Origin of the sequence: Photobacterium angustum (assembly GCF_002954615.1) — a bacterium.
GTDB classification, from domain to species: Bacteria; Pseudomonadota; Gammaproteobacteria; order Enterobacterales; family Vibrionaceae; genus Photobacterium; species Photobacterium angustum_A.
On record NZ_MSCJ01000001.1, the window covers coordinates 2,191,514 to 2,306,856 of the forward strand.

General features: G+C 41.4%; 105 protein-coding genes, 4 tRNA genes and 3 rRNA genes (2 of these 112 running past the window's edge). 57 read left to right on the plus strand and 55 right to left on the minus strand.

Features of this window, described 5'->3' with window-relative positions:
* The 7 genes from mtgA to BTO08_RS09690 form a co-directional block, all read left to right on the plus strand.
* A protein-coding gene (gene mtgA / locus BTO08_RS09660) for a monofunctional biosynthetic peptidoglycan transglycosylase (protein WP_105060808.1) crosses the window boundary here: on the plus strand, positions 1-496 show its 3' portion. It extends 224 nt beyond the left edge of the window; only the last 496 of its 720 coding nucleotides appear in the window; its start codon lies beyond the left edge, outside the window; it ends in the stop codon at positions 494-496.
* 160 nt (positions 497-656) lie between these two features.
* The gene (gene miaB / locus BTO08_RS09665) at positions 657-2,084 is read left to right on the plus strand and encodes a tRNA (N6-isopentenyl adenosine(37)-C2)-methylthiotransferase MiaB (protein WP_105060809.1); all 1,428 of its coding nucleotides are present in this window, start codon (positions 657-659) and stop codon (positions 2,082-2,084) included.
* Positions 2,085-2,191: 107 nt separating this feature from the next.
* Entirely contained in the window at positions 2,192-3,289 is a 1,098-nt protein-coding gene (locus BTO08_RS09670) for a PhoH family protein (protein ID WP_105060810.1), read from the plus strand.
* Positions 3,289-3,753 carry an rRNA maturation RNase YbeY gene (gene ybeY / locus BTO08_RS09675; RefSeq protein WP_105060811.1) on the plus strand — a complete coding sequence of 155 codons (465 nt, stop codon included), beginning with the start codon at positions 3,289-3,291 and terminating at the stop codon, positions 3,751-3,753. Before BTO08_RS09670 ends, ybeY begins: the two co-directional genes overlap by 1 nt.
* Before the next feature lie 89 nt (positions 3,754-3,842).
* Positions 3,843-4,715, plus strand: a complete 873-nt coding sequence (gene corC, locus BTO08_RS09680; protein WP_005363367.1) for a CNNM family magnesium/cobalt transport protein CorC — start codon at positions 3,843-3,845, stop codon at positions 4,713-4,715.
* Positions 4,716-4,718: 3 nt separating this feature from the next.
* Positions 4,719-6,272, plus strand: a complete 1,554-nt coding sequence (gene lnt / locus BTO08_RS09685) for an apolipoprotein N-acyltransferase (RefSeq protein WP_105060812.1) — start codon at positions 4,719-4,721, stop codon at positions 6,270-6,272.
* Between the two features lie 158 nt (positions 6,273-6,430).
* Positions 6,431-7,156, plus strand: coding sequence for a YSC84-related protein (locus BTO08_RS09690; protein WP_105060813.1), 726 nt, complete (start codon positions 6,431-6,433; stop codon positions 7,154-7,156).
* 89 nt (positions 7,157-7,245) lie between these two features.
* Here the strand turns inward: BTO08_RS09690 and BTO08_RS09695 are convergent, their stop codons facing one another.
* Complete coding sequence (locus BTO08_RS09695; protein WP_005363370.1) at positions 7,246-7,728, minus strand: zinc ribbon-containing protein; 483 nt, start codon at positions 7,726-7,728, stop codon at positions 7,246-7,248.
* A gap of 171 nt (positions 7,729-7,899) precedes the next feature.
* Between BTO08_RS09695 and leuS the strand changes: the two genes are divergently transcribed.
* From leuS to lipA, 12 genes are all read left to right on the plus strand, one after another.
* Positions 7,900-10,473: a leucine--tRNA ligase gene (gene leuS, locus BTO08_RS09700; protein ID WP_105060814.1), complete on the plus strand. Its 2,574-nt coding sequence runs from the start codon at positions 7,900-7,902 to the stop codon at positions 10,471-10,473.
* Between the two features lie 139 nt (positions 10,474-10,612).
* Positions 10,613-11,284, plus strand: a complete 672-nt coding sequence (gene lptE, locus BTO08_RS09705) for an LPS assembly lipoprotein LptE (protein ID WP_105060815.1) — start codon at positions 10,613-10,615, stop codon at positions 11,282-11,284.
* Entirely contained in the window at positions 11,281-12,306 is a 1,026-nt protein-coding gene (gene holA, locus BTO08_RS09710) for a DNA polymerase III subunit delta (RefSeq protein ID WP_105060816.1), read from the plus strand. The genes lptE and holA overlap by 4 nt, the downstream gene beginning before the upstream one ends.
* A gap of 226 nt (positions 12,307-12,532) precedes the next feature.
* Entirely contained in the window at positions 12,533-12,850 is a 318-nt protein-coding gene (gene rsfS / locus BTO08_RS09715) for a ribosome silencing factor (protein ID WP_005363382.1), read from the plus strand.
* Between the two features lie 7 nt (positions 12,851-12,857).
* Entirely contained in the window at positions 12,858-13,328 is a 471-nt protein-coding gene (gene rlmH / locus BTO08_RS09720) for a 23S rRNA (pseudouridine(1915)-N(3))-methyltransferase RlmH (RefSeq protein ID WP_005363385.1), read from the plus strand.
* A gap of 6 nt (positions 13,329-13,334) precedes the next feature.
* Positions 13,335-15,296: a penicillin-binding protein 2 gene (mrdA, locus tag BTO08_RS09725; RefSeq protein ID WP_105060817.1), complete on the plus strand. Its 1,962-nt coding sequence runs from the start codon at positions 13,335-13,337 to the stop codon at positions 15,294-15,296.
* Positions 15,296-16,417: a peptidoglycan glycosyltransferase MrdB gene (mrdB, locus tag BTO08_RS09730; RefSeq protein WP_105060818.1), complete on the plus strand. Its 1,122-nt coding sequence runs from the start codon at positions 15,296-15,298 to the stop codon at positions 16,415-16,417. Before mrdA ends, mrdB begins: the two co-directional genes overlap by 1 nt.
* Entirely contained in the window at positions 16,418-17,296 is an 879-nt protein-coding gene (locus BTO08_RS09735) for a septal ring lytic transglycosylase RlpA family protein (protein ID WP_105060819.1), read from the plus strand.
* 240 nt (positions 17,297-17,536) lie between these two features.
* Positions 17,537-18,712: a serine hydrolase gene (locus BTO08_RS09740; RefSeq protein WP_105060820.1), complete on the plus strand. Its 1,176-nt coding sequence runs from the start codon at positions 17,537-17,539 to the stop codon at positions 18,710-18,712.
* A gap of 213 nt (positions 18,713-18,925) precedes the next feature.
* Positions 18,926-19,201: a DUF493 family protein YbeD gene (gene ybeD / locus BTO08_RS09745; protein WP_105060821.1), complete on the plus strand. Its 276-nt coding sequence runs from the start codon at positions 18,926-18,928 to the stop codon at positions 19,199-19,201.
* A 187-nt stretch (positions 19,202-19,388) separates the two neighbouring features.
* On the plus strand, positions 19,389-20,039 hold the full coding sequence (gene lipB / locus BTO08_RS09750) for a lipoyl(octanoyl) transferase LipB (RefSeq protein ID WP_005363398.1): 651 nt from the start codon (positions 19,389-19,391) through the stop codon (positions 20,037-20,039).
* The gene (gene lipA / locus BTO08_RS09755) at positions 20,036-21,007 is read left to right on the plus strand and encodes a lipoyl synthase (protein WP_105060822.1); all 972 of its coding nucleotides are present in this window, start codon (positions 20,036-20,038) and stop codon (positions 21,005-21,007) included. Before lipB ends, lipA begins: the two co-directional genes overlap by 4 nt.
* A gap of 89 nt (positions 21,008-21,096) precedes the next feature.
* Here lipA and bamC read toward each other — a convergent pair whose 3' ends face one another.
* Both bamC and dapA read right to left on the minus strand, forming a co-directional pair.
* Entirely contained in the window at positions 21,097-22,107 is a 1,011-nt protein-coding gene (gene bamC / locus BTO08_RS09760) for an outer membrane protein assembly factor BamC (RefSeq protein WP_105060823.1), read from the minus strand.
* 31 nt (positions 22,108-22,138) lie between these two features.
* Entirely contained in the window at positions 22,139-23,017 is an 879-nt protein-coding gene (gene dapA, locus BTO08_RS09765; protein WP_045084821.1) for a 4-hydroxy-tetrahydrodipicolinate synthase, read from the minus strand.
* A 349-nt stretch (positions 23,018-23,366) separates the two neighbouring features.
* Between dapA and BTO08_RS09770 the strand changes: the two genes are divergently transcribed.
* Together BTO08_RS09770 and bcp are read left to right on the plus strand one after the other, a co-directional pair.
* Positions 23,367-23,906, plus strand: coding sequence for a glycine cleavage system protein R (locus BTO08_RS09770; protein WP_105060824.1), 540 nt, complete (start codon positions 23,367-23,369; stop codon positions 23,904-23,906).
* Positions 23,907-23,999: 93 nt separating this feature from the next.
* Positions 24,000-24,464: a thioredoxin-dependent thiol peroxidase gene (bcp, locus tag BTO08_RS09775; protein WP_105060825.1), complete on the plus strand. Its 465-nt coding sequence runs from the start codon at positions 24,000-24,002 to the stop codon at positions 24,462-24,464.
* Positions 24,465-24,515: 51 nt separating this feature from the next.
* Here bcp and BTO08_RS09780 read toward each other — a convergent pair whose 3' ends face one another.
* A complete protein-coding gene (locus BTO08_RS09780) occupies positions 24,516-25,601 on the minus strand; it encodes an AI-2E family transporter (RefSeq protein WP_105060826.1) in 1,086 nt (361 codons plus the stop codon).
* A gap of 8 nt (positions 25,602-25,609) precedes the next feature.
* Positions 25,610-25,834 (minus strand): sulfurtransferase TusA family protein, encoded by a 225-nt coding sequence (locus tag BTO08_RS09785; RefSeq protein WP_105060827.1) that lies wholly within the window; start codon positions 25,832-25,834, stop codon positions 25,610-25,612.
* Between the two features lie 165 nt (positions 25,835-25,999).
* Here BTO08_RS09785 and BTO08_RS09790 point away from each other — a divergent pair, with 165 nt between their 5' ends.
* From BTO08_RS09790 to BTO08_RS09805, 4 genes are all read left to right on the plus strand, one after another.
* The gene (locus BTO08_RS09790) at positions 26,000-27,457 is read left to right on the plus strand and encodes a M48 family metalloprotease (RefSeq protein ID WP_105060828.1); all 1,458 of its coding nucleotides are present in this window, start codon (positions 26,000-26,002) and stop codon (positions 27,455-27,457) included.
* Between the two features lie 90 nt (positions 27,458-27,547).
* A complete protein-coding gene (gene arsC, locus BTO08_RS09795; protein ID WP_105060829.1) occupies positions 27,548-27,898 on the plus strand; it encodes an arsenate reductase (glutaredoxin) in 351 nt (116 codons plus the stop codon).
* On the plus strand, positions 27,898-28,473 hold the full coding sequence (gene wrbA, locus BTO08_RS09800; protein WP_105060830.1) for an NAD(P)H:quinone oxidoreductase: 576 nt from the start codon (positions 27,898-27,900) through the stop codon (positions 28,471-28,473). The genes arsC and wrbA overlap by 1 nt, the downstream gene beginning before the upstream one ends.
* A gap of 29 nt (positions 28,474-28,502) precedes the next feature.
* A complete protein-coding gene (locus BTO08_RS09805) occupies positions 28,503-28,934 on the plus strand; it encodes a DUF2069 domain-containing protein (RefSeq protein ID WP_105060831.1) in 432 nt (143 codons plus the stop codon).
* Positions 28,935-29,014: 80 nt separating this feature from the next.
* Here BTO08_RS09805 and BTO08_RS09810 read toward each other — a convergent pair whose 3' ends face one another.
* Positions 29,015-30,169: a DUF2066 domain-containing protein gene (locus tag BTO08_RS09810; protein WP_105060832.1), complete on the minus strand. Its 1,155-nt coding sequence runs from the start codon at positions 30,167-30,169 to the stop codon at positions 29,015-29,017.
* Positions 30,170-30,474: 305 nt separating this feature from the next.
* Between BTO08_RS09810 and BTO08_RS09815 the strand changes: the two genes are divergently transcribed.
* Complete coding sequence (locus tag BTO08_RS09815; protein ID WP_105060833.1) at positions 30,475-31,728, plus strand: uracil-xanthine permease family protein; 1,254 nt, start codon at positions 30,475-30,477, stop codon at positions 31,726-31,728.
* Between the two features lie 81 nt (positions 31,729-31,809).
* Here the strand turns inward: BTO08_RS09815 and upp are convergent, their stop codons facing one another.
* Positions 31,810-32,436, minus strand: coding sequence for a uracil phosphoribosyltransferase (upp, locus tag BTO08_RS09820; RefSeq protein WP_045129097.1), 627 nt, complete (start codon positions 32,434-32,436; stop codon positions 31,810-31,812).
* A gap of 192 nt (positions 32,437-32,628) precedes the next feature.
* Here upp and purM point away from each other — a divergent pair, with 192 nt between their 5' ends.
* The 3 genes from purM to BTO08_RS09835 all read left to right on the plus strand — a co-directional run bounded on the left by purM (position 32,629) and on the right by BTO08_RS09835 (position 35,756).
* Complete coding sequence (gene purM, locus BTO08_RS09825; RefSeq protein ID WP_005363502.1) at positions 32,629-33,669, plus strand: phosphoribosylformylglycinamidine cyclo-ligase; 1,041 nt, start codon at positions 32,629-32,631, stop codon at positions 33,667-33,669.
* Between the two features lie 138 nt (positions 33,670-33,807).
* A complete protein-coding gene (purN, locus tag BTO08_RS09830) occupies positions 33,808-34,443 on the plus strand; it encodes a phosphoribosylglycinamide formyltransferase (RefSeq protein WP_105060834.1) in 636 nt (211 codons plus the stop codon).
* A 158-nt stretch (positions 34,444-34,601) separates the two neighbouring features.
* Positions 34,602-35,756: a hypothetical protein gene (locus BTO08_RS09835; RefSeq protein WP_105060835.1), complete on the plus strand. Its 1,155-nt coding sequence runs from the start codon at positions 34,602-34,604 to the stop codon at positions 35,754-35,756.
* 71 nt (positions 35,757-35,827) lie between these two features.
* On the opposite strand, the gene BTO08_RS09840 is transcribed toward BTO08_RS09835, so the two are convergent.
* The 4 genes from BTO08_RS09840 to dauA form a co-directional block, all read right to left on the minus strand.
* Positions 35,828-36,715 carry an AraC family transcriptional regulator gene (locus tag BTO08_RS09840; protein WP_105060836.1) on the minus strand — a complete coding sequence of 296 codons (888 nt, stop codon included), beginning with the start codon at positions 36,713-36,715 and terminating at the stop codon, positions 35,828-35,830.
* A gap of 272 nt (positions 36,716-36,987) precedes the next feature.
* Positions 36,988-37,773 carry a class II glutamine amidotransferase gene (locus tag BTO08_RS09845; protein ID WP_105060837.1) on the minus strand — a complete coding sequence of 262 codons (786 nt, stop codon included), beginning with the start codon at positions 37,771-37,773 and terminating at the stop codon, positions 36,988-36,990.
* Between the two features lie 63 nt (positions 37,774-37,836).
* The gene (gene lpcA, locus BTO08_RS09850; protein WP_105060838.1) at positions 37,837-38,418 is read right to left on the minus strand and encodes a D-sedoheptulose 7-phosphate isomerase; all 582 of its coding nucleotides are present in this window, start codon (positions 38,416-38,418) and stop codon (positions 37,837-37,839) included.
* Positions 38,419-38,517: 99 nt separating this feature from the next.
* On the minus strand, positions 38,518-40,209 hold the full coding sequence (gene dauA, locus BTO08_RS09855) for a C4-dicarboxylic acid transporter DauA (protein ID WP_105060839.1): 1,692 nt from the start codon (positions 40,207-40,209) through the stop codon (positions 38,518-38,520).
* 503 nt (positions 40,210-40,712) lie between these two features.
* Here dauA and fadE point away from each other — a divergent pair.
* On the plus strand, positions 40,713-43,169 hold the full coding sequence (gene fadE / locus BTO08_RS09860; protein WP_105060840.1) for an acyl-CoA dehydrogenase FadE: 2,457 nt from the start codon (positions 40,713-40,715) through the stop codon (positions 43,167-43,169).
* Between the two features lie 84 nt (positions 43,170-43,253).
* On the opposite strand, the gene BTO08_RS09865 is transcribed toward fadE, so the two are convergent.
* The gene (locus tag BTO08_RS09865) at positions 43,254-44,492 is read right to left on the minus strand and encodes a TIGR03503 family protein (RefSeq protein ID WP_242446250.1); all 1,239 of its coding nucleotides are present in this window, start codon (positions 44,490-44,492) and stop codon (positions 43,254-43,256) included.
* 7 nt (positions 44,493-44,499) lie between these two features.
* A complete protein-coding gene (dnaQ, locus tag BTO08_RS09870) occupies positions 44,500-45,225 on the minus strand; it encodes a DNA polymerase III subunit epsilon (RefSeq protein ID WP_006647095.1) in 726 nt (241 codons plus the stop codon).
* A 51-nt stretch (positions 45,226-45,276) separates the two neighbouring features.
* On the opposite strand from dnaQ, the gene rnhA reads away from it, so the two are divergent.
* The gene (rnhA, locus tag BTO08_RS09875) at positions 45,277-45,741 is read left to right on the plus strand and encodes a ribonuclease HI (protein WP_045129104.1); all 465 of its coding nucleotides are present in this window, start codon (positions 45,277-45,279) and stop codon (positions 45,739-45,741) included.
* Here rnhA and BTO08_RS09880 read toward each other — a convergent pair.
* A complete protein-coding gene (locus tag BTO08_RS09880; RefSeq protein WP_105060842.1) occupies positions 45,738-46,508 on the minus strand; it encodes a methyltransferase domain-containing protein in 771 nt (256 codons plus the stop codon). The two genes, rnhA and BTO08_RS09880, sit on opposite strands and share 4 nt — an antisense overlap.
* A 43-nt stretch (positions 46,509-46,551) precedes the next feature.
* On the opposite strand from BTO08_RS09880, the gene gloB reads away from it, so the two are divergent.
* The 3 genes from gloB (at position 46,552) to BTO08_RS09895 (ending at position 49,624) form a co-directional block, all read left to right on the plus strand.
* Positions 46,552-47,310, plus strand: a complete 759-nt coding sequence (gene gloB / locus BTO08_RS09885) for a hydroxyacylglutathione hydrolase (protein ID WP_105060843.1) — start codon at positions 46,552-46,554, stop codon at positions 47,308-47,310.
* A 71-nt stretch (positions 47,311-47,381) separates the two neighbouring features.
* Positions 47,382-48,938, plus strand: coding sequence for a LysM peptidoglycan-binding domain-containing protein (locus BTO08_RS09890; RefSeq protein WP_105060844.1), 1,557 nt, complete (start codon positions 47,382-47,384; stop codon positions 48,936-48,938).
* Positions 48,935-49,624: a YIP1 family protein gene (locus BTO08_RS09895; RefSeq protein ID WP_045084818.1), complete on the plus strand. Its 690-nt coding sequence runs from the start codon at positions 48,935-48,937 to the stop codon at positions 49,622-49,624. The genes BTO08_RS09890 and BTO08_RS09895 overlap by 4 nt, the downstream gene beginning before the upstream one ends.
* Before the next feature lie 20 nt (positions 49,625-49,644).
* On the opposite strand, the gene BTO08_RS09900 is transcribed toward BTO08_RS09895, so the two are convergent.
* The 10 genes from BTO08_RS09900 to gmhB form a co-directional block, all read right to left on the minus strand.
* Positions 49,645-50,496 carry an endonuclease/exonuclease/phosphatase family protein gene (locus BTO08_RS09900; protein WP_005363465.1) on the minus strand — a complete coding sequence of 284 codons (852 nt, stop codon included), beginning with the start codon at positions 50,494-50,496 and terminating at the stop codon, positions 49,645-49,647.
* Between the two features lie 97 nt (positions 50,497-50,593).
* Positions 50,594-50,929: a DUF1904 domain-containing protein gene (locus tag BTO08_RS09905; protein WP_005363464.1), complete on the minus strand. Its 336-nt coding sequence runs from the start codon at positions 50,927-50,929 to the stop codon at positions 50,594-50,596.
* Between the two features lie 302 nt (positions 50,930-51,231).
* Positions 51,232-51,308: transfer RNA gene (locus BTO08_RS09910), tRNA-Trp, on the minus strand.
* Between the two features lie 37 nt (positions 51,309-51,345).
* Positions 51,346-51,422 (minus strand) — tRNA-Asp (locus tag BTO08_RS09915).
* A 100-nt stretch (positions 51,423-51,522) separates the two neighbouring features.
* Positions 51,523-51,638: ribosomal RNA gene (gene rrf / locus BTO08_RS09920) — 5S ribosomal RNA — on the minus strand.
* Between the two features lie 132 nt (positions 51,639-51,770).
* Positions 51,771-54,661: ribosomal RNA gene (locus BTO08_RS09925) — 23S ribosomal RNA — on the minus strand.
* Between the two features lie 275 nt (positions 54,662-54,936).
* Positions 54,937-55,012: transfer RNA gene (locus BTO08_RS09930), tRNA-Ala, on the minus strand.
* 44 nt (positions 55,013-55,056) lie between these two features.
* Positions 55,057-55,133: transfer RNA gene (locus BTO08_RS09935), tRNA-Ile, on the minus strand.
* A 71-nt stretch (positions 55,134-55,204) separates the two neighbouring features.
* Positions 55,205-56,749 (minus strand): 16S ribosomal RNA (locus BTO08_RS09940).
* The 16S, 23S and 5S rRNA genes sit together here with 4 tRNA genes alongside, the layout of an rRNA operon.
* Before the next feature lie 480 nt (positions 56,750-57,229).
* A complete protein-coding gene (gene gmhB, locus BTO08_RS09945) occupies positions 57,230-57,784 on the minus strand; it encodes a D-glycero-beta-D-manno-heptose 1,7-bisphosphate 7-phosphatase (RefSeq protein ID WP_105060845.1) in 555 nt (184 codons plus the stop codon).
* Positions 57,785-58,046: 262 nt separating this feature from the next.
* On the opposite strand from gmhB, the gene metN reads away from it, so the two are divergent.
* The 8 genes from metN (at position 58,047) to BTO08_RS09985 (ending at position 64,838) form a co-directional block, all read left to right on the plus strand.
* Complete coding sequence (metN, locus tag BTO08_RS09950) at positions 58,047-59,081, plus strand: methionine ABC transporter ATP-binding protein MetN (RefSeq protein ID WP_105060846.1); 1,035 nt, start codon at positions 58,047-58,049, stop codon at positions 59,079-59,081.
* Positions 59,071-59,757 carry a methionine ABC transporter permease gene (locus BTO08_RS09955; protein ID WP_105060847.1) on the plus strand — a complete coding sequence of 229 codons (687 nt, stop codon included), beginning with the start codon at positions 59,071-59,073 and terminating at the stop codon, positions 59,755-59,757. Before metN ends, BTO08_RS09955 begins: the two co-directional genes overlap by 11 nt.
* A gap of 41 nt (positions 59,758-59,798) precedes the next feature.
* Positions 59,799-60,614: a MetQ/NlpA family lipoprotein gene (locus tag BTO08_RS09960; RefSeq protein WP_005371700.1), complete on the plus strand. Its 816-nt coding sequence runs from the start codon at positions 59,799-59,801 to the stop codon at positions 60,612-60,614.
* A 103-nt stretch (positions 60,615-60,717) separates the two neighbouring features.
* Entirely contained in the window at positions 60,718-61,419 is a 702-nt protein-coding gene (gene tsaA / locus BTO08_RS09965) for a tRNA (N6-threonylcarbamoyladenosine(37)-N6)-methyltransferase TrmO (protein WP_105060848.1), read from the plus strand.
* A gap of 126 nt (positions 61,420-61,545) precedes the next feature.
* Entirely contained in the window at positions 61,546-63,261 is a 1,716-nt protein-coding gene (locus tag BTO08_RS09970) for a proline--tRNA ligase (RefSeq protein WP_105060849.1), read from the plus strand.
* A 191-nt stretch (positions 63,262-63,452) separates the two neighbouring features.
* Positions 63,453-64,310, plus strand: a complete 858-nt coding sequence (locus BTO08_RS09975) for a GGDEF domain-containing protein (RefSeq protein ID WP_045129138.1) — start codon at positions 63,453-63,455, stop codon at positions 64,308-64,310.
* 133 nt (positions 64,311-64,443) lie between these two features.
* Complete coding sequence (locus tag BTO08_RS09980; protein ID WP_045084908.1) at positions 64,444-64,650, plus strand: YaeP family protein; 207 nt, start codon at positions 64,444-64,446, stop codon at positions 64,648-64,650.
* On the plus strand, positions 64,650-64,838 hold the full coding sequence (locus BTO08_RS09985; RefSeq protein ID WP_006647119.1) for a DUF4250 domain-containing protein: 189 nt from the start codon (positions 64,650-64,652) through the stop codon (positions 64,836-64,838). The genes BTO08_RS09980 and BTO08_RS09985 overlap by 1 nt, the downstream gene beginning before the upstream one ends.
* A gap of 52 nt (positions 64,839-64,890) precedes the next feature.
* Here the strand turns inward: BTO08_RS09985 and BTO08_RS09990 are convergent, their stop codons facing one another.
* From BTO08_RS09990 to rpsB, 19 genes are all read right to left on the minus strand, one after another.
* Positions 64,891-66,102: an aromatic amino acid transport family protein gene (locus BTO08_RS09990; protein WP_105060850.1), complete on the minus strand. Its 1,212-nt coding sequence runs from the start codon at positions 66,100-66,102 to the stop codon at positions 64,891-64,893.
* A 286-nt stretch (positions 66,103-66,388) separates the two neighbouring features.
* Positions 66,389-67,705: a tRNA lysidine(34) synthetase TilS gene (tilS, locus tag BTO08_RS09995; RefSeq protein ID WP_105060851.1), complete on the minus strand. Its 1,317-nt coding sequence runs from the start codon at positions 67,703-67,705 to the stop codon at positions 66,389-66,391.
* A gap of 104 nt (positions 67,706-67,809) precedes the next feature.
* Positions 67,810-68,769: an acetyl-CoA carboxylase carboxyl transferase subunit alpha gene (gene accA, locus BTO08_RS10000; protein WP_005371685.1), complete on the minus strand. Its 960-nt coding sequence runs from the start codon at positions 68,767-68,769 to the stop codon at positions 67,810-67,812.
* Between the two features lie 70 nt (positions 68,770-68,839).
* Positions 68,840-72,319 (minus strand): DNA polymerase III subunit alpha, encoded by a 3,480-nt coding sequence (dnaE, locus tag BTO08_RS10005; protein ID WP_105060852.1) that lies wholly within the window; start codon positions 72,317-72,319, stop codon positions 68,840-68,842.
* 128 nt (positions 72,320-72,447) lie between these two features.
* Positions 72,448-73,059 (minus strand): ribonuclease HII, encoded by a 612-nt coding sequence (rnhB, locus tag BTO08_RS10010; RefSeq protein ID WP_105060853.1) that lies wholly within the window; start codon positions 73,057-73,059, stop codon positions 72,448-72,450.
* 1 nt (position 73,060) lies between these two features.
* The gene (gene lpxB / locus BTO08_RS10015) at positions 73,061-74,203 is read right to left on the minus strand and encodes a lipid-A-disaccharide synthase (protein ID WP_105060854.1); all 1,143 of its coding nucleotides are present in this window, start codon (positions 74,201-74,203) and stop codon (positions 73,061-73,063) included.
* Positions 74,203-74,991: an acyl-ACP--UDP-N-acetylglucosamine O-acyltransferase gene (gene lpxA / locus BTO08_RS10020; RefSeq protein ID WP_105060855.1), complete on the minus strand. Its 789-nt coding sequence runs from the start codon at positions 74,989-74,991 to the stop codon at positions 74,203-74,205. Before lpxA ends, lpxB begins: the two co-directional genes overlap by 1 nt.
* Positions 74,988-75,443: a 3-hydroxyacyl-ACP dehydratase FabZ gene (gene fabZ, locus BTO08_RS10025; protein WP_005371673.1), complete on the minus strand. Its 456-nt coding sequence runs from the start codon at positions 75,441-75,443 to the stop codon at positions 74,988-74,990. Before fabZ ends, lpxA begins: the two co-directional genes overlap by 4 nt.
* A gap of 93 nt (positions 75,444-75,536) precedes the next feature.
* A complete protein-coding gene (lpxD, locus tag BTO08_RS10030) occupies positions 75,537-76,565 on the minus strand; it encodes a UDP-3-O-(3-hydroxymyristoyl)glucosamine N-acyltransferase (protein ID WP_105060856.1) in 1,029 nt (342 codons plus the stop codon).
* Between the two features lie 112 nt (positions 76,566-76,677).
* Complete coding sequence (locus BTO08_RS10035; protein ID WP_105060857.1) at positions 76,678-77,187, minus strand: OmpH family outer membrane protein; 510 nt, start codon at positions 77,185-77,187, stop codon at positions 76,678-76,680.
* A gap of 17 nt (positions 77,188-77,204) precedes the next feature.
* Positions 77,205-79,631: an outer membrane protein assembly factor BamA gene (gene bamA / locus BTO08_RS10040; protein ID WP_105060858.1), complete on the minus strand. Its 2,427-nt coding sequence runs from the start codon at positions 79,629-79,631 to the stop codon at positions 77,205-77,207.
* 35 nt (positions 79,632-79,666) lie between these two features.
* Entirely contained in the window at positions 79,667-81,022 is a 1,356-nt protein-coding gene (gene rseP / locus BTO08_RS10045) for a sigma E protease regulator RseP (protein ID WP_105060859.1), read from the minus strand.
* A complete protein-coding gene (gene ispC, locus BTO08_RS10050) occupies positions 81,019-82,215 on the minus strand; it encodes a 1-deoxy-D-xylulose-5-phosphate reductoisomerase (protein WP_105060860.1) in 1,197 nt (398 codons plus the stop codon). Before ispC ends, rseP begins: the two co-directional genes overlap by 4 nt.
* Positions 82,216-82,273: 58 nt before the next feature.
* Positions 82,274-83,122 carry a phosphatidate cytidylyltransferase gene (locus BTO08_RS10055; protein ID WP_105060861.1) on the minus strand — a complete coding sequence of 283 codons (849 nt, stop codon included), beginning with the start codon at positions 83,120-83,122 and terminating at the stop codon, positions 82,274-82,276.
* Positions 83,123-83,222: 100 nt separating this feature from the next.
* Positions 83,223-83,984 (minus strand): isoprenyl transferase, encoded by a 762-nt coding sequence (locus BTO08_RS10060; protein WP_105060862.1) that lies wholly within the window; start codon positions 83,982-83,984, stop codon positions 83,223-83,225.
* 73 nt (positions 83,985-84,057) lie between these two features.
* The gene (gene frr / locus BTO08_RS10065; protein ID WP_005371660.1) at positions 84,058-84,615 is read right to left on the minus strand and encodes a ribosome recycling factor; all 558 of its coding nucleotides are present in this window, start codon (positions 84,613-84,615) and stop codon (positions 84,058-84,060) included.
* A gap of 77 nt (positions 84,616-84,692) precedes the next feature.
* A complete protein-coding gene (pyrH, locus tag BTO08_RS10070; RefSeq protein ID WP_004998455.1) occupies positions 84,693-85,421 on the minus strand; it encodes a UMP kinase in 729 nt (242 codons plus the stop codon).
* Positions 85,422-85,510: 89 nt separating this feature from the next.
* Positions 85,511-86,356, minus strand: coding sequence for a translation elongation factor Ts (gene tsf, locus BTO08_RS10075; RefSeq protein WP_105060863.1), 846 nt, complete (start codon positions 86,354-86,356; stop codon positions 85,511-85,513).
* A gap of 117 nt (positions 86,357-86,473) precedes the next feature.
* A complete protein-coding gene (gene rpsB / locus BTO08_RS10080) occupies positions 86,474-87,202 on the minus strand; it encodes a 30S ribosomal protein S2 (RefSeq protein WP_005371655.1) in 729 nt (242 codons plus the stop codon).
* 366 nt (positions 87,203-87,568) lie between these two features.
* Here rpsB and map point away from each other — a divergent pair, with 366 nt between their 5' ends.
* Positions 87,569-88,408 carry a type I methionyl aminopeptidase gene (gene map, locus BTO08_RS10085; protein ID WP_105060864.1) on the plus strand — a complete coding sequence of 280 codons (840 nt, stop codon included), beginning with the start codon at positions 87,569-87,571 and terminating at the stop codon, positions 88,406-88,408.
* 127 nt (positions 88,409-88,535) lie between these two features.
* Positions 88,536-91,157: a bifunctional uridylyltransferase/uridylyl-removing protein GlnD gene (gene glnD, locus BTO08_RS10090; RefSeq protein WP_105060865.1), complete on the plus strand. Its 2,622-nt coding sequence runs from the start codon at positions 88,536-88,538 to the stop codon at positions 91,155-91,157.
* Positions 91,158-91,210: 53 nt separating this feature from the next.
* On the opposite strand, the gene BTO08_RS10095 is transcribed toward glnD, so the two are convergent.
* The 3 genes from BTO08_RS10095 to BTO08_RS10105 all read right to left on the minus strand — a co-directional run bounded on the left by BTO08_RS10095 (position 91,211) and on the right by BTO08_RS10105 (position 92,816).
* Entirely contained in the window at positions 91,211-91,657 is a 447-nt protein-coding gene (locus BTO08_RS10095) for a flavodoxin (protein ID WP_105060866.1), read from the minus strand.
* Positions 91,658-91,748: 91 nt separating this feature from the next.
* Positions 91,749-92,486 carry a tRNA pseudouridine(65) synthase TruC gene (gene truC / locus BTO08_RS10100; RefSeq protein WP_105060867.1) on the minus strand — a complete coding sequence of 246 codons (738 nt, stop codon included), beginning with the start codon at positions 92,484-92,486 and terminating at the stop codon, positions 91,749-91,751.
* A gap of 9 nt (positions 92,487-92,495) precedes the next feature.
* Positions 92,496-92,816, minus strand: a complete 321-nt coding sequence (locus tag BTO08_RS10105; RefSeq protein WP_105060868.1) for a YqcC family protein — start codon at positions 92,814-92,816, stop codon at positions 92,496-92,498.
* A gap of 186 nt (positions 92,817-93,002) precedes the next feature.
* On the opposite strand from BTO08_RS10105, the gene BTO08_RS10110 reads away from it, so the two are divergent.
* The 4 genes from BTO08_RS10110 (at position 93,003) to BTO08_RS10135 (ending at position 97,077) form a co-directional block, all read left to right on the plus strand.
* Positions 93,003-94,043, plus strand: coding sequence for a DUF3549 family protein (locus BTO08_RS10110; RefSeq protein WP_198038459.1), 1,041 nt, complete (start codon positions 93,003-93,005; stop codon positions 94,041-94,043).
* Between the two features lie 18 nt (positions 94,044-94,061).
* On the plus strand, positions 94,062-94,376 hold the full coding sequence (locus tag BTO08_RS10115) for a DUF3301 domain-containing protein (RefSeq protein ID WP_105060870.1): 315 nt from the start codon (positions 94,062-94,064) through the stop codon (positions 94,374-94,376).
* Between the two features lie 2,166 nt (positions 94,377-96,542).
* Positions 96,543-96,773: a DUF2789 domain-containing protein gene (locus BTO08_RS10130; RefSeq protein ID WP_005371635.1), complete on the plus strand. Its 231-nt coding sequence runs from the start codon at positions 96,543-96,545 to the stop codon at positions 96,771-96,773.
* A 31-nt stretch (positions 96,774-96,804) separates the two neighbouring features.
* Positions 96,805-97,077 (plus strand): hypothetical protein, encoded by a 273-nt coding sequence (locus BTO08_RS10135; protein WP_105060871.1) that lies wholly within the window; start codon positions 96,805-96,807, stop codon positions 97,075-97,077.
* Positions 97,078-97,117: 40 nt separating this feature from the next.
* On the opposite strand, the gene BTO08_RS10140 is transcribed toward BTO08_RS10135, so the two are convergent.
* On the minus strand, positions 97,118-97,894 hold the full coding sequence (locus tag BTO08_RS10140; RefSeq protein ID WP_105060872.1) for a Zn-ribbon-containing protein: 777 nt from the start codon (positions 97,892-97,894) through the stop codon (positions 97,118-97,120).
* A 3-nt stretch (positions 97,895-97,897) separates the two neighbouring features.
* Entirely contained in the window at positions 97,898-98,452 is a 555-nt protein-coding gene (gene syd, locus BTO08_RS10145) for a SecY-interacting protein (protein WP_105060873.1), read from the minus strand.
* 89 nt (positions 98,453-98,541) lie between these two features.
* Between syd and queF the strand changes: the two genes are divergently transcribed.
* The 5 genes from queF to xni all read left to right on the plus strand — a co-directional run bounded on the left by queF (position 98,542) and on the right by xni (position 105,962).
* Entirely contained in the window at positions 98,542-99,390 is an 849-nt protein-coding gene (queF, locus tag BTO08_RS10150) for an NADPH-dependent 7-cyano-7-deazaguanine reductase QueF (protein ID WP_105060874.1), read from the plus strand.
* Between the two features lie 115 nt (positions 99,391-99,505).
* Positions 99,506-101,785: a tetratricopeptide repeat protein gene (locus BTO08_RS10155; RefSeq protein WP_105060875.1), complete on the plus strand. Its 2,280-nt coding sequence runs from the start codon at positions 99,506-99,508 to the stop codon at positions 101,783-101,785.
* Positions 101,786-101,908: 123 nt separating this feature from the next.
* Entirely contained in the window at positions 101,909-103,468 is a 1,560-nt protein-coding gene (locus BTO08_RS10160; protein ID WP_105060876.1) for a GGDEF domain-containing protein, read from the plus strand.
* Between the two features lie 269 nt (positions 103,469-103,737).
* Complete coding sequence (ppnN, locus tag BTO08_RS10165) at positions 103,738-105,111, plus strand: nucleotide 5'-monophosphate nucleosidase PpnN (RefSeq protein ID WP_105060877.1); 1,374 nt, start codon at positions 103,738-103,740, stop codon at positions 105,109-105,111.
* 74 nt (positions 105,112-105,185) lie between these two features.
* Positions 105,186-105,962 (plus strand): flap endonuclease Xni, encoded by a 777-nt coding sequence (gene xni / locus BTO08_RS10170; protein WP_105060878.1) that lies wholly within the window; start codon positions 105,186-105,188, stop codon positions 105,960-105,962.
* Positions 105,963-106,037: 75 nt separating this feature from the next.
* On the opposite strand, the gene rlmM is transcribed toward xni, so the two are convergent.
* From rlmM to BTO08_RS10190, 4 genes are read right to left on the minus strand one after another with little or no spacing between them, the layout of a single operon-like run.
* Positions 106,038-107,123: a 23S rRNA (cytidine(2498)-2'-O)-methyltransferase RlmM gene (gene rlmM / locus BTO08_RS10175; protein WP_105060879.1), complete on the minus strand. Its 1,086-nt coding sequence runs from the start codon at positions 107,121-107,123 to the stop codon at positions 106,038-106,040.
* Positions 107,124-107,133: 10 nt separating this feature from the next.
* A complete protein-coding gene (locus tag BTO08_RS10180) occupies positions 107,134-107,493 on the minus strand; it encodes a DUF423 domain-containing protein (RefSeq protein WP_198038460.1) in 360 nt (119 codons plus the stop codon).
* 25 nt (positions 107,494-107,518) lie between these two features.
* On the minus strand, positions 107,519-108,196 hold the full coding sequence (locus tag BTO08_RS10185) for an alpha/beta family hydrolase (RefSeq protein ID WP_105060881.1): 678 nt from the start codon (positions 108,194-108,196) through the stop codon (positions 107,519-107,521).
* On the minus strand, positions 108,177-109,097 hold the full coding sequence (locus BTO08_RS10190) for a transcriptional regulator GcvA (RefSeq protein ID WP_005371607.1): 921 nt from the start codon (positions 109,095-109,097) through the stop codon (positions 108,177-108,179). Before BTO08_RS10190 ends, BTO08_RS10185 begins: the two co-directional genes overlap by 20 nt.
* A 363-nt stretch (positions 109,098-109,460) precedes the next feature.
* Here BTO08_RS10190 and csdA point away from each other — a divergent pair, with 363 nt between their 5' ends.
* Both csdA and csdE read left to right on the plus strand, forming a co-directional pair.
* Positions 109,461-110,681, plus strand: coding sequence for a cysteine desulfurase CsdA (gene csdA, locus BTO08_RS10195; protein ID WP_105060882.1), 1,221 nt, complete (start codon positions 109,461-109,463; stop codon positions 110,679-110,681).
* Positions 110,682-110,704: 23 nt separating this feature from the next.
* On the plus strand, positions 110,705-111,139 hold the full coding sequence (gene csdE / locus BTO08_RS10200) for a cysteine desulfurase sulfur acceptor subunit CsdE (protein WP_105060883.1): 435 nt from the start codon (positions 110,705-110,707) through the stop codon (positions 111,137-111,139).
* An 84-nt stretch (positions 111,140-111,223) separates the two neighbouring features.
* On the opposite strand, the gene tcdA is transcribed toward csdE, so the two are convergent.
* On the minus strand, positions 111,224-112,033 hold the full coding sequence (tcdA, locus tag BTO08_RS10205; protein ID WP_105060884.1) for a tRNA cyclic N6-threonylcarbamoyladenosine(37) synthase TcdA: 810 nt from the start codon (positions 112,031-112,033) through the stop codon (positions 111,224-111,226).
* A gap of 121 nt (positions 112,034-112,154) precedes the next feature.
* Positions 112,155-113,285: a murein transglycosylase A gene (mltA, locus tag BTO08_RS10210; protein ID WP_105060885.1), complete on the minus strand. Its 1,131-nt coding sequence runs from the start codon at positions 113,283-113,285 to the stop codon at positions 112,155-112,157.
* A 299-nt stretch (positions 113,286-113,584) separates the two neighbouring features.
* Between mltA and BTO08_RS10215 the strand changes: the two genes are divergently transcribed.
* A complete protein-coding gene (locus BTO08_RS10215) occupies positions 113,585-113,800 on the plus strand; it encodes a hypothetical protein (protein ID WP_005371580.1) in 216 nt (71 codons plus the stop codon).
* On the opposite strand, the gene BTO08_RS10220 is transcribed toward BTO08_RS10215, so the two are convergent.
* Entirely contained in the window at positions 113,797-114,207 is a 411-nt protein-coding gene (locus BTO08_RS10220; RefSeq protein ID WP_105060886.1) for a DUF2850 domain-containing protein, read from the minus strand. The genes BTO08_RS10215 and BTO08_RS10220 overlap by 4 nt on opposite strands.
* A gap of 171 nt (positions 114,208-114,378) precedes the next feature.
* Here BTO08_RS10220 and argA point away from each other — a divergent pair, with 171 nt between their 5' ends.
* On the plus strand, positions 114,379-115,343 hold the 5' portion of the coding sequence (gene argA, locus BTO08_RS10225) for an amino-acid N-acetyltransferase (RefSeq protein ID WP_105060887.1). It continues 364 nt past the right edge of the window; 965 of the gene's 1,329 nt are visible here — the first part of the coding sequence; it begins with the start codon at positions 114,379-114,381; its stop codon lies beyond the right edge, outside the window.

Genomic DNA, 115,343 nt, shown 5'->3' on the forward strand with positions numbered 1-115,343 from the left:
CTTTCCTGAGCATCACGGTATTGACGTACAAGCGACGCTAGCAGTATTAAGACATGAAGGTAAAAATGGGCCAGTGCGTGGTGCTAGTACGATTAGCCAGCAAGCGGCTAAAAATATGTTTCTATTCCCAGTACACTCATATATTCGTAAAGGCATCGAATTATACTTCTCTTTATTGATGGAAATCGTTTGGGGAAAAGAGCGTATTCTTGAAGTTTATCTAAATATTATTGAATTTGGCCCTGGTATTTATGGTGTCGAAGCGGCTAGTGAACACTTTTTCCACATACCAGCCAGCCGACTAAGTGTGCAACAGGCAGCACAACTTGCTGCTGTATTACCGAATCCATATAAGATAAAAGCATCACCAATGAGTAATTACGTCTATCAACGTACTTTATGGATCCGCCGTCAAATGCGTCAACTTGGTATGGTAACGCTCAATAAAGTCTATAATGAACAATCACTTTTCAAATCATTCCATCTTTATCCATAGCTTGGAGTAAACCCACAATTTATTCAGGGTGGTGATGATCTGGTCAGAGCGAGTTTAAAGCAGTACAATACGCGGCTTGCTACAGGCGATTACTATCATGTCCCCTGTCAGCCCGTAATCTGAATGTAATGAAATCAACACTACGAGCGAAGAGTTAGAGATGGCGAAGAAACTGCTGATCAAAACCTGGGGCTGCCAGATGAACGAATACGATTCATCTAAAATGGCAGATCTTCTTAATGCAGCTAATGGCTTTGAGTTAACCGAAATCCCAGAAGAAGCAGATGTTGTGCTACTTAACACCTGCTCGATCCGTGAGAAGGCACAAGAGAAAGTTTTCCATCAGCTAGGGCGTTGGAAAAAATTAAAAGATAATAAGCCTGATCTTGTGATCGGTGTCGGTGGTTGTGTAGCCACGCAAGAAGGTGACTCGATTCGTAAACGTGCACCGTATGTTGACGTAATCTTTGGCCCGCAAACACTGCACCGTTTGCCAGAGATGATTAAGCGTTCACAATCAAATGAAAAAACCGTTATGGATATCTCCTTCCCTGAAGTTGAGAAATTCGATAGCTTGCCTGAGCCTCGTGCTGAAGGCGCAACAGCATTCGTATCTATTATGGAAGGTTGTTCTAAGTACTGTACTTACTGCGTAGTACCTTATACTCGCGGTGAAGAAGTGAGCCGTCCACTAGATGATGTACTGTTTGAAATTGCACAACTTGCAGAGCAAGGCGTTCGTGAAGTCAATCTACTTGGACAAAACGTAAATGCTTATCGTGGTCCGATGCACGATGGAGAACTAGCAAGCTTTGCCGAGTTACTACGTTTAGTCGCTGCGATTGATGGTATTGACCGTATTCGTTACACAACTAGTCATCCTATTGAATTTACTGATGACATCATTGATGTGTACAAAGATACACCAGAATTAGTGAACTACTTACACTTACCAGTACAAAGTGGTTCAGATCGTATTCTGACGATGATGAAACGTCCTCATACGGCAATAGAGTACAAATCTAAGATTCGTAAATTACGTAAAGTTCGCCCTGATATCACCATGAGCTCAGACTTTATTGTCGCGTTCCCTGGTGAAACAGATCAAGATTTCGAAGATACGATGAAATTAATTCGTGAAATCGACTTTGATATTAGTTACAGCTTTATCTTCTCTCCACGTCCAGGTACACCAGCAGCTGATTACCCTTGTGATTTGTCTGAAGAAGTGAAGAAAGAACGTTTGTACGCACTACAGCAGCAGCTTAACAGTCAAGCAATGCGACATGCGCGTCAAATGTTAGGTACAGAACAACGTATCCTTGTTGAAGGTCCTTCACGTAAAAATGTCATGGAACTGCGTGGCCGTACTGAAAACAACCGAATCGTAAACTTTGAAGGTTCTGCTGATTTAATTGGTCAATTCGTCGATGTGAAAATTGTTGATGTATTTACCAACTCACTACGTGGCGAATTAGTGCGTACTGAAGCAGAAATGGATCTACGTGTTGCAATGTCACCATCTGAAATGATGGCAAAAACACGTAAAGAAAATGAATTGGGTGTAGGCGTATATACACCAGAGTAAACCGTTAGCTCTTGCTCTACATTGGTAGGCATGTACGTTTTACCTGAGTACGTCTCCTGCCCTGAACCTATGGCCGTCACTATGACGGCCTTAATGAGAGGCAAACCTTGAGCAAAATAATTACTGTAGAATTTCAACTTGAGCCTGCTGATAACCAACGCTTATCTAGTCTTTGTGGCCCTTTCGACGACAATATCAAACAATTAGAGCGCCGATTAGGTGTTGAAATTAATCACCGTAGCAATAACTTTAGCGTAGTTGGAAAAAACTATTCCGTAGACGCTGCAACAAATATCATCAAAGATCTCTACGTTGATACGGCGCCAGTTCGTAACGTGATTCCAGATATTGAACCGGACCAAATCCATCTTGCGATTAAAGAGTCTGGTGTATTAGAGCAAACAACTGAATCCTCGATCCCATACGGTAAAGAAATTCACATCAAGACCAAAAAAGGTGTGATTAAACCGCGTACCCCTAACCAAGCGCAATATATTGCTAATATGGTAACGCATGATATTACCTTTGGTATTGGTCCTGCTGGTACTGGTAAGACTTACCTTGCGGTTGCTGCTGCCGTTGATGCATTAGAGCGTCAAGAGATCCGTCGTATTCTATTAACACGTCCAGCAGTAGAAGCTGGGGAAAAGTTAGGTTTCCTTCCTGGCGATCTAAGCCAAAAAGTCGATCCTTACTTACGGCCTCTCTATGATGCGCTATTTGAAATGTTAGGTTTCGAGCGTGTTGAAAAATTAATTGAACGAAATGTGATTGAAGTTGCCCCATTAGCATATATGCGTGGACGTACCCTTAATGATGCATTTATTATCCTAGATGAAAGCCAGAACACCACGGTGGAACAGATGAAAATGTTCCTTACTCGTATTGGTTTTAATTCTCGTGCCGTTATCACAGGTGATGTGACACAAATTGACTTACCTCGTGGTGCACGTTCAGGTCTACGTCATGCTATTGAAGTATTATCTGAAGTTGATGAGATCAGCTTTAATTTCTTCTTAGCCGATGATGTCGTTCGACATCCAGTGGTAGCACGTATTGTTCAAGCTTACGAAGTATGGGAAAGCGAAGACCAAAAACAACGTAAGCTTGCAGAACAACGCCGCCGAGCAGAGCAGGAAGCAAAAGAAGCGGCATTAGTTGCCGTCGCTACTGCGGCAAAGATAGAGTCAGAAAAGAGTAATTAATGGCTATTTACCTCGATTTACAACACGCCACTGAGAATCTGGACGGATTACCGACAGAAGCGGAATTTCAGCAGTGGTTAAATGCAGCCGTTATCCCTTTTCAAGCTGATGCAGAAGTCACGATACGTTTAGTTGATGAGCAAGAGAGCCATGCACTAAATCTTGAGTACCGTGGCAAAGATCGCCCAACAAATGTGTTATCTTTCCCATTTGAAGCGCCTCCTGGCATGGAATTGGAACTACTTGGCGATTTAATTATTTGTCGTCAAGTTGTAGAAAAAGAAGCACTTGAACAAAACAAGCCCCTAAAAGCACACTGGGCACATATGGTTGTACATGGCAGTCTCCATCTGCTAGGTTATGATCATATTGAAGATGAAGAAGCTGAAGAAATGGAAAGTTTGGAAACAGAAATCATGCAAAACATGGGATTTGTTGACCCTTACATTTCAGAGAAGCAGTAATCATTTATATCGCGATTCATCACAAACGATGAATCGCATTTCCGTGGCATCGTCCACTTAGCTGACAAGCTATTTGCTGAAAGTAAATAATGAACGAAGATAACTCTCCAACATCTGAAGGTCCGAGTAGAAAGTCCTTCTTTGAACGTATTGGCCAACTATTTCAAGGTGATCCACAAAACCGTGAAGAATTGGTTGAAGTTTTTCGAGATTCAGAAGAAAACGATCTAATCGACCATGACACTCGCGATATGCTTGAGGGTGTAATGGAAATTTCTGAAATGCGTGTTCGTGACATCATGATCCCACGTTCGCAAATGATCACGATTGAACGTTCTCAGAAGTTAGAAGATCTGATTGATTTAATTGTTGAAGCCCAACACTCTCGTTACCCTGTTATCAGTGATGATAAAGACCACGTAGAAGGTATCTTACTAGCTAAAGATCTCCTGCGTTATCTGCTTCCTGATAGCGAGCCTTTTGATATGGATAAAGTGCTGCGTCCCGCCGTTGTGGTGCCGGAAAGTAAGCGCGTTGACCGACTATTAAAAGAGTTCCGTGAAGAGCGTTACCACATGGCTATTGTGGTTGATGAGTTTGGTGGTGTTTCTGGCGTTATCACCATTGAAGATATTCTTGAACAAATCGTTGGCGAAATTGAAGATGAATTCGACGACGAGGAAGAGCAAGATGTCCGTCAGTTAAGTAAACATACTTATGCGGTAAAAGCACTGACAACCATTGAAGATTTCAATGAACTATTCCAAACCTCATTCTGTGATGAAGAAGTCGATACTGTCGGCGGACTTGTGATGATGAACTTTGGTCACCTACCAACACGTGGTGAAGTTGTTGAAGTTAATGGTTACTCGTTTAAAGTGACTTCTGCCGATAACCGTCGTGTTATCCAGTTACAAGTAACGGTACCTGACGAAGCATTTCAACCGACTATTACTTCTTAAAGAATGACAAAAAAATCATTATTATCGTGGGGACAGCTGCTTGCAGCTGTGCCTGCGGGTGCAATTGCAACACTTTCTTTTGCACCTTATAACTACTGGCTTCTCGCGCCATTATCTCTCATCGCTTTTTTCTTTTTACTCCAACATAAAACAGCCAAACGTTCAGCCCTAATCGGTTTTCTTTACGGTTTAGGTATGTTTGGTACCGGCATCAGCTGGGTACATGTGAGTATAGATAACTTTGGTGGTATGCCAAAGATTGCAAGTGTCTTCTTAATGACACTGCTTATCAGCTACTTAGCGCTATATCCTGCGTTATATGGTTATCTCTACAATCGTTTTAATCGTACTCGTCCTTTCCACCAGCTACTGTTAACAGGCCCTGTGATCTGGTTAATTTTAGACTGGATCCGTGGTTGGCTATTTACCGGCTTCCCATGGTTATGGATGGGTTACAGCCAAATTGATACTCCTTTGGCCGCTATTGCGCCAATCTTCGGCGTTGAAGGTATTACCCTTGCCTTAGTGCTTATTTCTGGTGCCATTGTTGCTGCGATAACCTACCGTAATTGGAAACCATTACTGATCCCTATCGTCATTATTGGTTTGTCTTTATGGGCAGGAAAAGCACAATGGGTGAAACCTGATCATAAACACAGCGTGTCTGTCGCTTTAATTCAAGGAAATATTCCTCAAGACCAAAAATGGCTACCGAGCCAACGTTGGCCAACCTTGATGAAATATATGGATCTCACCCGTGAAAACTGGGGATCCGACCTTATTATTTGGCCTGAAGCTGCGATCCCTGCACTCGAAGCACATATTCCTGTTTTTTTACAAGGCTTAGATGATGCAGCCCGTGCCAATAACAGCACTGTGATCACCGGTATTCTTGATCAAAAACCTGATGGCCAGTTCTTCAATAACATCTTAACTCTCGGTGTGGATGCTGATGGTCCGTATAACTACGACACAGCAACACGATACAGTAAGCATCACTTACTCCCATTTGGTGAATTTGTGCCGTTTGGTAATTTATTGCGTCCTATTGCACCGTTGTTTAACTTGCCAATGTCATCATTTAGCCGTGGCGCTTATGTACAACCGAATATTCAAGCTCATGGTTATTCAATAGCACCAGCATTATGTTATGAAGTGGCATTTAGTGAGCAAATGCGTGAGAACATTACCAATCACACGGAAATGCTACTAACGCTTTCTAATGATGCATGGTTTGGTCACTCTATTGGTCCTTTCCAACATATGGAAATAGCCCAAATGCGCGCATTAGAATTGGGAAAACCACTCTTACGCGCAACCAATACAGGTATTACAGCAGTCGTTGATTATAAAGGTATGATCACTAAAAAATTACCTCAGTTTGTCACTGGAGTACTAAAAGCAACGGTGATCCCAACGATAGGTATGACGCCTTATACCACCCTTGGTAGTTGGCCTTTGTATTTCTATAGCTTTTGGGCTTTCGCGTTATCTTGGATTCTTATCCGCCGTCAACGTGGACATTTCCGTGACACAAGGCCATTAGAAACAGAATAAGATACTCAAAAAGGTGAAGCTTTAAACTTCACCTTTTTTTTCAGCTCATGGTATGTTGAGTTGAATAACAAAATAAATATCGACAGAACACTTAATAATGAGAACCTATGATTCGTAAGGCTTCCCTTGGTACTTACGCAACCAACAAGGATCGGATAATGAAAGCGATACATAAACTATTTGTAACCTTATGTACCTGTGCCATGATGCTGAGCTCAACGTCTGCGTTAGCACAAGATAGCGATACAAAAATCGCATTAGACACGTTTTACCAATCACCGCAAACACAACCTTTCTTTAAGTCAGCCTATGGCTATGCGGTTTTTCCATCTGTTGGTAAAGGTGGCTTCTGGGTTGGCGGTGCTTATGGGTCAGGGGTTGTTTTTAAAGCAAACCAAGCAACGGGCTTTGCAAAACTGTTTCAAGTTTCTATCGGCTTACAATTTGGTGGACAAGCTTACAGCGAGATTCTGTTTTTCCAAGACAAACGTGCCTATGACAATTTCATCAGCGGCAGTTTTGAATTAGATGCCCAAGCATCAGCAGTAGCCATAGATGAGGGCGCATCTGCAAAAGCGGGAACCGCTGGTGCGGGAGCTGGCTCTAATGGTAACTATGCAACAAAAAGTTACATCAATGGCGTAGCAATTTTCACTAAAACGAAAGGCGGCGCCATGGTTGAAGCATCACTGGCTGGACAAAAGTTCACTTTCGAGCCAATGACAGAAGCAACGCGTAAAGTAAAAGGCTACGATAACGTCGTTCCACAGGGGCTTCAACAGCCAGCAAAACAGACGCAGCAAAAACCCGCTGCAACGTTAACTCAACCCCAAAACGATTCTGCTGTCGTGGTTGATACTATCGAGCGCCCAGACGATTTTTAACGCCTAAGCATCACGACTGATTCTAAAATAAAAAAACGCAGCCTACTCGCTGCGTTTTTTATTTTTATATCAACACCAGATATCAAAGATTAAGGCTCTAAAGGCTGACGGTTAAACTCTTCGCAACCGCACTTAATGCATGGCTCAATACGTGTTACATGAGTGATTGTTTGTTGGTAACCACATTTTTCACAAACTAAGTGACCAAGTCCAACCAACTCACCTGCGCGATACACTCCTTTATGTTTAATATCATCCATCACTTCAATCCACTCCAATTGTGTTTTATCTGTGATCTCAGCAAGGTGTCGCCATACTGTTTCACTCACCAATCGGTAAAACGGACTTTCTTTGAACGGTTCTGGACTATTTTTCACTTCATCACTGAATGTTTTTAAATCACTTTTTAAGTACGCTTCAATCAGTGCAAGTTCATCTTTGGTCATATCGCTGGCGGCTTTACCATACAGTTCAGTCGTCTCAATAAACTTCTTAAGCTCTTGTGGGCTATTCTTTAATGTCTCTGTTACTTTTTCTAATAGCGCTTCGTAATGTGCTTTTTGCTGAGTCATGATGTTTCTCCTTAGCCTATATTGGCTAAAAGCGTGCTGAAATACCGCCAAATACAAGATTAAAGGTATCGAATTGCCTTCAGCTATTGTTGACACCTTTACCTTTGGTTATTCTATGTCGATTAATTTTAATGTGTTTATATTAAACTCACAAAATCCCGGATGTCATCGATGCAAGAACAATATCGTCCACAGGACATTGAACAGAAAGTTCAAGAACATTGGGACAACAAAAAAACGTTTGTTGTTAGTGAAGACCCTAATAAAGAAAAATTCTACTGTCTGTCCATGTTCCCGTACCCTAGTGGTCGACTGCACATGGGTCACGTGCGTAACTACACTATCGGTGATGTTATCTCTCGCTACCAGCGCTTACAAGGTAAAAATGTAATGCAGCCAATTGGCTGGGATGCATTTGGTTTACCAGCTGAAAATGCGGCAGTAAAAAATAAGACAGCGCCAGCGCCATGGACTTACGAAAACATTGAGTACATGAAAAACCAACTTAAGCTATTAGGCTTTGGTTATGATTGGAACCGTGAATTCGCAACGTGTACGCCAGAGTACTACCGTTGGGAGCAAGAATTCTTCACTAAGCTTTACAATAAAGGTCTAGTTTACAAGAAGACTTCATCTGTTAACTGGTGTCCTAACGACCAAACTGTACTTGCTAACGAGCAGGTGGAAGATGGTTGTTGTTGGCGTTGTGACACACCTGTTGAGCAAAAAGAGATCCCACAATGGTTCATTAAGATCACAGAGTACGCGCAAGAGCTACTTGACGATCTTGACAACCTTGATGGCTGGCCTGAAATGGTTAAAACCATGCAGCGCAACTGGATCGGTCGCTCTGAAGGTGTTGAACTAACATTTAACGTTAAAGGTCAAGACGATCTAGAAGTTTATACTACCCGTCCTGATACACTTATGGGTGTTACATTTGTCAGCATTGCTGCAGGCCACCCTCTTGCTGCAAAAGCGGCTGAAAATAACCCTGAACTTGCAGATTTCATTCACGAATGCCGAAATAACAAAGTTGCAGAAGCCGATCTTGCAACGATGGAAAAGAAAGGCATGGATACAGGCTTAACAGCTATCCACCCACTAGATGGTCGTGAAGTACCAGTTTACGTTGCAAACTTTGTACTTATGGATTACGGCACAGGTGCGGTAATGGCAGTACCTGCGCATGATCAGCGTGACTTTGAATTTGCAACAAAATACAACATCGACATCATGGCGGTTATCAAGCCTGAAGATGGTAGCGATGCTGACATTTCTGAAGCGGCATACACAGAAAAAGGTGTACTGTTTAATTCAGGTGAATTCGATGGCCTTAACTTCCAACAAGCGTTCGATGCAATTGCAACGAAGCTTGAAGCTGAAGGCAAAGGCAAAAAGACCGTTAACTTCCGTCTACGTGACTGGGGTGTTTCTCGTCAACGTTACTGGGGTGCACCAATCCCAATGGTAACAACTGAAGATGGCGAAGTTCACCCAGTACCAGCAGATCAACTACCAGTGATCTTGCCTGAAGATGTGGTAATGGATGGCGTAACTAGTCCAATCAAAGCAGATAAAGAGTGGGCAAAAACTACCTTTAACGGCGAACCAGCACTTCGTGAAACAGATACATTCGATACCTTCATGGAATCGTCTTGGTACTACGCGCGTTACTGTTCACCACAAGCTGACGATATTCTAGATCCTGAAAAAGCGAACTACTGGCTACCTGTTGACCAATACATCGGTGGTATTGAACACGCATGTATGCACCTACTGTACTCTCGCTTCTTCCACAAATTACTACGTGACGCAGGATACGTAACATCTGACGAACCATTCAAGCAACTACTATGTCAAGGCATGGTACTGGCTGACGCATTCTTCTATACCACAGAGAAAGGCGGTAAAGAGTGGGTTGCACCAACAGATGTAACTGTTGAACGTGACGGTAAAGGTCGCATCACGTCTGCTGTTGACTCTCAAGGTCACAACGTTGAACACTCAGGCATGATCAAAATGTCTAAGTCTAAAAACAACGGTATCGACCCTCAAGAAATGGTAGATAAGTACGGTGCTGATACCGTTCGTCTATTCATGATGTTTGCATCACCTGCTGACATGACACTTGAATGGCAAGAATCTGGCGTTGAAGGTGCTAACCGTTTCCTTAAGCGTGTTTGGAAACTCGTTCGTGAACATACAGCGAAAGGCGTAGCTGAAGCTGTTGATGTATCGGCATTAACTGGCGATCAAAAAGCACTTCGTCGTGATATTCACAAAACAATTGCAAAAGTAAGTGATGATATTGGTCGTCGCCAAACATTCAACACTGCAATTGCTGCTATCATGGAGCTGATGAATAAGCTGGCTAAAGCCTCTCAAGAATCAGTTCAAGATCGTGCAATTCTTGATGAAGCACTAAAAGCAATTGTTACTATGCTTTACCCTATCACTCCACATATCTGTTTCGAAATGTGGGCAGCACTGGGCGAAACTGATATTGATAATGCACAATGGCCACAAGCTGACGAAAAAGCATTAGTTGAAGATGAGAAACTGATCATTGTTCAAGTTAACGGTAAGCTTCGTGCTAAGTTGACAGTTGCAGCAGATGCAACAAAAGAACAAGTTGAGGAACTTGGTCTAAACGATGAGAACGTCACTAAGTTCACTGATGGTTTAACGATCCGTAAAGTCATTTACGTACCGGGTAAACTGCTAAACATTGTTGCTAGCTAATTAGGTTATTTTTCTCTGTTAGTGCATCTAGCAGAGCAAGTAACCTTAAGATCCCCGCTTCTGCGGGGATCTTTATAATAACAGTTCGATTTTATTTTGCGCCTAGCGCACCTTCTTTTACTTCAAGGAGCTGACTTTCGTGAAAAGTTTTTTCTCGGCCAACAGCCTAACTCGACTACTTATCATTACTCTTCTCGCGCTAACAACTGCTTCTTGTGGCTTCCATCTTCGCGGTAATTACATGCTTCCTGACGGTATCGCTAAACTATCATTAACCAGTTTTGACCCTTATGGTCAGCTAACCCGTATGGTTAGATACCAATTTAAACTCCATGGTATTAGCGAAGTTGCACCTGCGAAAAATGTACCTAATCTAAACATTAACAGTGAGTCTCAAGGTGAGCGCACTTTATCGATTTATCAAAATAACGGTAAAGCGGAATACGATTTAACCTTAACAGTTAATTACTCAGTCACTATTCCTAATCAAGGTCAGCAAACGTATACCACCAAAGTGACTCGTACGTTCCTTGATAACCCATTAACAGCATTAGCAAAATCTGTTGAGCAAGATGAACTAGTTAACGTTATGCGTGAACAAGCCGCACAGCAAATCATGCGTAAATTAGCGCGTCTAACCGCCGTATTTAATAAGATTGAAGAAGATAAATTAGACTCTCAATTAAAAGAAATTCTTAACGAAGAAGATAAAAAAGAATCTTCAGATGAGACAGGTAAAACGATTATTACAACGTTACCTGCTAAGCAGTCAAATACAGTTATTGAGCATGATAGTCATAACGCACAATGAGAGTTTATCCTGAACAACTGACGCAGCAACTCAATAAGGGCCTGCGTCAGGCTTACCTCTTATTTGGTAATGAGCCACTACTTAAACAAGAATGTGGTGACAATATTAAGCAACTTGCTCAACAGCAAGGCTTTCTTGAGCGCCACCGTTTTACCATTGATAACCAGTTAGATTGGAATCAAGTTCTCGATTGCTGCCAAGCGATGAGCTTATTCTCTGCCCAGCAAATCATTGAATTAGAATTTCCTGAAATAGGGCTTAATGCAAATCAAGCAAAAGCCTTGTTAGAAGTTGTTGCGCACTTAAATCCTGACATTCTTTTATTACTGACGGGCCCTTATTTAAATAAGAAACAAGAAGCAACAAAGTGGTTTAAAGCACTCGATGGCTTAGGCTTATATGTGCCATGTAATACCCCTGACGCTAAACAAATGCCACGCTTTATTCAAACCCGCTGTCGAATGCTCGGTTTAAAGCCAGATCATGAATCGGTACAGATGCTAGCACAATGGCATGAAGGCAATTTACTGGCGTTAGCACAAAGCTTACATAAGCTGGTTTTACTTTATCCCGATGGTGAGTTAACCATTATTCGCCTACAAGAAGCATTAAGTCGTCATAATCACTATACCCCTTTCCAATTGGTTGATGCAGTATTAGCAGGGCAGGCAAAACGTAGCCAACGCGTGCTTCGTCAATTGCAAGGAGAAGGAATTGAAGCCACGATCTTATTACGTACGTTGCAACGAGAGTTAACACAGCTCTATAAGATGCAAGAGATGGGGAAAAAAGGCACACCACTTAATATCATTTTTGAGCAATTTAGAGTGTGGCAAAACCGCCGTGAAATTTATGTTGGTGCACTTCATCGCTTACCGTTATCGCGTTTGGTAAAGATCATTCGTCAATTAACTCAACTTGAAATACAAGTGAAAACTGATTACAACACCACACCATGGCCAGCCCTTAGCGCCCTGTGTGCTGAAATCTGCGGCTTAGAAACTCACTTACAACACGCATAATTTTATATAAATACGGTCTTCAGTCATTGTTGACCGTTTTTTTTATAAAACTTACCTTAAGCGGTCGAAAAATCACCGTCTGAACCATGTCCTTTTATCGCTGTCAGATAAGAGCGTGGTATACTTCCGATCTTATTACGGTCGCAACCTTTTTACCTATCCTATCCAGTAGTAAAATAGATCATAACGACTATACATTTATTAAACGCTTATTGAGGGAATCCCTTTGCAAGTTCAAGAACTACACGATTTCATTGTTGACAAAATTGACGACATTAAAGCACAAGACATCGTAACAATTGATGTTCGTGGTAAATCAAGCATCACAGACGTAATGGTTATCTGTACTGGTACTTCAAACCGTCACGTGAGCTCTATTGCTGATCACGTAAACAAAGAATCAAAGTTAATTGACTTCCCTCCATTCGGTATTAGTGGCGAAGAAGAAGGTCAATGGGTGATTGTTGATATGGGCAACGTAATGCTACATATCATGCAAGAAGATGCTCGCCAAGTATACCAACTGGAGAAGCTTTGGAGCTAAGTGAGTCATGAAGCTTCAATTAATTGCTGTTGGCACAAAAATGCCTAAGTGGGTTGAGGAAGGCTATAAAGAATATAGCCGTCGTTTCCCTAAAGATATGCCTCTGGAATTGATTGAGATCCCAGCGGGTAAGCGCGGAAAAAATGCAGACATTGCTCGTATCCTTCAAAAGGAAGGTGAAGCGATGTTAGCTGCCGTTGCTAAGGGTAACCGAATTGTTACTCTAGATATTCCTGGCAAACGCTGGGATACCGAGCAACTAGCAGGTCAGCTAGAAGTTTGGAAACTTGATGGTCGCGACGTCTCAATTTTAATTGGCGGACCTGAAGGCCTTTCACCAGCTTGTAAAGCAGCAGCAGAGCAAAGCTGGTCACTATCACCATTAACACTTCCGCATCCGTTAGTGCGTGTTGTTATGGCAGAAAGTTTATACCGTGCATGGAGCATCACGGCTAACCATCCGTACCACAGGGAATAACCATCGATGAGACAAAAGCGAACCCAGATCCGCGACCATCGCGCTGAGTCGGCGCTGTTTTTCCGCCGAGCTCTTGTCTCATTTATTGGAATTATCATTCTGGTCAGTGTCTTATTGTTCAATCTCTTTAATATTCAGGTTGAACAACACCAAGACTATAAGACCCGCTCTAATGACAATCGAATCAAAATTGTTCCTGTCGCACCTAATCGCGGTCTTATTTATGACCGCAATGGTGTGCTTCTGGCTGAAAATCGACCGATCTATAACCTTGAAGTCACTATAGAGAAAGTACCAGACATGGAACAAACCTATGCGGATTTAAAATCAGTATTAGGTCTAACCGATGAAAACATTGAGCAATTTAAAAAAGAGCGTCGCCGTACTCGCCGTTTTAAATCAGTGCCGATCCTTGAGGGATTAAACGAACAGCAAGTTGCTTTGTTTGCAGTCAACCAACATAAATTCCCAGGCGTTGAAGTTAAAGCCTATTTAAAACGTTACTATCCATATGGTGATTCGCTCACGCACGTCTTAGGTTATGTCGCGAAAATTAACGATCGTGACCTTAAAAAACTAGATAAAGCGGAAAAACTCAGTAACTACAAAGCAACTCGAGATATCGGTAAATTGGGTATCGAACGCTACTACGAAGATCTATTACATGGTACTTCAGGCTATCAAGAAGTCGAAGTTAACAGCCGTGGGCGTATTATTCGTACCCTTAAGTACGTGCCCCCTATTCCAGGCAAAGATATTTCGTTAAATATTGATATTCAGCTTCAGCTTTATGTACAAAATCTGCTGACTGAACGTAAGATCGATCCTGAAACAGGTGAAGAGATCATTAAGCACAAGCGTGGCTCTGTCGTAGTGTTAGATCCAAAAGACGATGCTATTCTCGCCATGGTTTCTAGCCCAAGTTACGATCCCAATTTATTTGTTCGTGGTATTTCCAGTAAAAAATATCGCGAATTATTAAATAACCCTGATCGCCCTTTAGTTAACCGTGTCACGCTTGGTATTTATCCACCAGCATCGACGGTAAAACCGTTAATTGCAGTCGCTGCATTAACTGAAGGTGTGATCACACCAAAAACTACCCGTAACGATCCCGGTTGGTGGCAGATCCCTAACACGACTAGCCGTAAATTCCGTGATTGGCTACGTTGGGGACATGGTCGCGTTAACATTTATAAAGCGATTGAAGAGTCAGTAGATACTTACTTTTACCAAGTCGCCTACGATATGGGTATTGATAGACTTTCAACCTGGATGAATAAATTTGGTTATGGCGTCTATACCGGTATCGATATTCACGAAGAAAGTAAAGCCAATATGCCAACACGTGAATGGAAACAAGCTCGTCATAAACGTCCTTGGTATCAAGGTGATACCATTCCTGTCGGAATTGGACAAGGCTATTGGACAGCAACACCATTACAGATAGCAAAAGCGACATCAGTGTTGGTTAATAATGGTGTGGTTCATCGCCCTCATCTTCTAAAAGATGTTATTGACGAAGAAACTGTTAAACCTGCTGAATTTAAAGATTTTCCACCGATAACAGGTGTAACACCTGAAACATGGGAAATTGCTCGTGAAGGTATGCATCGCGTACTTTATGGCAATCGTGGTACAGCACGTAAAGCATTTTATGATACGCCATATGAAGCAGGCGGAAAGTCAGGCTCAGCACAGGTATTCGGTTTAGCTGAAAACCAAAAATATAATGCTGATGAACTCGAAGAGCGTCTACGTGACCATGCTTTATTTACTGCATTTGCGCCATTTGAAAAACCTGAAGTGGTCGTTGCAATGGTATTAGAAAATGCCGGTGGTGGCTCTAGCAATGGTGGGCCAATTGCACGTCAAATTTTTGATCACATGTTAATTAAACCAACCGCTGACAGCGCTCTTAAATCAAAGCCTGAACTCACTGCGACACAACCAACAGAGGTACAATAATGAGTATTATGGCGGCAACCGGTACCAAGCGAACATTAACTGATCGCTTACATATCGATATGCCACTATTACTAGGGATCCTTGCCTTAATGGGATTTGCCCTTATCATCATGTGGAGCGCAAGCGGACAAAACATTGCCATGATGGAACGTCAGGCTATGCGCATGCTGATGTCACTAGGGATCATGGTTTTACTCGCACAAATTGCACCACGCCATTACGAAGCATGGGCTCCTTACTTATTTGGTATCGGCTTACTGCTGTTATTTAGTGTATTGGCTTTTGGTGAAGTCTCTAAAGGTGCACAACGTTGGTTGAATTTAGGCTTTGTTCGCTTTCAACCTTCTGAATTACTCAAACTGGCGGTACCACTTATGGTGGCGCGTTTTATTGGTAATCGTCCCTTACCACCATCGATGCGTAATATCTTTGTTGCCCTAGTATTAATCTTCACACCAACCATCTTAATTGCTAAACAACCCGATCTAGGAACCTCAATTTTGGTTGCGGCATCAGGTATCTTTGTTCTGTTTCTGTCAGGAATGAGCTGGAGACTGATTATCGGGGCGTTAGTATTACTCGGTGCGTTTATTCCTGTGTTATGGTTCTTCCTTATGCACGACTACCAGCGAACACGAGTCTTGACGTTGTTTAATCCAGAGTCTGATCCGCTCGGGGCGGGATATCATATTATCCAATCAAAAATCGCGATTGGCTCTGGAGGCATAAGCGGCAAGGGATGGCTCCATGGTACCCAATCGCAGCTTGAATTTGTTCCAGAGCGACATACTGACTTCATTTTTGCTGTTATTGCAGAAGAATGGGGGTTAACCGGTGTCATTGGTTTACTAACAATGTACCTGTTTATATTAGGACGAGGTTTATGGTTAGCCAGCCAAGCGCAAACAGCATTTGGTCGTATGATGGCTGGTAGTATTGTATTAAGTTTCTTTGTTTATGTTTTTGTAAATATCGGCATGGTAAGTGGCATTCTGCCTGTGGTAGGTGTTCCACTTCCTTTGGTGAGTTACGGCGGTACATCCATGATGACCCTACTAGCTGGCTTCGGTATTTTGATGTCTATCCACACTCACAGAAAAATGTTGTCTAAGGCGACCTAAATGCGTTCACTTTTTTTATTGTTCTTTGTTCTACTTGCAGGATGTAGCTCCGCGCCAGATAAACCTCAACAGGCAGAGACAAAAGCAGATCAAGCCACACCGGGCTTACTGTTTAAACCTAATACTCCAACTAATGATGATCCCAACGCGGGTCGTTATTCATTAAAAGATGACCGTGCACCAAAGGTTGTACCTGATTTTAGTAAAGTACCCCCCGTTGTACCGCATTATGAACCTTATAGTCGTGGTGGTAATAAAGACTACACATTACGTGGTAAACGCTACCACATAATAAAAGATACTAAAGGTTACACAGAGACAGGCTACGCTTCTTGGTACGGTGAAAAGTTCCACGGACACAAAACCTCTAATGGTGAAACATACAATATGTTTGCTATGACTGCGGCACATAAAACCTTACCGCTTCCGAGTTTTGTTCGCGTAACCAATACCCTAAATGGTAAATCAACCATCGTTCGAGTAAATGACCGCGGCCCATTCCATGATGGTCGAATTATCGATTTAAGTATGGCTGCAGCCGCAAAAATTGGGGTTATTAGTCTAGGCACAGCCCCTGTTAAGATAGAAGTGATAAATATACCTAAGCCGACAAATAAAAGTACGATGAAGAACTCTCCTATTCCTCATCATTATTTTGTCCAATTAGCTGCGGTAAATAGCTTAGCAAAAGCCGAAGAGATGAAAAAAGAGCTAAAGCGTAGCTTCAATACCGATATTGATATTCAAAAAGTGGATAGTCGCGCTGTATATCGTGTCCGCTTAGGTCCTTATATGGATCATCGAGATGCTGAAATACAACTGAGCAAAGTTAAATCTCATCACTATCCAAAAGCATTTATAACCACTGTTAATAGATAATGGGAACCTAATCGACATTTAGGACTCATAACATCGGCTTGTATGTTTATTCGTTTAACGTAATGAACATACAAGCTTTATTTTGTTCACAACAGTGAGGTAATAACCAATCTTTGCGTACATTACGTCCGCTTAATGTCAATAATTGGGATTCTTCCCCCCATTCAACTGATAGGTAAGGTGTTATCTGCTATAGTGAGCGTCATTTCTTGTCTTAGATAAACTAAAGTTATAATAATCATGAAGAAAACAGCTGCGCTTTTCCGTTCTGTCGCCATTTCAGCCACTTTGCTGGCTTCAGCTACTGTTGCTGCATCACCAGCAGTCGTACCTGAAGCTCCACAAATCGCGGCAAAAGGCTATATCCTCGTCGACTATAACTCAGGTAAAATCCTTGCGGGTCATAATGAATACGAAAAATTAGCACCTGCTAGTTTGACAAAAATGATGACCAGTTACGTTATCGGTCAAGAAATTAAAAACGGTAACATCTCACCAGATGACACTGTTGTTATCAGTAAAAATGCATGGGCGAAAAATTTCCCAGGCTCATCTAAAATGTTCCTTGAAGTTGGAAAAAGCGTAAAAGTTTCTGACTTAAACCGCGGTATTATCGTAGATTCAGGTAACGATGCCTGTGTTGCAATGGCAGAGCACGTTGCCGGCTCTCAAGAATCTTTTGTTGATTTAATGAATGGCTGGGCTAAAAACCTTGGTATGAAATCAACACACTTTGCTAATGTTCACGGTCTAGATCGCCCCGATCTATACACAACACCTTACGATCTTTCAATTCTAGCACGCTCACTCATTCATGATTTGCCTAATGAATTTAAGATCTACGCTGAAAAATCATTCACTTACAACGGTATTACCCAATACAACCGTAACGGTCTACTTTGGGATAAGAGCATGCACGTTGATGGTCTAAAAACAGGTCATACAGATAACGCAGGTTACAGCCTTGTAAGTACTGCTACTGAAGGTAACATGCGTCTTATCTCAGTTGTAATGGGTACTGCAAGTAAAAATGCTCGCCTTGCTGAAAGTAAGAAGCTGCTTAATTTTGGTTTCCGTTTCTACGAAACACTTTCACCAAACAAAAAAGATCAAACCATTGAAACTGAAAAAGTGTGGATGGGTGATACTGATACAGTAAACCTAGGTGTTGCTGAAAACACTTACGTAACATTGCCTCGTAGCCAAGCTAAAGATTTGAAAGCTAGCTTTGTGCTAACTAAAGAGCTAAAAGCACCAATTACCAAAGGTGAAGTTGTTGGTCAATTGACTTACCGTGTTGGTGATCAAGACGTTGCAGAATACCCTCTTGTGGCATTAAACGATGTTAAAGAAGGCAGCCTATTTAGCCGTATGGTTGACTACGTAATGATGCTAGTACAAAGTTGGTTTAAGTAATTTAAACCATCGACTTCATCGACGACTAAGAGGCAGCTTCGGTTGCCTCTTTGTTTTCATTACTGAATACAAACATTACCTCCTATATTCTCTATCGTCTTCATCCTCCCCTTGTTTTACATTCACTGACACATTAAGATGCCTGCATTACACTACTATTAGCCATAATAGTAATGATGAAAGACACATTGAAAGCGAACTTTGGAGTTCTATATGCAAGAACAAGAGCAACCAAAACTAAAAGATCTACTGGAATTCCCTTGTATCTTTACTTTTAAAGTAATGGGCGAAAACAAACCAGAATTGCCAGATCGTGTGGTTGAAGTTATTCAGAGTATTATCCCTGGGGATTACACTCCAACAACAAAACCAAGTAGCAAAGGAACATACACTGCAGTTTCTGTTGCTGTAAACGCGACCAATGTTGAACAAATTGAAACCTTATACAAAGAGTTAGGTTCAATTGATATTGTTCGCGTAGTGTTATAAGCACTATTTTTCAGGCGGTTATCAATACCGCCTGTCTTCTTATTCTCTTTACGTTTCTTATAATCCTCATTTATTATCCATAACTCCTTCATCAGTCGTTAACATTACATCCGCAACAAGTTTAGGTATAATGCCCTGACCTAGCCTTCTTTATGATTGGCATCTTAATTATTATCTGGGTAGTACATTGCAAACAGCTCTTATTATTAAAAACCTTGGCCGTTGCGATTACCAAGCGACGTACGATGCCATGCATGACTTCACCAATAATCGAACTGAAGACTCGGCAGATGAAATCTGGCTAGTTGAACATTCACCTGTTTTCACTCAAGGACAGGCAGGCAAAGTCGAACACTTGCTCAACACAGGCGATATCCCTGTTGTTCAAAGTGATCGTGGTGGTCAAGTAACCTATCATGGTCCCGGACAACAAGTGGCTTATATCTTGATCGATTTACGCCGGAAAAAATTAGGTGTACGTGAATTAGTTACGCACATCGAAAATACAGTAATCAATACTTTATCCCACTTTGGGATTAGCTCTAACGCTCGCCCTGATGCACCTGGTGTGTATGTTAATAATCAAAAAATATGCTCATTAGGATTACGGATCAGACGTGGGTGCTCTTTTCACGGTCTGGCACTCAATATAAATATGGATCTGGCGCCTTTTCTTCGTATAAACCCTTGCGGTTATGCTGGAATGGAAATGACACAAACTGCGTCATTAAATGGCCCAACTGAACTGACGGAAGTTCAGCCTGTACTCGTTGAAGAATTAACTAAATTACTCGATTATCCGAAAATCGAGTGGATGACGGAAAGCAATCAACCATGAGTAAACCAATTAAAATTGAACAAGGCGTCAAATATCGCGATGCCGATAAAATGGCATTGATCCCAGTTCGTAATGTTGCGAATGAAGAAGCGCCAAAAGAAGTATTACGTAAACCTGAGTGGATGAAAATCAAGCTACCGTCTGATAGTAAGCGTATTCAGGAAATCAAATCTGCCCTACGTAAAAACAAACTTCACTCAGTCTGTGAAGAGGCTTCTTGCCCGAATTTAGCCGAATGTTTTAACCACGGTACAGCTACCTTTATGATATTAGGTGCTATTTGTACCCGTCGTTGCCCATTCTGCGACGTTGCTCATGGTCGTCCTCTACCACCGAATGCAGAAGAGCCTGCGCATTTAGCACAGACAATCGCAGATATGAAGCTACGTTATGTAGTTGTCACTTCTGTTGACCGTGACGATCTGCGTGATGGTGGCGCACAACATTTCGTTGACTGTATTACTGAGATTAGAGCCAAAAACCCAAGCATTCATATTGAAACATTAGTGCCTGATTTCCGTGGCCGTATGGAGCGCGCACTAGAGATCTTCCGTGATACCGCACCTAATGTTTTTAACCACAACTTAGAAACGGCACCACGCCTGTACCGTAAGGCGCGCCCTGGTGCTAACTACCAGTGGTCATTGGATTTATTGAAAAAATTCAAAGAGCTTCATCCTGATGTACCGACTAAATCGGGTGTAATGATGGGCTTAGGTGAAACCAAAGAAGAAATAATTCAAGTATTAAAAGATCTTCGTGCTCATGGCGTTACCATGCTGACACTGGGGCAATATTTAGCACCAAGCCGTCACCACTTACCGGTTGAGCGTTATGTACCGCCAGAAGAGTTTGATGAACTTAAAGAAATCGCTCTCGATCTTGGCTTTACGCACGCAGCATGTGGACCATTTGTACGATCGTCGTACCACGCCGATCTACAAGCACAAGGTGTAGAGATTAAATAATATCTCAACATACTATGGCGTAAGCTAAAAATTAAATATAAAAAAACCGCTTTAAATAAAGCGGTTTTTTTTATGACAAAAATAACTAATTATTTCTGAAAACTTGCTGCAAAAGCGGGGGCCGCTGATTCTAAAATTTCACCGGTCACAGGTTTACCATCATTATCAGTAATATTAATTGACGTACGATTACCAAGATCACCAACTAAGATACGGTACTTATCATCAGTTAATTTCATCGGTTTAGTCCCTATTTTTTGCCAGAACTCATCATTAGGCTCACGGTACTTAACATCAATCAAACCTTGTGAACGGTTACGATCTTCAATAGTAAAGCCAAGTTTTTCTAACGCTTTAGGTAAACGTTCCCACATATCACTATAAGGTGCACGAGCAATAAGTACAGGGAAACCGCTGCGGTCCATACCCATTGAAATAGGGATATTTTTTAGCTGCTCAGCCGCTGCTAAACGTGCTTGCTCACGAATAGTCTCATCGTATTTCGACATCACCAAGTTAGTCATCAAAATACTGTAACGACGTTTATTATTCGCAGTAACAGGCATCGTTTTACCATCTTCACGCCAATCCGTTAAGATAATACGGTAACTATTCGTCTCAGGTGATTTCTCAATACTATAGCGACTGCCCACTTCATGATCTTCATCTTCATTTGTCCAGCTTACCCAATCAGTATCAATACGATCAGCACTTTGCTTTGCAATACCAATGTTATTTTTACTGATCAAATTTTGGGTAACTTGCCATAGTTTGGTTAAATCAGAAGTACGAGGAAGTTGGACTGTTACACCATCTTGGTCCACGTTAGAGCGCATACCAGGGATCAGATTAAGCACCTGTTGCGGTGGGCGAATATCAACGCTAGCACCAACATCACCAGCAAACGCCTTACTCGGAATCGCGTAATTGGCATTACTAAAAGGCATAGCTCCTGTTGGCAACGTCCATGATTCTAAAGGTTGAGTATCAAGATAGTTAAAATCTTGATTAGCCTGACGACGAGACTCTGCCCCACCAGAACAAGCAGATAAACTGGTTACCACGAATGCAGCTAGTGCTAGTCGATATTTATAATTCATTTATGCTCCTGCGCTCCTACGCTTGTGCAACTTAAAGCACACCGGCATCCAAAAGAGCCTGTTTAACAATCGGTTGCTGTGACTCGCTTAATACAGTTAGCGGTAGTCGTAATTCACCATTATCAATCAAACCTAACTGATGAGCGGCCCATTTCACTGGAATAGGGTTAGCTTCAACAAACAGATGACTGTGTAATGGCATTAAACGCTCATTAATTTCTCGTGCAGCGTCAATTTGGCCACTTAATGCGAGTGTAAACATTTGAGCCATATCTGCAGCGGCAATATTTGCCGTAACAGAAATAACACCGTGACCACCTTCAGCGACAAAATCTACGGCTGTAGCGTCATCACCGCTTAATTGGATGAAATCTTCGCCACAAAGTTCCCGTGTTTTTTTCACACGAGATAAATCAGCTGTCGCATCTTTAATACCAATAATATTATCGATTTTAGCTAAACGTGCGACAGTTTCAGGTAATAAGTCTACCGCAGTTCGTCCCGGTACATTGTAAAGAATTTGCGGAATATCTGTTGCTTCAGCAATAGCTTTATAATGTTGGAATAAACCTTCTTGGGTTGGCTTATTATAGTACGGTGTAACACTTAAACATGCTGCTACACCCGTGCCAGAAAAAAGCTTGGTAATAGTGATGGCTTCATGCGTCGCATTTGCGCCTGTACCTGCAATAACAGGAACTCGTCCATCAACATATTCCAATGTTTTTAAAACAACCTTGATATGCTCATCAACGGTAAGTGTTGCAGACTCTCCCGTGGTACCCACGGCAATAATCGCACTTGTTCCTGCGTTAATATGATAATCCACCAGCGTTTTCAAACCGACGTAATCTACTTCGCCTGCTGAATCTAGTGGAGTTAATAGCGCAACCATGCTTCCTTTAAACATGTCCATCCCCCTCTTCTTATATATCCAAACGGCTCTCTCAACATAACCTTGTGGGGCTGTATGCTAAAGCCGTTAGGGTATAACTTTGTCATGGTACTTTTGAGTGACTATAAACTCAAGCAAAGGCTGATTGAAAACAGTGAACTAACAGGCTTTATCGTCTTCTTTCATCACAATTTTGTACTTTGAAACTTAAATCTCAATAAACCTAATAACCTTTCTCATTTTTTGCTTAAAAATCAGTCAAATTTCACCTCAACAGTAAGGACTATTGTCATTAAATTTGCCATCGTATCAATAACAGTCTGTGCTAACATGTTTAGATTATAATTTTACAATGAAGACCAATATGGAACACTACCTTGTCATCACAGCTGTAGGTACTGATCGCCCAGGTATCTCTGATGAAATCACTCACCTTGTGACTCAATGTGGCTGTAATATCGTAGATAGCCGCATTGCCCTGTTTGGTTCTGAGTTTACCTTGATCATGTTGTTATCAGGTAATAACAATGCAATATCTCGAATTGAATCGACCTTGCCATTAAAAGGGCAAGAGCATGATCTTATTACTGTTATAAAACGTACGAGTAAACACCAACAGCGCTTTTTCCCTTATACCGCTGATTTCCATATTGAAGCTAATGATAGCCCAGGTTTAATTAAGCAATTTACTCACTTTATGGCGAGCCGACATATCGATATTTCGACGCTTAGCGCCAATACCGTTGAAAGCCAAACAGTGGGTACAATGAATCAACTTGTTTTGCAAATTAGCACAAATTTACCTGAAGACTGTAATCTGATGACACTGCAAGAGGAATTTGAAACCTTGTGCCAGAGCTTATCAGCAAAAGGGTCTGTGAATTTTATTGGTCATACACATTAACGAAAGCAAAAATAACAAAACTTTCATTATCAGCCTCATGTTCGTTCAACATGCAATGCATCGCGATACGATAACTAAAAGGATATTATACTTATGAATACGCTCACAGCTGGCATGCCTGCACCTGCCTTTACTTTAATGAATCAAGATAACGAGCCTGTTAGCCTCAGTGATTTTAAAGGTAAAAAAGTTCTTGCTTACTTTTACCCTAAAGCAATGACTCCAGGTTGTACGGTACAGGCATGTGGACTACGTGACAGCAAAGCCGAGCTTGATGAAAAAAATGTAGTCGTACTGGGTATTAGTATTGATGCGGTAAAACGTCTACCAAAATTTATCGAGCGCGATAACCTAAACTTCACCCTTTTATCTGATGAAGATCATGCCGTCGCTGATCAGTTCGGTGTTTGGGGACTGAAGAAGTTTATGGGTAAAGAATATGACGGCTTACACCGCATCAGCTTTTTAATTAATGAAAGCGGTATGATTGAGCACGTATTTAATAAGTTTAAAACAAAAGATCACCACCAAGTGGTACTTGATTATTTAAATCAATAATCGCTTAGGTTTTAATTAGATATAAAAAAGGCCGTTTTCACGGCCTTTTTACTACACTTTTTCTGACACATCAGAGGATGATAAATTATTATCGCTCGCAGGTAATGCTCCCCACACGGCTTTAACTAATGTCGCTAATGGGATAGCAAAAAATACCCCCCAAAATCCCCATAAACCGCCAAAAACCAACACAGCAACAATAATTGCGACAGGGTGTAGATTTACCGCTTCAGAAAATAGAACTGGTACTAATACATTGCCATCTAACATTTGAATAATGCCATATGCCAGTAATAACCACCAAAAATCTGGCGTCCAGCCCCACTGGAATAATCCAACCATAGCAACAGGAACCGTTACAGCTGCCGCGCCAATGTAAGGTATAAGAACAGAAAGCCCTACTAACACGCCTAATAATACTGCATAGCGTAAATCCATTACTTCAAATGTGACATAACTTGCAATGCCAACAATAATAATTTCAGTTACTTTGCCTCGAATATAATTAGAGATCTGCTGATTCATCTCGCTGCCAACTTTGCTGGCTAAACGACGATTTTGAGGCAAAATGTTTAATAACGTGCGCAACATTTCGTCTTTATCTTTAAGTAAAAAGAAAACAAGCAATGGCACTAAGATAAGATATACCCCAATTGTTGCTAAACTGACTAGTGATGCAAATGAGCCTTTTACAACACTTTCGCCCAGCCCTAACACCTTCTCACGCAATGTAGTCATGAAATCCACCACTTGAGCCGGCTGAACAAAATCAGGGTAGCGTTCTGGTAAGCTAGATACATAGATTTGAAGATCGTTAAACATCTTCGGCACATCAGCACTTAAATTGGTAATTTGATGCCAAATCGTCGGCACTAAACCAAATAAAGCAAGCACCATTAACCCTGCAAAGACCAATAGCACGATAGCGACTGAAAGGGTTCTTGGCATCCCTAGTTTATTTAACCTTGCAACTGGCCACTCTAATAAGTAAGCCAAAACGATAGCGACTAATAACGGCGTAATCAAACTGCCAAAAAAGTAAATAGTAAGAAAGCCGCCGAGAAGAATAACAACAAGGCTTACAGCGTGGGGGTCTGAAAATCGACGCTGATACCAGCGGTTTAGCATGTGTAACATGTTGAGCTCTATCCTTTTTTCACCATCATGATCAGTTGAGTATTATCATCAACTAAGATATCGGTAACATATCCATTATTATGCAAGAAACAAGTGATATCACTTCTTGCGCCGCTGTCTGAAATTCGTATTTCTAACCCTTGATTGGGAAGAAGTGTTGAGCATGCGCGTTTAGCTAACAATAAAGCCAGTGGACAACGTTCGGCCATTAGATCAAGCGATATAATTTCCATTTCATTTAAGTGACAGATATTTTGTATTGCCGTATTGTAACCTCAGCACATATAAGATGCGAGATAGAGAAAGGACATGAATCACAATAACGAACCTCTAAAGCATTTCGGTGTCCTAACTTATAGATATTAAAGATAACTCAACAAGGAGGTTGTACCATTCCCATGTTTCGATTTGCCAATGCACCGACCTATCTTTTGCTTTCTGCTCTTCTTAGTAGCAGTATTCCAGCTATTGCTAGTGATGATAATCGCTTACCTGAAATGGGAACGACGGCCTCTTCTACGTTAACGATTGATAAAGAACGTGAATATGGCGATGCCTATATGCGAGTTATACGCGCGAGCCAACCTGTTATCAGCGATCCTTTGCTATCTGATTATGTCCAATCATTAGGACATAAGCTTGTCGCCAATGCGGAAGGTGTACGGACACCTTTTTATTTCTTCTTAATTCAAAATTACGAAATCAATGCGTTTGCTTTTTTTGGTGGCCATGTTGCGCTGCATTCTGGATTATTTTTGCATGCACAATCAGAAAGTGAGCTGGCTTCTGTGCTTGCCCATGAAATCGCCCACGTTACACAGCGTCATTTAGCGCGAAAAATGGAAGCTGACGCAAAAAATTCACCACTGACTGTGGCTGCATTGGTTGGTTCTTTACTATTAACCGTTGCAGCACCTGAAGCCGGTATTGCAGCCATTCATGCAACGACAGCTGCAAATATACAAGGGCAAATTAATTTTACCCGTAGTAACGAAAAAGAAGCTGACAGTATAGGCATTAAAACACTCGCCAAAGCAGGCTTTGATGCCCATGCGATGCCACGTTTTTTTGAGCGCTTAGCTGAACAATATCGTTACACCTCTAAATTACCGGCAATGCTACTTACTCACCCATTACCAGAGTCTCGCGTCACTGATAGCCGTATGCGTGCACGGAATTACCCTACCGTTGTTCTTCCACCCTCTGAGCGATACTTACTTGCGCGCTCACGTGTTGTTGCACGTAATGCAGGTTTTAGTGAAACGTCATCATTAAACTGGCTAAATCGAGAATTAAAAAAGGCAGCGCCAAATCGTCGTAAAGAACTCAATTACGGTAAAGCTTTGGTATATATCGATAATGCAAAATATCAACAAGCTCACCAATTACTAGATCCATTAATTGCAGGTGAACCCGATAATATTTTCTACATCGATGCTGCAACAGATCTCGATATCAATCAAAAACAATATCAACGTGCTATTTCTCGCTTAGTAAATGCTCAAAAAAATAATCCCGATAGTAGTGTATTACGAATAAATTTAGCCAATGCATACTTAGAAGCAGGAAAGTATCAACAGAGTATCCAAATATTAAATCGCTATACCTATGATCACCCTGACGATACAAATGGTTGGGCATTATTGGCAAAAAGTTATGCAAAACTAGGTAATCGTGCAGCTGAACTTGCATCGTTTGGTGAATTACTTGCCTTACGAGCACAATGGGACAGAGCTATTAATAATTATATGCAAGCAGCACAAATGGCCAAATTAGGCTCCATGGCCCAAGCCCGTTATGACGCACGAATTGATCAACTTCGCTTTCAACGTCAAAAATTCAAAGCATTACAATAACGTATTGATTAATTTTAATTTATTATAGATCATCGACAATAAATCAATACCAATAAAATACACTGCTAATACAGTCAGTTAGGAGATGTCATGTCAGTCACTATTTATCATAACCCTCGTTGCTCTAAAAGCCGTGAAACACTGGCGTTATTAGAAGAAAAAGGGATCACACCGACTATAATTAAATACCTAGAACAAACACCAAGCGTAGCTGAACTAGAAACGTTATATCGCCAACTAGGCTTGGACTCTGTGCGTAAAATGATGCGTACCAAAGAAGCGGATTATAAAGCCCTTGGACTAGGTAATAATGACCTATCTGATGAGGCACTCTTCATTGCAATGAGTACTCATCCAAAGCTAATCGAACGTCCAATTGTGGTACGTGGTGAAAAAGCGGCATTGGGTCGTCCACCTGAGCAAGTATTGGATATTTTATAATGCATAAAATCTTAGTTCTTTATTACAGCCGTCATGGTAATACACGTCAGTTAGCACGACATATTAGTCGTGGTATTGAGCAAGTATCTGGTTGTGAAGCAGTGCTAAGAACGGTTGCTGAAATCGGTACAAATGATCTTCAGCAATCAAACCTTGATCCTATCGTCAATCATGACGATCTGAAACAATGCATTGGTTTAGCGATGGGAAGCCCTGTTCGGTTTGGTAATATGGCAGCGCCATTAAAACACTTTATTGATAGTACTAGCCAAGAATGGTTATCAGGTACATTAATCGATAAACCAGCCTGTGTATTTACCTCATCATCCTCTATGCATGGTGGTCAAGAAACAACGTTACAATCAATGATGTTACCGTTATTGCATCACGGCATGCTAATTGTTGGTATCCCTTACTCCGAACCCACTTTGCATACTACGCAACATGGAGGTACCCCCTATGGAGCTTCACATCTCAACACAGGTACTAACAAGCAACTCCATAGTGATGAAATTGAACTTGCACAAGCTCTCGGTAAACGGCTTGCACTAACAGCGATGCAACTTCAGCGTTAACCCATATGGCTAACGAAAAGGAACATTCGATGCCTCCAATGCAACCGCAAACACAATATCTTCACCGCTTTGCATTCTGCGTGAATTTAACTCTTATGCTATGGGTCGCGTTATGGCAAATGATCCTCTCTCCCCACCCTCATCTTAATAATTGGGTAATGGCAGTTGTTTGGCTCATTCCTTTACTATTGCCATTACATGGGATGTTAGCAGCGAAACCTTATACTTACGCATGGTCGAACTTCATTTTAATGTTCTATTTCCTGCATGCTCTGACGCTACTCACTATTGATGAAGGTGAACGCTGGTTAGCCGGCGTAGAGTTACTACTCGTAACCATCGCTTTTCTCAGTAACATACTTTTTGCACGCGTAAGAGCAAAAGAACTAGGTATAAAACTCCAGCGCCTATCGCAAGTGGAGCGACAAGAACGCGAACGTTTTGAACCACCTAAAGATTGAACCAATAGCTCGTTCTCTAATAATGAGATATTAAAAAGCCCTCATAATGAGGGCTTAATTATTGCTATTAACACCGGATTTTAGTTATGCCATATATACATGTCATCAGGTGCAACATAGTTTTCAGGTTGAGTTTGCGGCTGTGATTGTGTCGCTGTGACATCCAACGTATTAGGATCTTGGCTCACATCAGTATTTGGCATTGTCGTTACGTTAGTATTAGTAACAGTAGAATCATCGGCGCTAATACGACTTTCATGGCTCAATTCACGCTTAAACTCAGTATCAGATGCTGATAAATTCATACGGAAAATCACCTTATCACCTTTAATATTTACCGCATTAGCACTGTTTACTGTCGTCATCTGATTTAGCATACGCTCAAGCGTAAAAAAGTCTTCTGTTGAATTAACATTCTCAACTTCAATATTAACGCTACCTGACGCGACACCACCTAATTCGATAGCATATTTCTGCGCTAATTGGTTTGTCACTTGATTCATCATATCGAGACTAGCTTGTACCAATGTACCGCTCGCTTTACCAGTGATAGGTTGCGTATCAGCTGCAATCGTACTAGGCTGCTGAGCATACAGCTGCCATGTTAATTCAACCTTATCTGCACCTTGTTGGTGAGCTTTTACTAACAATAAACCACCCACATTATAACGTTGACTTGCGCTAGTGATGGGATCGATAAAACTCCCCCAAAGATCGGATACATGTACTGCTGTAACATCGTTAAAATCACCCACAGGGAAAGTAACGGGTAGACCACGATCATTTGCAGCTTGTTTTGTATCAGCGACGAGTGCATTGGTTGATTGGTCCCATAAAATATCTCGGCTATTACCGTTATCATCAACCATCCAAACGAGAATATTAGGACGTTGAGCGCTCCAAAAATTCGCTTTAGCTTGTGTTAATAGCTGCTTAATTTGTACCTGATCAAACGTTAAATCTAACGTCTTTTGTCCATTATCTTGACCGTAACCAAATTGGCTCACGTAACTTGAACTGTTCGCAATTGCCTGAGCCACAACACTATTTTGGGCAATGTTCGGATTACCTGTCACTTTAACTAATACTTGCTTAAAGCCTTGCTCCCTTGCTGCTTGATCGGGGTTCTGCCCATCAGCAGGCATCACTACTTGAGCCTGATATAAATCACTGACAGTAGCCGCTTTAATAGGTAAAGCCAGTAGAGCTAAAAATAACAACGCAAATCGCAACATATCGCACTCGTAATTTACAAAAATAAGTCGTCAAAAAATAAAAAGATAATCAAAAAGACCTAAAGACTCATTGATATTCTGTATAGCCACGTAGTCTAAAATCAATTAGCTCTACAATATGTACTTTTTCCTGAACCAAAACAATACAACAAGCAAGAAACAAACCATTTGCTGAAAAATATTCTCTAGTGATAAATAGTAGTGTTTAAAAAATTAGCATTATTTTTCTCTTAATCGACCTAGTTAATCGTTTGCTATGTGTGATAGGATTGCGCGATTTTTTTTATGACAAGGTGATTTTGAATATGATGCAGGTATTACAAGGTGCCCAAATGTTATTCGTTGCATTTGGCGCACTCGTTCTAGTCCCATTACTTACGGGGCTTGATCCTAGCGTAGCCCTATTCGGCGCTGGTATAGGAACCCTCCTTTTTCAACTTGTCACAAAACGTTCTGTTCCTATCTTCCTTGCATCATCTTTTGCTTTTATCGCCCCTATTATGTATGGCATTCAAACGTGGGGAATCGCAAGTACTATGGGCGGCCTAATGATGGCTGGTATTGTCTACGTCATTATGGGAGTTATTATCAAAATACGTGGCGTTGGCTTTATTCACAAATTGCTTCCTCCCGTTGTCGTCGGCCCTGTTATTATGGTGATCGGCTTAGGTTTAGCGCCTGCAGCCGTCAATATGGCAGTAGGTAAAACGGGGGATGGCGGCGTACAGTTGATTGCTCACGATACCGCGCTATGGATTTCAGCCATTTCGTTAATCGTCACGATTGGCTTAAGTGTCTTTGCTAAAGGTATATTAAAGCTTGTCCCTATCGTCGGTGGTATAACAGCAGGTTATATTACAAGTCTTGCCTTTGGTGTGGTTGACTTTACGCCTGTTCATAATGCAAGTTGGTTAGCGCTTCCTAACTTTACCTTTCCTGAATTTAATATTAACGCTGTACTCTTTATGATCCCTGTTGCTATCGCGCCAGCGGTAGAACACGTAGGTGATATGCTGGCAATCTCGAATGTGACAGGAAAAGATTACCTAAAAAAGCCTGGCTTACACCGCACTATGGCGGGTGATGGTATCGCCACCATTGCCGCATCACTTGTTGGCGCTCCACCAAATACGACTTACTCAGAAGTAACGGGGGCGGTAATGTTAACGAAAGCCTTTAATCCTGTGATCATGACATGGGCTGCGATAACAGCATTGGTATTAGCGTTTGTCGGTAAATTAGGCGCCGTATTACAAACGATTCCAGCACCAGTGATGGGCGGTATCATGATCTTACTATTTGGCTCTATCGCAACTGTTGGCTTAAATACGTTGATCAAAAATCAAGTCGATTTACATAAAGCGCGTAACTTGGTGATCGTCGCTGTGACATTGGTTTTTGGTATTGGTGGGATGGCTTTTGGTATTGGTGAATTTAGCCTACAAGGCGTGAGCTTATGCGGTATTGTTGCAATTGTACTCAACCTGATTTTACCTAAAGACTTGGGCGAAAATAATGTAGTAGACAATGCTCAAATCGAAGATACCGAATACTTATAATTGCTTATCTTAACGTTTAGCACTTTTCAGAAATAAAAAACCGGACGTAATGTCCGGTTTTATTTTAATCTTGTTTACTAATTACTTAGTACCGAAGATTTTATCACCTGCATCGCCTAGACCAGGAACGATGTAGCCTTTATCGTTTAGCTTCTCATCAATTGCAGCTGTGTATAGCTCAACATCTGGGTGTGCTTTCTCTAATGCAGCAATACCTTCTGGTGCCGCAACTAACACTAGTACTTTAAATTGCGTACAACCGTGCTCTTTTAATAGATCTAGTGTGGCAATCATAGAGCCACCCGTTGCTAGCATAGGGTCAACAACAAGCGCAATACGCTCATCGATATTCGATGCTAGCTTGTTGAAGTATGGCACAGGCTCAAGCGTTTCTTCATCACGGTAGATACCAACAACGCTGATACGTGCACTTGGCATATGCTCAAGTACACCATCCATCATACCTAGACCTGCACGAAGAATTGGCACTACAGTTACTTTTTTACCTTTGATCTGGTCAATTTCTACTGGACCATTCCAACCTTCAATCGTAACTTTTTCTGTCTCGAAGTCTGAAGTCGCTTCATATGTCAGTAGGCTACCAACTTCAGTTGCTAACTCACGGAAACGCTTAGTGCTGATGTCACCTTCGCGCATAAGACCAATCTTATGTTTAACCAGTGGGTGTTTTACCTCAACAACTTTCATCTCTGACTCCTGAGCAAATAAAAAATAAAATCGCATCATTATATACTAAGCCAAACGATTGCAGATAGTAGTAAACGTTTAACTGTTTACTTAGTATCCAGCTAAAAAAATTGACGCAAACGTTTTCCTTTAGGCAGTGACTGCTGTTATCATGTATCCGCTTTTTTACTTTAATACGTTGAGGGATCATCTGTGAGCGACAAAAACTCTTCTCTTAGTTACAAAGATGCTGGTGTTGATATCGATGCCGGTAATGCATTAGTAGACCGTATTAAAGGGGTGGTAAAACGTACTCATCGCCCAGAAGTTATGGGGGGAATTGGTGGTTTTGGTGCACTTTGTTCACTACCAACCAAATATAAAGAGCCCGTTTTAGTTTCAGGCACGGATGGTGTAGGAACTAAACTTCGCTTGGCTATGGATTTAAATCAACACGATTCAATCGGTATCGATCTGGTTGCTATGTGTGTTAACGACCTTATTGTTCAAGGTGCTGAACCTTTGTTCTTCCTTGATTACTACGCAACCGGTAAGTTAGATATTGATACAGCAGCAAGTGTCGTAACAGGTATTGGCGAAGGCTGTATCCAATCAGGTTGTGCTTTAATTGGTGGTGAAACCGCTGAAATGCCGGGTATGTACCACGGTGAAGATTACGACGTAGCTGGTTTCTGCGTTGGTGTTGTTGAAAAAGCAGACATCATCGATGGTTCAAAAGTAACTGCTGGTGATGCACTTATCGCTGTAGGTTCAAGCGGCCCACACTCAAACGGTTATTCATTAGTGCGTAAAATCATTGACGTTTCCAATGCCGATTTGAATGAAGAATTAGAAGGTAAAACACTTTCTGAACATCTATTAACGCCAACCAAAATTTACGTTAAATCAACGCTAAAAATGATGGAAAGCTGTGACGTACATGCTATTTCACACATTACAGGCGGTGGTTTCTGGGAAAATATTCCACGTGTACTTCCAAAAGGTACAAAAGCGGTTGTAAATGGTGCGAGCTGGCAATGGCCTGCAATCTTCAACTGGCTACAAACTGCAGGTAATGTAGAAACTTACGAAATGTACCGTACGTTTAACTGTGGTGTTGGCCTTGTGATTGCCCTTCCACAAGATCAAGCACAACAAGCCATTGATATCCTAAATGCTGAAGGCGAAAACGCATGGCTACTAGGTGAAATTGCAAACGCTGCTGATAACGAAGAGCAAGTCGAGATCAAATAACTCTCAACAGTGCTAACTCGCAAAAAGAATGAGGACACTATGTCCTCATTCTGCTATCTATACATCGATAGCCTTTAAAAATGTATTAGTTTAGTCATGACACATCTCCAGCTTACAACACAATGGTAGTCCCAGATTATGAAAAATATCGTTGTCCTCATTTCAGGTAGCGGAAGCAACCTACAAGCCATTTTTGAAGCCCAAATCCCCAACGCAAAAGTTGTTGCTGTTTTTTCTAATAAAAAAGAAGCTTACGGTTTAGAGCGTGCGAAACAATTTGGCGCTGCTGATCATTTTCTTGATCCAAAATCATTTGAATCTCGTGAAGCTTTCGATGATGAATTAATGAAACAAATAGATGAATACCAACCTGATATTATTGTGCTAGCAGGCTATATGCGTATTCTAAGTAAAGCGTTTGTTCTTCATTACTTGGGGAAAATGGTAAATATCCACCCCTCTCTATTGCCTAAATATCCAGGTCTACACACCCACCAGCGTGCTATTGATGCATCAGATAAAGAGCACGGAACCAGTGTTCACTTTGTCACAGAAGAATTAGATGGCGGGCCTGTAGTACTGCAAGCTAAAGTTCCCGTTTTTGAGGATGATAATGCCGATATTCTCGCTTCACGCGTGCTAACACAAGAACACGGCATTTATCCAATTGTCGTAAAATGGTTAGCCGATGAACGCTTAACCATGAAAAATCGAAAAGCATATTTAGATGGTTTAGAACTTGGTGCTCATGGCTACGCAGCCGAAGATAGTTAAATAAAGACACAATATTGAGATCAAACATGCTGAAGTATACTGAGTATGCTTCAGTATTTTTTAAATTCACATCAAATACCTAAATAGCAATATCGGTCAGGTAATGATTACGCTTCGGTTTTATAATTTTCTCACAATAAAACCAAGAGTATAAATATATGCCAATCAGTCCACTTCTAAAGTCAGAAATTAACACAGCTCGCCACGATGGTATCGTTGCAACAATTTCAAGGTTTAATGGAACGCCTCCTCTAGATAAATTAAAGGATAGATTTAAAGACATTTTAATTGCGAATCCTTGGATTGGAGCGAAACTAATAAGCACTAATGATGATGAAATTGCATGTCAAACACCAGAAATAGTTAATGATATTTCCCCATTTTTAGAGTTCTTTGATATAAAAGATTTATTGAATGAAAACGCAAACATTAATAATCTTATTGAAATTATCGATAATAGCCAAGACAAAGAGATAATTAATAAACTTTATCCATTACCGACAAAAGAATGTATTAACACTGACAATCCATTAATAAAATTTAGTCTCATTGAAGATAAAAAGGAAAAAGAGTTTGCGATTATCTATTCAATGAATCATATTATTGGTGATGGAACGAGCTATTATCAGCTATTAAGTTTATTAAGCTTTGATGAAGAAATTAAACCTTTTAACTTTGAGAGGAAATTACAGTTTTCCAGAATCGAAGGAGAGGTTAATAAATTCACATCCATAGAAAAGAAAACGTTTGTGAAAAAGATAAACTTAGAATTAATTAATAAATTAAAAGATGAAACTAACGAAAACTTGCACGGTGAATGGGTGTCTACTCATGATATTATTAATTCATTATTTTTTAATTCAGTAAAACCAGATCTAGCCATATTTCCGGTAAATGCGAGACCTCATATCAATTACCTTGATGAGACGGATGTTGGAAATTATATCAAACCAATAATTATCAGTACTGAAAGCACTCTGACGGCTCAAGATATACGTCATGCAATCAATAAATTTAGACGAACACCTGAAGATAATGATGCTTGTATAACTGTTTTAAGTCAGCCGAAAGCCCAATCTACTAAAGCAGTACTGACAAGTTGGGTACAAAATTATAAACAACTCTCATTGGGTTCTGAATGCTCTTACGTCGCTCATTACCCTGTCAAACCTAGTTACTTACATGGCGATTCGATCGATGGTTTAGATCATCTCGCTGTTTTATTCTGCTTAAACGCATCAACTTGGCTATTAGCAGGAATGACAACAAACTTAACCTGGCTTGAAGGTAATATTCTATTCGATAATGAATAGCCTTATTTTGTCTTTCTTTATGATTGTTATACTTATTTTAGTATTAACTTTATACTAACCCTATGTGTTATTTAAGGATTAATTTTACTATATACAGGTATACAGATTTTTGTAATTAATTCCGTTTCAGGAACGATAAGCGGAGAGTTAATATGTTCGAAAAGAATGGGGGCTGATATCGGCTCCCATTGTGTTTTTGGTAACCACTCAGTAAGAACATTAGTAATCGCATGAACAAAACCATAAACTTCTCTTTGTCCTACATAAGTAACAACAGCAAAATCTCCTCTTGAAATAGTTCCTGAAAATATACCAAGCTCATTGGGTAAGACTTTACAATTAATAGCAATGGCAATATCACATCGATAATCAGATCCATCGCTCTCTAAGGGATTTGCATATGGAATAGTAATAAATGGTGTCGATTTAATGCTCGTTTCACTATGAAAATTATTTTCTACCAACCATGAAACTAATATATCAAAAGTTTTCATACCTTCCAGATATTCACCCTTGTGGGTGATCATTACACATTCCCTACTCGGGTATTCTTCTACTTTAATTTCATACTTCTTTTCTCTCACAGGTATCCGAATATTAAATCTATGCCCCCAACTTGACCATTGAGGTTTCTTTCTAAACTCTGTTGGCGTTTGATCAAATAACCTAACAAATGCACGAGTAAATGCTTCAGGGCTTTCGAACCCAGCTGAAAGCGCGATATCTATTATTTTTAGTTCTTTAAAATAAACCAATTCGAAAGAAGCACGACGTAATCGAGAAAGTAATATATAACGATGAGGAGTAACGCCAACCATAGATTTAAATACGCGTTGAAAATGATACTTTGAAAGTCTTGCAACATCACTTAGCTCTTGCAGAGAGTATTTTTTATTAGGTTCACTGTCAATTAAATAACAAACCAAACTCAGTCTCTCTTCAATTACATTTTTTTTCATAGCAAACCTAAATATCTAATAACAAGAATATTACATATTTTATCACAAAAATTCGTTTATATTTTTAATAAAAGCTTTAACTCAACGTTTAAATAAAACCTACTATTCAATAAATATATTTAATCCGTCACAGAATAAAAAGTTAGGAGTATAACTATGGCTTGTTTTTTGTACTTGCCTTTCGAGATAATGTTAACAATAAAAAAGGCGATCATCTGATCGCCCTTTCCTTTATCAGCCAAATTGTTATAACCGTTCGATCTTACATCAACTTATTCAGTCGCCAATTGATTAAATACAGGCTCACCAAAATGGAACACAATAAATTCACCAATTGCCATTTTGTGCCAACTTTCATCATTGGTTAACGGCTGAGTAGCAATAACCGTCACCACATCCTTAGGTGTCGTTTCTTGCTGAAAGTCAATCGTGACATCTTCATCAATTAATGAAGCTTGACCAAATGGTGCTCGACGCGTGATCCAATGCAAATTATTGGTACAATAGGTTAGTACGTACTCACCATTGCTTAATAGCATATTGTAAACGCCAAGCTGACGTAACTGATTACAACACTGGGCAAAGTAGCTAAATACCGGATTTAAATCGTCAGGCAATTCTGGAAACTTCGATTCAAGTTGATTGAGCAACCAACAGAAAGCAATTTCACTGTCTGTATCACCTACCGCTTTATGCCTGCCAGTTTCTAAACTCTCATAGCCCGTTAACTGACCATTATGCGCAAACGTCCAATAATTTCCCCAAAGCTCACGGGTAAATGGATGGGTGTTTTCTAAGTTCACACCACCACGGTTAGCTTGGCGAATATGGCTCACTACTGCCCGACTCTTTATCGGATATTGTTGTACTAATTCAGCAATACGAGACTGACAGCTTGGATTCGGATCTTTAAAGGTTCGAAAACCTTTACCTTCATAAAACGTAATGCCCCAACCATCGCGATGAGGACCAGTATTGCCTCCTCGCTGCATTAATCCAGTAAAACTAAAGCAAATATCTGTTGGCACATTTGCGCTCATGCCTAGCAATTCACACATTTTCCTTTATGCCCTTTTATTATTAATTAACGATACTTATCAATAGCCAGAATGACCTAAGGCTTATTCTGCTGCCATTTCCTTTTCAACTAGCATAATTAAAATATGAATAATCTTAATATGAATTTCTTGAATGCGATCCGCATAACCAAAGTGGGGAACACGGATTTCAACATCCGCCAAGCCAGCCATTTTACCGCCATCTTTACCGGTTAAGGCAATCGTCTTCATGCCTTTAGCTTTTGCAGCTTCAATCGCCTTTAAAATATTGCCTGAATTACCAGAAGTAGACAAACCAAACAATACATCACCTTTAGCGCCAACAGCTTCTAAATAGCGTGAAAATACGTATTCATAGCCGAAGTCATTACTTACACACGATAAGTGGCTTGGATCAGAAATCGCGATACCAGGATAACCAGGACGGTTTTCACGGTAACGACCTGTTAGTTCTTCAGCAAAGTGCATTGCATCACAATGTGAGCCACCGTTACCACAAGACAGTACTTTACCACCTTGTTTAAAGGAATCTGCCAATAGCTTTGCTGCCGCTTCAATATCTGCAAGGTTTTTATCATCACTTAAAAAGCGATTTAGTACATCAGCTGCATCTGTTAGTTCAGCGCGGATCAGATCCTGATACATAAGCGATTCTCTCTATTATTCTTTAGATACAAATCAAGCGGGTAAAGACCCGCTTGATGTTTTAAATACACCGTTATTCGCAGTTTACATACAAATAACTTACAGTGTCGACTCCTGATCAGAATCATTGTGAGAATTAATCAGTAAAACTTGCTGTAATTGACTAATAGAGTGGGCTAAATGCACATTCTCTGCCTCAAATATTCCAGCATGATAGAGTTTACGTTCAACATGCGGCTGCGCTCCCAATAAATAAACAGGTAACTCAGACAGACGATCTAACGCCATATCAAAGGCATGGATCGCTGTAATATCAATCGTTGAAACATCACTAAAATCAAGTACAACGGCACGTGTTTCTGTCGTTGCATGTTCAATAACAGAGAAAGCCTTCTCACTCGCAGCAAAAAATAGTGGGCCATTAATATCATAGACCACTACATCATGACCCAAATTGAGGTGAGGATGCTCATCATGTGTGATCGTGACTGTTGTTAATGTCGCAATACGCTGAATAAATAATACGCCCGCAAGTAATAACCCCACAATAACGGCTACCACCATGTCAAATGCAACGGTTAAGATAAAGCATGTCATCAAGACGGCAACGTCACGACGTGGTGCAACCTTTAATGTATGCACAAAGTGAGGCGCTTCAGACATATTCCATGCCACCATAATTAATAAGCCAGCCAATGCACTCATTGGAACAAACGAGAGTACTGGGGCTAACACAATCATCGCAGCTAAAACAAAAAGCGCATGCGTTATACCAGATATCGGTGAAAACGCGCCAGATCGAATATTGGTTGCCGTACGAGCAATCGCCGCTGTTGCTGGAATACCACCAAAGAAAGGCACGACAATATTCGCGATCCCTTGACCAACAAGCTCTGCATTAGGATTATGTTTTTTACTTGTCATACCATCAGCTACAACCGCGCATAACAACGACTCAATACAACCTAGCATCGCGATAGTTAATGCTGAAGGCATTAATTCAATTACGGTTGCCCAATTAAATGTATTGGACTTCCACAGCGCAATAAACTGCGGTGCTTCTTGTGGAATACCATGACCCACAAGGTTACCAATGGTATAGCTGAATTTTTCACCCAGCAAAGTCACATGCTCAGGACCAAATTTATTTAATACTAAGGCTAAAACCGTCCCTACCAGTAACGATACTAAATGGGGTGGAATACGCGTTTTTAATTTCGCCCAGCCAATAAAGACTAAAATAGTGACCACGCCAACAATCGCATCAGCATAATTCGCTGTAGGTAACGCATGGGCATATGACATCACTTTTTCAGGAAAATGGATTGGGCTACCTTGAATATGTAGACCTAATAAATCTTTAAGCTGCAAAAAAGCAATAACAAAACCAATCCCCGCAGTAAAGCCGGAGGTAACTGGATATGGCACATATGCCACCAGCTGTCCTAAGCGAAAAATGCCCATCAATAATAGAATAATGCCTGACATCATGGTGGCTAACATTAAGCCTGATAAGCCGTATTTTTGAGTGATCGGTAAAAGGATAACCACAAAGGCCGCAGTAGGGCCTGTGATATTAAATCGTGAACCACCTAATAACGCCGCTAAAAAGCCCGCCACAATGACCGTATACAATCCATGTTGTGGTGGTACACCGACAGCAATTGCTAATGCCATCCCCAATGGGATAGCCACAATGCCAACAGTAATACCCGATACAATATCGGCACGAAGTTTAGAGAAGGAATAACCATCCTTCCACGCCTGTGATAAAGCATGAAATAACAACACAACAAGACCTCTTGTACTTTGCGTACATTTGATAAACAGGAATTGATGTCAACCCGATGTAAGGGAGTCCGGCGGGCATGTGTCAGTCGGAATCGGGAAAGGCAACAAAGGGAAATACCATTCTGCATGGATGGTTAAAATTCAACCACTCCAAATAACGTGAACAGTATCACAATACGGCGTATGTTAACGCTCTGCTAAAAATCTGCAAGTAAAAAAAATAGCCTCAATGATCTCGATCAATCCCTTTAACAACCTGACTTAAGCCCACTTTGTATACGTAACAGTTTACTTTCATACCGAAAAACTATTTTACATTTTGTTAAAAAACGCATTACAATAATTCAAAAGTGGTAAGACCTCTTACCTTGATAATAATTACCCTACAATTAACAATAAAATGTGTAGCAATGTACTGAACTCTCCATCATGAAGTCAGGTCTAGCTCAATTATTCCTGATGATGTGTAAACAGTCTTAATACACAGATTAAGGAGAATCTCTATGGTTACGCTTGCGTATGTCATTAGCTTTATCGGTGTTATGTTCATATTGGCGTATCATCGCGCGTCATTAAAAACCTTTACGGCAGTAATTGCTGCAACACTATTAATCGGTACTGTTTTTTCTATTACAGGAGTTATTAGCTGGTTAATTTTCGCTGCGATTGCGATTCCTCTTAATATCCCAGCTTTACGTAAAAAATATCTCGCCGCTCCTGCATTAAAAGCCTTTCAAGGTGTCATGCCAGAAATGTCTCGTACCGAAAAAGAAGCAATCGATGCCGGTACTGTGTGGTGGGAAGCTGATCTGTTTGGTGGTAATCCAGACTGGAAAAAGCTCCATGATATTCCAGCACCAACCCTTTCAGCAGAAGAGCAAGCTTTTCTCGATGGACCAGTAAATGAACTTTGCCGTATGGTGAATGATTTTCAAATTACCCATGAACTTGCCGATCTACCACCCGAAGTATGGCAATACTTAAAAGATCATAAGTTCTTCGCCATGATCATTAAAAAGCAATATGGTGGACTTGAGTTTTCTGCCTATGCCCAATCCCTAGTACTGCAAAAATTAACAGGCGTCTCTGCAGTATTATCATCAACCGTTGGTGTTCCTAATTCACTAGGTCCAGGCGAACTGCTTCAACACTATGGTACAGAAGAGCAGAAAAACCATTATTTACCCCGCTTAGCAGCTGGTCAGGAGATCCCTTGTTTTGCCTTAACTAGCCCAGAAGCAGGCTCAGATGCAGGCTCAATTCCAGATTTCGGTATTGTGAAAAAAGGTATGTGGCAAGGCGAAGAAGTCCTTGGTATGGAATTAACATGGAACAAACGTTATATCACTCTAGCACCAGTTGCTACGGTACTAGGTCTTGCCTTTAAACTCTCGGATCCTGACAACTTACTCGGAGATCAAAAAGAGCTGGGTATCACTTGTGCATTGATCCCAACCGATCTAGAGGGCGTTGAGATTGGCCGTCGTCACTTCCCTCTTAATGTGCCATTCCAAAATGGTCCAACTAAAGGTAACAAAATCTTTGTCCCTATTGATTTTATTATCGGTGGTCAGGAAATGGCTGGCCAAGGATGGCGTATGCTCGTGGAATGTCTATCGGTTGGTCGTGGTATTACTCTGCCGTCTAATTCAACGGGTGGATTAAAAACTGCAGCAATCGCAACAGGGGCTTATGCTCGTATTCGTCGCCAATTTAAAATGCCTATTGGTAAAATGGAAGGCATTGAAGAGCCACTTGCGCGTATTGCGGGTAATGCTTATGTCTTAGATGCAGCGAGTACTCTAACCGTCGCTGGTATCGATCTGGGCGAAAAGCCTTCCGTTATCTCAGCGATTGTAAAATACCATTGTACCCATCGTAGCCAACGCGGTGTGATTGATGCGATGGATATTGTCGGTGGTAAAGGGATCTGTATGGGACCGAGTAACTTTATTGCTCGCGGGTATCAAGGTGCACCTATTGCTGTCACCGTTGAAGGGGCGAATATTCTAACACGTTCAATGATCATCTTTGGACAAGGTGCAATCCGTTGTCACCCTTATGTATTAGAAGAGATGAACGCCGCTTATAATGATGATAAAAAACAAGCCTTAGAAAGCTTTGATAAAGCCGTATTTGCGCATGTTGGCTTCGTGATAAGTAATATGGCACGCTCTTTCTGGTTAGGTATTACCGATGGCTACGGTTCATCCGCACCACGTAAAGATGCAACATCCCGTTATTACCAACAACTTAACCGCTACAGTGCTAACCTTGCGCTACTGGCTGATATTTCCATGGCAGTGCTTGGTGGTTCATTAAAACGTAAAGAGCGTTTATCTGCCCGTTTAGGTGATGTGCTTAGCCAGCTTTATTTATCATCAGCGACGCTAAAACGTTATGCCGATGATGGTTATCAACAACAAGATCTTCCATTAGTACATTGGGGTCTACAGGATTCATTATACCAAGCAGAAACAGCCCTTGATGACTTCCTAAGTAACTTCCCTAATAAGTTCATTGCTGGCGCACTACGTGTTGTATTGTTCCCATTAGGTCAACGTCGTATCAAACCAAGTGATAACTTAGATCATGCCGTTGCTCGTTTAGCACAAACCCCATCAGAAACTCGAGATCGCCTAGGTCGAGGCCAATTCTTAGAAGCATCTGAAGGGAATCCAGTCGGTATGATGGAAGCTGCACTTAACGATATTCTTGCCGCTGAGCCGATTTATGATCGAGTTTGTAAAGCAGCTAACAAAAAATATCCGTTTGTACAGTTAGGTAATGTTGCCGATAAAGGACTTGAACTCGGTGTGATTGAACATGCTGAAGCAGAGCTATTGCGCCGTGCTGAATTAGGTCGCTTACGTACGATTAATGTTGATGACTTTGAGCCAGAACAATTAGCGGCAAAGACAACACCAAATGCTGATTGCTCGATCAATAACGCGGCTTAATCACGACATATTTCATTGTTGAAGTCAGTTAAAAATATAAAAGGGAAGCTAGCGCTTCCCTTTTATTTGTTCTCTGACCATTGTTTATGAGGGTAAAACAAGGGCTTCTTTTTTCTCTTTTCGACGCTTTTTAAATACTCGCCAGCCCCATATTCCACTAATGACCAATACGATTATCGCCATATTACCCATCACCATCACGCTAAGTGTTTTTTCACGTGAGGATTTTTGCAATTCAATCTCTTTCAATATCTGTTGTCGTTCAAGCTCCGCTTTATCGATAGGCGGAAGCTCCATATGAGTTTCAGAGCGAATATTATTAATCACCGCAAAGTGGCTCTCAACTAATGGAAATATCAGCTCGCGTTGGTGCAGCCTATCAGTACCATAGATCCAACCTTCCCACGAATATTTCCCCGTCTCACCATCAAAAGGCAATCCAATCGATAGCTCAGTTTCATTTGGTAATGTCCGTTGCTGAATAATTTGCTGTTTGATATTTGGTGTACCGTAGCGAATATAAGCGGCTAACGATCCTGTAACCAACATATCATCTTGTGGCAATACCACTAACTGGTGAGGTTCTTGCAGCTTATGACTTTTAATGAGAGTGGCTGAAAACGGTTTAGGGTAAACTAATACTTCTTGCTCTATGGCTCGCGTAAAAACACCATTCATTGATTTAATTACAACACGGTATTTACCCGGCTCAACCGTTATCGGAAGAGAAACAGTAAAGATGCCATCCCCTGCCACTTCATCACGATCTTGACCATTATCTTCAAAGTTGCCCACCACTATTGGTTCTGGCTGGGCGTCATGAACGAGTTGCTGCTCTTTCGATATATAGGGGTAAAATGATACACGTAATTTAACCCGATCTAAAAAGTCACGAACGGTTAAAGGCTGGTCATTCTGCAAGAGTTTTGCTGAGAACTTTAACACTTCAGATTGGTATAAGTTCTGCGGCAACGTATCTGCTGTTAGGCGAAGATTAGACAACAGGGTAATACGGTTATCTTGCGAAACGCGGCCAATTGCTTGCCAAGGTCCAGCCATTGGCTCATCAATCGAAATAATATCGAGATCATTTTCAGAATACCAAGAGACATGCTTAGGATGACGACTGGAATAATATTTCGTGCCATCCGGCGCAACCAACACCACTGGGCGACTGGGTTGCTCTCGTTTAACCATGAAAGACACTTGTTTTATCGTTGGATCCACACGGAAACGGTTATCAAGCCACGTCATCCGATCATTATCTTGCGACCAAGCAAATAATGGCCAGACAGCCATACATATTAATAACCGCTTCAGCATAACTCTCCTACAGACGCCAAAGAACGTCAGCTTTTTTACCGATCAAATCGAGTCTTTCTTCATGTGAAACTAATTCATCGGCAGAAGCACAGATAACCTTTAGCCCTTTTCTCTCACCGACCAAACGCTTTATCGCAAATTCTTTCTCACTATCCCCTTCGTTATCGCCACTTAATTTCAACGATGTTTGACCACCCGTCATCATTAAGTAAACGTCAGCAAGGATCTCGGCATCGAGCAAAGCCCCGTGGAGCGTTCGATGCGAGTTATCTATGCCATAACGTGAACAAAGAATATCAAGGTTATTACGTTTACCAGGAAAGAGGCGTTTTGCCATTTCCAAGGTATCCGTTACTTTGCAGATATCTTCCGTTTTCTTAAGATCAGATCCCATTAACTGGAATTCATAATCCATGAAACCAATATCGAACGATGCGTTATGAGCCACCAGCTCTGCACCATCAATAAAGTCGATAAACTCTTGATGGATGTCAGCATAGCTCGGCTTACCGATTAAGAACTCATCCGTAATACCGTGAACATCAATCGCTTCAGGATCGATTGGACGATCGGGTTTGATATAAACATGGAATGTTTTACCCGTTAATTTACGATTAATAATTTCAACCGCACCAATTTCAACAATCCGATGCCCTTCATAATGCGGGCCCGTCATATTCATACCGGTGGTTTCTGTATCAAATACAATAATGCGTTGGTTAGTGGCTTTCATAGTGGCTTATGTGTCAGACTTAAGTTTTTATCTAGGGCAATACTACCAAATATGATGAAGCAGGTAGAAATTTACACAGACGGTTCTTGTTTAGGTAATCCAGGTCCCGGTGGCTATGGCGCTGTACTTAGATACAAGCAACATGAAAAAGAATTAAGTGACGGCTTTTTCATGACAACTAACAATCGAATGGAGCTACTTGCAGCCATTGAAGGGTTAGCAAGCCTTAAGGAATCATGTTTAGTTGATCTTACCACTGATAGCCAGTACGTGCGTCAAGGAATTACGCAGTGGATCCATAATTGGAAAAAACGAGGTTGGAAAACTGCCGATAAAAAACCAGTAAAAAATGCAGATTTATGGCAACGTTTAGATACAGAAACCCAACGTCATCAGGTGCAATGGCACTGGGTAAAAGGTCACGCAGGTCATCCTGAAAATGAACGTTGCGATGTATTAGCTAGAGCCGCGGCAGAAAAACCCACGTTTACTGACGATGGTTATCAAGCCAATTAGTTTGACTTTTTATACGCCGCATCTCTTTTCGCCATTTTATCACAGGCTTCGGTACGACAATTTACTTGTAACGGAGCCAATTGACGCCTCACTTTCCATTTTGGTTCTATTGGTTTTAATGGGAAAGTACGCTTCCTTGCCACGATAAAATACAAACTTCCTACCGCAGACAAGGGTTCTGATAAGATATTTTCCAGCCATGCTGAACACGTTAAATGACGCGTAGAAGGTAATACCGCAAATGTCTCATGATATATCACCTCATAATTTAGCAACCTAAGCCAATCAATGACTCGAGACGATAAATACATTCTTCCATTCCATGGCGCTTTGTTTCTATTCCACGGCAATAATCCACAAAACCCATTAACACTTAATGGGTTATTACCACTAAGTAACAGATAACCATCATCAACAGTAACTCTATCAACCTCACGCAATAATCGATGAGGATCCGTTGAATAATCGAGCTGATGAATAAGCAAGCACGCATCAAATGACTTTTCAACAAAGGGTAATTCAAAAGACTCAGCTTCGACGTTACGATAACTACTGAATTTATCTACACTAATTTGATGTTGGATATTACAATGGTGACTGGTCAGCTCTGCACTTAAGCCACCAAGCTTTAACATATGGTAACCAAACAGCTTCGGACACCACTCATCGATTCGAGCTTGTAATAATTGTGCCGCCCATTCACCATTGGTCACATTAGACCAAGAATAAGGCACTTCAATATGTGTTACTGTACGCGCTGGCTTCATAATAGTACTGCTCAACACTTGAATAAGGCTGGAGAAGAAATTCATGCTAACAGTTAAAAGCATACCCGCATTTAATGACAATTACATCTGGCTCATTCACAACAAAGATAATCACTGTGTCGTTGTCGATCCTGGTGATGCGACTCCGGTTTTAGAAACCATCGATAAATTCGGTTTTACCCTTGATGCGATTCTAATTACTCACCATCATCATGATCATATCGGGGGGATAAGTGAACTCAAACGCCGCTTTCCATCAACTAAAGTCGTCGGACCGGTTAACGAACCAATTCCAGGGCTAACGCAACCAGTAGAAGATGGCGACCAAGTAGATATTTTTGGTGAACGTTTTATGGTGCTTAGTGTTCCAGGTCATACCTTAGGTCATGTGGCTTATGTCGGGGATGAAAAACTCTTTTGTGGTGATACCCTTTTCTCTGCGGGTTGTGGACGCTTATTTGAAGGCACACCTGCACAAATGTTCGATTCACTACAAAAAATTGCTACTCTTCCTGATGAAACAGAAGTTTTTTGTGCTCACGAATACACCGCAAGTAATCTCGCTTTTGCTCTTGTCGCTGAACAAGATAACCCCCACCTACAGCAATATCGCGATAAAGTGATTCGACTGCGTGCCAACGGAAAATCAACGCTTCCATCAACACTAAGTCAAGAAAAACGCATCAATCCTTTTTTGCGTTGCGATCAACCTAGCATCAAGCGTTCTGTTGCTGATAAAGCATATGATAACTCCGATCTTGAGACTTTCGCTGCACTTCGACGTTGGAAAGATAAGTTTTAACATACTAGACCTTGTCACTAAGGTGGTTGGACACGTATTATCTTCAGCCACTTTAGCAATAGACGACAGTTATGAAATCACGGATTCTTTTAGCAAGCGTGCTTTTATTAGTTGGCTGTGAAACAACACAGCCTATCACCAAAAAAGCCGAGACTAACGATGTAAATACCGTCGTTGTAAAACCGACAAATGAAGTTATTCCACCCTTGTTTGAATCCCAACCAGATAAGGTAACTTCAGAAGTAAAAAAAATTACCCCCCAACAACAAAAAAATGTCTGGGATCGCATTGGCATGCAAATCGATACCCACATCCCGAATAATAAACGTATCCGTTATTACCGTAACTGGTACTTAAAACACCCTCGCAATTTAGAAATCATTGCAGAGCGTGCTCAACCTTTCTTGTACTACATTACAGAACAAGTTGAGAAACGCGGTATGCCATTAGAGATTGCCTTACTGCCTATTGTAGAAAGCTCATTTGATCAAAACGCCTACTCTAGTATGGCTGCTGCAGGTTTATGGCAAATTATCCCCGACACAGGTCGTCGCTTTGGCTTAAAGCAAAATAGTTGGTACGACGGTCGTCGCGATATTGTGAAATCAACAGATGCTGCATTAAATCTACTGACTTACCTCAATAAAAAGTTTGATGGTAATTGGCAATACGCACTAGCAGCTTACAATACTGGTGAAGGCCGAGTATTTAATGCCATAAAGAAAAACAAAGCGCTTGGTAAATCAACCGATTACTGGGATTTAGATCTACCGGATGAAACCAGCAGTTATGTGCCTAAACTTTATGCTGTTGCTGATATTATCAAAAATCAGAAAAAGTACGGCATCACATTACCCGCAATTAGTAACAAACCTGCGGTTGCAATAGTTAAACCCAATACACAAATCGATCTAGATATTGCGGCAAAGTTCGCAGGTATCAGCACTGCTGAAATAAAGGCACTAAATCCAGCTTATCGTCGAGGCGTTACAGCACCTAATGGGTTAAACGATTTATTATTGCCAATAAACAGCGTCAATAAATTTAATCGCGCATTCGCTAATAATAGGAATAAAGCGTTAATTACTACGACCTACACAGTTAAGTCTGGCGATAGCTTAGGTGTAATAGCCGCCCGCCACAGCACAACAATCAGTGCGATTAAACAAACAAACCACCTGAAAACTAGTAATATACGCATTGGCCAAAAACTGAAACTACCATCATCAAGTTATGCCTTAGTTCGTACTCAGCACAACAATGCTATTACTCAAACGCACCATACCGTTCGTAAAGGCGATAGCTTGTGGACAATTGCACGTCAATACAACACTTCCGTTAAGGCACTAGCGAAAGCGAATAAACTCTCAACAAAATCAACGTTACGTTTAGGTCAAAAGCTTAAAGTTGCCTCCAATAAAGTGTCGACAACTGCAGGTAAATCAACCAATAAAGTCAAAACAATCAGTTATAAAGTAAAAAATGGCGATAGTTTAAGTGTTATTGCACAACGTCACAAAGTGACAGTAAAACAAATAGTAAAATGGAATAATCTCAATAGTAAAAAGTATCTAAAACAGGGCCAAACACTTAAGTTGGTTATAGATACAAGCAAGGTTAAAGCATGACACCATCCAAAAACCCATTAATTGCTCTTGTAGATCTTTTCCGTTCGCCGATTGATTGTTTTGCAGCGGTTTATGAACGTCCAAAATGGGCGTTCTTACCCTACATCATTATTATTTTCGGCTCGTTTATCTTCTGGGGGAATTACTTTAATCACGTTGACCTACCTTGGTTACAACAAGCCTTACAAAGCCAACTAGGCAGTGTGGATGAATCCGTAAAACAAGCGTGGTTAACAAAAGAAGTATTACTGGCTGGCGAAGTATTTAGCGATTTTTCAGGTAGAACTGCGGTTATTTTTCTACTGGCATTATGGTTAAAAATGGCTACCAAAGGAAGCCAATATCAACACAGTTACGGTAAATGGTTAGCAGCGTCTTGCTTTATCATGTTACCTGCATTTATTGGTGATATTGCGAGTTATATAAATGTTATCTTTAATTCTGCAAATATTCTGCCTAATGCCGCTGATTTAAACAGCATTAATGGACTATTAAAGCTACCGTTAAACAATCCATGGGCACCGTTTGCGACCACAATACCATTGTTAGCGCCTTGGTATATTGCACTCACTTATGCTGCCGTAGGCGCTTGGACTGACTTCGATCGTCCTAAAGCAATTATTGTTGCTGTATTACCTTGGGCATTAACACTTATCATTTGGCCACTACTGATTATTGTGGCCTAGCAACTTCGTCGCTCGCCTTGTTACTTCAACCTAAACGATGCGAGTAGCGGATTATGATCAGAAGCATCCGTTCTTGGTGCTTCTGATCCCACTAGCGTTAAATCACGATAATACAAATGATCAAGTGGCTTCCCTAATATACGAATACGTTGATCATCCGCAAATGATACTTCTTTCAATCCTAGTGAATGCGCAAACGACTTTAACACCTTGATCCGCCCCTGACGCCAAGTATTAAAATCCCCAGCCAAAATGATTGGACCAACATGATTGGACAACACATCTTTTAGACTATTTAGCTGCGCCTTGTACTCATCAAGCCCTAAAGCAAAGTTCACACCGTGCAAGTTCACAACAACCAGTGTTTGCCCATTAGAAAGCGAAAATTCTGATAACAACGCTGATTTTGGTAATCGTAACCAAGGCTCCATTGCTAAATAAGCACACGTCTGCTTTGAGTCTACTCGAGATAAATTCATCACCCCTGCCGGCGTATCTAGAAAACGAAAAGCATTCGCCATCCGTACCGTCCAGCTATTATCATCAAGGTATGATTTTAAATCAGTATTTAAGCTCGCTTCTTGCAGTAAAACTAAATCCGTTCCAGCTGAAAAAGACTCTAAAGCCTTACGCCAGTTACTGCGTTGTTGTTTATAGATGTTCCAGACCGCTACCGTTAATTCACCATCAATATCCAGTGGCGGCGCAATAACACTTTCCATACAACGATACGAGAGGTGTGGAGCAAAGACCTCATTAGTAACATCGGGTTGGGTTGATATATCAAAAGAAGCATTAAAAGCACCAAGGCCTAATGCGCCCGCAACCACCCCGACACCAGCAACAAGCTTCGTTTTTGTATAACGTGCCATACTAAACCTTAAACAGAGTAAGTCAGCCTATTGGATATAAGCTGACTTATAAAAAATGAAAATTTAAACGCTTGAATATCTGTTTTAGAAAGGGATATTAGTAATGTTCGCCATTATCATAATAAGCGGTCGCCGTTAATGCGGTAAAAATAACGGCAACATCCTGATCTTTATCATCCAGAGTTTTACGTACAGCGGCTGTTATTATAGCTGCAACTTTATCTTGCGTTTCTTGCCCGCGATCAAACCACAATACTTCAACAAACGGGTAAGCATCAGATACCTCTCCGTCAAAAATAAAAGATGCCGGAATATGCTCTAGAGTAAAGTCTTCACGAGGGCATGACATCAGTGGTTGAAGTTCATCAACAAGCTCTGTTGATAAGGTTTTCACTGCATCAAACTCTACAGCACGGAAACGAAGATGAGGCATGAACTCTCCTTGATTAATCAATGTTAGCAACACTAGATTACCACTTAATCTTACCTAAGCTCGAGATTTTATTGTTAGCGATGGGTCAATCTCTTTGCTTATAAGCGTAATCATACCCCTCCTTTTTTGCTTTTACACCAAGCAATACAATATCAACAGCAGAATACATTGAAGAATGAATACAATGATAATTTAAATTCGATAAAAGAAATCAATAAACGAGAGTTAAAAAGAACATAGCGGACCTAATAATATCCAGACGTAAAAAAGCCCCGTCATTTCTGACGAGGCTTTCTTGAAGATGGCAGGGGTGGAGAGATTCGAACTCCCAACACGCGGATTTGGAATCCGCTGCTCTGCCAATTGGAGCTACACCCCTGTAGTTATTTTAAAGACTTAACTGTGTCTAAATAAAGTGGCGGAGCGGACGGGACTCGAACCCGCGACCCCCGGCGTGACAGGCCGGTATTCTAACCAACTGAACTACCGCTCCACACGGAGATAAAACTTTCGTTTTATCCGATACCTGTCGTTCAGAACAAGTATCTTAACTTTTTGTCTTCACTTTTTATAAAAGTGAAAGAAAATTCAAAGCCTGGCGATGTCCTACTCTCACATGGGGAGACCCCACACTACCATCGGCGCTATTACGTTTCACTACTGAGTTCGGCATGGGATCAGGTGGGTCCATAACGCTATGGTCGCCAAGCAAATTCGGTTTTATTTATTGTCATTAGACAATAAATAGCAATCTGGGAAAATCTAACTAGTGTTCTCTACACGTTCAAGTGTACTTGGAGTCCGCTTTTCTCTTTACGAGATAAAACCCCTTGGGTGTTGTATGGTTAAGCCTCACGGGCAATTAGTATCGGTTAGCTCAATGCCTCGCAGCACTTACACACCCGACCTATCAACGTTGTAGTCTTCAACAACCCTTTAGAGACCTTAAAGGTCTAGGGATGACTCATCTTGAGGCTCGCTTCCCGCTTAGATGCTTTCAGCGGTTATCGATTCCGAACTTAGCTACCGGGCAATGCGTCTGGCGACACAACCCGAACACCAGCGGTTCGTCCACTCCGGTCCTCTCGTACTAGGAGCAGCCCCTCTCAATCATCCAACGCCCACGGCAGATAGGGACCGAACTGTCTCACGACGTTCTAAACCCAGCTCGCGTACCACTTTAAATGGCGAACAGCCATACCCTTGGGACCGACTTCAGCCCCAGGATGTGATGAGCCGACATCGAGGTGCCAAACACCGCCGTCGATATGAACTCTTGGGCGGTATCAGCCTGTTATCCCCGGAGTACCTTTTATCCGTTGAGCGATGGCCCTTCCATTCAGAACCACCGGATCACTATGACCTGCTTTCGCACCTGCTCGAATTGTCATTCTCGCAGTCAAGCGGGCTTATGCCATTGCACTAACCTCACGATGTCCGACCGTGATTAGCCCACCTTCGTGCTCCTCCGTTACTCTTTGGGAGGAGACCGCCCCAGTCAAACTACCCACCAGGCACTGTCCGTAATCCCGATAAGGGACCAACGTTAGAACATCAAGCATACAAGGGTGGTATTTCAAGATTGACTCCACAACCACTGGCGCGGTTGCTTCAACGTCTCCCACCTATCCTACACATGTAGGGTCAATGTTCAGTGCCAAGCTATAGTAAAGGTTCACGGGGTCTTTCCGTCTAGCCGCGGGGACGCAGCATCTTCACTGCGATTTCAATTTCACTGAGTCTCGGGTGGAGACAGCGTGGCCATCATTACGCCATTCGTGCAGGTCGGAACTTACCCGACAAGGAATTTCGCTACCTTAGGACCGTTATAGTTACGGCCGCCGTTTACCGGGGCTTCGATCAAGAGCTTCGACCGAAGTCTAACCCCATCAATTAACCTTCCGGCACCGGGCAGGCGTCACACCGTATACGTCATCTTTCGATTTTGCACAGTGCTGTGTTTTTAATAAACAGTTGCAGCCACCTGGTATCTGCGACTCCCGGCAGCTTAGAGAGCAAGTCTCATCACCGCTAGGAGCGTACCTTCTCCCGAAGTTACGGTACCATTTTGCCTAGTTCCTTCACCCGAGTTCTCTCAAGCGCCTTGGTATTCTCTACCTGATCACCTGTGTCGGTTTGGGGTACGATTTCTTATAACCTGAAGCTTAGAAGCTTTTCCCGGAAGCATGGCATCAATGACTTCATCACCGTAGTGACTCGACATCGTATCTCAGCCTTAAGATGGTCCGGATTTGCCTAAACCATCAGCCTACATACTTGGACCTGGACAACCGTCGCCAGGCTCACCTAGCCTTCTCCGTCCCTCCATCGCAATTATAAGAAGTACGGGAATATTAACCCGTTTCCCATCGACTACGCCTTTCGGCCTCGCCTTAGGGGTCGACTTACCCTGCCCCGATTAACGTTGGACAGGAACCCTTGATCTTCCGGCGAGGGAGTTTTTCACTCCCTTTATCGTTACTCATGTCAGCATTCGCACTTCTGATACCTCCAGCAAACCTTACGATTCACCTTCAACGGCTTACAGAACGCTCCCCTACCCAATGCAGTAAACTGCATTGCCGCAGCTTCGGTGTATAGCTTAGCCCCGTTAAATCTTCCGCGCAGGCCGACTCGACCAGTGAGCTATTACGCTTTCTTTAAATGATGGCTGCTTCTAAGCCAACATCCTGGCTGTCTGAGCCTTCCCACATCGTTTCCCACTTAGCTATAACTTTGGGACCTTAGCTGGCGGTCTGGGTTGTTTCCCTCTTCACGACGGACGTTAGCACCCGCCGTGTGTCTCCCGGATAGTACTTACTGGTATTCGGAGTTTGCAAAGGGTTGGTAAGTCGGGATGACCCCCTAGCCTTAACAGTGCTCTACCCCCAGTAGTATTCGTCCGAGGCGCTACCTAAATAGCTTTCGGGGAGAACCAGCTATCTCCGAGTTTGATTGGCCTTTCACCCCTAGCCACAAGTCATCCGCTAATTTTTCAACATTAGTCGGTTCGGTCCTCCAGTAAGTGTTACCTCACCTTCAACCTGCCCATGGCTAGATCACTCGGTTTCGGGTCTAATCCTAGCAACTCATTCGCCCAGTTAAGACTCGGTTTCCCTACGGCTCCCCTAAACGGTTAACCTTGCTACTAAAATTAAGTCGCTGACCCATTATACAAAAGGTACGCAGTCACCCAACAAGTGGGCTCCTACTGCTTGTACGTACACGGTTTCAGGTTCTATTTCACTCCCCTCACAGGGGTTCTTTTCGCCTTTCCCTCACGGTACTGGTTCACTATCGGTCAGTCAGGAGTATTTAGCCTTGGAGGATGGTCCCCCCATATTCAAACAGGATATCACGTGTCCCGTCCTACTCGTTTTCACTGATAATGCGTTGTCGGTTACGGGGCTATCACCCTGTATCGCAGAACTTTCCAGAACTTTCACCTAACGCAAAACTAGCTTAAGGGCTAATCCGGTTTCGCTCGCCGCTACTACCGGAATCTCGGTTGATTTCTCTTCCTCGGGGTACTTAGATGTTTCAGTTCCCCCGGTTCGCCTCGTGCTGCTATGTATTCACAACACGATACGTGCTTATGCACGTGGGTTTCCCCATTCGGAAATCCCAGAGTCACCGGTTTTTACTACCTTCTCTGGGCTTATCGCAAGTTAATACGTCCTTCATCGCCTCTGACTGCCAAGGCATCCACCGTGTACGCTTAGTCACTTAACCATACAACCCCAAGAGGTTTCGTATGTTCAAACAACCAAGGTTTGTGTTTAACACTTCGATCAAGAAAGTATTAAACGTTGGTTTTTCGCCGGACTCGATACAAGACACTTGAATGTGTATTGTTTGAGAACTCGTTTTTATCCGAAGATAAAAACATTTTTTAAAATCAATCTATTGATTGAATTTACTAGTCAGCTTTCCAGATTGTTAAAGAACATGTCATTATCGTTAGATAACCACTTTTTAAAAACACTCACAAGAATGCGTTTAAAGAGTGGTGGAGCTATGCGGGATCGAACCGCAGACCTCCTGCGTGCAAGGCAGGCGCTCTCCCAGCTGAGCTATAACCCCAACGATATAAAAGACTAAACCGCCACCTTCTCTGGGAGAGAAAGTGGTGGGTCTGAGTGGACTTGAACCACCGACCTCACCCTTATCAGGGGTGCGCTCTAACCACCTGAGCTACAGACCCAAGTCTTTTTACGTTCTACATTTTAACCAAGCAATCTGTGTGGACACTGCATTAAACAGCAAGTCTTTAGGTAAGGAGGTGATCCAGCCCCAGGTTCCCCTAGGGCTACCTTGTTACGACTTCACCCCAGTCATGAACCACACCGTGGTAAACGCCCTCCCGAAGGTTAAGCTATCTACTTCTGGTGCAGCCCACTCCCATGGTGTGACGGGCGGTGTGTACAAGGCCCGGGAACGTATTCACCGTGACATTCTGATTCACGATTACTAGCGATTCCGACTTCATGGAGTCGAGTTGCAGACTCCAATCCGGACTACGACGTACTTTCTGGGATTCGCTCACCATCGCTGGTTGGCAGCCCTCTGTATACGCCATTGTAGCACGTGTGTAGCCCTACTCGTAAGGGCCATGATGACTTGACGTCGTCCCCACCTTCCTCCGGTTTATCACCGGCAGTCTCCCTGGAGTTCCCACCATTATGTGCTGGCAAACAAGGATAAGGGTTGCGCTCGTTGCGGGACTTAACCCAACATTTCACAACACGAGCTGACGACAGCCATGCAGCACCTGTCTCAGAGTTCCCGAAGGCACTAAGCTATCTCTAGCGAATTCTCTGGATGTCAAGAGTAGGTAAGGTTCTTCGCGTTGCATCGAATTAAACCACATGCTCCACCGCTTGTGCGGGCCCCCGTCAATTCATTTGAGTTTTAATCTTGCGACCGTACTCCCCAGGCGGTCTACTTAACGCGTTAGCTCCGAAAGCCACGGCTCAAGGCCACAACCTCCAAGTAGACATCGTTTACGGCGTGGACTACCAGGGTATCTAATCCTGTTTGCTCCCCACGCTTTCGCATCTGAGTGTCAGTATCTGTCCAGGGGGCCGCCTTCGCCACCGGTATTCCTTCAGATCTCTACGCATTTCACCGCTACACCTGAAATTCTACCCCCCTCTACAGTACTCTAGTCTGCCAGTTCAAAATGCTGTTCCGAGGTTGAGCCCCGGGCTTTCACATCTTGCTTAACAGACCACCTGCATGCGCTTTACGCCCAGTAATTCCGATTAACGCTCGCACCCTCCGTATTACCGCGGCTGCTGGCACGGAGTTAGCCGGTGCTTCTTCTGTTGCTAACGTCAAACGCTGAAGCTATTAACATCAACGCCTTCCTCACAACTGAAAGTACTTTACAACCCGAAGGCCTTCTTCATACACGCGGCATGGCTGCATCAGGGTTTCCCCCATTGTGCAATATTCCCCACTGCTGCCTCCCGTAGGAGTCTGGACCGTGTCTCAGTTCCAGTGTGGCTGATCATCCTCTCAGACCAGCTAGGGATCGTTGCCTTGGTGAGCCATTACCCCACCAACAAGCTAATCCCACCTGGGCTAATCCTGACGCGAGAGGCCCGAAGGTCCCCCTCTTTGCTCCGAAGAGATTATGCGGTATTAGCTATCGTTTCCAATAGTTATCCCCCACATCAGGGCATATTCCCAGGCATTACTCACCCGTCCGCCGCTCGTCAGCATTGATAGCAAGCTATCAATCTGTTACCGCTCGACTTGCATGTGTTAGGCCTGCCGCCAGCGTTCAATCTGAGCCATGATCAAACTCTTCAATTAAAGTTTTGTTGGTCTTTCGACCGGCTCAATGAATACTGTTAAAATACCGCTAACTAGAAGCTAGTTAGGATATTTGAATTGACTGTGCCAAATAATCCTTCTCTATAAAGAGATGAGTTATTTGTATTGGTCACTAGTATCATTGATAAATCTTTCGACTTAACTTTTCAACGAGTGCCCACACAGATTGCATGGTCAAATTGTTAAAGAACAATACTGATTTCGTTGCTAGCCAGTGGCTTGCTCCGTGTCAGTGAGGTCGCATTATAGGGGGATTTTTTTAGCTGACAATAGTTTTTTTGGCTTTTTTTATTAGGCCGAGATCGTTTGGGTGAATTTTAATCAAAAACGCATTTGTTCGATCGTTTTTTACGTAATAACACTACCAATCATTTAAAAACAACAAAGCAGCGTAATATTCGCTGCTTTGTTTATATTCATTGATTTCTACTATTACTAATTCAGCAATAGCATTTTACTTTATTGTTTAGCCAACCAAGCTGGAACATCAGCAATACTGTCTAACACTACGTTTGCTAACGCTTCACCTTCTTCAGTGATTGGCTTACCTGTACGTACGAGTACCTTTAGAGCAACGTCAGCAGCAGTAGCAGCTTTCATATCATCCGCTTTATCACCAATCATTACAGATTGTGACATATCGATTTTCAAGAAGTCGCGAGCTGAAATAAACATACCTGGTTTTGGTTTACGGCAATCACAATCTTGCAAGTAATCACCTTGCCCTTTTGTTGCGTGGTGCGGGCAATAGTAAATACCGTCAAACTCAACACCATTATCTACAAAGTTCCAGTCCATCCACTCTGTTAATGAAGTAAATTCATCTTCGCTAAACATACCGCGAGCGATACCTGATTGGTTAGTGACCAATACGAGTAGATAACCCATCTCTTTGAATTTTTTACATGCGTCAAATACACCTTCAATGTATTCGAAATCATCAACGGTATGTACATAGCCGTGATCAACATTAATCACGCCATCACGGTCAATAAAGACTGCTGGTTTGGCCAAAAGAATAGCCCTCTTATAATCATAAATTTTTTAGATTATGGCACGAGTTAATTATGAAAAGTACTCGTTATTGATTAACGCTCACAACATAGCCGTTTGGACGTCTAGCCGTAAAAATAGCTATTGACAGTTTTTATGATAGCACATAGCATCATCATTTCAGGTTGATTACTTATTTAACCCTAATAAAACAAATAACCATAAATTTATACAATAGTTTTTCAAGATCATACAATAGTTTTATCTAGGAGCAGGACGTTCAATGATAGAAATAAAGCAACTCAATAAAGTCTTCTATCAAGGTGATAAGGCTATAAACGCATTAAGCGATATAAACCTTACGATTAAGCAAGGTACTATCTTTGGTGTTATTGGCTCATCCGGTGCAGGGAAAAGTACCCTCATTCGTTGTGTTAATTTATTAGAGCGCCCTTCTAATGGGCAAGTGATTGTCGATGGCGTCGACCTCACTACTCTGTCGAATCAAAAACTCACTTTGGCTCGTCGTAAAATAGGTATGATTTTCCAACATTTTAATCTACTTTCATCTCGCACAGTTTTTGATAATGTTGCTTTGCCTCTTGAGTTAGCCAATACCAATAAAGCGACAATAAAAACAAAAGTGACAGAGTTACTGGCTTTAGTCGGCCTTGAGGATAAACACCAAAGCTACCCAGCAAATTTAAGTGGTGGACAAAAGCAGCGTGTCGCGATCGCTCGTGCGTTAGCCTCTGATCCAAAAGTGTTACTCTGTGATGAAGCCACTAGCGCATTGGATCCTGCCACCACACATTCGATTCTAGAGCTACTGCAAGAAATTAACCGAAAGCTAAACCTAACTATTTTGCTTATTACCCATGAAATGGATGTAGTGAAGCGTATCTGTAGTGAAGTGGCGATTATTGGTGACGGTAAATTAGTTGAGCAAGGATCTGTAGGAGATATTTTCTCACATCCCAAAACAGAATTAGCCAAAGACTTTATTCGTTCAACATTGGATTTGTCGATTCCTGCTGATTACCAAGCCCGTATGACAAAAACTCAAGTAGAAAACTCATACCCTCTTATTCGTTTAGAGTTCACCGGTGCTTCTGTTGATGCGCCACTGATCAGCCAAGTAACACGTAAATTTGGTTTAGATATCAGTATTCTCAGTTCGGATATGGATTATGCGGGAGGAGTAAAATTTGGACTGATGTTAGCAGAGTTTTTTGGTGATCAAGACTCTGTTGAGAATGCTGTCAATTTTCTACGTCAAAATAAAGTGAATGTTGAGGTGCTTGGCTATGTCGCTTAATGATTTAACCCTATGGTGGCAACAAAATACCCGCTTGATTGATTTACTCATTGAAGCATTAGGACAAACATTAACCATGGTGTTTGTGTCTGGACTGATTGGTTTTGTTATTGGTATTCCTTTGGGTGTCACCCTTCATTTAACAAAGAAAAATGGCTTGTTAGAGAATACTACCGTTAATAATATCCTTGGCATCATCGTTAATATTGGTCGCTCTATTCCTTTTATTATTCTGCTAGTTGCGATTATTCCTTTTACCCGCTTTGTTGTTGGTAGCTCAATTGGTACTGCTGCTGCGATAGTTCCTCTTGCTGTTGGTGCTATCCCTTTTATTGCTCGTTTAGTTGAAGGAGCACTATTAGAAATCCCATCAGGCTTAGTTGAAGCAGCGCAATCTATGGGAGCTACCCCACTCCAAATTATTCAAAAAGTTTTATTACCAGAAGCATTACCAGGCATCATCAATGCGGTAACGATCACCCTTGTTACCCTAGTCAGTTATTCCGCAATGGCCGGTACTGTAGGTGGTGGCGGTTTAGGTGATGTCGGTATTCGTTACGGTTACCAACGTTTTGATGGCACAGTCATGGCTATCACGGTAGTCGTTCTAATAATACTGGTACAAATTATTCAATCTGTTGGTGATTACCTCGTTAAACGTTTTGATCATCGATAATCAAACACTTTAAGGAAAAACCCATTTTAAGGAGAAGTTGTATGGCGTTTAATCTAAAACATGTTTTTGCTCTTGCTGGTGTTGCTGCAGCACTATCACTGACTGGCTGTGGTGAAAAAGAAGCTGTCGTTGATAACAATAAAGTAAAAATTGGCGTCATGGCAGGAGCCGAAGAGCAAGTGGCAGAAGTTGCCGCTAAGCAGGCTAAAGAGAAATACGGCTTAGATGTCGAGTTGGTCTCATTTACCGATTACGTATCACCTAATGCTGCATTAGAAGAAGGCTCTATTGATGCTAATGCTTTCCAACACAAGCCATATCTTGATCAACAAATTAAAGATCGTGGTTATAAGTTTGCAGTAGCGGGGAATACTTTTGTTTACCCAATCGCAGGTTACTCAAACTCAATCAAATCTGTTGATGAGCTAAAAGACGGAGATAAAGTGGCAGTACCAAACGATCCAACCAACCTTGGTCGTTCACTCTTACTTCTTCAACAGCAAGGCCTAATTAAACTAAAAGACGGTTCAGGTTTAACTGCTACAGTATTAGATATTGTTGAAAACCCGAAAAACCTGAAGATTGTTGAGCTAGAAGCGGCACAATTACCACGCTCTTTAGATGATGTGGCACTTGCTGTTATTAACACAACTTACGCAAGTAGCATTAACTTAACGCCTGAGCGTGACGGTGTGTTTGTAGAAGATAAAGAATCACCGTATGTGAACCTTATCGTTTCTCGTAAAGACAATGTTGATGCAGAAAATGTGAAGAAATTTGTTCAAGCGTACCAATCTGAAGATGTATATAACTCTGCGAAAAATATCTTTAATGGTGGTGTTGTAAAAGGTTGGTAATCCCTACTTTCTACTAACCATATACTTATCGGGTAGGTCTCAGCACCTACCCTTTTTTATGCTATATTCGCAGCTCTTTTGACTTCTTAGTTGGCTTAATTCCATGTCTTATAACATCGAACCTATCGGTATTATCCACTCTCCTTATAAAGAAAAGTTTGCTGTTCCTAGACAGCCAGGATTAGTGCCAAGTGCGCGTTCTGAAATTGTTTTACAAGGTGCTGCAAATTCATTAGAAGCAGTAAGAGGCATAGAACAATTTAGTCATTTGTGGTTATTATTTTTATTTGATCAGAATTTAGAAGCAGGATGGCGCCCAACCGTTCGACCGCCTCGATTGGGCGGTAATGAACGTATTGGTGTGTTTGCCAGCCGTGCCACATTCCGCCCAAATGGGATTGGTATGTCGGCAGTCGAATTAAAAGGGGTTCGTAATGAAAACGGTAATGTGATCATTGAACTCGGTGGTGTCGATTTAGTTAATGGCACCCCAATTGTTGATATAAAGCCTTATATCCCTTATTCCGATAGTTTACCCCAAGCAGAAGGCGGCTTTGCTTCAAGCGCACCGGATCTAATGCCAGTGTGTTTTAGCGAAACAGCGCTCAACCAACTACCATCAAAAAACAAAGCCTATTATCAAGCAGTAATCAGCGAAGTATTATCCCAAGATCCTCGCCCTGCTTATAAAAAAGGTAAACCCGATCTCAAACAATATGCAGTACATTTGTTTGATTTTAATGTTCACTTTTCCGTGACCGAACAACAAATAACCGTTAATCAGATCGAGAAAGTTAATCAATAGCAGATCTTATACAGTTCTCTTTGGCGAATAACGTGTAGGCTGGTAATATATTCGGCTATCGTCAGATCACTGACGGGCGGGATTTATTCCTTCTTTTTTAATTTAATTAATCAACGGATACCATCAATGCGTACCAGTAACTATCTTCTTTCTACTCTGAAGGAGACTCCAAACGACGCAGAAGTTATTAGCCACCAGCTAATGCTACGTGCAGGTATGATCCGTAAGCTGGCTTCAGGTCTATACACCTGGCTACCTACAGGTCTGCGTGTACTGCGTAAGGTCGAAAACATCGTTCGCCAAGAAATCGACAATGCAGGCGCAATCGAAACCTTGATGCCCGTTGTTCAGCCGTTTGAACTATGGGAAGAAACAGGTCGCTCTGAGAAAATGGGCCCTGAACTACTTCGCTTTACTGACCGCCATACTCGTCCGTTTGTGCTTAGCCCAACAGCAGAAGAAGTGATCACAAGCCTAGTACGCAACGAAGTAAGCTCTTACAAGCAACTTCCGCTGAACCTGTACCAAATCCAAACTAAATTCCGTGACGAGCGTCGTCCTCGTTTCGGCGTAATGCGTGCACGTGAATTCTGCATGATGGATGCTTACAGCTTTGACATTGACAAAGAAGGTCTACAAAAGTCTTACGATGCAATGCACGACGCTTACTGTAAAGCATTCGATCGCATGGGTCTTGAGTACCGTCCTGTATGGGCTGATTCTGGCGCGATCGGTGGTAATGGCTCTCAAGAGTTCCACGTATTAGCAGAAAGTGGCGAAGATTTAATCGCATTCTCTACAGAATCTGATTACGCAGCTAACATCGAAAAAGCAGAAGCACTAGCCCCTGCTCACGATCGTGCTGAACCAACAGTTGAACTGTCTGTTATCGATACACCAAATGCGAAAACTATCGATGAGTTAGTTGAGCAACACGGTATTGCTATCGAGAAAACAATCAAGACGCTATTTGTTAAAGCTTCTGATGAGATCGATGCGCCTATCGTAGCGCTATTAGTTCGTGGTGATCACGAATTGAACGAAATTAAAGCAGAAAACCTAGACTGGGTTGTTTCTCCACTGGAAATGGCAACTGAAGAAGAAATTCGTCAGTTCGTTAACGCAGGTCCTGGTTCACTAGGTCCTGTTGGATTAGAGCTACCTGTTATTGTTGACCGTACTGTCGCTGTAATGAGTGACTTTGCCGCTGGTGCAAACATCGATGGTAAACACCATGTTGGTATCAACTGGGGTCGCGACGTTGAACTAGGTCGCGTTGAAGATCTACGAAATGTAGTTGAAGGTGATCCAAGCCCATGTGGCCAAGGTACACTGATGCTTAAGCGTGGTATCGAAGTGGGTCACATCTTCCAATTAGGTAATGCTTATTCTGAGAAGATGAACTGTGGCGTGCTAGATGCTAACGGTAAAAACACCATTCTAGAAATGGGTTGTTACGGTATTGGTGTATCACGTGTTGTGGCATCAGCTATCGAACAGAACCATGACGAAAACGGTATTATCTGGCCAGATGCGCTTGCACCATTCCACGTTTCTATTGTTCCTATGAACATGGCGAAATCAGAAGAAGTAAAAGAAGCGGCAGAGAAGCTATATGCCGATCTAACTGCTGCTGGTATTGAAGTACTGTTTGATGATCGTAAAGAACGCCCTGGTGTAATGTTTGCAGATCACGAACTACTAGGTATTCCACATACTATCGTTATTGGTAACCGTAGCCTTGAAAACGGTGAGATGGAATATAAAAACCGTCGCACAGGTATCAAAGAAGCCGTTGCTGTAAATGATGTTGTTGCGTTTCTTAAGCAAAAAATGGCTTAAGTAAAAAGTTAATAACACATTGAAAAAGCTGTCGTTATGGCAGCTTTTTTCTATTTTTTATTTAAAAAACATTTTACTCACTCCCATTTTTTTATGTAACAGTAAATATCCGTTACAATCTTGCCGTTATCATTGATCTGCTCAAAATATGCCCTATAGTGACAAATCAAATAGTTATTGATCTTGTCGTAATGGAACACGCTTTATTTAATCGATCTCATTCCTCACCTTCCCCTAAGCTAAAGCAAAAACCTTTAGCTGCGGATCAACGTCTGTTGATCCTGCAAAAGCTTCAAGGGAAACTGGAGATCCAAGCGTTATTTCAACCTCTCTGTAGGGAGCTAGATAAACAAATTGATATCTCTCGTTTAATCTGGACCCTTGATGAAACCACAACATTGATCCGCCAAGGACAATCGACCCCTCATCAAAACAGCTTTGCTTTACGCTTTGGTGATAACTCTTTAGGCTCACTTCATTATTCCACTCTTTATCCATTAGATGACGACGAAATAAGCTTATTACATACCTACCACCGTTTATTTGCTGGCCCTCTATTTAATGCGATTGAATATCAAAAAGTAAAACACATGGCACTGAAAGATAAACTTTCAGGGCTGTGTAATCGAATGTGTTTTGAGCAAGATATTCATCATGCTATTGCAATGAGCGAAAAACGAGATGTGGAGTTGGTACTGTTTATTTGTGACTTAGATAATTTTAAACAAGTGAATGATAACTTTGGTCACCTTGATGGAGACAAAGTTATTAAAGATTTTGCTAATGCATTGAAGTTTGCAACGCGCACCTCAGATCGTTGTTATCGCATCGGAGGTGATGAGTTTATTATCTTGCTTCAACCTGCTAGTGCTCGTTCTGAAATAAAAGTAGCGTCACGGATCAACCAATATATTCAACAAAGCCCAATCTTGGGGATCTTAAATATTGGATTTTCCTATGGTACTGCGACCTTTAATCAAGGCGATTCTATGCTGTCTTTGATCGAACGTGCTGATCGTAAGCTTTATCATCACAAGCGTAATAAATAATCATCTCGTTGCGCTAATCACCATAAATCCTACGTTTTTGTTTTATTTAACGCTATGATGATCCACGTTAATAGTGAGTATATTCGAAGCGAACCCTACATTCTCTTCGAATACTTTCTAGAAAGGGTGAATAATGCAAATTTATCAATGCTGTGAGCTTATCCGAGCAACTTACGCGCAAATAGGTAGTGGAGATCAAGGCTATATTCCTGCGGCTATTACCTGTGCAATTAAAACCTTCAATGATATTGCCGAAGATACTAATTTACCGCTTGAAGTCCGTGAGCGTGCAGCCTTTGCTGCTGCGAACTTATTAATCAGTGATCATGAGGACAAATAATGGATTTATCTAAATTTGAAAGCATGGATCCCATCATGTTAATGAGTATTGTAAACATGAAGATCCGTGATGATTTCCAAGATCTCGATGAACTCGTTAAATTCTACGATATTGATCGCCAAAAGCTAATCGATAAACTTGCAAGTGCTGGGTTTGAATACTTACCAGAAGCAAAACAATTTCGCTAAACAAAAAACGGAAGCTTAAAGCTTCCGTTTTTATTTATGGGTTAAACCTATATTAACCTTTAAAGATCGGCAGTAAATTCGCCATCGCCATAATATGGAATATTGCGGTCACCACACCAAAGCCAATCACAACGTATACCGTCACATTACCGCCAGGTACAACAAACCCATCTTTCTTTTCTTTGCATTGGCGAGTCTTTTTAGCCAATAAAGCCGGAATAATACACGCCCAAATCGTTGCAGCAGCACCAGCTAAACCAATCGCAGATAAGAAGCCCAGTGGTGCAAATAATGAAAGGATCAACGGTGGTAAGAAAGTGATAGCCCACGTCTTCAATCGTCCTTGTTTTGAATCTTCAAAGCCAAATAAATCAGCTAAGTAATCAAAGACCCCCAGACCAACACCGATAAACGAAGAAACAACAGCGGCAATTGAAAAAATACGGATTGCTTGTTTAATACTGTTTGAGTCAATCACGCTATCAAGTGCTTGCGCTAAAGCATCAATACCGCCACCAGCCGAAACCACAGGACCAAATGCATCACGAGGTAAGTTACCAAAAATACAAATCACCCACACTAAATAGAAACCTAACGCGATTAATGTGCCACCTAAAATCGCATTTTTAGCTTGGTATTCATCGCGGTAATAGTCGCGCATTGTGCTAACCGAGTGGTGGTAACCAAAAGAAGTTAATGCAACGGGTAATAGTACTAACGCATAAGGAGAGTAGCTAGCATGTAAGTGAGTCGTATCAAGTAAAACCGGAACTTTGATATGTGTCGCTAGTCCTGAAATTCCAATTAAAAAACTCACCAACATAAAAACAATCAGTAAAATAGAAATACGATCAACCGCTCGCGTTGAATGCAGAACAAAGGTCGAACTGATTGCGACAAATAAAATAGAAGCTAACTTACTATCAATCCCTAATATATTACTAAAAATCATACCTGATGATGAAATATAGGCATAAAGCAAAATACCACCAACAAAGTATAATGACAGATTATTGATAATATTAATTTTAGTATTAAGTACATCTTTTGTGATGGTATTAAAAGACACTTTAAAATCATAATGCTTAAGCGCTTCTAATAATAACCAGCCTGATAATGTCATCATAACCATGGTTAAAGATATTGCAATAACGCTCCAGAATGTCCATGCACCCGCCCCAGCACTCGGTAAACCTAACATGCCCGCGCCTACACAAACGCTTGCAATAATACACGCTCCGCCAAGTGTCGATGGTTTGCTCATTTCTTTCCCTTCCAACTATCGTATCAGTAGACTAGTACACTAATACCTTTTGTATTTTATCGCAATAAAAAGTTACTAAGCAGGCTAAAAAAACAACATAATAAAAATTAGCTATATATCCTTCTTCAAGAAACATGATTTAAAAGCATAAAAAAAACACCGTAATAAATAATGTATTACGGTGATTCAACATACAAATATCTCACGGTGCAAAGTAAATAATAATATTACGATGAAAGATAGAGTGTTCGAACTTGCTCGGAAAATAATGCCCTATTTGTCTTTTTTAAGAATTAAGATCAATCGTAATATCATGACCAGAAAACTCAGAAACGACAAAATACCCCACTACAGCAGCAAGTTTATCGCCATAAAAGATAAGAGGCGTACGACTGCGTAACCAACTTGGCACATTATATTCTTGATAAAGTTTTTTTAATTTTCTGCTGCCACATCGTCCTACAGGCTTAATAGCATCACCTTGATAGTGAAAACGCACAGTTATAATCTCATCAGATTCTGGCTGTCTTAATAAAGGATAAGCACCCTCTTGATTTAAAACCAGCGTCCCTAAATTTTGCGGTAACAGGCAAGGAGAATCTAAATCAATATTGTTTTGCCACTGGCTAATATCATCCCATTGCAGCAGTAAATATAACTTCTTTTGATAGCGACGCACTTCAACATTTGCCCAACACAGTTTGGGATTCGCATCCTCTTTTGCCTGTACTACGTTAAACCAAATCTGTTCAAGCTGTGCTAACGATGGCATTAAGACTGATTGTTTTTTTAACCACTGACGAATTAACGCCATACCAACACGTTGGCTCACATCAGAAGCAAGCAATAAGCTACCATCAGGTTGGATCGCTTGAGCAAGTTGTGTTGCTAATAACTCAGCTAACAATGCTTCTTGCTCACCGCACAACGCGCTACTTCGTGCGACTGATTTATGAATACTTGGCCAACGTTCAACTAGTCGAGGCGTTATTTGATGGCGAATAAAATTGCGATCATAACGCTCATCTTGATTGCTTTCATCTTCAACCCAAGAGAGTTTGTACTCCAATCCGTATTGCTCAATATCAGCACGAGTAATATTGAGTAATGGTCTTAAATGCGTTCCTTTAGCAAAAGGGAGTATCATTGGCATCGCTGCTAATCCAGCAGGGCCACTCCCGCGCTTTAATGCCAATAGAAAAGTTTCAATCTGATCGTCACTATGTTGAGCGGTTAATAACATGTCACCCATGTTGACGTGTTGCGCTAAAATGTTATACCGCGCTTCTCGTGCAGCTTGCTCAAGGCTAATTCGGTTTCCTGTTAGCACTTTTACACGTTCAACATCACAGCTAATGCCTGCACTTTTAGCCCAAACCACACACTTATCAGCCCATATATCAGCATTAGTGCTTAACCCATGATGTACATAAACGGCATGACAGCTATATTCTGGATTTTGTGTAATAAATCGCGCCATTAAATCAAGCAGTACACGAGAATCGAGCCCACCACTAAAAGCAAGAACAAACCGTTTACTTGCAGGGAGGTGAGTCAATAATTGACGACAAAAAGCAGAATACAACATGATATCTTTCAACATTAAGAGAAAACTATAGTCTATCGCAGCCTATCAAAGCACTAAATGGGAAAAACAAAAAAGGCCAGCTTAATTGCTGACCTTTTACTAAGCGTTACACCAACTTTTTAGCAGTAACCATAACTCATTAGACGCTGATAACGACGTTCAAGTAACGTCTCAGTATCTAATTCATCCAGTTCAGCCAATGTTGCCTTAAGTTGTGCTTTTAATGTGTTTGCCATGAGTAACACATTACGGTGAGCGCCACCCAGTGGCTCTTCAATGATGTTATCAATCAGCTCCAACTCTTTTAAGCGAGGAGCTGTCATACCCATTGCTTCAGCCGCTTGCGGTGCTTTGTCTGAATCACGCCATAAGATTGATGCACAACCTTCAGGTGAAATAACAGAGTAGGTTGAATATTGCAGCATATTAACGCAATCACCCACACCGATCGCTAATGCGCCGCCAGAGCCGCCTTCACCAACCACATTACAGATAACAGGCACTTTCAAGCCAGCCATAACTTTTAGGTTCATCGCGATAGCTTCTGATTGACCACGCTCTTCAGCACCGACACCAGGATATGCACCAGCTGTATCAATGAAGGTGATCACAGGCATATTAAAGCGCTCTGCCATTTTCATTAAACGTAATGCTTTACGGTAACCTTCTGGCTTAGGCATGCCAAAGTTACGCTTCACCTTCTCAGTCGTACCACGGCCTTTTTGATGACCAATCACCATAACAGGACGGCCATCAATACGGGCAATACCACCGACTAACGCTTTATCATCAGCAAACGCGCGATCGCCTGCCAATTCATCAAACTCTTCGAACATGTGCTCGACATAATCAAAAGTATATGGGCGCTGAGGATGGCGTGCGAGTTGCGCAACCTGCCATGCACCAAGATCACCAAAGATTTTCTTGGTAAGCTCTAGGCTTTTCTTTTCTAGTTGCTCAATTTCTTTTTCTAGATCAACCGAATTAGACTCATCACGACGAGATACATCACGTAATGCTTCAATTTTTGCTTCTAGCTCTGCAATCGGTTGTTCAAACTCGAGGAAGTTCAGGCTCATACCACTTAAAATCCTTTTGCTTATGATGATGATAGGGACTTAACTACCCTATCATAAACATTAAGCGCATTTAATTAAACTCAAGCTCGACCTGCTTATCACCTAGGAGTGTTTTTAGATCCGATATTAATTGATCGGCTGGCGTTATTCGCCATTCTGTTCCTAAAGTGAGTTTGGCACGGGCATTCGAGCGCTGATAGTACATATTAACAGGCACAGTACCTGCTCTGTGTGGTTCCAACACTTGGCTGAAACGGGCAAAAAATTGCTCATCAATCTGCTGTTCTGTTACAGATATAGCAAGACCACGGAGATGTTTTTCTCTCGCTTCTGATATATCGAGCACTTCACGTGCAGACATTCTAAGGCCACCATTGAAATCATCAAAGCTGACCTGTCCTGATACCACCACAATTTTATCTTTTTCAAGCAGATCAACATAGCGATCTAAGGCATCAGAGAATAGCATGACTTCCATTCGACCTGAACGATCATCAAGCGTCATTAAACCAATTCTGGTCCCACGTTTGGTTGTCATTACACGGGCGGCAATAACAAGCCCAGCAACAGTCGCTACCTTATCACGTCCTGTTTGCTGCGCATCTTTTAAACGCCATGTGGTGTAATGTTTTAATTCTGAGATATACGCATTTATAGGGTGACCTGTTAGGTATAAACCTAATGTTTCACGCTCCCCTTCCAACCAGACTTTATCTGGTGCTTCAGGGATATTAGCATACTTATTCTCAACTTCTTCTGGTGCCGCAGTTAATACACCAAACATGTCGGCTTGACCAAAGGCTTCGGCTTGGTGGTGCTGACTCGCCGCTTTTATCGCATCATCTAAGGTTGCCAGCATCGCAGCACGATTAGGCCCTAAACGATCCATCGCACCCGACTTAATCAGTTTCTCTAAAACGCGTTTATTGACTTTTTTAGTATCAATACGGGCACAGAAATCAAATAAATCTTTAAAGTGACCACCTTTTTCACGGGCACTAATAATATTTTCAATCGGGCCTTCACCGACCCCTTTTACCGCACCGATACCGTAAACAACGGCACCGTCTTCATCAACATTAAAACGATATAAACCTTTATTAACATCCGGCGGCAGCAGCTTTAGTTTCATACGGTGACATTCGTCAACCAAGCTAATGATCTTGTCCGTATTATCCATGTCGGCTGTCATTACCGCAGCCATAAACTCGGCAGGGTAATGTGCTTTTAACCATAAGGTTTGATAAGACACCAATGCATAAGCGGCTGAGTGCGATTTGTTAAATCCGTAACCGGCAAATTTCTCTACCAAGTCAAAGATTTTCATTGATAGCTCGCCATCAACGCCATTTTTTATCGAGCCTTCTTCGAACACAGCTCGCTGTTTCGCCATTTCTTCAGGCTTTTTCTTACCCATCGCACGACGAAGCATATCCGCGCCGCCAAGGGTATAACCCGCTAGCACCTGCGCGATCTGCATTACCTGTTCTTGGTACAAGATAATGCCGTAAGTCGGATCGAGAATTTCTTTTAATGACTCGTGTTGCCATTTTTCATCAGGATAAGAAACCGCTTCTCGACCATGTTTACGGTCAATAAAGTTATCTACCATGCCTGATTGCAACGGGCCGGGACGGAATAGTGCCACCAGAGCGATCATATCTTCAAAACAGTCGGGTTGAAGACGTTTGATCAGATCTTTCATACCACGAGATTCGAGCTGGAATACCGCAGTTGATTCTGAGCGTTGTAACATCGCAAAGGATTTAGGATCATCCATTGGAATCGCTGCGATATTTATAGGCTCTTTGCCTTGTTCAACCAAACGTGGGTTAATTAGCGCTAATGCCCAATCAATAATGGTTAATGTACGTAGACCTAAGAAGTCGAATTTAACTAAACCCGCAGTTTCAACATCATTTTTATCAAACTGAGTAACAGGGTTATTACCCTCTGCATCACAATATAAGGGAGCAAAGTCGGTGATGGTTGTTGGCGAGATAACCACACCACCAGCGTGTTTACCTGCGTTACGCGTTACCCCTTCAAGAATGCGACACATATCAATCAAGTCGCGGACTTCTTCATCCGCATCATAGGCTTGACCTAATTGAGGTTCGGCATCAAACGCTTTGGCGAGTGTCATCCCAGGCTCTGCTGGCACTAACTTTGAAATGCGATCAACAAAACCATACGGGTGACCTAGTACACGACCAACATCTCGAATAACCGCTTTCGCTGCCATGGTACCGAACGTAATGATCTGTGATACCGCATCACGACCATACATTTCAGCCACGTGATCGATAACCAAATCACGCTTATCCATACAGAAATCGATATCAAAATCGGGCATGGAAACACGTTCAGGGTTCAAGAATCGCTCGAAAAGTAAGTCAAACTCCAGAGGATCTAGATCGGTGATTTTCAGCGCGTAAGCAACCAATGAGCCCGCACCTGAACCGCGGCCTGGGCCTACTGGTACATCGTTATCTTTCGACCACTGAATGAATTCCATTACGATCAAGAAGTAACCAGGGAATCCCATTTGGTTAACAACTTTTAATTCGATATCTAGACGCTCATCATATTCAGGACGACGAGCAGCACGCACTTCTGGATCGGGAAATAAAAATTCTAAACGTTCTTCGAGTCCTTCTTTAGATTTAGCAATCAAGAAGTCCTCAATTGTCATATCACCCGTTGGGAAATTAGGTAAGAAATACTCACCTAATCGAACGGTCGCGTTACAACGCTTTGCGATTTCAACTGAGTTTTGTAGTGCTTCTGGGATATCAGCAAATAACTCGCACATTTCTTCTTCACTACGAAGATACTGCTGTGCGCTATAAAGTTTCGGACGGTTGGGATCGACAAGGGTATAGCCGTCATGAATAGCAACGCGAATTTCATGTGCGTCAAACTGATCAGCAGTGAGTAAACGAACATCATTAGTAGCGACAACGGGTAAATCGGCTTTTTCTGCCAGCTCAATCGCAAAGTGAAGGTATGCTTCTTCATCTGCACGCCCTGTGCGTACTAATTCCAAATAGTAACTATCAGGGAAATGGGTTTGATAAAAAGCAACTAAGCTATCAACCATTTTCTGGTTGCCTTTTAATAAAGCTTTACCCACATCACCATTTTTACCACCGGATAGGATAATAAGCCCTTCACGATGATTCACGAGCCACTCTTTATCAATAACAGGCAGGTGCTGTACATGACCACGTTGGTAGGCTTCAGAAATCAATAAAGTAAGATTTTTATAACCTTCATTATTGGCAGCAAGAATGGTGAGTTCAAATAGCTCATCGCCCATCTCAGCAGACTGTACTTTGAAATCTGCACCGATGATTGGCTTGATTCCGGCATCATGAGCAGCAAAGTAAAACTTCACTAAACCACATAGGTTAGTAAAGTCTGTCATTGCGAGTGCAGGCATACCAAGTTCTGATGCCTTTTTAACGATAGGCTTTACTTTCGCCAAACCGTCAATCATCGAATAATCACTATGAACACGAAGGTGGATAAAACGTGGTTCTGCCATGACAACCTAATTTATTACGTAACTTAATTATGAAAATTATACCTGAAACAAGGTATGAGAGGTATTGAGCAAACAAAAAAATGGCATAGCGAATAGCTATGCCATTAGTCTGTAAAAAGAAAAATCGTTTAGTCTAAACCCAATACTCGCTTTACGGGTTTAAAGCTCTTACGATGCTGCTCTATTGCACCGTATTGCTCTAATGCTTCAAAGTGTGCTTTGGTTGGATAACCTTTATGTTTAGCAAAACCGTACTGCGGAAACTCAGCATCTAATATTTCCATTTCACGATCACGGGTCACTTTAGCAATAATGGATGCGGCGCTGATCTCTGCAACGCGTAAATCCCCTTTCACCACAGCCTGTGCAGCCATCGGTAATTCAGGTACTTTGTTACCATCAATAAGTACGTAATCTGGCTGTACACTTAAGCCTGCTACTGCGCGCTGCATCGCAACCATCGTTGCTTGCAAGATATTCAACTTATCAATTTCGTCCGCTTCACAACGACCTAATGACCAAGACAACGCTTTTTCTTTGATTTCATCAAACAACAAATTGCGTTTTTTCTCGGTCAATTTTTTAGAATCCGTTAAACCTTCAATGGGATTATTCGGATCTAAAATCACAGCCGCAGTCACCACTGCGCCAACTAATGGCCCACGACCAACTTCATCAACCCCAGCAATACAAGTTGCTTGCGGGTAAACAAAAGGTTCAAACTCTTTTTTCTCAGCCATTTTACGCTCTATCAATCAAGGCAAGGACGGCATTTGCTGCTTGCTCATCAGCATTACAACGAATGGTTTTATGCATCTGCTCAAATTTCAACATCAGCTCAGAAGTGTCACCATATAGCATTTTATCCACTTCATGATAGAGCTTCTCTGGCGTGCAATCTTCTTGTAAAAGCTCTGTGACCAGCTCTTCATCTGCGAGAATATTTGGCAATGAAACATACTTAGTTTTAAGCATTTTCTTAGCCAGCCACGCCGTTAATGGTTTCACTTTATAACCCACCACCATCGGACGCTTCACTAACATACATTCTAATGCAACTGTACCCGATGCGAGCAATACAGCATCCGAAGCAATCATTACATTACGAGCAGTATCATCCACCAGCACGAAATCAAGATCCGGTGCTGTTTGTTGCCACGCTTGCTCAAATTGTGCTCGACGCTTTTGATTAACTAGTGCAACGACAAAACCTAAATCAGGATGTTTAGCCTTAAGCTTTTTACACGTTTCGATAAACGGTGGCGCGAGCATTTCCATTTCGCTACCTCGGCTTCCGGGTAATACCGCAAGCCATCGTTTATCAGGATCTAGGCCTAATAATGTTTGTGCAGCACCTTGGTCGGTTTGCAATGGAATAGCGTCTGCCATTGTGTGCCCGACGAACTCACAAGGAACATTAAACTTATCGTAAAACGCTTTTTCGAATGGTAAGAAAGCAAGCACAAGATTGGTGGCAGCTTCGATTTTAAAGATACGCTTTTGGCGCCATGCCCATACCGATGGACTGACATAATGCACGGTTTTAATACCGCTTTCTTTTAAATCTTTTTCTAGGCGTAAGTTAAAATCAGGCGCATCGATACCAACAAAAACGTCTGGCGGATTATCGCTAAAGTATTTAACAAGCTCTGCTTTTACCTTAAATAAGCGAGGTAAGCGACCTAATACTTCAACAATCCCCATCACCGCGAGCTCTTCCATATCAAACAGCGCTTCACAGCCTTCTGCCTGCATTCGAGGACCTGCAACACCAACAAATTCAGCATCTGGGTATTTGGCTTTAACGGCTTTAATAAAACCTGCACCTAAAATATCGCCGGAGATTTCTCCGGCGACAATTCCTATTCGAAGTGGCTTCGTCATTAGCGAATAATACCGCGTGTCGAGTTTTCAAATAGTTTCAGGAATAAGCCAATTGAAGGATAATCTTTACTCATTTCTTCAAGTACAGGTTTTACTTCAGCTAGCGTTTTACCTGAACGGTAAATTTCTTTATATGCACGACGAATAGCATGTAATTCTGGCTTTTCAAAACCACGACGCTTTAAGCCTTCGATATTAATACCGAACGGTTTCGCGTGGTTACCTTGTGCCATTACAAACGGTGGCACATCTTGGACAACAATAGAGCCGCCGCCGATAAAACTATGTGCGCCGACAGTACAGAATTGGTGTACTGGCGATAGTGCAGAAATAATCGCGTAATCTTCAACTGTTACGTGACCTGCTAATGTCGCGTTATTGCCCATGATAATGTTATCGCCCACAACACAATCATGCGCAATATGTACATTGACACAGAAAAGGTTATCACTACCTACGATAGTCACACCTTTATCTTGTACTGTACCGCGATGCATTTGAACGCTTTCACGGATCACATTGCGATCACCAACCACAAGACGTGTTGCTTCGCCTTGATATTTCTTATCTTGGCACTCTTCACCGATCACGGCGAATGGGAATATACGGTTATCTTTACCGATCACCGTTGGACCTTTAATCACAACGTGTGACATCACTTCAGTGCCTTCACCAATTTCAACATCAGTGGCAATATAAGTGAATGGACCAACTTTAACATTAGCGCCAATCTTTACACCGTCTTCAATCACTGCTGACGGATGAATTTGTGCGGTTTCATGGATCATGAGAATACTCGTCGTGCACATTTAAGTTCAGCTGAACATACCACTTCGCCGTCAACTGTTGCTACGCCATTAAATAGCGCAATACCGCGACGCTCTTTGATAAATTCAACATCCAAAATAAGCTGATCACCAGGACCTACAGGCTTACGAAACTTTGCTTTATCGATACTTGCAAAGTAGTACAGTTCATTTTCAGCAGGTGCACCAAAGGTTTTAAATGCAAGTAGACCTGTTGCTTGTGCCATCGCTTCTAAAATCATTACGCCTGGAAACACCGGCATATTAGGGAAATGACCAGTAAATTGAGGCTCATTGACAGAAACATTTTTGATTGCTGTTAACGTTTTACCTTCATCATAATTAGTAACACGGTCAATCATTAAGAAAGGATAACGATGAGGAAGCAGTTCCTGAATTTCTGTGATGTTTAGCGTCTTATTTTCGCTGGTCAAAACTAAATACCTGTATTAGAAAGAATAAAATAATATTCAATATAAATGCAAAACGGCCTACACAAGGTAGGCACATCAATTAAACGTAAAAACTTACTTCTCTTTCGCTGCGAGTTCTTTTTCAACAGCTTTTAAACGTTTGTTCATATCATCAATACGATGAACACGCGTTGCAGTTTTACGCCATTCGCGGTTTGTTTGTAATGGAATACCTGAAGAGTACATGCCTTTTTCTTCAATACTTCGCATTACCATGCCCATACCAGTGATGGTTACACCATCAGCAATATTGATATGGCCATTTAATACTGATGCACCACCAATAATACAATATTTACCAATTTTGGTGCTACCAGCGACAATTGTACCACCCGCCATCGCTGTACCATATCCGATCTGCACGTTATGGGCGATTTGCATTTGGTTATCAATGATCACATTGTCTTCGATAATGGTGTCATCGAGTGCACCACGGTCAATCGTAGTACATGAACCAATTTCAACACGATTACCAATACGCACAGAGCCCAGTTGAGGGATTTTCACCCACTCACCTTTATCATTAGCGTAACCGAAGCCATCGGCACCAATAACCGTGCTTGATTGCACTAAACAATCGCTACCTAACTCAACGTTGTGGTAGATAGTGACGTTCGCCCATAATTTAGTGTTATCACCAATCACCGCACCTTTACCGATAAAACAACCCGCACCAATTTGCACGTTATTACCTAAAGTAACACCTGCTTCAATCACTGCGTTATGGCCAATAGCAACGTTATTACCTAGTGTAGCTGTTGGATCAACAAATGCAGATGCGGCTATCTCGGTTGCAGCTGCTGGCGTTGTATCTAATAGTTGTGCAACTAATGCGTAGCTTAAGTAAGGATCTTTAACAACTAATGCATTACCTTGGAAGAATTCGACATCCGCTTCTCGTAGCATTACTGCATCAGCCTTGCAATCAGCAAGTTGCTTACGGTATTTGCTATCAGAAAGGAACGTTATTTGACCTTCCACAGCCTTGCTCATTCCAGCAATAGAATGGATTTCCACAGAGCCGTCGCCTTGAAGCTCTGCACCTAATTTTTCAGCTAGTTTAGCAAGTGTGATTGCAGCCATATTTACCTTATACCTATTGTAACAACAGCCACAAAAGTGGCTGTTAGTACGCTAAAAACTGGTATATCGCGAAAATAGCGATATACCAATCATTATTGCTTTATATTACTGATTATTTTACCGCAGCAATCACTTTAGAAGAAAGATCATCTTTCTTATTTGCGAATAAAACAGCTTGTGCATCTAGCACGATGTTATAACCATTTTTCTCTGCAACTGTATCAATCGCTGTACGGATTTTCTTAACAAGCTTCTGCTCTTCTTCCATACCACGACGGCGTTGATCTTCAGCAAGTGCTTGTGCTTTTAGTTTGTAATCAGAATCAAGTTGAGCAAGCTCTCGTTGTAGCTTTTGACGTTGATCTGAACTCATTAGTTCACCATCACGCTTTAATTTATCAATCTTGCTCTTCATCTTAGTTTCGATAGAACGTAGTGCCGCAACACGACCACTGAATTCTTTCTTTAACTTATCTTGAACCTTGTAACGCTGAGCTAACTCAGACATTGCTTGACCAGTAGATACGTAACCAATTTTTTGAGCAGCTTCCGCTGCATTTGCGTACATAGACGACGATAGAATTACCAAGCCAAGACTTGCTGCTTTAATCCATTGTTTCAAAAGTTCTCTCCTCAAAATTAGAATGTCTGGCCAATAGTGAATGTGAAGAATTCCTCATCATCCCCTTCATATTTCTTGATTGGCTTAGCAACCGAGAATACAAGTGGACCCATTGGCGACATCCACTGTAAAGCTGCACCTGCAGAAGCGCGGATCATACCTGGATCAGAGTAATCTGCCAGTTTTTGACCGTTGCTGCTCTTATAATTCAGGTTATATTCGGTATCCCAAACAGAACCAGCATCAACAAAGAAGCTCGTACGAATTTGGTTTTTCAACTCATCAGAGACAAATGGTGTTGGGACAATTAGCTCCATACTTGCAAGCGCAATTGCATTACCACCAGCAGCATCATCAGTACCAGTCGCACAGTTGTTATTACCTTGACCATTAACGCCACAACCACCAACAAATACCGCTTTTGGACCTACAGTATTTGAACGGAAACCACGAATTGAACTAAAGCCACCGGCATAGAAGTTTTCGTAGAATGGCATTAGCTGATCGCTACCATTATCCGTTGTACCGTAACCATTACCGTAACCCAACTTACCACGTAGTAATAAACTAAAGTTTTGGCTCTCTGTTAACGGTATGTATTGACGAACGTTGTACTGCGCTTTGAAGTACTGTGAGTCAGAACCAGGAATTGTCATCTTAAATGAGAAATCTTGGCGGTTACCAGAGGTTGGGAAGTAACCTCGGTTTAAGTTGTTACGAGTCCAGCCAAATGTCCAGCTGTAATCATCAAGAGTGATCGCATTATCACTATCGAGATCAAAGCCATGAATCTTTTTAAACTGCTGAATTTGGTAATAATCTTGAGTATTCGAAATCTTATTGTGATCGTAACCCAAACTAAAGTTAAAGTAGTTTAACTCATTAAATGGGAAGCCCCACGTTAAGCTTGTACCGTAGCTTTGGTTGGTGTAATCCGAGATATTGGCATCAGATGCTTCAAACTCGTTATAATAGATCTTACCACCAAGGCTGACATTATTAATCGTGAAGTAAGGATCGTTGTACTCAAGGCTAATATTTTTCGAGTAATCGTTAGTCATCGCATTGATACCAAAACGATTACCGGTACCTAAGAAGTTATCTTGAGTTAAACCGGCTTGGAAACTAATACCTGATTCAGTACCGTAACCAACACCAAAATTAACACTACCAGAGTTGGCTTCTTTCACGTTGTACTTAATATCAACCTGATCATCAGAACCAGGTACTCGTACCGTTTGTACATCGACATTTTCAAAGAAACCAGTACGGTTTAAACGTGTTTTACCTGTTTCAATCTTCTTCGCGTTTAACCAAGTACCTTCCATTTGACGCATTTCACGGCGTAAAACTTCATCTTTAGTATTGGTATTACCACGGAACTCGATATTACGAACGTAAATACGTTTACCTTGCTCAACATTTACAACCAATGATACTTCATTGCTCTTATCATCAAACTCAGGGTATGTCGTTACTTTCGGGTAAGCGTAACCTGCTTCACCAAGCTTACGTTTAACCGCTTCTTCTAGCGATGTAACAGCAGCACCGTTATAAACAGAGCCAGTCTTAAATGTTACCAGCTTATCGAATTCAGCAACGCGACCTGCAACATCACCACGGAACTGTACATTCTTAACTTTATACTGATGCCCTTCATGGATTTTAAGAGTGATATACACACCTTTTTTATCCGGAGAAATAGACACCTGTGTATCATCAAGTCGATACTTCAAATAACCATTATTCAAATATTGAGAACGTAGCGTTTCTAAATCGCCTTGCAATACTTGTTTTTGATATTTTTCATTCGCCATGAAGTTCCACCAAGGCACATCGTCCTTAAGTGTAAACTTACTGCGTAATTCATCATCACTGAAAACATGGTTACCTAAAATGTTAATCTGCTTAATTTTTGCAGACACACCTTCAGTGAAAACAAATTTAATATCAGCACGATTACGAGGCAAAGGCGTAACAACAGCTTCTACCGTTGCGTTGTATTTACCAACACTGTAATAGAAATCCTCTAGCCCTTTTTCAATTTTTCGTAACGTTGTACGATCAAGTGCTTCACCCACACGCAAGCCTGATGCTTCTAAATTTTCTTTTAGCTGCTCAGCTTTGATCGCTTTGTTACCTGAAAAAGTAATATCAGCAATAGTAGGACGCTCTGTTACATCGATCTGAAGCGTATTACCGTCACGATATACTCTAATATTTTCAAAGTTGCCAGAAGAGTAAAGTGATTTTATCAGTTCTGAAATATCCTGTTGATCAACAGTATCTCCAACGCGGACTGGCATTTTTAACAATGCCGCACCTAACGTGACACGCTGAAGTCCTTCAAAACGAATGTTATCAACTACAAATTTATCTTCCGCACTATGCGCAACGCTACTGGTTAAAAGCAGCGATGCGACCAACAGTTTTTTAATCGCCATTACTGTTCTGATTATTCCTTGCTAAAAACGCATTATTAAAGACGGGTAAAATCATTGAATAGCGCAACGGCCATTAACGCAACCAAAACGGCTGATCCCACTCTATAGCCAATATCCTGAATTCGTTCTGATACAGGACGACGGGTTACAGCTTCAATAGCGAAAAACATTAAATGTCCTCCATCCAGTACAGGAAGCGGTAACAAATTAACTATACCTAAATTGACACTTATCAGTGCTAAAAATCCGAGAAAATAGACCAGACCAAAATCGGCGGTCATTCCTGCACCTTTTGCAATAGATATCGGTCCACTGAGGTTTTTAATTGCAACATCACCTGTAAACAGTTTAGTGACCATATCAAAAGTCAATGTCACTAATTGCTTAGTTTTTTCTGTTGCTTTAACCGCAGCTTCAATTGGGCCAAATTGTAAGTTTACTTTATAGGATTCTGGCCACGGTTCAATCGCAGGCGCCAATCCTACATAGCCAACTTGGTTACCATTTGGCTCAACCTTGCTACGAGGAACTAATGATAACATCACCGGTTCATCATCTCGCAACACTTCAACTGAAAGCGGTTGCTCAGGGTGCGTGCGCACCGCATCAACAAACTGCTGCCATTCAGTTACAGGCTTTTTATCAATTGCTACAATCTTATCATTTAATTTAAATCCTGCATCTACTGCAGCACTATTATCAACTAATTGCGCGACATTTAGCGTAATTTTAGGTCGATAAGGCGTAATACCTAATGTTTTTAGTACTTGCTGAGACTCAGGATCATAAGACCAATGAGATAGATCTAAAGTGCGCGTCACGATGACATTACTGTCAGGCTCTGTCGCTGTGATCACCATGCTCTTATCACCAATATGAGAAACCATTGCCATATTGGCTGATTCCCAATCAGATGTTTCGATTCCTGAAATAGATTTAAGTTCCATTCCAGGTGTAATTCCTGCTTGCGCCGCAATAGATTGTGGAGCCACTTCACCGATATACGGCTTTAACGCAGGGACCCCTATAAGATAAACAACCCAATATGCAAAAATGGCAAAAATAAAGTTTGCTAAAGGACCTGCAGCAACAATTGCACTCCGTTGCCAAAGTTTTTTGTTATTAAACGCCATATGACGCTTTTCTGCAGGTACTTCTTCTACCCGCTCATCAAGCATTTTTACATAGCCACCCAATGGGATCATTGCCAATGTATATTCTGTACCGTCTTTTCCTTTACGACGGAAAAGAGCCTTACCGAAGCCAATAGAAAAGCGTTCAACATATACACCACAACGGCGAGCAACCCAAAAGTGACCAAACTCATGGACAGCAATTAATATTCCTAGAGCAACTAAAAAAGCACTTAAATTGCGGATAAATTCAATCATGCAAATTCCTTGGTGATGACATCTGAAGCAAGTTGACGAGCTTGTTTATCTATTTCCATAACCTCAGCAATATTGTGAGGTTCAACAAGCACGGCTATTTCTAGCACTTTTTGGTTCACTTTAGCAATATCTGTAAAGCAAATTTCACCTGCTAAAAATGCCGCAACAGCCATTTCATTAGCAGCATTCAAAGTCGTTGTTGCTGCTTGTCCTTGATAGCACGCATCAATAGCAAGTTTTAAACATGGATAACGATCAAAGTCTGGTTTCATAAAAGTAAATTCACCAATTTGACTAAAATCAAGCGGAGCTACACCTGCATCGACACGCTCAGGGTATGCCATTGCACAAGCAATCGGCGTACACATATCGGGCAATCCCATTTGTGCAATAACAGAACCATCTTTATATTGCACCATTGAGTGAATAACAGACTGCGGGTGAATAATGACATCCATTTGCTCACGGCTGGCATTAAATAACCAACGCGCTTCAATATACTCTAGACCTTTATTCATCATTGTGGCTGAATCTACAGAGATTTTAGGCCCCATTGACCAATTAGGATGAGCAATCGCCATTGCTGGTGTCACATCATCTAACTCAGCAATATCTGTGTATCGAAACGGACCACCAGAGCCCGTCAATAACACTTTACTCACGCCCGATGCTGATAAATCACAACGTCCCATACGCTGCTGAATATTGGTCGGCAATGATTGAAAAATTGCATTATGCTCACTATCAACCGGTAATAATTCAGCACCATACTGCTCACAGGCATCAATGAACATTTGCCCTGTCATCACCAGCGCTTCTTTATTAGCAAGTAAAATACGTTTGCCTTTTTTCACTGCTGCCATTGTTGGTAATAAACCCGCTGCGCCAACAATCGCCGCCATAACAGTGTCTACATCATCAAGTGCTGCGACTTCACAAACACCTTGCTCACCACTAAGCACTGTTGTAGCAATTGCTTGCTGCTTTAATAAAGCCGTCAATTCTGCTGCGGCTTGAGTATCAAACATCGCAACAAATTTCGGTTGCCATTGCAGGCAAAGCGCAAACATTTTCTCAACATTTGAACCAGCAGCAAGTGCTACTACTTCAAATAGTTCAGGGTTTTTAGCAACGACATTTAAAGTACTGCTACCTATTGAGCCCGTAGCTCCTAGGATCGTTAACTTACGCATAAATTCACTTACATTTACAAAAAAGGCAGCGTAATGGCTGCCTTAGAAAAGAGGTGGCTTACATTAACCAGAGATAAAGTAATGCAAAAACAGGTATTGCTGCGGTTAAGCTATCAATACGATCTAAGATCCCACCATGTCCGGGTAATATATTACCGCTATCTTTAACGCCAGAAGCACGTTTAAACATACTTTCAACTAAATCACCAAGCACAGAAATGACAACAGTAATAATAGCTATCGATAACAAGCTTGAAATTGAGACAAACGGGATAGAAAGAAGTTTTGCACCTAGCCAAGTAATAATAACAGCTAAAATTACCCCGCCCACTAAACCTTCAATCGTTTTATTTGGGCTAACGGATGGCGCCATTTTATGCTTACCAAAACGCTTACCTGAAAAATATGCGCCAGTATCTGCAGACCAAACTAAGAAACAAACCAATAGAACAAGTTTAGCACCATGATACGAATCGATGCTGTAATCTACAGCACGTAACATTAAAATACTCCAAAAAAACGGGAGCAGTGTTAACAAGCCAAAAATCTGTTTAATAAAAGAGTTCGATGACCATAATTTATCAGTTTTAGGGTATGTAATCGCTAATATAGACGCGATTAGCCACCATATTCCACCGACTAATAACACGCCATGTAACCCATTACTCATCGCCGAAAGAGACGCTGTATCTACTGGTAATAACACTAGGCTAGTACCTAATGCAATCACAGGTAGAATCATTGCACGGATGCGAGATGATGTATTAACAAACTGTGTCCATTCCCAAAAGCCCACTAATGTTATTGCCGCAATGGCTACCACAAAGGCTGGAAATGGTAAGAAAAAGATCCCCGCAATAACAAGTGGTGCGAGGATTAATGCGGTAATAATTCGTTGCTTTAGCAAACTGCGTCCTCTATATAATTATTGTATAGGCAAAGGCCATATTCACTGTAAATAATAACGCCAACACACATTGCTGTGCATTGGCGAAAAATAATAACTCTTATTTTAACAATGCTTGTATTTGTTCGCCAGTACAGCCAAAACGGCGTTCACGAGTCACGAACCAAGCAACGGCATTCAATAAACTTGATTCATCAAAATCAGGCCAGTGTTCTTCTGTGAAAAATAACTCCGCATAAGCTGTCTGCCATAGCATAAAGTTACTAATTCGGCACTCACCACTCGTACGGATCAAGAGATCAACCTCTGGTAACCCATACGTTGAGAGCCCTGACTCTAAATCTTGTTCCGTTACGGTTGCGAGATCAAGCTCATTATCAATCGCATGCTGAGCTAGCTTTTTAGCCGCTTCTAAAATATCCCATTGCCCGCCGTAATTTGCTGCAATGTTCAACACCATGCCTGTATTGTCAGCGGTTAATTCTTCTGCCGCTGAAATTTTATCTTGTAAGCGCTGACTAAAACGGCGCTTATCACCAATAATACGTAATTGAATATTATTCTTATGTAATCTTTTTACTTCACGACTCAATACTGTCATGAAGAGCTCCATCAATAGTGAAACCTCGGCCTCGGGACGACGCCAGTTTTCACTACTAAAAGCAAATAGTGTTAATGCTTTTATACCAAGACGATTAGCAGTAGAGACTGTTTTTCGCACGGCTTCTACGCCAGCCTTGTGACCAAACACCCGAGCTTTGCCTTTGGCTTTTGCCCAACGACCATTACCATCCATAATCACAGCTATGTGGTTAGGAAGACAATCTGCCGAAAGCCCAGCCTCGATTGAATGCTCTGCCATCTCTATCCCTCAAAAAAAGCGCCGTGCTGCACGCACAGCGCCTCTAGCTATTTAAAACTTAACGAATAAAGTTTTAAACTTCCATTAACTCTTTTTCTTTTACTTCAAGAACTGCATCGATATTCTTAATAGCATCGTCTGTTAATTTCTGAATTTCGTCTTGCGCGCGACGATCATCATCTTCAGAAATTTCTTTGTCTTTTAATAGACCTTTAACCGTTGCATTTGCATCACGACGAATGTTACGAACAGCAACACGGCCTTGCTCTGCTTCTGCACGTACAATCTTAACAAGATCGCGACGACGCTCTTCTGTAAGCGGTGGAAGAGGAACACGGATCACAGTACCTGCAGACATTGGGTTTAAACCCAAATCAGACATCATGATCGCTTTTTCTACTTTTGGTGCTAGTTCACGGTCAAATACAGTGATAGCAAGAGTACGCGCATCTTCAGCAACAACGTTTGCCACTTGGTTTAACGGTGTGTTCGCGCCGTAGTACTCAACATGAATCGTATCAAGTAGGCTTGGGTGAGCACGACCTGTACGGATTTTTACTAGTTGATTTCGTAGTGCATCAACACTTTTTTCCATGCGCGTTTGCGCGTCTTGTTTGATTTCGTTAATCACAATAAATACCCTTGATAATTCGGTCACAGTAAAAAAGTAATCGTACTTTTTTCAAGTAATCAGTTGCCCACTTTTGCTTAAGCGTTAGTGATTAGCGTACCTTCTTGCTCACCCATCACTACGCGACGTAGTGCGCCTGGTTTATTCATGTTAAAGACACGAATTGGCATATTGTGGTCACGAGCAAGTGTAAAGGCAGCTAAATCCATTACCTTTAATTCTTTTTCAAGTACATCTTGGTAGCTTAGCTTATCACAAAGTACTGCATCTGGGTTCTTAACTGGATCATCTGTGTAAACACCATCCACTTTGGTCGCTTTTAGTACAACATCAGCTTCAATTTCGATACCACGTAAACATGCTGCTGAATCAGTGGTAAAGAATGGGTTACCAGTACCTGCAGAGAAAATCACTACACGGCCCTGGCGTAACTGGCTAATTGCATCAGCCCAGTTGTAGTTATCACAAACACCATTAAGAGGAATAGCAGACATCACTCGAGCGTTCACATAGGCACGGTGCAAAGAATCACGCATTGCTAAGCCGTTCATTACAGTTGCTAGCATACCCATGTGGTCGCCCACAACTCGGTTCATACCTGCTTCTGCAAGGCCAGCACCACGGAATAAGTTACCACCACCAATAACTAGGCCTACTTGAACACCCAGTTCAACGAGTTCTTTGATTTCTTGAGCCATACGGTCAAGAACTTGTGCGTCAATGCCGAAACCTTCTTCGCCTTGTAGTGCTTCACCACTTAGCTTAAGCAAAATTCGTTGATAAGTTGGTTTTGGGTTTGTGGTCATGTGTTTTACCTTCCAGGCTAACTTGAGATATGGAGTTGTAAAAAGACCGCAGCCTTGGCTACGGTCTTTGGCATTCTTATAAAGAAGGATTAACCCTTCTGAACAGCTGCTACTTCTTCTGCAAAGCTCATTTCTTGAGCTTTCTCGATACCTTCACCAACTTCTAGACGAATGAAGTTAGTTACTGTAGCACCAGTTTCTTTCAGTACTTCACCAACAGTTTTCTTTGGTTCCATGATGAAAGCTTGACCAGTTAGAGAAACTTCGCCAGTGAACTTCTTCATGCGGCCTTCAACCATCTTCTCAGCGATAGCTTGTGGCTTGCCTTCGTTCATTGCGATTTCAACTTGAACTTCACGCTCTTTAGCAACAACTTCAGCTGGTACGTCAGATGGGTTAACGTATTCAGGCTTAGATGCAGCAACGTGCATAGCTATGTGCTTAAGTGTTTCTTCATCGCCGTTACCAGCAACAACAACAGCGATACGAGCACCGTGTGTGTAAGCAGAAACTTTCTCGCCTTCGATGTAATCTACACGACGGATAGAGATGTTCTCACCAATTTTAGCAACTAGCTCGATACGTGCTTCTTCAAATTGTGTTTGAAGCTCTTCAATAGACGCATGGTTCGCAAGTGCTGCGTCAGCAACTGCGTTAGCGAATGCTAGGAAGCTACCGTCTTTAGCTACGAAGTCAGTTTGGCAGTTAACTTCAACAAGAGCAGCTTTACCAGCAGCTTCTTTGATGATGATAGTACCTTCAGCTGCTACGTTACCTGCTTTCTTAGCAGCTTTTGCAGCACCGCTCTTACGCATGTTTTCGATTGCTAGCTCGATATCAGCATTAGCTTCTACAAGCGCTTTTTTACAATCCATCATACCTGCGCCAGTACGCTCGCGCAGTTCTTTAACTAGGGCAGCTGTAACTGTTGCCATTGTCATAATCCTCAGATTTAATTCTTCGAGTAAAAATCAGGGGCCCTATCGGCCCCTGGTAACCATTCTTAGTTTACACAAGGTAACTTAAGAGGCTCGGTAAGTAACAAGTACTTATTAAGCTTCAGCTACGAAACCGTCTTCTTCAGCTTGAACAGCGATATCTTGGTTACGAGCTTCTTTAACAGTTTGAGCTACAGCACCAGTGTAAAGCTGGATCGCACGGATTGCGTCATCGTTACCTGGGATAACGAAGTCAACGCCGTCTGGATCAGAGTTAGTATCAACAACAGCAAATACTGGGATACCTAGGTTGTTAGCTTCTTTGATTGCGATGTGCTCACAGTCAGCGCCGATTACGAACATTGCGTCTGGTAGGCCGCCCATGTTCTTAATACCACCTAGTGATTTCTCAAGCTTTTCCATTTCACGAGTACGCATTAGCGCTTCTTTCTTGGTTAGCTTGTCGAAAGTACCATCAGTAGATTGAGCTTCAAGATCTTTAAGACGCTTGATTGATTGACGAACAGTTTTCCAGTTAGTCAACATACCACCCAACCAACGGTTGTTTACGTAGTACTGGTCACAGCTGATTGCTGCTTCTTTGATTGATTCGCTAGCTGCGCGCTTAGTACCAACGAAAAGAACTTTACCTTTACGAGCTGCAATTTTTTCAATTTCAGCTAGTGCTGCATTGAACATTGGTACAGTTTTTTCTAGGTTGATGATGTGTACACGGTTACGAGCGCCGAAAATGAATGGCTTCATTTTTGGGTTCCAGTAACGAGTTTGGTGACCAAAGTGTACACCAGCCTGAAGCATGTCGCGCATTGATACAGTTGCCATTGAATAATCCTCTATGGGGTTAGGCGTCCACATATCCCATCTTAAAACCGACCCGATAATAACTATTAAAGCTATTGTTACCTTATTAGGTAACCGAGCACCCCGGCAGATGTGTCGATATGTGTGAATAATAAAATAAGTGTGTGTGACTCAATCAAGTCGCACCTTCGTACCTAATATTAGTGCTTACGCAAAAATATATGTTATCGAAAGAAACAAAATCACCGATCACGGCGCGCTTTATACCATATATTTAGGCGCTAAATCTAGTCAAATCTGGTTATGAGAATGAATCTTATCTTTCCATTAGCCCTAAGCGACTGGTAATATAGTGCTATAGCAAAACATACAAATAGAGACGATTATATGAGCATTAAGATCAAAACGGCTGAAGAAATTGAAAAAATGCGCGTTGCGGGCCGTTTGGCTGCTGAAGTGCTAGAAATGATCGAGCCCCACGTTAAAGCTGGTGTAACTACCGAAGAGCTTGACCGTATTTGTCATGACTACATAACTAAAGATCAGCAAGCTATTCCAGCACCACTGAATTACCATGGTTTTCCAAAATCAGTATGTACTTCAATTAACCACGTAGTATGTCATGGTATTCCAGCACAAGCTGATGAAGAAGTACCAGAAGCAAATGGTAAATACATCAAGCCTGCAGTACTAAAGGATGGCGATATTATTAATATCGACGTAACCGTTATTAAAGATGGTTACCATGGCGATACATCAAAAATGTTTGAAGTGGGTGAAGTATCACTCGAAGACAAGCGTCTATGTCGTGTGGCACAAGAAAGCCTTTACTTAGCCATTAAAAAAGTAAAACCAGGTGCACGTGTAGGTGATATTGGTACAGCTATTCAGAAGTTTATCAAATCTGGTAATAGCCGTTTCTCTATTGTTAAAGATTACTGTGGTCATGGTATCGGTAATGAATTCCACGAAGAACCACAAGTAGTTCACTACAAAAATAACGATCGTACCGTACTAAAAGAAGGCATGTGTTTCACTATCGAGCCAATGATCAACGCCGGTAAGTTCGGTTGTGAATCTGATGACCAAGACGGTTGGACAGTTTACACAGTCGATGGTAAAAAATCCGCGCAATGGGAACATACCCTGCTAGTGACAAAAGATGGTTGTGAAATTTTAACGCTTCGTACAGAAGAAACACTTCCACGCGTTATGCATAACGCATAACGTACCGACTTCGTTAACAAGATCATAAAAACCGACCTTCTGTGTCGGTTTTTTTCTCCCTATACATGTTGTTCCTCACTAGTAGTCGTTATAGTAAAGATAAGATTTAGCAATAGCACGGACTGCCATGACGGATACCCTTTCTCTTCAACTTGATCGTTACCTTGATCAAGACATCACGCTCGATAATTTACGTAATGCATTAGCCACCTTTGCAGAACAACAAAAAGAATGTTTTTTTCAGCATGTTCCTATTGCAGATCTAGTTACTGCTCGCAGTAACTATATAGATCAACTGCTACAACGTTTATGGCATTTTTACGGATTTTCACAGCAATCAGATTTAGCTTTTGTTGCCGTCGGTGGTTATGGTCGTGGTGAGCTTCATCCCCTTTCGGATGTCGATATTTTAATCTTAAGTGAACAACCTATTAGCGATGAGATTGGCGTAAAAGTCAGTGAGTTTATTACACTACTGTGGGATCTACGATTAGAAGTAGGACAAAGTGTCCGTACTGTTGCTGAATGCGTTGATGTTGGCAAAGATGATCTAACTGTTGCAACAAACTTAACCGAAGCCCGTTATTTATGTGGTAATAAAGGTACCTATAATCACCTTATTGAATCCATTAATGATGGCGCATTCTGGCCAAGTCATACGTTTTATAAAGCCAAGTTAGAAGAACAAAAAAAACGTCACGCTCGTTATCACGATACCACCTACAATTTAGAACCTGATATAAAATCAAGCCCTGGCGGACTGCGAGATATTCATACTTTAACTTGGGTTGCACGCCGACACTTTGGCGCCACCAGCTTATTTGAAATGAGTCGCCATGGTTTTTTAACTGATGCTGAATATCGTGAACTGGTTGAATGTCAAAATGAGTTGTGGCGAATTCGCTTTGCATTACATATAGAACTTCGTCGTTATGATAATCGCCTTACTTTTGATCATCAGGCATCAGTGGCTAACAACTTAGGTTATCAAGGTGAAGGTAATCGCCATGTTGAAATGATGATGAAAGAGTTCTACCGCACGCTTCGTCGAGTAGCCGAACTCAATAAAATGCTACTACAACTATTTGAACAAGCGATTATTACCCAACAAAAAGATACCGAGCCCACCGTACTTGATGAGGACTTTCAAATTCGGGGGCATTTAATTGAAGCCACTAAGCCTGCTCTATTCCAAGCACGCCCTGAAACTATTTTAGATATGTTCCTTCATGTCGCAAAAAACTCTGAGATTGAAGGTATTGCAGCACCCACATTGCGCCAATTACGTACAGCTCGTCGGCGATTGAATCTCTTCCTAATCGAAATCCCAACTGCTCGTGAAAAGTTCATGGAGTTGGTCCGACAACCCAACGCCTTGCAAAAAGCATTTCGCTTAATGCATCGTCACGGCGTGTTATCCGCTTATCTACCGCAATGGAGCCACATTGTTGGCCAAATGCAATTTGATTTATTCCACGTTTATACCGTCGATGAACATAGTATTCGTGTGATCAAAAACCTGAATAAATTTAGCGATCCAGAAAATCAACAACGTCACCCTATTTGCTGTGAGATCTATCCCCGTATAGTTAAGAAAGAATTATTAATTCTAGCGGCTATTTTTCATGATATCGCCAAAGGTCGAAAAGGCGATCACTCTGAACTCGGTGCTGTCGATGCCTATGAATTTTGTATCCAACATGGGCTATCACGACCAGAAGCGAACATTGTTTCATGGTTAGTTAAAAAACACCTTCTCATGTCAGTAACCGCACAACGTCGCGATATTTACGATCCCGAAGTCGTCACTGAATTTGCTAAAGAAGTACGAGATGAAGAACGTCTGGACTATTTAGTCTGCTTAACCGTTGCAGATATCTGCGCTACTAATCAAGACTTATGGAACAGTTGGAAACGTACTCTTCTCTCCGAGCTTTACTACTCAACCCAAAAAGCATTACGTCGCGGTTTAGAAAATACGCCAGATGTGCGTGACCGTATTCGTCACAATCAACAATTAGCTTCTGCCATGTTACGCAGTAAAGGTTTTCAGCCACGTGAGATTGAAGTGTTATGGCAACGCTTTAAAGCTGATTACTTTCTTCGCCATACCCACAAACAACTGGCGTGGCATGCTGAAGCCTTACTCACGCACGATCATGACAAACCGCTAATCTTACTCAGTAAAAAAGCAACCCGTGGCGGTACTGAAGTATTCGTGTATAGCAAAGATAAAGCCAAGCTTTTTGCTATCGTCGTTTCAGAGCTAGATAAGAAGAACTTAAGTGTCCATGACGCTCAAATAATGAATAGCAAAGATGGTTACACGCTTGATACCTTTATGGTGTTAGATCCTAACGGCAAAGCAATCAATGAAAACCGTCATATCACCATCCGACGCACATTAACCAAAGCATTAACAGTGATGAAATCTGAACGAAAAATCCGTCGAGCACCACGTAAGCTATTACATTTTAATGTAAAAACTAAAGTCAGTTTTCTGCCAACCAAAACGGGCAAGAAAACGATGATGGAATTAGTTGCGTTAGACATGCCAGGATTATTAGCTAAAGTGGGAGCTGTGTTTGCCGAGCACAATATTAGCTTGCAAGCAGCGAAAATCACCACGATTGGTGAGCGCGCTGAGGACTTCTTTATTCTGGTTAATGATCAAGGTTGTAATCTTAGCGTTGAACAGCAAGAAGTATTGGAAGCGTCGCTAATACGCACAATCAATCAACACGCATAATCGATAACGTATTAGGATAAAAAAAAGCCTGCAATTATTGCAGGCTTTCTCTTTTATATCTGTGTAATAAAGGTGTTAAACCAACCTTGGGCTACATCTAACGGCTCAAAATGGACACCCGCATCAATATCAAGGCGATCTTGTACAGGTTTAGCGCCTAACTCCACTAATAACGCATCAAATTGACGCCCAGCACCACAAAAGCGATCTTCACCATAGCTTGAATCCCCTAACGCTATCACACCAAATTGCTGTTGAGGTAAAAGAGGGAATTGATCTTGCAGTGCAACATAAAGCGGTAACAAGTTTTCAGGGATCTCACCCTGTCCAGTTGTCGATGAAATGATCAGTACATTATCATCTTTGTAATCAAGAAAATCATCTAGCGTGGGGTCAAAATAGACCTGCGTTTCAATCGACGTCGCACTCTCTGCTAATGCTTCTGCCAGATCTTCCGCACCACCATAAACAGATCCGATAAAAATACCTAATCGAGCCATAATGCCCTCCATTGCCACTATAAACTATCACCAATGTGGCAATGATAAGCTTAAAAATCAAGCACTATGATCAGATATAATTAAACTTCAATTAGTCTCGTACTAATAGATTGGGGGACCAATTAAACGCAGTCATGACTTTACGCCACGTCTCATCAATATCTGCACGAATATCAATAGAATCACCTGTGATCGGGTGATCAAATTGTAATCTTGAGGCATGCAGCATTAAACGGTGACAATCATAATGTTCACGGAACATACGGTTATGGCGTCCATCACCATGATTTACATCACCAATAATATGATGACTTAAATGATGCATATGTCGACGTAGCTGGTGCTTCCGCCCAGTTTCTGGTTTCATTTCAACTAAACAATAGCGACTGGTTGAGTAGCGCCCTACCGCAATATCTGTTTCAACCGTTGCTAATGGCTCGTAAGCCGTTACAGCTGGTTGTGCTTCTTTCTCTTCTGATGCATTTTTATCAGCGATCTTATCAAGCTCAACCTTCAACGGATAATCGAGCACTGCCGCTTCTTTTATCCAACCACGCACCACGGCATGATACGTTTTATGCATATCGCGCCCAGCAAAAAGTGGCATCATTTGTGATGCAATCTCACTGGATAATCCAAACAACAAAACACCCGATGTTGGGCGATCTAAACGATGTAATGGAAAGACATGCTGGCCAATTTGATCTCGCAATGTTTGCATCACAAAAACAGTCTCATGACTATCTAGCCATGAACGGTGAACCAACATACCGGCAGGCTTGTTAACCGCAATCAAATAGTCATCGCGATATAAAATTTCAAGTTCCATTACATTCACTCAGTGTTGTTTAAATAGTAAATCTAGCTGACGTGTGACCGATAAAATATCGTTAACACCTACTTTTTCTTTCATTGCTTCTTCAATATAAGGACTAATCTCAAACTGTGCTGGTAACGGTAATTGTAAAGCAATCAGTTGTCCGAATTTGGGAATAAAAATCCATTGTAACCATTGGTGGCAATCTAATGTATCAATTGCAAATGGTTCAGTGCTTGTAAGTAACTGCTCATCAGGAGGCGTTAACTGCCAATGAGAATGTTGACGTAGTACCAACTCTAATTCTTCAAGTAAACGTTGACTATGATGATATTTATCCATCTTCCCCCCTGATAGTAAGCCGCGCAGAATAGCACTTGAAACGAGATGCCCCAAGTAATTCAAGCGTCTTAGCATCGCGGTTATGAAACCTTTAGCCTACCCAATATAAATCCTTTAGTTAATAGGTATGCTTGGCTCACCGCAAAAGTTATACTGACTTTCTGACTTAGGAGCACAGATATGACCATGGATAAATTTCATACCCTGACCCAATTACTTGATAATGCAGGCTGCCAATACAACATTTTTGATCTCGGCCGCCGTGTGAATGAAATTGATGTTTCACAATTTAAAGCTGTCGAAGAAAATCGCCAGCCTTATCCATGGCCATTACAGCAACATGCGCATTTAGCTATTTCTTTTTGGCAACCTCAACATACACCGTGGATCTGGTTTCTTCGATTACCACTCGATGAGCGTGGCTTATTAAAACAAGCAGCTGTTGGTGATTTTATTAAATATGTGATTGAAGCGATGGGCGCAACACTTAATAGCGAGCCGACTGAAGAAGAACAAGAAAAGCTAGCGGCTAATCCTTACACGTTTAAACCCACCGATGACAAGATGGCTATTTTTCACGCCCAGATCCGTCATCAATTGGATTTACCAGCAAGCCAATATTACGAACATGCTCAGCAATATTTATCCGGTAAATTAGATTGGCAACAGTGGCAAGGTGTTGGTTTACAAGGCATTGCCGATATTTGTGCGCGAATGAAGCAAGAAAATAATGCTACCTTTATTCGTAAAGCAATTGCAAACCTTCCTATGACGCCACTTTATGCCCTGCTTGGCTGCTTAGAGCACTGTACATTACCTGATCCTTTAAGTACTCGTATCAGTGAACATTTAAGTGCTGAAATCAATAGCCAAGATCCGGATCTATTTTTAGTTTCAGCGTTGATCCGTGCAATATCTGGCAGTGATAGCAAAGTCTTAAACCCTGCTCTTGAAAGTATTTTAGCCCAACCAGAATTGTGTCACCGCGAAGTGTTAATCGCTATTGCTGGTCGATGCTGGTCGGGGCTATTAACAACAGACAACGCTGCAAGATTTTTATTACGCCTTGCTGAGACAAACGATCAAGCACTGTTCAATCAATTATTTGCAGATTTAGTCATGCTTCCTGTACTACGTGGCACCATGCTTCAAGTATTACATGGTCAAGCTGAACCAGCTTTAGTCGCCGCGATTGAGAAATTACAGCAACATGCTCGTGGGCAATAAGAGAATAGGAATAAAAGTTTGGATAATTTATTCGGAATACTGCTTATCGCAATCATCGGTTTTTTATTTTGGCAGCAAAGACGACAAACAGAGCTAGCGCAATATTTTATAGAGCAGCGCTGTAAAAATATGGGACTGCAATTACTGAGCTTTGCGAGAGGAAAACATAAAATCAAAGATCATCGTGGAGAATGGGGATGGCGTACTATCTTTGTCTTTGAGTTTTCTGCCGACGGGCATGATGCCTATCAAGGTTATTTAGAAATGAAGCGACTTCGAGCAAGCCATTTTTATATTCCCCCTCATCGTCTTCCTGAGGGTGAAGAGTATTAATTTTTTATAGTGATAAAAAAGAACGGGCGCAACTTTCGTTGCGCCCTATGGCTTTACATGCAGCATTCCCGCTACTATGGTGCTCCCTGCCATCAATCCTTGATATACTTAAATCCCCAATGTAGCTCCAAACTCTATCCTAGAGTTGCTCTTCGGTAGTTCCTTGACCCATCAATATTCCAATATTGACTCTCTCTTCCGTCCTGGAGGTGTCCTTTACTTCATCCTAAAGCTGTTCCTGACTTCATCAATGAAGATTAATCCCTACTCAATCCTAGAGTGTTCCACTCACTCCATCCTAGAGCGCTATCCCTAAACTTCATCCTGAAGTGTTCCATGTCATCCAGACCAGTAAATATCCTATTTACCTCACTACATCCTGTAGTTTTCCCTGCACAATCCTTGTTAGATAGCTCCGCTATCTATCCTCATCCTGAGGTAGCTAATCCTTAGCTGTTCCGTTTCCTAATGCCGTTCCCTTTCGACAAGGTAGATATTACTAGATTAGTAATCATGAACAACACATATACAGGTTATGAAAAATAAAGACTTTTTATTAAACCACTAAGCGTAAAAATAAATGACTGATATTAAATAACTATTTTTATAAAATTACTATTTTTACGATTAAAAAAAAGAATTAATCCCACAGCGATGTAAGAGATGTCTTACAAAGTGAATAGATAAAAAGCTATAACGCAGAAAAATAAAGAGAAAACAGAGGAAAAACAGACGTTGAATGTTACATAACGTATGAAAAGAAGTATTAAAAAGAGATATGAAAAATTAGAAAGGCATAAAAAAGAGCGGGCGCGACTTGCGTCGCGCCCTTAGGTCTTACTTGCAGCATTCCCGCTACTATAGTGCTCCCTGCCTCATTCCTTTGACTGCCGATTCCTTCAGCATTGTCCTTGCGCTTCTTCCTGAAGTTGTTCCTTTGGTTATCCTAACCCGTCACCACATCCTGTTATGACTCTCTTCTCCTTCCTGGAGGTGTCCTTTACTTCGTCCTGAAGTGTTCCTTTTGTCATCCTGACTGGTAAACATCCTGCTTACCGAACTCTATCCTAGAGTGTTCCCTTCACAGTCCTTGTTTGATAAACCATCCTAGCTTATCAATCTCTCATCCTGAGACCACTACATCCTGTAGTATATTCCTGTTCCGTTCCGTCAGTTCCTTCCGACACTATTAATATTACGCCAATCACCTTAATAAACACAGACACCAAAATACATTTATTTTCTATTGAAAAAAAACCCAAACACACACATAGGAATAAAGGGTTTATAATCATATAGTTAAGGATATTTAAAAGACATTTGATGTTACTTAAACAACAGATATCCCACGCATTTGTAAGAGATCTCGCACAAAGGAGCAAGAGATTAACGATATAAAAACTGAAATATTCTTTTATATTTAATCTTTTTACGTATAAATCGACATATGCGTCACGCTGTAAAAACAACTTTCGCAACAAAAAGAAGAAAAAGGAACAAAGATATTTTTCTTTAAATAAAAAGAGAGGGCGTGACTTTCGCCACGCCCTTAGGTCTTACTTGCAGCATTCCCGCTACTATAGTGCTCCCTGCCTCATTCCTTTGACTGCCGATTCCTTCAGCATTGTCCTTGCGCTTCTTCCTGAAGTTGTTCCTTTGGTTATCCTAACCCGTCACCACATCCTGTTATGACTCTCTTCTCCTTCCTGGAGGTGTCCTTTACTTCGTCCTGAAGTGTTCCTTTTGTCATCCTGACTGGTAAACATCCTGCTTACCGAACTCTATCCTAGAGTGTTCCCTTCACAGTCCTTGTTTGATAAGCCATCCTAGTTTATCAACCTCTCATCCTGAGACCACTACATCCTGTAGTATATTCCTGTTCCGTTCCGTCAGCTCCTTCCGACACCAATAAGATTACGCGATTTGCTTTTTTAAACAATAAAGCTCTATCAATAATTTATAAAAATTTTTTTGATAAAATACATATCAATAAATAAAACAATTAAAATCAATCAGATAAAAAAAAAGTGACGACATTTAGTATGCTTATAAGATTGTTTTCTCACGCTGTTGTAAGCGATCTCTCACAACAGGAATAGTAAAAAAGACAGTTTGAATACACTATACTTTGCTTAATATCTCGGTCATGATTATGAGGAAACGATGATGGAACAATTTCAGCACAATTTATCTCATTTATTCAGCCAATTAGGACTTAATAATTCAGATGAGTTTATACAATCATTCATCATCCAACATCAGCTAGCCCAACATCAAAATATTGCTGAAGCACCTTTTTTCTCTGTTATACAGCGCCGATTTATAAAGGAATGCCAAGAGCAAGATGCGGACTGGTGTGAAGTGATTGATCAACTTGATGCTTTACTAAGAAAGTAAATGCGTTGTTATATGTAGGATACTAAAAACAATGTCGACAATTACCCAAGAATTAGAGAGTGCGATTAGTTCTTTAATCTCAGAAGGAAAAGAGCCTTCTGTTGCCTTAATAAAATCACGATTAGCGACGCCTCTACCGATCCCGGTTATTATCAAAGCGCTTCAAGCATGGAAAAAAAATGCCAAAGTTCCAACGATTGAAAAGCAAACCAAAGCGCTCACCGCGGAAGAACGTATCACTCAACTCGAACAACAGATCATCACACTTTCAACTCGCTTAGCTAAATTAGAAGCTCAGCAATAATAAAAAGGCTCCTTTGATGAAATCAGGAGCCTTATTTATATTATTGGTAGTTCCATGATAGATTTGAAACTAATCGGCATTTATCGCATTTAAAATGAAATAAACCATGTAAAGGATCCTCTACACGCCAATCATTACTACATTTAGGGCATGTTCGGTTTATTTCACTCTCGAGACTTTCGCCACCAACACGATAAAGATAGTAATAAGTCGGTATGCGGGTTGTTGATTCAATGTGCTCACGTAATTTCTCACCACGAGAAAACAGTTCACTATCAACCTCACCAATTTCATCTAGTGCCATTTTTATTGCTGGTTGGCTCTTATTTGCCATCTGAATTTCATCAAAGGCTTGCCATTCTGTTTGCCATTTAACCAATGCCTTATAATCACCATCAAGATGAGCACCAGTCTGATAGAGTGGGATCGGCAATAATGAATCACCACTACGTAACGGCGAACATGTATGTACATAGGTTGTATAAAGCACTTGCCACGATGGCTTGCTCTGCTCAGTTGCCGCTTCTGAATTTAAATCAATCCCTAACACTTTTATTTTTGGTGTCAGTAAGCAAGCATCACTCAACTTTTCAAAACAACGTGTCACTTGTTCACTATTGTATTTCGGATGCAGACTGTCTTTTTCAGGACATACTGCACGGACACGAAAAACCCCATCATCAACCGTAATCGGAAACTCGCGTCCTAGCACTTGACCGTTATAACGTAAATCATCCATTAATCCATTAATGGCACGATCCACACGTGATAGCGTTGTATTATCAAAACACTCAAACTGTAACTCTACAACGTACACTTTTTATTCCTCTGTTATTACGGGGGTTAACTGAGTTAAAAACTCTTCAACATTGACCGCTAACACTTCACGAATATCTTTACCTAGCGTTTCTCGTAAGACATTCCCCGTTAAATTACAGATAGAGATCACTTCAAACTCGGCTTCTAGTGCTGCAATAAAAACAGTAGGCTTTAGCTTTAAACGACGTTGTGTCACTAAGTGACCTAAAATATTTTGTTGTAAGCGATCTATATCGTCTTCATTAAAAGCTTGAAGTAAATCTAACTCAACATCACCAAACTTTGCTCGCATATCACCACTAAATTGTGAGCAATAAAAGTCATGAACATCTTGATGTAGTGTAAGTTCAATCCCTTTTTCAACACCAGATAATGTTCCAATAGGATTTCGAGACATCGGCTTCCATGTCACCATATCGCCAGAATCATGGATCACACAGGGGGAATCTAAGCCAACAAGATCCTGACTTTCTGGAAAACCGCGATCTGCATCACACCATGCTTGCAAATAACGAGAAGAAAAGTCAGATAAAGCACAGGTAACTGGATGATTCATTCGCAACCTCATTAAAGATTCAGTAAACTTTAGACTTGAAAACCGTTTTTACGGACTATCAATTCTAATCCAAGAGTGTCATAGACAGTATGAGTAAATATAAAGACGCTAAAGAATTAGCTGGTTTAACCCTTGGTAAAACCACAGAGTATAAAGATCAGTACGACCCATCGCTACTACAAGCTGTACCGAGAAGCCTAAACCGTACCGATCTCAATATCAGTGATGATGCACTCCCTTTCACTGGCTATGATATTTGGACGTTGTACGAATTGTCATGGTTAAATAGTAAAGGTCTACCACAAGTTGCCATTGGTGAAGTACGTCTACCAGCTTCAAGTCCAAACTTGATTGAATCTAAATCTTTCAAGCTTTACCTGAATAGCTTTAATCAAACACGATTTGAAAGTTGGCAAGGTATTGCAGACACACTGCAGATTGATCTGTCACGCTGCGCAGGTGCTGATGTTGACGTCACAATTCAACCATTAGAAGATTTTAGCGAACAACCTATCGTGAATTTCTTCGGCACTTGTATTGATGATCAAGATATCGAAATTGAGGACTATGGCTTCAATCCTGCACTACTTGAAAATAGTGTAGAGGAGGAAGAAGTAGAAGAAATCCTACATAGCCATCTGTTAAAATCAAATTGTCTGATCACCAGCCAGCCTGATTGGGGCAGTGTCCGTATTGCTTATAAAGGCAAACGTATTAATCGTGAAAAATTGCTACGTTATATCGTTTCTTTCCGCAATCATAATGAATTCCATGAGCAATGTGTTGAGCGTATTTTCAGTGATATCATGAAATACTGCAAACCCGAGTTGTTAACGGTATATGCACGTTATACACGCCGTGGTGGCTTAGATATTAACCCTTATCGTACCAATATGGGTAAATCACCTAGCGACAACTTCCGTCTCGCTCGCCAGTAATTAGACTCTGTTAGCGAAATCAACATTAAGTCCAGCAAAAAACCTGTCTTTGCTGGACTTGATGCCTTAAGCCAGTAAAATCAACACTATTCGTTTTTTGTTGTCTTGGGATGATATGTTTTTTCGCCGTTTGCTTTGCACTGCTCTCTTTTTGTTCTTAACTTCATTTAGCCTGCAAGCAAAAATCTACACCGTCCCTATGCTTTCTGAAGCTAACAGCTTGCTACTTAGTCAGCCTGAGCGAGCACTTTCTATTACCCAAAAATACCTCAGCCAACGTCGCTTAAGTAAACCTCAAGACCCCGCTAGAGTTCATATCAATGAAGAAAGTGATCATACTATCCGAACACCATTAAATACGGTGAATGCTCTGCAAATTCAAGCTAAAGCACTATCGATTTTACAACGTTCAGAACAAGCTATTGCCGTTATCAAAAAAGCTGAAAAAATTGCTACTGAACATCACCTTATTTATCCTTTATATGAAAGTCAGTTATTGCTAGCTACGTTCTATTGGGAAAACCTTCGTAATAGCACGACTGCATTAAAGATGCTCGATAATATTGATGCTGAAAGTCGCAAAGCTCCCTCGCTCAAGCTGACAAAGCAACTACAAGTCCTTAAATATCGTTCGTTAATGTTACGTGCCAACATTGAATCAAGTATTGGTGCTGATGAAAAAGCAGAAAAGCTGTATATCAAAGCCAAAGGTTATTTAGTCGCGTTAGATGATCAAGACGAGCTCATTAATTACCAATTAAAACTGGGTCAACATTATTTAAAGCATCAGCACTATGATATGGCGCTCGATCGTCTACTTAGTGGTTATTGGCTAGCGGTTGAAACAGATGATCAAGGCCAAATTGCCCAAGCTAACTATTATTTAGCTGAGTTATTTGATGAGCGAAAAGTATTTGATAAGGCACTCGACCATGCTACTCAAGCGGGTGAGTTTTTCGAACGCTATAAGCGCGGTCAACAGCTAGCTAAGACATTAACGCTAATTGCTTCTATTTATGAACAGCAGGGGCGTTATAACTTAGCGCTTGTTCACTATTTCAACGCGCTAGATCAAGAAAACCAACTTGAACACGATGTTCGTTCAGCACGGTTACGTCTAAATATTGCTCGCGTGTATTTGCATTTATACAACTACACCAAAGCAGAAGTTTATATCGTACAAGCACGTAACTTAGCGCTACAAACCGGTAATGAGAACATTGTGGCTGAAAGCCAAATCTTGCAAGGCCAATTAGAGCTTGCTGAAAACAAGCTCGATGATGCAGTAACCTCTCTTCAAGCAGGTTTAATTTCAGCCAGTCGTATCGGTGCGGTCAAATTACAACTATTGGGTGAATCCATCCTTTCTGAAGCCTTTGAAAAGCAAAATGATTACTACAACGCGTTATTAAGTCAGCGCCGCTATGAACAGTTATATGCAGGCCAACAAGAAAGTATTGCAAGAAGTAATGTTGAAGTATTTAAACAGCAACAAAAAATGATGGAGCGCTCACTTAAGCTTGAAGAGATGGAGCGTGAACAATTTGAAAGTGAAAAAGCATTATATAAACAGCAAAAAATCACCATGATTTTAATTGGTGTTTTAGCCTTTATGCTTTTGCTATTACTTCGTCGCCAACACCTGAATAAACAACTTAAGCAACAACTAGCGCAACTACGTACGGATTACTATACCCATCCCCGTAGTGGTCTACGTAACTTACGAATGCTCAATGCACGCTTAGCAAACTCACTTCAGCAAAGTAGTGCAAACTTTGAACAGTGGCACTTAGGTGAAATAATCAATGAACCGCTAAGTGACCGATTACGCTTTGCGTTATTTGAAGTCTCTTGCTTAAAGCGAATTTACTTAGAGCAAGGCTATAAGCAAGGCTTAGATGCCGAAAAGGCCTTTGGTTTATATTTACAAGAACAAGTTTTAGAGCCTGCGAGGATCTACCACTTCTCCGATGCCATGTTCTTATATATAGAGCCGAACGCACGGTTAAGTTGCGATCCTAAACAGTTAGCAGATTCATTACAGCAACTTGTTGATAATTATGCGCTTAAAAACAATCTCAATAATGATATTCAAATAGGTATGGCAGAGTACCCATTCTTACCCCGCGCTTATACGGCGATTAATGACCAAGAGCTCATTGATATCTTACTAATGGCAGTCAATGCGGGAGTGAAAATGAATGACAGTGAACCGGGTAGCCATTGGGTGCATTTATGCGCTATAGATGCCGCACCAGCAGCCAGTTTTGTCTGTGGCGATATTCGTCGGTCTTGCATTGAAGGCATCGATAAAGGGCTCGTGAAAGTACGAAGTTCATCCAAATCAGATATTATCTGGAATAATGATCACAGTACTGACACAAATGTAAGTTAAGTTACTCAAGCTTTTTTTTTCGATGTCGAAAATAGTTGAGATATGTGTAAATTTAAGGGATTGAGGAAAAAAGCGCTCAATGAAGAAGATAGATATTAATGCTAATGATGAATACGTAATCCTGTGACAGATATTAATTCGGTTGTTTCTGAAGTGAGTAACTTGAAGCAACGCTTAGATCAAGCTCAACTTTCTTATCGTGATGCCTCTTTAAAGTCACGACGTGAAATCGTGATCTTAAAACGCCTCATCACACGATTAATTATCGCTTGTAGAGGCATAAATTCTGAACTCGATGAGCGTTTAGAAAGCATTCGCCACGAGTTAGAACAACCGACAGATATCAGTAAACTTATCCCTCGCTTAGCTGTCATTGAACGTTTAGTTAATCAACAAGCTGATATTGTTAATAAACAGAATCTACGCTTAAATCAAAAAATTCATCAAGCGGGAGAAACCCTTTCTCGCCATCGTGATTTACCCGTCCAGTTACGACGTGATCTACGCGCCGTACTGAACCATGACTCTGGCGTGTTACTCGACAACCATCGCCGTATTTTACGTTTGTTAGAACTTTATGAGCGAACGATAAAACTAGGCTCAGCAACCAAAGTTACTCATGCAGCAGATGTTGTAGAGAAGTCTACACATCATCTTGAGTTAATTGCCGAGTTACAACACCTTATTACTGAAATAGACTTTAACGGTGAACATGGTAATCAGCTGATTGAGATCAAATCTCAACTCAACAACGAACTTGATACTCAACAACTGACAAAAATTCAGTTCCAAGTTTTACGTTTGATCTTAGATGCCACTTTGTATGAACGCCAAGCTTCGCAAAGTTTTCTTAATAATATTAATAGTGACTTAGCCGAACTGCACAAAGATACCCATCAAACAGCAGACAAATCGTACACATTACATCAACACAGAAGCGAGTTGGATAACGAATTATCACACGTTACCCAACAACTAAAAATAAGCTTATCTGATAACACGAACCTAGAAAATAAACGTCCAACGCTTTATGCTGCCGCAAACGAGATAGACAGTATTGTAGAAAGAAATATCGCACTTCAAGAACGTGAACGAGCACTGATTGAGCAACAGCAACATAACGAGAAACAAATTCAACAGTTGATTCAACAAACCCATAATTATCGTCAACGTCTGCATGATCAAGAACAAAGCATGCTACGAGACTCATTAACTCTTGCCTATAACCGTAATGCATTTATGGATCGTATTGAGCATGAGTATCACAACTGGAAGCGTTATGAATACGCACTACCTGTTGCGCTTATTGATGTTGATAATTTCGGTGAGATCAACAATAAATTTGGTCACCTTGCAGGTGATAAAGCGTTAAAAATTATCGCTAAAAACATTCAACAATGTTTATCTGATACTGATTATTTAGCACGTTTTAGCAGCGATGAATTTATGCTTATCATGCCTGACTGTGATGAACAAACTCGCAATAAAAAACTTGCTAATATTCGAGAGGCGATCAGCCAACTCCCCTTCCGATTTAAAGATCAAAACCTATCTATTTCGGTCTCTATCGGCGCAACCTTATTTGAAGGTAATGATGATCATCATGTTGTCATCGAGCGAACTGTAAAAGCATTAGCAAGCGCAAAAAGTGCTGGAACTAATCGCTTAATTTGGATCTCTTAAAACGCTAGCGATCACTTTTTCTTAAATACCTTTCTTAAAACTTAATATGATAGTGAAAACAGACGTCTGATTTTTTATTATTAACATCTAGTCAAATGCATATTCACTGTGTATGGTAATAAAAACAAACACTATTTAGTGCTTCCTCCAAACACCTTCTATAGTAGATACCTGATGGGGGAATAACCTCAAATCATCAACATACTCTGCTTGATTTTCGCATATAGCAAGAACCAAACTGAGCTTTCATTGTTTCCAGGGAGGTTACTATGATCACACATATCAGTCCTGTTGGGGCTATGTCCCTGCTTTCCCAAATAGAAGTTGATAGCTTAAAAGCAACCGCTTCCAGTGATTTATACCGCCTATACCGTAACTGTTCACTGGCAGTACTTAATTCCGGTAGCCATACCGATAACTCAAAAGAGCTATTAGAAAAAAATAAAGATTTTGATATCAACCTAAAACGTCGAGAACGTGGTATCAAGTTAGAGTTGGTCAACCCACCTGAGCATGCATTTGTAGATGGTAAGATCATTACGGGTATTCAAGAGCATATGTTCTCAGTATTGCGCGATATTATTTATGTCGATATGCATGTTGCTCGCCGTAACGATATAGATCTTAGTAGTGCACCGCACATCACTGATTTTGTCTTTAGCTTATTGCGTAATGCTCGTACCCTTCATGCTGGTGAAGATCCAAATATTGTTGTTTGCTGGGGCGGTCACTCTATCAACCCTACTGAATACCAATACACCCGTGAAGTGGGTAATGAACTTGGTCTTCGTGAGCTCAATGTCTGTACCGGTTGTGGGCCTGGCGCAATGGAAGGGCCAATGAAAGGGGCTGCTATCGGACATGCTAAGCAACGCTATGGCAGTAGCCGTTTTATAGGGTTAACTGAACCCTCAATTATTGCCGCAGAGCCACCAAATCCAATCGTTAATGAATTAGTCATTCTGCCTGACATTGAAAAACGTTTAGAAGCTTTTGTTCGCGTTGGACACGGTATTATTATTTTCCCGGGCGGCGCCGGTACTGCGGAAGAATTGCTCTATATTCTAGGGGTGCTGATGCAGCCTGAAAATACCGAACAACCGATGCCAGTAGTATTAACAGGGCCGAAAGAAAGTGAAGATTACTTCCGTACGCTTGATGATTTTATTCAGAATACTTTAGGCGAAGAAGCGACCAAGCATTATCAGATCATCATTGATGATCCTGAGCAAGTTGCAAAAGTTATGAAAACAGCCATGACCAAAGTTAAAGAACATCGTCGAGAAATCGGAGATGCTTACTGCTTTAATTGGTCACTCAAGATCCCTGAAGAATTTCAAATGCCTTTTGCCCCCACTCATGAAGCGATGGCAAATTTGGATCTGCATATGGATCAGCCCGTTGATAAACTTGCAGCCAACCTTCGTCGTGCTTTCTCTGGAATTGTCGCAGGTAACGTTAAAGAAGAAGGTATTCATGAAATTGAACGCCATGGCCGCTTCAAAATTGATGGTGATAAATATTTAATGGATCGGATGGATAAGCTGTTACAGGATTTCGTTAAACAGCAACGAATGAAGTTACCCGGCAGCAAATATGAGCCTTGTTATGAAATTATAACAGCCGATAAAGCAACAAAATAATCACAACATCGATGATTATAATTGAGTACAATAAGGAGCTTTAGTGCTCCTTTTTATTTACAAAGAATTTGTTTATGGCTATCCACCTTGTTGTTATTGACGCTCTTAATCTCATTCGTCGTGTTCATGCGGCTCGTCCCGGTGAACCTGATGTAAAAGCGACAGCTGAGACTTGTTGTCGAGCACTGAAAAAAATCATCAAGATCAGCCAACCAACCCATATTGTGGCAGTATTCGATCATCATGGTGATGAGCGTGGCTGGCGAGCTGAGCTTCTTTCTCACTATAAAGAAGGGAGAAAACCCATGCCTGATGAGCTCATGACGGGGATGGATATTATTCAAGATGCCTTTATGGAAATAGGGATTGATTCACTGCTCTCTGATGGTGATGAAGCCGATGATCTCGTCGCTACTCTTGCGCTAAAAGTCGCCTCTCGTGGTGAGCAAGTAACTATCATTTCGACGGATAAAGGTTACTGCCAATTGTTACAACCTACACTGCGCATTCGTGATTACTTTCAAGAGCGCTGGCTAGATAGTGCATTTATTGAAAAGGAATATGGCGTAGCGCCAGATAAGCTAACGGATTATTGGGGACTTGCAGGAATAAGTTCGAGTAAGATCCCGGGGATTGCAGGTATCGGTCCTAAAGCCGCTGTAGAGTTACTCAGCCTATACCCAACGTTAGAAACTATTTTGGCAGCAGATGATCTACCAGCTAAATGGAAAAAGAAAATTGATGGTCACCACGATGTGGCACTTGCAAGTAAAGCGGTATCAAGTTTAAAAACTGATTTAGAGTTAGGTTTTAACCTGCAAGATATTCGTTACATCACACCGCAAGCCTAAGAGATTCGCGATACAAAAATGCCACTGCAATACAGTGGCATTTTTTAATTAACCTATCGCGGTTATCTCTTTCACTTAGTGTGGAGAGCGTGTATCTAGACGCTGAATGTGAACCGTAATCTCTTCGCGATCATGGTATAAATGCTTAGCTTGTAGCTTGAACTTCACACCATTTTGAATAAGAAATACTTTTAGATTTTCAATATCTTGAAGCACTTCATCATAACGACCTTTCATCGGTAATTTTAAGTTAAAGATCGCTTCTTTTGCCCACGCTTTAATTAACCACTCACCCATTAAGTGAGCTACACGCGCTGGCTTTTCAATCATGTCACAAACAATCCACGTAACGTTCTTACGTGCTGGCTCAAATTTAAAACCATCAACAGCATGGTATTTAACTTGGCCTGTATCCATTAAGCTTTGTGCCATTGTACCGTTATCAATCGCGTGAACGAACATCGAGCGCTTCACCAATTGATATGTCCAACCACCAGGACAAGCACCTAAATCAACACCCCACATACCTGGGGCTAAACGCTCATCCCACTCATGGCGAGGAATAAATACGTGAAATGCTTCTTCTAATTTCAGCGTTGAGCGACTTGGCGCATCTGCTGGGAATTTTAAGCGTGGAATGCCCATAAAGAACTGTGAGTTATTCGAGCTGTAGGAATAACCTACAAAACAACAACCCGGTGCAACGAAACATACATGTAGCACAGGTTTTTTGCTGTTATCTTTCGCGTATAAAATCTCACGCTTACGCATTGCTTGACGAAGTGGCACCGTAAACTTACGACAGAATTTTAATAACTCTTTCGCTTCATTGGTATCTGGTGTTTCAACACGGAGATCACCACAACGAGGGAAGTCATCACCAATCACTTCTAAGATTGGAGAAATACGATCATCAGCCGGTAAATCCGTTAACATCTGCGATGCCGCAAACATTTGACGTGCGAAAATTAACTGTGAAAATGGTTGTAGCTGAATAAATTTATCCGCATCACCTGCTTGATAAAATTCAAATAACACATAACCTGAATTGTTTTTTACCCGAGGGAAACCAAACAATTCCAGCGTATTTGCTTTGTCTTGAACTTCACCCGCACATTCTTTTTCAAAGCCAGGACGACAATACAATAAAACATGATTCACGTTGGAACCCTCAAGCTGAACGCCAGGCTGCTACTGCAAGCATTACCCAGCCAATAATAAAACATACTCCGCCCATCGGTGTGATGGGACCAAACCACTTAATGCCTGTTAATGCCATTGCATATAAACTGCCACTAAAACAGATTATACCAAGGGTGAAAAACAGAGCGGCGTATGATACAGCTTTTGAAGACAAAAAGCGTGTCAATATTCCACAACCCAATAATGCGAATGTATGCCACGCTTGATATTGTACGCCAGTCTTAAATACATCGAGTAAATAAGGCGATAAATGCTGCTTTAAACCGTGTGCAGCAAATGCCCCTAACCCCACAGTTAATGCACCACTCATTGCCGCAACAAAGAGCATCCAACGCGTTCGGTTTTGTAATGGTTCAGTCACCACAGCACTCCTTAATAAACCGCGCTAATCGCTCAATGGCAGTTGCTATATTATTAGCCTCAGTAAAACCAGAGGCTTTTCGCGGTTTAAAACTATGATCGCCGTCAGGAAGAAACGCAACCTCTACATTGGGAGAAAACGCCCATTGTGCTATTTCTGCTTTAGTACCAAACGTGTCTCGCTCACCTTGTAGGATCAATGTGGGTACCGTAATCGACGCCAAATGATCACCACGAAAATTTTCAGGTTTCCCCGGTGGATGAAAAGGAAAACCTAAACACACCACACCTTTGACTTTCGCTGCGCAGTTTTCTACATCCGGGCTTTGATCGGCAACCTCTGTTGCCATAATACTCGCCATTCTACCGCCCATTGATTTACCGCCAATGACTAACGAACTGCCAGCAAAGGTTTCGATATGACGTTGAAAATCAATCAAGAGTTTTGGTTGGCGATCAGGCGGTCGCTTTTTTCCATCTTCAGCACGTTTAACCATATATGGAAAATTAAACCGTACTACCCGAATATCTTGCAGCGCTAAACCTTCAGCGACTGCCGTCATAAAAGCATGATCCATTCCCGCCCCTGCACCATGCGCAAACAAAAATGTTGCTACAGCGGTACCTGATTTAGGTTCGTTGATTACGTATTCACTGGCTAAGTTCGACATCAGGCATATCCTCTTGTTCACGACGTGCTTTGGCTAACACCCAATCTCTAAATATTTGAATTCGCCCAGTATCAGCTTGGCGCTCTTGGCAAACAAAATAGAAAGCGTTTTTACTCACTAACACTTCATCAAATGGACACACCAAGCGCCCAGCTTCTAATTCTGGTTGCGCTAATACATTATTTCCCAGCGCAATTCCCTGACCATGAGCCGCAGCTTGTAGCACCATGGTTGAGTGACTAAAAATAGGCCCTTGGTTAACGTTAACTCCTTGCACATCATAATGACGAACATAATTCTTCCACTCTTTTCGAGAAGTATCGTGTAACAAGGTGTGTAGTTTTAAATCGTCTAATGTGCGCAGCGGTTTCGCCCCTGTCAGCAGCATTGGCGAACAAACAGGCATCATAAACTCTTGATATAATTTATCGGCACGCAAGCCAGACCAATTACCTCGACCATAGTAAATCGCCACATCGACATCATCAGTGAGCGATCCTTCATCCAAATCGACCGCTTTAATACGTACGTCAATATCAGGGTGTTGTTCATTAAAATCGGTTAAACGTGGCACCAACCATTGGATGGCAAAACTAGGAGGTAAACTAATGGTTAATGCACCTTTAGCACCTCGTTCCAAGACCTTATCAGTCGCATCAGATATCGCTGAAAAGATATCTTTAATATCGAGAAAGTAGCCCTGTCCTTCCTCTGTTAGTAATAGAGAACGATTACGACGACGGAATAACTTTAAGCCTAGAAATTCTTCTAACGCTTTAATTTGATGACTAACTGCGGCTTGAGTAACAAATAATTCTTCAGCAGCACGAGTAAAACTCAAGTGTCTTGCTGCCGCCTCAAACACCTTTAATGAGTTGAGCGGAGGTAAACGTCTAGACATACTTTTCTCGACTATTTAATGCATTAGTTTTTTTAATCCTGAACATTATAAATTGTCCATTGTTCAACTACTAGAGAAACCCTATTATCTCTACGCAATATTGATTTAATCCTCTGTTCTTTGCCCTCTGGCTAACCAGCTTAATCAATATTGCGTGTTGTGTTTGCATATTATCCGAATCCTTTCGGACGGATGGAATAACCATCCTTTATTTCCTGTATTTTTGACTATACAGTCAAAGCTATTTTTAGCACTGCGCCCCAACGCAGTGCTATTTTTTTATCAATATAAAGCCATCAATACTTGCTCTCTGACTTATTTATTAGCATGATCCTTCGTTCAATCTTAGCTATGTGAACAACCATGACCACTCAATTTGATATCTCAACTATTTTGGCTCAATTCCCTGCCTTGCAACACACAGATGGTGAATTACCGCCAGTGTACCTAGACAGTGCAGCAACCGCACAAAAGCCAGCCGTGGTTATTGATACAATCACTGAGTACTATCGTGGTTATAATGCCAATGTGCATCGTGGCAGTCATAGCCTCACAGCGAATGCGACACTGCGCTTTGAACAAGCAAGAGAAACCGTACAACACTTCATTGGCGCAGCGCACAGCAAAGAAATTATTTGGACACGTGGCGCAACAGAAGCATTAAATTTAATTGCTCAAACTTATGCCCGCGCAAATCTAACGGCAGGAGATGAAATTCTAGTCAGTGAGTTAGAGCATCACGCCAATATCGTGCCATGGCAAATGATAGCGGCCGAAACCGGTGCACGCGTCATTAAAATTCCGATGCGCGATGACTGTACTTTAGATCTAGAGGCGTTTTATTCGCTCTTATCGGATAAAACAAAAATCGTTGCAGTAGCCCACATTACCAATGTTACGGGTACCCGTAACCCAATTGAAGAAATCATTCACGCAGCTCACCAGCACAACGCAATTGCTGTGATTGATGGCGCACAAGGTATTGCTCATGAAGATATTGATGTCACTGCACTTGATGCTGACTTCTATGTGTTCTCAGGCCATAAAATATATGCTCCTGCTGGTATTGGCGTTCTTTATGGCAAGCAAGCGCTACTTGAAGCAATGCCACCTTGGCACGGCGGCGGTAAAATGGTGGAAAAAGTCTCTTTTGAAGGTACAACTTTCGCCGCACTACCGGGTAAATTTGAAGCTGGCACCCCAAATGTAGCAGGATGTTTAGCGTTAGCCGCAGCAATTAATTGGCTCAAGCAACTGGATAGACAAGGCGCTGAAGTACATATTGAAAACTTGCGCCACAAAGCCATCGAAGGCATTAAAAATATTGATGGCTTACGTATTATAGGATTACAACCGAAGGCAAGTTTATTCTCTTTTGTCGTTGATGGGGTGCACCATCAAGATATTGCGACCCTATTAGATCAACAAAATATCGCGCTGCGTGCTGGTCACCACTGTGCACATCCCATGCTTGATGCACTAGGCTTAACAGGAACATTACGCGTATCATTAGCGCTTTATAACACCGAGCAAGATGTAGAGCGCTTTATCAATGCACTACACAAAGCTTGTGATTTACTTTAATGCGGTTATCTGGATTGAATACTATGACTGAACTTACACTTCCCCATCACCCTTTCGGCACCGACATTTCAGATACAGACATTGTTGCTCAAATGCAAAACGCTTCAGGCTGGGAAGATCGCTACCGTACTGTCATTCAGCTAGGTAAGAAACTGCCGGTAATGGCAGAAGAAGACAAAGATGAGCAGTTAAAAGTCAGTGGTTGTGAATCGCAAGTTTGGCTTCGCCACCAGCAAGTTGGTGATCACTTTTATTTTCAAGCTGATTCTGACGCGCGTATTGTTCGCGGCTTAATAACACTCGTACTTGCCGCTTATCACGGTAAAACGCGTACAGAGATCAGTGAATTTGATATTGATGGCTACTTTGATTCACTCGGTTTAATTGCCCATTTGAGTCCGTCTCGTGGCAATGGGTTAAAAGCGATTGTTGAGCAAATAAAACAACTCGCACGCTAAACAAGATTTATCAGTCCTAGAAATAGCAGAGTAATAAAAAAGGCAGATCATATGATCTGCCTTTTTCATGTAACTGCCTATCGATTACTGTTTATGTTTTTCGATAAGCTTACGTAATATTTGTGATACTGCGACAAAACCAAACGTTGCAGTCACAACGGTTGCCGCGCCAAAACCACTCGCGCAATCCATACGCTTAGGCCCTTCTGCTGTCGCTTTTACTGCACACACAGAGCCGTCGGCTTGTGGATACTTCAGTTGCTCTGTTGAAAATACGCAATCAATACCAAACTTACGTTTTGGGTTTTTCGGGAAGTTATGATGACGACGCAAGGTATCACGTAACTTCTTCGCTAATGGATCTTGAATTGTCTTGGTTAAATCAGCGATCTGAATTTGTGTTGGGTCCATTTGACCGCCAGCACCACCTGTGGTGATAACCTTAATTTTATTGCTTTTACAGTATGACAGCAGTGCCGCTTTTGGCTTAATGCTATCTATCGCATCGAGTACGTAATCAAAGTCTTTTGACAAGTATACAGCTTGATTTTCAGGCGTAATGAAATCATCAATCAGATTCACTTTACACTCAGGATTGATTAAGTGAATACGCTCAGCCATCACTTCAATTTTGCTTTTACCTACCGTCCCTGTCATAGCATGAATTTGACGGTTAATATTCGTTACACACACATCATCCATATCTATCAGGGTAAGCTCACCGATACCTGAACGTGCTAACGCTTCTGCCGCCCATGAGCCAACACCACCAATACCAATCACACACACATGTGCAGCACGAAGAATGTCTACTTCGCTATTACCATATAAGCGACGTGTGCCGCCAAAACGTTGGTTATAACTGTCGGATGCTGGAGTATCAAGTTCACGCATAGTACTTCTTCACTGATCTGATGGATAAAGAAAGAGTGCGTTTTTATACGCACTCTTAATAGAATTGTCCAGTTGTTAGCATGACGCCCAATAGGCGATCATGACATCTAACGTGACGAGATTATGGTTTTAACCACGGGTCTTGTGTCGCTGTATTTTTTAAGCCTAAGCGCCATACACGGCCAAAGTGTTTATAGTGACCCGCATCAGTACCCGCTTGTTTACCCATACCATGGTAAAGATCTAAGTGGTTTTTCTTTACAGCACCGCCAGTATCTAACGCCAGTAATAAACGTAATACGTGCTTACCCGTCCAATTACCTTGAGCATCAAGCTCTGGTACTTCAGCTAATAGCGCAGAGCCCATTGGAATATATTTACGATCTGCCGCTACTGCAGCATTAGCAAGTAACGGAATACCCGCGCTGCCTTTAACATCTAACGTTTTCGTTGGTTTAAAGAAAACAAATGATGGATTTTGCTCTAACAGTTCACGTACTTCAGCATCACTATGGGTAGATACCCACTCTTGAATCGCTTTCAGTGACATTTTTTCTTTCGGCACTTCACCACGATCAATCAATACTCGGCCAATACTCACATAACGGTGACCATTTTTACCGTTATAACCAAAGTATTCTAATTGATCATTGTCTTCATAATGCACAAAACCACTACCTTGCACCTCCATCATAAAGATATCTAACATAGATTTACTATAACCAAGCTCTAAGCCTTTACCTTTTAACGCACCATTGTAAATTTCAGCACGTGATGGGCAACGACCTTGGCATTTTGGCATCGCGTAGACAGGATAACGGAACGTGGCGTTCGGCGTATGACGTAGCTCGATCACTGGCGAATAATAACCAGTAAACATCACATTACCTTTATTATCACCACCGCCCATTTGCGCGGCTTCAATACCGTAACTTGCTAATGTGCTTGGATCGCCACCAGCACTGATCCATTTTTCAAGCTGGTTATACAACGGGCCATATTTGCGCGCCATTGATGGAGAACGTGTGACTACCATTTCAGCTTGGGGAGCAAAGGTGGTGTAATCTCGCTGCTTATCTGACTTAATTGTTGAAACACGATTTAATACATGTGAAAAATAGTTACCAAGATATTGGTGAGCTAATGGATTTTTTTGAATAGCGGTTTGTTCATTAGTTGATTGTGCATCGTTATTCGATGCACAACCTACTAAACCAAACATAATAATAGCGATTGCTGCTTTACGTAACACGATAGATAAGCCTATAAAATTTTAAAATGCGAGATACAGCTAATATGGTAGATATATGTGAATGAAGGCAATAGTAGCAAATCAATAACAATATAACGTAATAATCTTAAGTCATATTTGTATCTAAATGTCATTGTAGTGTTTGCATTTTCACTCAACGAATATAGATATTTATATTGTTAATAACTCCCCCAGTGTCATATTCTTGACATATACAAACGATTTAATAAAATCGTAATAAAAAATAAACAACTTACAAACGAATAATAAAAATAACGCACTCATAAGGATATAAAGAGATGCAATCACCACTTAAAGTTGGCAAAGATACCTTGTTAGATCCCAATGCTATTGAATACCAATGGATCAGGAATTTAACTAGCGAAGGAGTTCCTCAACACCAAATTAACCACGTTATCCAACATTGTCTCGGCGGTACACCACAGATAGCTGATCTCTTGAGACAAATAGCACTCAAGCAAAGTTCCATCCATGAGCTACTAAAATTGATCTAATCGAGTCGTAACGGTGTGCGTACAAATGTAGAAATGTAATGTGCAGGCTGCTGACGGATAAAGTTGTTCTTATGATAAAGATAAGAGTAATGCTGTTCACCTAATTGATAGCTCAATGTTTGGCCATCCCAGCAATACTGTGTCGTTACTAGCCGCCCATCACGATAAATACCCAATGGACGGACTTCAAAACTTTCTGCCGCATATTGCGCGACATCATGCTCTTTCCAAGAGCCATAGATGTCTACAGATGAAGGAGGCTTTAACCAAGAAGATAATGCTGTTTTTGATACAAACAGGCTAGTTAGTGCTAAACCACCAACTAATAGCAAGATCAAAATAATTGTTTGTGAATGTTTTGTCATCAGATGAGAAGTACTGACTTTAGATGATTGTACTTTATCCAATTCCCACCTCCACAAAAACCACTAATACAATTTAAAATAACAGATTGTTCGCAATGTTAAATTAAAATCACTGCCATAACATCTTTGTAAATACTATCACTTAAATACTGTACAAATTGACAAATTAATTTACTTTATCCATATAACTTTTTTGTACATGGATGTCAGATAGTGAAAAGACGTAGTACACCGCTGGTTAAAGGATTCAGGCAATCAGCTCCCTACCTAAATGCGCATGTTGGGAAAACCATGGTGATCATGGTGGGTGGAGAGGCATTTGCCGATCCCAACTTCGATAATATCGTCAATGATATCGCACTACTTAATAGCCTAGGCATTCAAATCGTTATTGTCTACGGCGCTCGCCCGCAAATTAGTACGTTACTGGCAGAGCAAGATTGTCATTCTCCTTATCATAAAGGGATCCGTATTACCGATGAACGAGCATTAGAAATTGCTAAGCAAGCTGCGGGACAACTTCAGTTAGATATCACCGCTCGCTTTTCAATGGGGCTCCATAATACCCCAATGGCTGGCGCGCAGATTAATATCATTAGTGGCAACTTTATTATCGCCCAACCTCTCGGTGTCGATGACGGCGTAGATTATTGTCATAGTGGAAAAATTCGTCGTATTGATACCGATGCGATTAAACGCCAGTTAGAGCAAGGTTCCATTGTACTACTCGGCCCAATTGCGAGTTCAGTAACCGGAGAATGCTTTAATCTCACCTCAGAAGAAGTCGCAACCCAAGTGGCTATCCGCTTAAAAGCCGACAAACTTATTGGTTTCTGCTCAGAGCAGGGAGTCATTGGCGACAACAATGAAATTATCTCTGAATTACTGCCAAACGAAGCTGAACATATCCATCAAAAACTTGTTGCACAGCGTGCGCAAGACTGTGGTACAGGACGTTTCCTACGTGGCGCTATTAGTGCTTGTCGAGCTGGCGTTCCTCGCAGCCACCTGATCAGCTACAAAGAAGATGGTGCATTAATTCAAGAGCTTTTTTCTCTTGATGGTATCGGTACCCAAATCGTAATGGCGAGTGCAGAAAAAGTACGACGCGCCAATATTAACGACATTGGTGGCATTCTGGATCTGATCCAGCCATTAGAACAAGAGGGAATTTTAGT

Excerpts from the sequence above, each read along its gene's own strand:
- dnaE (WP_105060852.1), bottom strand. The coding sequence starts at position 72,319 with ATGGCAGAACCACGTTTTATCCACCTTCGTGTTCATAGTGATTATTCG.
- BTO08_RS10130 (WP_005371635.1), top strand. The coding sequence starts at position 96,543 with ATGGAACAATTTCAGCACAATTTATCTCATTTATTCAGCCAATTAGGA.
- BTO08_RS09880 (WP_105060842.1), bottom strand. The coding sequence starts at position 46,508 with ATGAAGCCAGCGCGTACAGTAACACATATTGAAGTGCCTTATTCTTGG.
- BTO08_RS09980 (WP_045084908.1), top strand. The coding sequence starts at position 64,444 with ATGCAAATTTATCAATGCTGTGAGCTTATCCGAGCAACTTACGCGCAA.
- bamA (WP_105060858.1), bottom strand. The coding sequence starts at position 79,631 with ATGGCGATTAAAAAACTGTTGGTCGCATCGCTGCTTTTAACCAGTAGC.
- BTO08_RS09975 (WP_045129138.1), top strand. The coding sequence starts at position 63,453 with ATGGAACACGCTTTATTTAATCGATCTCATTCCTCACCTTCCCCTAAG.
- holA (WP_105060816.1), top strand. The coding sequence starts at position 11,281 with ATGAGAGTTTATCCTGAACAACTGACGCAGCAACTCAATAAGGGCCTG.
- BTO08_RS09985 (WP_006647119.1), top strand. The coding sequence starts at position 64,650 with ATGGATTTATCTAAATTTGAAAGCATGGATCCCATCATGTTAATGAGT.
- mrdB (WP_105060818.1), top strand. The coding sequence starts at position 15,296 with ATGAGTATTATGGCGGCAACCGGTACCAAGCGAACATTAACTGATCGC.
- mrdA (WP_105060817.1), top strand. The coding sequence starts at position 13,335 with ATGAGACAAAAGCGAACCCAGATCCGCGACCATCGCGCTGAGTCGGCG.
- BTO08_RS09840 (WP_105060836.1), bottom strand. The coding sequence starts at position 36,715 with ATGAAAAAAAATGTAATTGAAGAGAGACTGAGTTTGGTTTGTTATTTA.
- dnaQ (WP_006647095.1), bottom strand. The coding sequence starts at position 45,225 with ATGAAAGCCACTAACCAACGCATTATTGTATTTGATACAGAAACCACC.
- BTO08_RS09780 (WP_105060826.1), bottom strand. The coding sequence starts at position 25,601 with ATGTTACACATGCTAAACCGCTGGTATCAGCGTCGATTTTCAGACCCC.
- BTO08_RS09895 (WP_045084818.1), top strand. The coding sequence starts at position 48,935 with ATGACACCATCCAAAAACCCATTAATTGCTCTTGTAGATCTTTTCCGT.
- gloB (WP_105060843.1), top strand. The coding sequence starts at position 46,552 with ATGCTAACAGTTAAAAGCATACCCGCATTTAATGACAATTACATCTGG.
- ybeD (WP_105060821.1), top strand. The coding sequence starts at position 18,926 with ATGCAAGAACAAGAGCAACCAAAACTAAAAGATCTACTGGAATTCCCT.
- BTO08_RS10215 (WP_005371580.1), top strand. The coding sequence starts at position 113,585 with ATGCAATCACCACTTAAAGTTGGCAAAGATACCTTGTTAGATCCCAAT.
- BTO08_RS10105 (WP_105060868.1), bottom strand. The coding sequence starts at position 92,816 with ATGGATAAATATCATCATAGTCAACGTTTACTTGAAGAATTAGAGTTG.
- BTO08_RS09905 (WP_005363464.1), bottom strand. The coding sequence starts at position 50,929 with ATGCCTCATCTTCGTTTCCGTGCTGTAGAGTTTGATGCAGTGAAAACC.
- tilS (WP_105060851.1), bottom strand. The coding sequence starts at position 67,705 with ATGTTGAAAGATATCATGTTGTATTCTGCTTTTTGTCGTCAATTATTG.
- BTO08_RS10190 (WP_005371607.1), bottom strand. The coding sequence starts at position 109,097 with ATGTCTAGACGTTTACCTCCGCTCAACTCATTAAAGGTGTTTGAGGCG.
- BTO08_RS09695 (WP_005363370.1), bottom strand. The coding sequence starts at position 7,728 with ATGACTCAGCAAAAAGCACATTACGAAGCGCTATTAGAAAAAGTAACA.
- dapA (WP_045084821.1), bottom strand. The coding sequence starts at position 23,017 with ATGTTTAAAGGAAGCATGGTTGCGCTATTAACTCCACTAGATTCAGCA.
- BTO08_RS09770 (WP_105060824.1), top strand. The coding sequence starts at position 23,367 with ATGGAACACTACCTTGTCATCACAGCTGTAGGTACTGATCGCCCAGGT.
- BTO08_RS09735 (WP_105060819.1), top strand. The coding sequence starts at position 16,418 with ATGCGTTCACTTTTTTTATTGTTCTTTGTTCTACTTGCAGGATGTAGC.
- BTO08_RS10185 (WP_105060881.1), bottom strand. The coding sequence starts at position 108,196 with ATGTCGAACTTAGCCAGTGAATACGTAATCAACGAACCTAAATCAGGT.
- lipA (WP_105060822.1), top strand. The coding sequence starts at position 20,036 with ATGAGTAAACCAATTAAAATTGAACAAGGCGTCAAATATCGCGATGCC.
- BTO08_RS10060 (WP_105060862.1), bottom strand. The coding sequence starts at position 83,984 with ATGGCAGAGCATTCAATCGAGGCTGGGCTTTCGGCAGATTGTCTTCCT.
- truC (WP_105060867.1), bottom strand. The coding sequence starts at position 92,486 with ATGGAACTTGAAATTTTATATCGCGATGACTATTTGATTGCGGTTAAC.
- xni (WP_105060878.1), top strand. The coding sequence starts at position 105,186 with ATGGCTATCCACCTTGTTGTTATTGACGCTCTTAATCTCATTCGTCGT.
- BTO08_RS09835 (WP_105060835.1), top strand. The coding sequence starts at position 34,602 with ATGCCAATCAGTCCACTTCTAAAGTCAGAAATTAACACAGCTCGCCAC.
- queF (WP_105060874.1), top strand. The coding sequence starts at position 98,542 with ATGAGTAAATATAAAGACGCTAAAGAATTAGCTGGTTTAACCCTTGGT.
- purN (WP_105060834.1), top strand. The coding sequence starts at position 33,808 with ATGAAAAATATCGTTGTCCTCATTTCAGGTAGCGGAAGCAACCTACAA.
- metN (WP_105060846.1), top strand. The coding sequence starts at position 58,047 with ATGATAGAAATAAAGCAACTCAATAAAGTCTTCTATCAAGGTGATAAG.
- ispC (WP_105060860.1), bottom strand. The coding sequence starts at position 82,215 with ATGCGTAAGTTAACGATCCTAGGAGCTACGGGCTCAATAGGTAGCAGT.
- map (WP_105060864.1), top strand. The coding sequence starts at position 87,569 with ATGAGCATTAAGATCAAAACGGCTGAAGAAATTGAAAAAATGCGCGTT.
- syd (WP_105060873.1), bottom strand. The coding sequence starts at position 98,452 with ATGAATCATCCAGTTACCTGTGCTTTATCTGACTTTTCTTCTCGTTAT.
- rnhB (WP_105060853.1), bottom strand. The coding sequence starts at position 73,059 with ATGGCTGAGAAAAAAGAGTTTGAACCTTTTGTTTACCCGCAAGCAACT.
- lpxA (WP_105060855.1), bottom strand. The coding sequence starts at position 74,991 with ATGATCCATGAAACCGCACAAATTCATCCGTCAGCAGTGATTGAAGAC.
- BTO08_RS09900 (WP_005363465.1), bottom strand. The coding sequence starts at position 50,496 with ATGGCACGTTATACAAAAACGAAGCTTGTTGCTGGTGTCGGGGTGGTT.
- BTO08_RS09805 (WP_105060831.1), top strand. The coding sequence starts at position 28,503 with ATGCCTCCAATGCAACCGCAAACACAATATCTTCACCGCTTTGCATTC.
- rpsB (WP_005371655.1), bottom strand. The coding sequence starts at position 87,202 with ATGGCAACTGTATCAATGCGCGACATGCTTCAGGCTGGTGTACACTTT.
- miaB (WP_105060809.1), top strand. The coding sequence starts at position 657 with ATGGCGAAGAAACTGCTGATCAAAACCTGGGGCTGCCAGATGAACGAA.
- tsf (WP_105060863.1), bottom strand. The coding sequence starts at position 86,356 with ATGGCAACAGTTACAGCTGCCCTAGTTAAAGAACTGCGCGAGCGTACT.
- corC (WP_005363367.1), top strand. The coding sequence starts at position 3,843 with ATGAACGAAGATAACTCTCCAACATCTGAAGGTCCGAGTAGAAAGTCC.
- BTO08_RS09690 (WP_105060813.1), top strand. The coding sequence starts at position 6,431 with ATGAAAGCGATACATAAACTATTTGTAACCTTATGTACCTGTGCCATG.
- BTO08_RS09960 (WP_005371700.1), top strand. The coding sequence starts at position 59,799 with ATGGCGTTTAATCTAAAACATGTTTTTGCTCTTGCTGGTGTTGCTGCA.
- lpxD (WP_105060856.1), bottom strand. The coding sequence starts at position 76,565 with ATGGCTGCAATCACACTTGCTAAACTAGCTGAAAAATTAGGTGCAGAG.
- BTO08_RS09865 (WP_242446250.1), bottom strand. The coding sequence starts at position 44,492 with ATGCTGAAGCGGTTATTAATATGTATGGCTGTCTGGCCATTATTTGCT.
- rlmH (WP_005363385.1), top strand. The coding sequence starts at position 12,858 with ATGAAGCTTCAATTAATTGCTGTTGGCACAAAAATGCCTAAGTGGGTT.
- tsaA (WP_105060848.1), top strand. The coding sequence starts at position 60,718 with ATGTCTTATAACATCGAACCTATCGGTATTATCCACTCTCCTTATAAA.
- BTO08_RS09955 (WP_105060847.1), top strand. The coding sequence starts at position 59,071 with ATGTCGCTTAATGATTTAACCCTATGGTGGCAACAAAATACCCGCTTG.
- accA (WP_005371685.1), bottom strand. The coding sequence starts at position 68,769 with ATGAGCCTGAACTTCCTCGAGTTTGAACAACCGATTGCAGAGCTAGAA.
- csdE (WP_105060883.1), top strand. The coding sequence starts at position 110,705 with ATGACTGAACTTACACTTCCCCATCACCCTTTCGGCACCGACATTTCA.
- BTO08_RS09790 (WP_105060828.1), top strand. The coding sequence starts at position 26,000 with ATGTTTCGATTTGCCAATGCACCGACCTATCTTTTGCTTTCTGCTCTT.
- BTO08_RS10110 (WP_198038459.1), top strand. The coding sequence starts at position 93,003 with ATGGATAAATTTCATACCCTGACCCAATTACTTGATAATGCAGGCTGC.
- BTO08_RS10155 (WP_105060875.1), top strand. The coding sequence starts at position 99,506 with ATGTTTTTTCGCCGTTTGCTTTGCACTGCTCTCTTTTTGTTCTTAACT.
- BTO08_RS09810 (WP_105060832.1), bottom strand. The coding sequence starts at position 30,169 with ATGTTGCGATTTGCGTTGTTATTTTTAGCTCTACTGGCTTTACCTATT.
- arsC (WP_105060829.1), top strand. The coding sequence starts at position 27,548 with ATGTCAGTCACTATTTATCATAACCCTCGTTGCTCTAAAAGCCGTGAA.
- BTO08_RS10095 (WP_105060866.1), bottom strand. The coding sequence starts at position 91,657 with ATGGCTCGATTAGGTATTTTTATCGGATCTGTTTATGGTGGTGCGGAA.
- BTO08_RS09815 (WP_105060833.1), top strand. The coding sequence starts at position 30,475 with ATGATGCAGGTATTACAAGGTGCCCAAATGTTATTCGTTGCATTTGGC.
- wrbA (WP_105060830.1), top strand. The coding sequence starts at position 27,898 with ATGCATAAAATCTTAGTTCTTTATTACAGCCGTCATGGTAATACACGT.
- pyrH (WP_004998455.1), bottom strand. The coding sequence starts at position 85,421 with ATGACCACAAACCCAAAACCAACTTATCAACGAATTTTGCTTAAGCTA.
- ybeY (WP_105060811.1), top strand. The coding sequence starts at position 3,289 with ATGGCTATTTACCTCGATTTACAACACGCCACTGAGAATCTGGACGGA.
- fadE (WP_105060840.1), top strand. The coding sequence starts at position 40,713 with ATGGTTACGCTTGCGTATGTCATTAGCTTTATCGGTGTTATGTTCATA.
- rseP (WP_105060859.1), bottom strand. The coding sequence starts at position 81,022 with ATGATTGAATTTATCCGCAATTTAAGTGCTTTTTTAGTTGCTCTAGGA.
- ppnN (WP_105060877.1), top strand. The coding sequence starts at position 103,738 with ATGATCACACATATCAGTCCTGTTGGGGCTATGTCCCTGCTTTCCCAA.
- upp (WP_045129097.1), bottom strand. The coding sequence starts at position 32,436 with ATGAAAGTTGTTGAGGTAAAACACCCACTGGTTAAACATAAGATTGGT.
- tcdA (WP_105060884.1), bottom strand. The coding sequence starts at position 112,033 with ATGCGTGAACTTGATACTCCAGCATCCGACAGTTATAACCAACGTTTT.
- csdA (WP_105060882.1), top strand. The coding sequence starts at position 109,461 with ATGACCACTCAATTTGATATCTCAACTATTTTGGCTCAATTCCCTGCC.
- lnt (WP_105060812.1), top strand. The coding sequence starts at position 4,719 with ATGACAAAAAAATCATTATTATCGTGGGGACAGCTGCTTGCAGCTGTG.
- lpcA (WP_105060838.1), bottom strand. The coding sequence starts at position 38,418 with ATGTATCAGGATCTGATCCGCGCTGAACTAACAGATGCAGCTGATGTA.
- bcp (WP_105060825.1), top strand. The coding sequence starts at position 24,000 with ATGAATACGCTCACAGCTGGCATGCCTGCACCTGCCTTTACTTTAATG.
- BTO08_RS09990 (WP_105060850.1), bottom strand. The coding sequence starts at position 66,102 with ATGAGCAAACCATCGACACTTGGCGGAGCGTGTATTATTGCAAGCGTT.
- BTO08_RS09890 (WP_105060844.1), top strand. The coding sequence starts at position 47,382 with ATGAAATCACGGATTCTTTTAGCAAGCGTGCTTTTATTAGTTGGCTGT.
- rnhA (WP_045129104.1), top strand. The coding sequence starts at position 45,277 with ATGATGAAGCAGGTAGAAATTTACACAGACGGTTCTTGTTTAGGTAAT.
- BTO08_RS09845 (WP_105060837.1), bottom strand. The coding sequence starts at position 37,773 with ATGTGTGAATTGCTAGGCATGAGCGCAAATGTGCCAACAGATATTTGC.
- BTO08_RS09785 (WP_105060827.1), bottom strand. The coding sequence starts at position 25,834 with ATGGAAATTATATCGCTTGATCTAATGGCCGAACGTTGTCCACTGGCT.
- bamC (WP_105060823.1), bottom strand. The coding sequence starts at position 22,107 with ATGAATTATAAATATCGACTAGCACTAGCTGCATTCGTGGTAACCAGT.
- BTO08_RS10180 (WP_198038460.1), bottom strand. The coding sequence starts at position 107,493 with ATGCTCTTTGTTGCGGCAATGAGTGGTGCATTAACTGTGGGGTTAGGG.
- leuS (WP_105060814.1), top strand. The coding sequence starts at position 7,900 with ATGCAAGAACAATATCGTCCACAGGACATTGAACAGAAAGTTCAAGAA.
- BTO08_RS09970 (WP_105060849.1), top strand. The coding sequence starts at position 61,546 with ATGCGTACCAGTAACTATCTTCTTTCTACTCTGAAGGAGACTCCAAAC.
- BTO08_RS09740 (WP_105060820.1), top strand. The coding sequence starts at position 17,537 with ATGAAGAAAACAGCTGCGCTTTTCCGTTCTGTCGCCATTTCAGCCACT.
- lpxB (WP_105060854.1), bottom strand. The coding sequence starts at position 74,203 with ATGACGAAGCCACTTCGAATAGGAATTGTCGCCGGAGAAATCTCCGGC.
- BTO08_RS10135 (WP_105060871.1), top strand. The coding sequence starts at position 96,805 with ATGTCGACAATTACCCAAGAATTAGAGAGTGCGATTAGTTCTTTAATC.
- glnD (WP_105060865.1), top strand. The coding sequence starts at position 88,536 with ATGACGGATACCCTTTCTCTTCAACTTGATCGTTACCTTGATCAAGAC.